This window comes from Bradyrhizobium betae (assembly GCF_004123905.1).
Lineage (GTDB): Bacteria > Pseudomonadota > Alphaproteobacteria > Rhizobiales > Xanthobacteraceae > Bradyrhizobium > Bradyrhizobium betae_A.
Genome location: NZ_MZXW01000026.1, coordinates 1 through 99,126 on the forward strand (window position 1 = coordinate 1; position 99,126 = coordinate 99,126).

Below are 99,126 nucleotides of genomic sequence, written 5' to 3' on the forward strand. Positions count from 1 at the left end.
CGTCGCTGATCCATTACCGACACCTCGTTCCAGGGCATGGACGGCCTCCCGAATCGACCAATCCAGCCCAGTTTGATGTGTCAGCTATGTCTCCGAACACCTGTCAGTGATCTGTCCGGTCTAAACATTTCGCGGGCGATGACAGCGGAGAATGAGGCGGCAGCAGCGCCTACCCAAAATACCTTGCCAAAATTCCGCGATACACCTGAGTCAGCTTCTCCAGATCCCCAACCGGCACGCGCTCGTTGACCTGGTGCATGGTCTGGCCGACCAGGCCGAACTCGATCACCGGGCAATAGCTCGAAATGAACCGCGCATCCGACGTGCCGCCTGACGTCGACAGCTCCGGCTTGCGGCCCGTCACCTCTTCGATCGCCGACACCGCAAGATCGGTGAACGGCCCCGGCTTGGTGACGAACACGTTGGAGTTCGACGGTTCCCAGACGATGCGGGCCTTGATGCGATTGCCGCAGGCTTTGGTCAGCCGCGTCTCGACCAGCTCGCGCAGGCTCGCTTGCGTATGGTTGTCGTTGTAGCGGATGTTGAACTTTGCGCGGGCCTCGCCGGGGATGACGTTGTTGGCTTTGTTGCCGACGTCCACTGAGGTGAATTCGAGATTTGAGGCCTGGAACTGCGCGCTGCCATGGTCGAGCGGCTCGTCGGAGATCGCCACGATCAACCGGGAAATATCAGGCACCGGATTGGCCGCGCGGTGCGGATAGGCGACATGGCCCTGCACGCCGTCGACATAGAGCGTGCCGGATTGCGAACCGCGGCGGCCGACCTTGATGGTGTCGCCGAGCGTCTCGACATTGGAGGGCTCGCCCAGCACGCAATGATCGAATTTTTCGCCGCGCTCGGCCGCCCACTTCAACAGCTTGATGGTGCCGTTGATCGAGACGTCTTCCTCGTCGCCGGTGATCAGGAACGAGATCGAGCCTTTTCCGTCGGCGCGCGGCTTGCCGTCATTGGCTGCGAGATGCTCCAGCACAGCTGCGACCGAGCAGGCGATGCCGCCCTTCATGTCGACCGCGCCGCGGCCGTGCAGAAAGCCGTCCTTCACCTCGCCGGAAAACGCGCCGACGCTCCAGGCGCTCTCGTCGCCGGGCGGCACCACATCGGTGTGGCCGGCGAAGGTGATGTGCGGGCCATCGGTGCCGATCCGTGCATAGAGATTGTCGACGTCGGCGGTGCCTTCCTCGGAGAAGGTCACGCGGTGGCAGGTGAAGCCCGCGGCGGCGAGGGCTTTTTCAAGCACGCCGAGCGCGCCGGCATCGACCGGGGTTACCGAGGGGCAGCGGATGAGATCGCGGGCAATCGAGAGAGCATCGGTCATGTGCCCCGCTTAACATGCATGCCGCCGGGTGGGCTAGCACTGGGCGGGACAATTTCGAGCTCGCTCTGCTGGTCCCAGCTTTTTGCAGGGGATGAGGCGGTGCTGTCTTCGACGTCGGCGAGCGGATCAGGACCGAACCGGTTGTGGCCCGAGGTGCCGGGCACGATGAATAGCTCGACGATGCCCCACAGCCACAGGGTCGAGGCGGTGAGGTTGAACGGAAGCATCCAGTTGGAGTGGGGCAGCAGATCCGAGAACTGGCTGAACAGGCCGGGCGCGAAGAAGAACGGAACGATCCACCAGCCGGGCCTGCCGCGATCGTGCAGCCGCTTGATGCCGGTCGCCAGGAAGATCCATGAGAACAGCGCGAGGCCGGACGCCTTCAGGAACATATCCGCGCGATCGAATGAAACCGGCGAGCGATAGGTCCGGGGATCGACCAGCTTGAAAAGGTCGTCGAGCGCGAAGTCGAAATCGAGCTTGATGGAGAGCTTCAAAAGTCCTTCGGCGTTGAGGAGATGGATCACCTGACTGATCACCCCCAGCAGGGCCGCCAGCACCGCGACGATCAGCAGCGCCTGCCACAGCAAAGCACGGTTGATGCGGCCGTCGAAGCGGAAGAGGTACCAGGTCCAGTCCATGCGAAAGGGCTCCGGGCGGGAGGAGCCGCCCGGAAATTGGTCGCGATGGAGGGAGAGGGGGTTCGATAAGGCTACCAGACCCCGTCATCCTGAGGTGCGAGGCATGGGACGCAGCGCGTCCCATGGGGAGCCTCGAAGGATGCACGGCCACGATGTCGCCGCAGCCGGGCCGTCGCCCTTCGAGGGCCGAAGGAGCGGCCACCTCAGGGTGACGGTTAGGGAATAGTGCTCGTGGCGTCCATCAGTCCCGCAGCAGCTCGTTGATGCTGGTCTTGGACCGCGTGCGCTCGTCGACGCGCTTGACGATCACGGCGCAGGCGGTGCTCGGGCCGATCTGGCCGTTCTTCATGGGCTTGCCGGGCAGGGCGCCGGGCACCACGACGGAATACTCCGGCACTTCGCCGATGAAGATTTCGCCGGTCTCGCGGTCGACGATCTTGGTCGAGGCGCCCAGGAATACGCCCATCGCCAGCACCGCGCCCTTGCGCACGATCACGCCTTCGGCGACTTCGCTGCGCGCGCCGATGAAGCAATCGTCCTCGATGATCACGGGCTCAGCCTGGAGCGGCTCGAGCACGCCGCCGATGCCGGCGCCGCCGGAGATGTGCACGCGCTTGCCGATCTGCGCGCAGGAGCCGACGGTGGCCCAGGTGTCGACCATGGTGCTCTCATCGACATAGGCGCCGAGATTGACGAAGGACGGCATCAGCACGACGTTCTTGGCGATGAAGGCCGAGCGGCGGACGACTGCGCCCGGCACCGCGCGAAAACCGGCATCGCGAAAGCGGTTCGGGCCCCAGCCTTCGAACTTCGAGGGCACCTTGTCCCACCAGCTCGCCTTGCCGGGACCGCCGCCAATGACGTCCATGTCGTTGAGGCGGAAGGACAGCAGCACGGCCTTCTTCAGCCATTGATTGACCTTCCACTTGCCGTCGGCCCCGCGCTCGGCGACGCGGGCCTCGCCCTTGTCCAGGGTCTCCAGCGCCTGTTCCACCGCCTCGCGCACCTCGCCCTTGGTCGAGGTCGAGATGCCGTCACGCGCGTCGAACGCGCTGTTGATGGTGGATTCGAGGGCGGACAGGGACATCGGGATTTCCTCTTCGGGACGGGAATTTTGATGGATTGGGGCGCTTTTTCGGGATTTGGGCCGGGAGAGTCAAGGCATACTCCACCGTCGTCCCGGACAAGCGCAGCAAAGCGGAGCGCCGATCCGGGACCCATAGCCACAGGGAGGAGTTTGACGAAGACTCGGAGTTACCACCTCGCGCCACAACAGCGTCCTGTGGCTATGGGTCCCGGGTCTGCGCTGACGCTTGCCCGGGACGACAGCGGTTATTTGGGCGACAGCCCCGCCAAAAACCCCGCCAGATCATCCGTGACGTGGTCGACATAGGCCGCGTCCCGGCCTTCCAGCTCCCAGTCTTCGCGCACCACCTCTTTCGTCCCGTCCGGCACCACCAGCACGGTGGTCATACCGAGCTGGTGCGGGACGGTCAGGTTGCGGGAGAGGTCCTCGAACATTGCAGCCCGGGTCGGGTCGACCGCATGATCGCTGAGGAATTTCCGGTAGGTCTGCTCCGCCGGCTTCGGCTCAAATCCGGCCGCGATGATGTCGAACACGCCGTCGAAATGCGTGGCGAGACCCAGCCGCGCCAGCACGGCATCGACATGATCGACCGAGCCGTTGGTCAGGATCAGCTTTCGTCCCGGCAGTTTTGTGATGGCTGCGCCGAGCGCCGGGTTCGGCTCCAGCGGCGAATGGTCGATCTTGTGGACGTAGGCGAGGTAGTCGTCGGCGCGCACGCCGTGCAGGGTCATCATGCCGCGCATCGTGGTGCCGAAGCGCCGGTAATAGTCCTTCTGGATATTGCGCGCCTCCGCGGGCTTAACGTTCAGCCAGTTGCACACGAACTCCCCGATCCGCGCATCGACCTGCTGCCACAGATTGACGTGGTGCGGGTAGAGCGTGTTGTCGAGGTCGAACACCCAGGTGTCGACGTGGGTGAAGGTGCGGGGTGAGCTCATCAAAGATCTTTCAATCAGGGCATCGCAAAGCGCAGCGTCTTGCCGCCACTCGACATGTCCACCGTACCAAAACCCATCGCGGCAAATCCGCGCGCGCCGCAATCGGTCTGCTCAACGGTCTCGAACTTGGTCTCGCGCGTGCAGAGCTGCTTCTCGCCGCCCCAGTTCAGCGGCTTGTCCTTCACCTTGATGGCGCGGTTGTCGGCATCGATGGCCTCGGCGAAGCTGAAGATCTGCTTCGGCTGGCCGGTCACGTCAGGGTGCAGGCACTTGCCGGGATCGATGCGGTACCAGCCGCGGCTGGTCACCGACTTGCCGTCGTCGGTGGCGATCGCCGCCATCACCTTGTGCGGCGTGTCGTTGCACCAGGTCAGGCCGCTTGCGGACGGCGTCTGCGTCGCATCGACCATGGTCTTGAAGACATTCGGCGACGATGCGGCGTCGGACGACAGCCCGCGGCTCTTCAGGAACGCGGCAAGGGCTGCCTGCGTCTTCGGCCCGTCGACGCCGTCGATCGCCCCGACGTCGTAGCCGATGATCACCAGCAGCCGCTGGATGCCGGCGAGCCGCGCCTGCTCGTCGTCATATTCGGCATCCTCGGCGAGATAGGCCGTGAGGTTGCCGTCGTCGCCCTGCGTCGGCGTCACTTGCGTGAAGGCAGCCTGGGTCTGCCCGCTGCGGCACTGCCGCGCGGCCGCAATGACGAAATTGTCTTGCGCCACGCACAGCATGTCGCGGCCGTTCTGCGGGATCGGGGAGGCGCCATAGACGCCGAGCGCGCGGGCATTGAGCAGGATGCGATCCGCGGAGAGCGTGCCCTGCACCACCACGCGGCAGGTGGCGGGATCGATCCTGAACCAGCCCCGCGTCGCGGTCGCCGCCTTGTCGTCGATGCCGATCGCGGCCTCGACGACATAGGACATGCGGTTGCAGATCTTCAGGTCGGCGAAGGCAGGCGCCGAGGAGAAAAGGAACGAGACGGCTGCGGCCGGCAGCGTCATCAGGAAGCGCGCGAGGGGAGAACGGCGAGGCCGCCGCTCTCCCAGCTCTGTTCCTGTCCGTGCGCTCATCACTTGTGGATCAGCGTTCCCGTGCCGGTGTTGGTGAACAGCTCGAGCAGCACCGCGTGCTGCATCTTGCCGTCGATGATCACGACGCCTTCGACGCCCTGCTCGAGCGCGTAGATGCAGGTCTCGACCTTCGGGATCATGCCGCCGGAAATGGTGCCGTCGGCGATCAGCTTTCGCGCGTCCTTGACCGAGAGCTGCGGGATCAGCTTCTTCGACTTGTCGAGCACACCCGGCACGTCGGTGAGCAGCAGCAGGCGTTTTGCCTTGAGCGCGCCCGCGACCGCACCTGCAAAGGTGTCGGCATTGACGTTCAGCGTCTGGCCCTCTTTCGAGGTTGCGAGCGGCGCCAGCACCGGGATCAGCTCGTAGCCGATCAGCTGGTTGAGCAGCGTGAGGTCGACCTTCTCGGGATCGCCGACGAAGCCGAGATCGACCGCCTTCTCGATATGCGAGTCCGGGTCGATGATGGTGCGCGTCGTCTTCGACGCCTTCACCATGTTGGCGTCCTTGCCGGACAGCCCCACGGCCTTGCCGCCGGCCTCGTTGATGTAGCCGACGATCTGCTTGTTGACGGAGCCGGCGAGCACCATCTCGACGATCTCGATGGTCGCGGCATCGGTGATGCGCAGGCCTGCTGCGAACTCCGAGACGATGCCGAGGCGCTTGAGCATGGTCGCGATCTGCGGCCCGCCGCCATGCACCACCACCGGGTTGATCGCGGTCTGCTCCAGCAGCACGATGTCGCGGGCAAAGTTCTTCGCGGTCTCCTCGTCGCCCATGGCATGGCCGCCATATTTGATGACGATGGTTTCTTCGTCATACTGCTGCATGTGCGGCAGCGCTTCGGACAGGATGCGGGCCTGGTCGAGCGGAGAGATGTCGGTCATGAGGCGGATCTCGCTGGCGGGACTAACGCGGCCTGCGTTCTATCTGATTGGCAGGCGCGGCGCAAAGTGGTCTTCGTGCCCCGGACGCAGCGCAGCGCTTCTTCAGCGGTGCGCTGCAGAGCCGGGGCCCATGTGGCGGCTGGGTCCCGGCTCTGCGGAGCGTCACTGCGTGCCGCACCGCGTCCGGGACACGAGCGTCACTTCCGCGCCACCACTGCCGCGAGCGTCACCGCCAGCCAGCTCGCAATCATCACCGTTCCACCCGTTGGCGCTGCATACGGAAACAGCGCATGTCCCGCATATTGCCGCAATGTCAGGTCACCCGCGAACAGCGCGGCGCCGATCACGAAGCCGAACGCGGCAATAAGCCCAATTCCGCCGTGCAGAAGGCCGCGCGCGAGCAGGGCGATCACGGCAAGTATGGCAGTTGCATGAAACAGCAGCATGGCGCTCGCGGAGGCAAGCCGGCTCGCGTCGGCGCCATGGGCGGAGGCAGCGGCCAGGACGACGCCGGCGGCGCCCATCAAACCGGCAAGCCCAATCAGGAGGCGAGCCATCACTTGCTCCGCTCCTCCAGCAGCTTCGCCATCGCGGCGCGCAAGCTCTCCATGCCGGTCGAGCTGCGTGACGAGGTCGCCAGCACGTTCGGGAACGCAGCCGGATGTTTGGCGAGCGCAGCCTCGGTCTCGGCGATGCGCGTCTCGAGTTCGGGGGCCTTCACCTGATCGGTCTTGGTGAGCACGATCTGGTAGCTCACGGCGGAGCGGTCGAGCGTTCCGAGAATTTCGAGATCTACGTCCTTCAGCCCATGCCGCGCGTCGATCAGCACGTAGACCCGCGCGAGGCTGGCGCGTCCCAGCAGGAATTTGTGGATCAGCTCGGTCCAGGACGCGACCTGCGACTTCGGCGCCTTGGCATAGCCATAGCCGGGCATGTCGACGAGGCGCAGGTCATTCTTCCCAGGGACCTCGAAGAAGATCAGCTCCTGGGTGCGTCCCGGCGTATGCGAGGTGCGCGCCAGCGCGTTGCGCCCCGTAAGTGCGTTGATCAGGCTGGACTTGCCGACGTTGGAGCGGCCGGCAAAGGCGACCTCGAGCCCGTCCATCGGCGGCAGCGTGGCAATCGAGGGCGAAGCCCAGATGAACTGCCAGTCGCGCGTGAACAGCTTTCGCCCGGCCTCGATCAGCTTCGCATCTTTGTCGTCGGTCATGCGAAGGTCTCACCTTTCGTCATGGCCGGGCTTGTCCCGGCCATCCACGTCTTAGCTACCAAACAAGCCTCCAAAACGTGGATGCCCGGGACCAAGCCCGGGCATGACGATGTGGAGGCATTTGCGCCCGGCAAGGGCGGCTACGTCGCCTTCCTCGCGAACGTCGCCTTGAGATTGTCGAATAACTCCACCTTCACGCCGTTGCGGCGCATGATGAAGCTCTGCTGGAGCACCGAGAGCGTGTTGTTCCAGGCCCAGTAGATCACGAGGCCCGCCGGGAAGCCGGCCAGCATGAAGGTGAAGATCAGCGGCATCCAGTTGAAGATCATCTGCTGGGTCGGATCCGGCGGCGTCGGGTTCAGCTTCATCTGGAACCACATCGTGATGCCCATGATGATCGGCCAGATGCCGAGCGCGAGGTAGTGCCCGAACAGCGGCAGCGTGGTCGGATCGAACGGGATCAGGCCGAACAAAGTGAAGAGGTTGGTCGGATCCGGCGCCGAGAGGTCCTTGATCCAGCCGAAGAACGGCGCGTGCCGCATCTCGATGGTGACGAACAGCACCTTGTAGAGCGAGAAGAACACCGGGATCTGGATCACCACGGGAAGACAACCGGCGACCGGATTGATCTTCTCCTTGCGGTAGATCTCCATCATCTCCTGCTGCTGCTTCACCTTGTCATCAGGGTAGCGCTCTTTCAGCGCCTGAAGCTGCGGCTGGACCGACTTCATCTTCGCCATCGAGGCGTAGGACTTGTTCGCCAGCGGGAAGAACAGCAGCTTCACGATCACGGTCACGAGCAGGATCGAGATGCCGAAATTGCCGAAGAAGCGGTAGAAGAAGTCGAGGCCGAGGAACATCGGCTTGGTGATGAAGTAGAACCAGCCCCAGTCGATCAAGAGATCGAAATGGTTCAGCCCCAGCTCTTTGTTGTAGCCGCCGAGGCCGGCGAACGGGAACACGCCGACGACGCCGGCTTCCTTGGCGCCGGCAAACAGCCGCGCATTCGCGGTCGCGGTGCCGCCGATCGCGACGGTGACGGGATCGAGCAGATAGTCGGTCTGGTAGGTGTGGACGTTGCCGACCGGGTTCGACGAGAACCGCGCCTGAAGTGGCGCACTGGTGTCGGGCAGCAGCGCCGAGGCCCAGTACTTGTCGGTGATGCCGAGCCAGCCATTGGTGGCCTTGAAGTTCACCGTCTTGGCTTCGTCGATCTTCTTGTAGGCGTATTCCTGCAAGCCATCGAGATAGCCGATCAGGCCTTCATGCAGGATGTAATAGCCGGAGACCTGCGGCGCGCCGTGGCGCGAGATCAGAGCGAACGGATAGAGCGTAACCGGCGCGTTGCCGACATTGCTCACCTCATCCTTGAGCGTGAAGAGATAATGGTCGTCGACCGAGATGGTGCGACGGAAGGTCAGGCCCTCGCCATTATCCCATTTCAGCACCGCAGGCGTCGTCGGCGTCAGGCTGCCGCTGCCGTCCTGCTGCCAGACGGTCTGGGCATCCGGCATCTTCGACGTCACGCCGGTTGCCGCCACCCAGCCGAATTCGGCGTAATAGGGTTCTGCCGTGCCCGAGGGCGAATAGAGGATGATCGCCGGCGATTTCGGGTCGACCGTTTCGCGGTACTGCACCAGTGCGAGGTCGTCGATGCGGCCGCCCTTCAGCGACACGCTGCCGGTCAGCCGCGGCGTGTCGATCTTCACGCGCGGGCTGGCTGCAATGGCGGTGTCGCGGGCAACGACCGGCTGCGCCTGCTGGTTCGCACCCGGTGTCGACGGCTGTGCCGCGCCGCCGGCCTGCGGGGTCGTGCCCGGCGTCGCCGAGGCCGCCGGCTGCGGCGTGGTCTTCTGGAGTTCGGCCTGCGCCTGTTGTTGGGCGCGCTGCTTCTCCATCGCCGGCACATTGTAGAAATATTGCCAGGCGATCAGGACGAGGCCCGACAGAATGACGGCGAGGATGGTATTGCGATTGTCGGTCATCATTCTCTCGTCATCAATCCGGTTTGCGGCTGGTCGCAGGAGCGGGGCCGGGCCTTGAGCCGTCGATTTTTGGGCCGCGTCCCTTGTGCGTATGCCGCACCGGCTTCGTGAACGCCATGCGCAGATCGTCGAGCATGGTCGTGAAGTCGCGCGAGAGCGCGTCCCTGCGTCCGACCAGCACATAATCATGATGGGGCTGCATCGACACCGGATCGAGCCGCTTCACCAATTCGCGAAGCCGGCGCCGGATGCGATTGCGCTCGGGGGCGTTGCCGTTCTTTTTGGTAACGGTGAAGCCGATCCGGATCGGGCCGCTGTCGTCGCGGCCAAGGCTTCGACGGTCAAGGCTTTGCAGGACGAACGCGGGACTATTCGCCCGCGCGCCATTGGCAACGGCGAGGAAATCCGCCCGCTGCCTCAGCCGATCCATGATGAAATCCCAAAAATGGGGGTCCGGCTCAGGCGCTCAGACGCTTGCGGCCGCGGGCGCGACGTGCGGCGAGAACCTTGCGGCCGCCGGCAGTCGCGAGACGGGCACGGAAACCGTGACGGCGCTTGCGCACCAGTTTGCTGGGTTGATAAGTCCGCTTCACGGGTTTTTCTCCGCTGACCGGGCAATTTGCCTGTAGAATTAAGGGTAAAGTCCGGAAGATGCGGCCCCAAACGGGCCTTTTTCGGCCCCAAGAGAGCCGCTCCCGGCGTCAAACCGGGTCATCGCGGACAATTTGGCCGGCTTATAAGGGAGCGTCTTGTTTTCGTCAACGCCGCAAGAGCGCGCGATTTCGGTGAATATCGCTGTTTGTGCGGGGTTTTTAACCCTTGAGGTAGCGCATAGCCCTATCAGCGCTTACATCCCACCTTGGGAGATTAGCGATCCGTAATTTGACCGGGCCGGGGGCGGGCCGCATCCTTCCTCCGCCAGATCGTTCACCGGCAAGATCTTTCAGCGGAAAGTCAGTGAGGACGAATTTCGTGGCAGCGACAGACCTCCAGCCGATCCAGGATGCGGATCAGCGGGACCCACCGGCGGCGTGGCCGCGTGGGCCTGCCGGGCTTGGGCTGTCCGGCAAGCTGCTGCTGCTGACCGTCCCCCTGGTGATGATCGCGGCCATCCTGCTCTACGTCCCCGCCATCGCCAACTTCTGGGTCAACCGGCTGAACGACCGCGTGGCGGCCGCGAACACGGCGGCGCTGGTGCTCGATGCCGCGCCGCTCGGCATGGTCCCCGATTCGCTGTCGCGCGAGATCCTGAAAAGCATCAATGCCCGCGCCGTCGCCATCAAGATGGGCCAGCAGCGCCGGCTGCTCGCCAGCGACAATCTGCCGACTGCGATCGAACATGATGTCGACCTGCGCGACATGACGGTGTGGGAGGCGATCACCGGTTCGTTCCAGATGATGCTGGAGACCGGCAACCAGCCGATCCGCATCGTCGGCCCCGGCGTCGGCAACGCCCAGTTCGTCGAGATCGTGACTGACGAGCAGCCGTTGCGACTGCAGATGTACCGTTTTTCCCGCAACGTCGTGGTGGTCGCGCTGATCATCGGGGTGCTGACCGCGAGCCTGGTCTATTTCGCGCTCCATTATCTGTTCGTGCGGCCGATGCGGCGGCTCACCGCCAGCCTGGTCGGCTTCCACGAAAACCCCGAAAGCTCGGCGCGGATCATCGTGCCGAGCCAGCGCAGCGACGAGATCGGGGTTGCCGAGCGCGAATTGTCGGACATGCAGCGCGATCTGATGTCGATGCTGCACCAGAAGAGCCGGCTCGCCGCGCTCGGCCTCGCGGTGTCCAAGATCAACCACGATCTGCGCAATCTGCTCGCCTCCGCGCAGCTGTTGTCGGACCAGCTCGCCAGCGTGCCGGATCCGCGGGTGCAGCGCTTTGCGCCAAAGCTGGTGCGCTCGCTCGAGCGCGCCATCGCCTTCTGCCAGTCGACGCTGTCCTATGGCCGCGCCCAGGAGGCCGCGCCCGACCGCCGCCTGATCCTGATCGAGCCTGTCGTGCTGGAGGTGCGTGAGACCGCGGGCCTTGCCAGCGATGCCTCGATCGCCTGGGTCGCCGCGATCGAGCGCGGGCTCGCGATCGATGCCGATCCCGATCAGCTGTTCCGCGTGCTGCTCAACCTCGTCCGCAACGCCGCCCAGGCGCTGGAAAGCCATGCGTCGGCCGAGGGCGGCGGCGCGCAGCAGATCCGGATCACGGGCAAGCGCGAGGGCGCCGTCGCGATCCTGGAGGTCTCCGACACCGGCCCCGGCGTGCCCCAGAAGACGCGGGACCATCTGTTCGAGGCATTCCAGACCTCCGGCCGCCCCGGCGGCAGCGGGCTTGGCCTTGCGATTGCCGCCGAACTCGTCCGCGCCCATGGCGGCGACATCCATCTGGTCGAAGGCACCATCGGCGCCACCTTCCGGATCGTCATCCCCGACCGCCCCGTGGAGCTCCTCTCCATCCGCAACGAGCGGCAGAGGGCGTAAGGCTCGGCCAGTGGCCGATTCCCGGAAAACCATCATTCCGGTGTAAAATCTCCCCAATCCGGACCTTGCCAACCGGGGCAAGAGCGGTTAGTCAGAGCGCTCTTTCGCACCCCTTCGGCGCTGTCCGGAGGCTGCGTGTGGGCTAAATCCCGCACTGTTCGCGAAAAACGCGCCCGTAGCTCAGCTGGATAGAGCATCAGACTACGAATCTGAGGGTCGGACGTTCGAATCGTTCCGGGCGCGCCATTTCGGTAGTATGTGATCCCATGCGTACTATCGATCGCCTGTTCTCCTGCCTCGTTCTGTTCCTTGCATTCACAACCGTCCCGGTGCTTCCCGCACGCGCGGCTGAAACCTGCCCGTTTATCAGCGCCCAGGAGCTGGCCCGCGCGATGCCGGCGCTCAAATGGTCGTTGATTTCAAATCAGGACGGCCGCGGCTGCATCTACCAGGGCGGGCGCGGCGACACCATGATGCTGACCGTGTTCCGCAATCCCGACAAGGACCGCGCCAGGGAATTGTACGCGACCTTCGTCAAGACGCTTGGCGAGCGCATGCCGCTCAACGCAGTCGCGGGGATCGGCGACGAAGGCCAGGGCGGAACGAGCGCCGCCGGCGCAGAGCGCCAGGAGGCCTCGGTCGTCGCTTTGTCCGGCGACTACATTCTGCAGATCAGCGTCTATCCGACCGGCCGGCGTGCCGACGACGCGCTGCTCGGGCCGCTCAGCGAAGTCGCGCGAATTGCCGTCGCCAACGTGAGCAAAAGCAGCGAGCGCTTCGGCACTTGCGAGTGGCTCACCGCCACGGATGCCGACGGCTTTCTCGACAAGAGCACGCTCGAGGTCCAGCGCACCGGCGCGGGCAGCTGCATGATGTTCGATCGCGAGGCCAACACCATGACCGTCGCGGTGATCGCGACCTCGCGCGGCACCGCCACCGGCATGATGAAACGCACAGGCCCGTGCAAGCATGTCGCGATCCCCGAGCTCGGCAGCGAAGCGTTCGGCGAGCATTCCTGCACCAAGGGCAACGGCACCGCCGTCACCGTCTATGTCTGGAAGAACGGCCGGCAGGCTTCGATCCTGTTCGCGCCTGTCAAGCCGCATCCCGAGTCCGGCTCGGTCGAGCGCCTGAAGGCGGTCGCGGGGCGCGTCTATGGGAAATTGTAACGGCGCCACGCATGCCCCGTCACGGAGCGCGGGTCAGCTCCACGCCATCGACCACCATCTTCCATGTCCCCGCTTCCTGGTGAGGTGGCGTCGACACCTTGAATGTCGTCGACAGCAGTGGAATTCCGACGACGAAATTATCGCCCGCGAACCTGCGCAGCGGCGCGTTGATCGTTGTCGTGACCTCGCCGATCGTGGTGCCCTCCGTGACGCGCTTGTAGTGGACGGTCCCGTCTTTGGTCAGCTCGACCTCCATCGCAGGCGCGTGCCATTCGCCGACATAGGCGGCCTTGTCCTCCGGCACCGGCTGTCCGCAGGCCGCCAGCAGCGGCAGGGCCGCAACGAGAACCACTAGAGGCGTTCGCTTTCTCATATTTTCGCTCGACAGCGGGAGGCGCCAGGGAGATGCGGTAGCGCCCCTCTTCGTCGGCCATCGTGTCATTCGGGTTCACGGCCCGCCAGCACCTCCTTGCACTTGACCGCAAAGGCGTTGAGATACGCGCCGATCTCGTTCGCCAGCGCGGCGGACCGATCGACATTTTGCAGGCTCATGTTGAGTGCGTAGACCGGAAGCCCCTCGAGCACGATGGGCGTTGCGACGGCGAGAACGGCAGGTTGCCACGACACGGCGCAATAGCCGTTGTGTTCGACGGCGCTGATCGAGGTCCTGACCTCTGCAAGCAGCATCCTCGTGGCAGCAGCGCTGCGCCGTTTGAACAGTTTTAGCAATCGCTCGCGCTCGACTGCGGCAATGCCGGCGAGATAGGCACGACCGAGCGAGGTCAGCTCCATCGGCACCTGCTGCCCGGCGACCACGTTGCGCAGTGCCGCGCGGGGGCTGTAACGGATTGATTCGAGATACACCATCATGGTGCGATCCGCGGTCGCGAGCCCGACGTTGAGCCGGCGCTTCGCCGACTCGGCCCGCATCATCGCCCCGATCGCGTTGAGCACGGGCGATCCCGTCCGCATCGCGTGGCCGATGCTGATGACGGACGCGGCAAGGCGGTAGCTCCGCTCAGCGCGGACTTCGTCGAGCATCCCGGAATTGACCAGCGTTCGTGTCAGCCGGCTGACGGTCGATCGCGGCAATCCGGTTCGCTCCGCAATCTCGCCGTTGCCCAGCGTGTCGACGCCGGGACGGAAAGCCCTGAGGATTTCGACGCCCCTTTCGAGCGACCGGTTGCCGTCGATCCCGCCCGCATATCTGCGCGCCTGCGCCACATCCAGCCTCCCAGATCATTTCCGTAAAGCCATTTCCACTAAGTGGAATTAAGGGGATGTTCCGGAGGATTCAAGCCGCTATAGCGTCAGGGAAGAAAATGCCCTGCCGCGCACGGCTCAACGACGCCAGCCACGGAGCTTGCCATGTCCTATCAGCTCATCGAATTTTCCGTCGAAGCCGGTGTCGCGACGATTGCCTTCAACCGGCCGGAACGGCGCAACGCCATGAGCGACGACATGCGCGTCGAGTTCGTCGGGGCGCTCGAAACCGTCGCCCGCGACAAGGCGATCAAGGCCTTGGTCCTGACCGGGCGCGGCAATGCCTTCTGTGCCGGCGGCGACATCAGTGGCATGAAACGCCGGCTCGAGTCGCCGCAGGGCGAGGTCGCATTCAACGGATGGAGCCGTCAGCAGGGCGTGCACCACGTGCAGTCGTTCCTGCTCGGCCTGCCGAAGCCGACGATCGCCGCTGTCAACGGCGCGGCGGCGGGCCTCGGCGCGGATACCGCGCTGGCCTGCGACTTCGTGATGGGAACGGAACGATCGAAATTCACCTGGTCCTACATCAAGCGCGGCCTGATCCCCGATGGCGGCGGCCTGTATTTCCTGCCGCGCCGAGTCGGGCTTCCGAAGGCCAAGGAGTTGATCTTCACCGGGCGCATGGTCGAAGCCGACGAAGCGTTGTCGCTCGGCATCGTCGATCGCAAGGTGGCTGCGGCGGAGTTGCTGCCGGCCGCGCAGGCCTGGGCGGCCGAACTGGCTCAGGGCTCTCCCACCGCGCTGGCGCTGGGCAAGAAGATCCTGAACGAGACCTTTGAGCATTCCGCGCACGACATCTTCAGTCTCGGCAGCCAGGCGCAGGCCATCTGCTACACCAGCGCGGAGCATCGGGACGCCGTGACGGCGTTCCTCGCGCAATCCGCGTCGAAGGATTGAGCGATGGATGCGATCGAACGCCTGATCCGGCCGCGCAGCGTCGCTGTCATCGGTGCCTCGGCGGACCCGAGCAAGACGTCAGGGCGGCCGGTCTCTTATCTGCTGAAGCACGGCTTTGCGGGCGAGATCTATCCGGTCAATCCGAAAGTCAGGGAGATCGGCGGCCGGGCCTGCTATCCCGACGTTGCGTCGCTGCCTGATGTGCCCGATGTCGGCATTGTCCTGCTCGGCGCGGAGCGCGCGCACATCGCGGTGCGCGAATTGTCCGAGCGGGGCGCTGCCGCGGCGATCGTTCTTGCCAGCGGCTTCACCGAAACCGGGGCGGAAGGCGCCGAGCGCCAGCAGCGGCTGATGGAAGCCGCCGGATCCATGCGGCTGCTCGGGCCGAACACGATCGGCCTCGTCAATCTCACGGACAATATCGTGCTGTCGGCATCCGGCGCGCTGGCGATGGATCACTTCCCGACCGGCGCGATCGGGCTGGTCTCGCAAAGCGGCGGCATTCTCGGCGCCTTGCTGTCGCGTGCCGCGGCGCGCGGGGTGGGGCTGTCCAAGCTGGTGTCGACCAGCAACGAGGCCGATCTCGAGCTTGCTGACTTCATCGACTTTCTCGCCGACGACAGTGCGACCAAGGTCATTGCGCTCTATATCGAGGCGATCCGCAATCCGGCTCGCTTTCGGGAAGCGGTCCTTAAGGCGCGCCGCGCCGGCAAACCCGTCGTCGCCTTCAAGATCGGGCGATCGGAAGCGGGTGCAAAGGCGGCCGTCTCGCACACGGGGGCGCTCGCGGGCTCCGATCGCATGTACGATGCTCTGTTTGGGCAACTCGGCGTGATCCGCGCGAAAACGTTCGAAGATCTGCTCGACATTCCCGCAGCCCTGGCAGTGGGACGGAAGCTGTCCGGCCGGCGTGTGGCGATCCTCACCTCGACCGGCGGCGCCGGCACGATCGTCTCCGACAGTCTCGGCGTCGCTGGCTTTACGACACCCGCGCCCGACGCTGAGACGGCCGCGCAATTGCGCGCCTTGCAGTCGGGATCGCACGCCACGCTCGATCGCAATCCGATCGACGTGACCCTGGCTGGTCTGCAACCCGATCTGCTTCGCGCCGCCATCCGCATCCTGCTCGCAAGTCCCTCCTACGATGCGCTGACCATTATTGTCGGCTCATCGGCCGTGGGTTCGCCGACCCTGATGGCCGATGCCATCCACGACTGCCTGCCGATGAGCGACAAGCCCGTCATTGCCTATGTCAGTCCCCACGCGCCCGAGGTGGGCTCCGTCCTCACCCGGCGAGGCGTCCCGGCCTATACGTCCGCCGAGAGCTGCGCTGCCGCGCTCGACGGGCTTTTGCAGGCGGGAATGCCGAAGCAAATCCAGACATCCGACTCGATCGCGCCGGCGGTCGCTATCAGCGACTTCCCAGTGGGATCGCTGGATGAGGCTGAGGCCAAGGCCCTGTTCGCCCGCTTTGGCGTTCCGGTCGTCGCGGAGAAGGTGGTCGCAACGCCAGGTGAAGCGGAACAGGCGGCGCGGGACTTCGGTGGCCGGGTCGTGCTCAAGATTCTCTCGCACGAGATCGCGCACAAGAGCGACGTCGGCGGTGTCGCGGTCAACCTGACCGCTGATGCGATTGGCGACCGCCTGACCGTGATGGCGGCGGAGGTCGGGGCCAAGGCCGGAAAACGAGCCGAACGGTTCCTGGTTCAGGAGATGATCTCCGGTGGCGTCGAAATCATTCTCGGGATGCATCGCGATCCCCTGGGAACCGCGATCCTTCTCGGCATGGGCGGCGTCACCGCCGAACTGTTCAAGGACACGACGATGCGCCTGCTCCCACCGGAGGGCGGCCTCGGTCTGGCCGAGGCTCAAGCGATGGCGCGTGATCTCGTGACGTGGCCCTTGCTGGACGGTTTTCGGGGCCGGCCGAAATGCGATGTCGAAGCCCTCGCGAAAGCGATCGTCGCTTTCTCGCGCATGGTTGCGCAACTCGGCGACCGCTTGGCCGAGGCCGAAATCAATCCGGTGTTCGTGCTGCCGGAGGGCCAGGGCGTGAAGGCAGCAGACGGATTGGTGGTTCTCAATGTCTGAACAAAATCGGGTGGAGCTCCAGATGGCCATTGGCGAAATCATCAATCACGACGGCGCTCGCAAGAAGGGCTTTGCCATGTGGCGCGGGTTCAATCGTGTCATGCTCGCCTGCGCAATCGCCGCGGGCATGGGAGTGGCACCGGCGCGCGCCGAATATCCCGAAAAGATCGTCAAGATCGTGGTGCCCTTCGCGGCCGGTGGCGGGACCGACATCATCGCGCGAACGACAGCGCAGGACATCCAGACGGAGCTCGGCAAATCCGTCATCATCGAGAACAAGCCGGGCGCCGGGACCATCATCGGAACCCAGACGGTGGCCACCAGCGATCCCGACGGCTATTCGCTGCTGATGGCGACCTTCGCGCACGCGGTCAACCCGAGCCTGTACAACAAGCTGCCGTTCGATCCGCACAAGGACTTTGCAGCCGTCTCGCTGATCGCGCGGTCCTTCAATATCGTCGTCGTCAACCCGACATCAAAGATCAACTCGATCGCTGATCTGATCGCGGAGGCCAAGGCCAATCCGGGCAAGCTCAATTTCGGGACGTTCGGCACCGGCACCTCGGCTCATCTCGCGGGCGAGCTGTTCAATGCGATGGCGAAGGTCAAGATGACGGCGGTGCCCTACAAGGGCGCCGCGCCTGCGATCAGCGATCTCCTGGGCGGACAGATCGACGTGATGTTCACCACCGTGGCGAGCGCCGCCTCGCTGGTGGCCGCGGGCCAGCTCCGGGCGCTGGCCGTCACGTCCGCGGAGCGTTCGACCGCGTTCCCGCAATTGCCGACCGTCGCCGAGGCGGGAGTGCCAGGTTATGCCGCGGAGTCGTGGTACGGATTGTACGCTCCGGCCAAGACGCCTGCTCCCGTGATTGCACGCCTGAATCAGGCGGTCGCAAAGGCCGTTCGGTCCGGTGGTTTCAAGCAACTGGAGGCTAACGAAGGCCTCATCATGGTGGGGGGCGCTCCGGAACAGCTCGATCGCTATGTCGGGCAGGAAGAGGAACGCTGGCGCAAGCTGGTCAAGGACGCGAACATCGAGGTGCAGTAATCTTCCGTTCCGCGATATCTTTGCTCATCAGCCGCTCACACAGGAGTGCATGACGACCTCAGAGCGAGCCTGATCCAAACGCCGCGGCCCGTGCCCGCAATTCGTCCCGCACCCGATCGAGCACACTCTCGTATTCGCGCGTTTCACTCTGCCGGAACAGCCGCACGCTTGGATACCAGGGGCTGTCGTCGCGGCCGAGCAGCCAGCGGTAGTCGGGCGTCCATGGCAGCAGGATCCAGGTTGGGCAGCCAAGCGCGCCGGCGAGATGGGCGACGCTGGTGTCGACGGTGATCACGAGATCGAGACAGGCGATCAGGGCGGCGGTCTCGGTGAAGTCGGTGAGATCGGCGGTGAGGTCGACAATGTCGTGTCTCTCCCGCAGCACCGCCGCATCGCTCGGGCGCGGGGCCTTCTGCAGGCTGACAAAGGTGGCATCGACGTCGAGGATACGCGACAGCGTTCGCAGCGGAATCGAGCGCGTGAGGTCGTTGACGTGGCCGGGATCGCCGGACCAGACCAGGCCGACCCGGAGCCTGGTTCGCGGACCGAGACGATTGTCCCAGGCCTGAACAAGCCTGTCGGGAGGGGAGGGCAGATACGGGTTGTCCGCCGGGATCGTATCGAGCCGGGTTCCGAACGCGAGCGGAAGGCTGGAGATCGGGCAGTGCATATCGAAATCCGGCAGCGTGCTGAGGTTCGACGTCGGAGCGCACAGAGATACACCGCTCAGATCTGACATCAGGCGATGCAGCGGGTCCTGAACGACGAGAAGAACGCGTGCGCCGCGCTTCGCCAGCAGAGGCACGTAGCGGACGAAATGAATGGTGTCTCCCAATCCCTCGTCGGCAGCGACAAGGATCGTCTTGCCTTCAACGCTGTCTTCGCCGAGCCACATCGGTCGCGGAAACCTTGGGTATTTGGCCGACGGCAGTTTCAATCGGGTCTGGTGTCCGCGCCAGCCGGATTCGAAGTCGCCGGTCAGGAGCTGCGCCAGAGTCACATTCCACTCGGTCACGATGTTGCTCAGCCCGAGCGACTTCATCTGATCGGACAGCGCGAAAACCTCGTCGAAGCGATGCAGGTGGAATAGCGCGACCAGTCTGTTGTCGAAGGCGTCCACAAACTCCGGCCGAAGCTCGATGGCTTTTTCGAACCATGCCAGCGCCTCGTCATTCCTGCCAAGCCGCCGCAACGAAAGACCCAGATTGTTGCAGATGTCGGCATTATCAGGGGCGAGCTGGTGCGCCCGCCTGGCCTCAGCCTCGGACTCCGCGAACCGTTTCAAATTGTAGAGAGTCCATGCGCGCGCCTCCAGCGTCGGGGCATGGTCTGGGAACAGCGTGTCGCTGAGGTCGAGATAGGCGATGGCCTCCTCGTTCCGCCCAAGCTTGTGGAGGACAGCGCCGGTTTTATACAAGGCGTCTTGATGATTTGGACCGAGCTGGAGCGCATGTTGCAAGCTCAGGACAGCTTGATCAAGGCGCCCAAGCTGAATGCGAATGTCGCCCTGTTGCCGCCACAACGCGGCATCATCAGGTCGAAGCTGGATCGCCTTGTCGAGAACGTTGAGTGCCTCTTCAAAGCGCCCGTAGCGCTGAAGCGCCGTTGCGAAGCTCGCGAGATATTCGGGCTTCGGGGCTCGCTGGATTGCGCGGACGATCCACGCCATGGCATCGTTGTATTGTTCGGCGTGGAGAAACAGCAGCCCCATGAGATGCTGAGTGTCCGCGTGCTCCGCATCGATCGCGAGGGCCTGCTCGCAGCAGGCACGCGCGTCGGGATGCCGTCCGTCCCGGAAATGCTGAAGGCCCGCTTCACAAAGAGCAGCCGGTGTCTCCACCGTTGGCAGGCTCCGGGCCGTCATTGAGTTCTGGCTGGCGGCTCGGTGCTCGCGATGTCCGGTCAATCTCGATCAGCTTTCGATGTCTGGATCGGCGGAAAATGCACGATTCTGGTCATGGTCGAAAGCTGGACAGCCGGACGTCCTTGCGCGGCGCAAGCCTCGCGCAAGCATGTGCGCCGCGTTCACGCGCGAATTCTCGACGTCATGCGCAGCCGTGTCGGCAAAGCCGTGGTGAAATACCAGCGGTGATGCGCGCTCACCTGCCGACGGCGACCCAGGCCATCCGCGCTAGACGGCGCATCGCTTCAGGCGTCGAGGTCATCGCCGAAGCATCGCCGATCATCGAACTGTCATCGCTCCGTCATTCGCGCTCTATTGATCGCTGCTCCCTTTCCCGCGCATCGTGGAGGCTGAAATGCATCTGACTGAGACAACATCGTCCGACCGCCGGTCGATCCTGAAGGGTTTTGCGGCCGCAGCCGTCGCGTCGCTGGCGGCGCCGGCTTTTGCCGCCGAGGGCCTGCCGCCGCAACCGACCGGACCTGTGGCCGCAATCGCCACCGACACGGCCTATTGGACGGCCGTGAAGGGGCTCTATGCGGTGACGCCTGACATCGTCAATCTCGAGAACGGCTTTTGGGGCATCATGGCCGAACCGGTCAGGCGCGAGTTCATCCGCCAGTCCGACATGATCAACTTCCAGAACACCTACTACGCGCGGCAGCGCGCGGGCGCGGATTTCGATGCCGTGCGCACCAGGGTGGCGCAGGCGCTTGGCGCTGCGCCCGAGGAGATTGCACTCACCCGCGGTGCGACCGAAGCGCTGCAGTTGCTCATCAGCGGCTACAACAGGCTGAAGCCCGGCGACAGCGTGCTCTACGCCGACCTCGATTACGATTCGATGCAGTATGCGATGAACGCGCTGAAGGGCCGCCGCGGCGTCGATGTCGTCAAGTTCGATATTCCGGAGCCGGCCACCCGTCAGGGCGTGCTCGACGCCTATGCCCGCGCGCTGGAGGCTAACCCGAAGACCAGGCTGCTGCTCCTCACCCATGTCAGCCATCGCACCGGCCTCGTCATGCCGGTTGCTGAGATCGCCCGCATGGCCAGGGCCAAGGGCATCGACACCATCCTCGATGCCGCCCATTCCTGGGGGCAGATGGAGTTCAGCGTGGGTGAGCTCGAGGTCGATTTCGTTGGCTTCAACCTGCACAAATGGATCGGTGCGCCGGTCGGCGTGGGCTTCCTCTACATCAAAAAGAACCGTCTCGCCGACATCGACCGCGACATGGGCGACGAGGATTTTCCGGAAACCGACATCCGCTCGCGGGTGCACACCGGCACGGTGAATTTTGCGACGGTGCTGACGGTGCCTGCGGCCGTGGCGCTGCATCAGCAGATCGGCGCGGCGGCGAAGCAGGCCCGCCTGCGCTACTTGCGCGACTATTGGGTCAGCCGCGTGCGTGGCTTCAAGGATATCGAGATCCTGACGCCGGATGAAGCCGGCTCATATGGTGCGATCACCTCGTTCCGCCTTGCCGGCAAAATCAGCAAGCCCGACAATGACGCCATCGTGGCGAAGCTCCGGGACAGCCACAAGGTCATGACGGTGCGCCGTGCCGGCGTCGCCAGAGGCCAGTGCATCCGTGTGACGCCGGCGCTCTACACCGATGAGGCCGATCTCGACCGCTTCGTCGAGGCGCTCGCCGTCGTCACCGGCACGAAGACGGGGTGAGTCCGGGCGACGCCGCGTCGGGCGCGTCTCCACCGGCGGCATCGTGCGCCATTGCCGTCACGGCGGGCGTTGCCTCGCCGCCGCGGGGCGGACCGATCAGGCAGGCGAGCCGGTCATCCCAGGAGCGCGATCGCCACAGATCGCGCGCCAGGGCCGCCCATTCATGAAACGCGATGACGATCGGATTGTTGGAGCGCAGCGGCGTGACGAGGCCGTAGCGGCACGGCAAATCGTCGCGCTCTGCGACGAAGGTGCCGAACATCCGGTCGAACACGATGAAGACGCCGCCGTAATTGCGGTCGAGATATTCCGTATTGCAGGCGTGGTGCACGCGATGATGCGAGGGTGTGTTGAGCACATATTCCAGCCAGCCGAGCTTCGGAATCCACTCCGCGTGCAGCCAGAACTGGTAGAGCAGGTTGACGGCGGCGGCGGTGAACACCGGGCCCGGCGCGAAGCCGAGCCAGATCATCGGCACGTAGAAGATTGCGGCGCCGGTCAGCCGCCCGGTCCAGCCGAAGCGATAGGACGCCGCGAGGTTGAACTCGTTCGAGGAATGGTGGATCGCATGCGTCGCCCAGAACCAGCGCACGCGATGGCTACACCGATGGAACCAGTAATAGCTGAAGTCCTGGGCAATCACGAGCACGGCCACGGCCAGCGCACCGTTCAGCGGCACGGTGAACAGCCGGTGCTTCCAGGCGAGATCGACCAGGGGCTGCGCCAGGCTGAGTGGCAGGATCGTGTAGACGAAATATTGCCGGCCGAGCGCGTCGGCGAGTGAGGCCAGATAGGCCCGCCAGTCGTAGTCGCGCCGCATCACCAGGGCCAGGACGAGGCCTTCCAGCGTCGCGATCACGATCAGGGCGGGAAGGGCAAATTGCAGCACCTGGAGCAGCAGCGTCATGGCAACCTCCGCATCGCAGGCTCGCGGCCTGCCCGGCGGAAGGCTTGCACGGTGAAGATGCGGCGGCGCGCCGATTCCCGAAGGCGATTGGCCGATTCTCACAAACGGCCGGCCCCGATCGGAAATCGGTCAGGTCTCGGCCGAGCTCGGTCCGACGGCCTCTCTCGCCCCGGCAAGACGCGCCCGCCGGTACTCGGACGGCGTCAGCCCGGTCTGTGCCTTGAAGGCGCGATTGAAGGGGCCGATCGAGCCGAAGCCCGCATCGAGCGCGATCGTCAGGATCGGGACGCCGGCCTGCGCGGGATCGGTCAGCGCGGCTTCGGCATCCGCCAGCCGGTAACCGTTGACGAAGGCGTTGAAATTGCGATGGCCGAGCTGGCGGTTGATCAGATGGCGCAGCCTGTACTCGGGAATGTCGAGCTCTCGCGACAAGGACGCGATGCTCAGGTCGGGCTCGCGAAAGACCTTGTCATGGTTGAGCAGATGCTGAAGCGCGGCGAGCTGCGCCGCATCGGGTTCGACCGCCGGTGCTGCGGGCCGCGGATCGGATGGCGGCGCCGACGGCGTTGCCCGGACCGGCGCTGGCGCCAGCTGTGTCTCCGCCGTAGTGATCGAGCCCAGCACGGCGAACAGGAAGATCAGCGCCGTCAAGGTGGCGGCACTGGCGAGGCTGACCGAACTCGCCGAAAGGCCGCCGGGCCAGAGCCAGTCCGCCGCGATCGCGACCAGCGCATAGAGCACGATGACGGAGGCGTACCAGACGCGGAGCCTCCGCCGCCCTTCCACCAGGTCGATCCCGCGCCCCGACCAGGCATGCCAGGCGCCGAGCAGCAGGAAGGCCACCGACAGGCCGGTGCGGGCCACGTCGACGGACATTGGGTGCTTGAACTGGTCCATCAGGGCGAGGACCACCAGCGCCAGCCAGCCGAGCGCATGGGACCAGCGCGGCCGAAACTCGTCAGTGAACATCGCGCCCATGGTGATCCAGAACGCGGCCGGCACGCCGGCGCTGACGATTGCAACCGGAATGCGCAGGCGCAGATCCAGCGCGCCGAAGCCCGGAGCGGATTCGACGATAGAGCCCGCGATAGCCGCCGCCAGCAGCGCAGCATAGCGGCTCACGGGGGCGCGCCGCGCGTTGCGAGCGGCGACCGCCGCGCGGAGAAGAAGGATGACGACCGCTCCTCCACGCAGTGCAGCTTCCAGGGTCGACATGCAATTCAAGGGTCCGGCTGGGATCTTCAGCGGAGAATCGCATCAGAGGCGGTCGTGTCAACGGGGTGCAAGGCCCGGCGGCAGGTCGATGACGTCGATTTTCGCCGTTTCGCCACCGCGCGAGCAGCGCTCCGGTCTGGCCGGGTGCACCAGATCACGCCGTGGCGAGCGCCGGCTGCACCGGCCGCCGGCCGATCATCAGCGACAGCAGGGCTGCGACGAGGCCCGTGGCGCCGGCGATCATGAAGGCTTGCAGATAATCACCTTGCGACGAGCGCATGAAGCCGGCGAAGAAGGCGGCGCAGGCGGCCCCTAGCTGATGGCCGGCGACGACCCAGCCGAAGATCAGCGGTGCGTTCTTGTCGCCGAACGTCTCGTTGGCGATACGCACGGTGGGCGGCACGGTGGCGATCCAGTCGAGCCCGTAGAACGCTGCGAACACCGTCAGGCTGACCAGCGAGAAATCCGAGTAGGGCAGGTAGATCAGCGACAGCCCGCGCAGGCCGTAATAGAAGAACAAGAGCTTGCGCGGATCGAAACGGTCGGTGAGCCAGCCCGACAGCGTCGTGCCGAACAGGTCGAAGAACCCCATCAATGCGAGCAGGCTCGCGGCCTGCACTTCGAAAATGCCATGGTCGCCGCAGAACGCGATCAGATGGGTACCGACGAGACCGTTGGTGGTGAAGCCGCAGATGAAGAAGGTCGCGAACAGGAACCAGAAGGCCGGCGTCTTCGACGCGCGCACCAAATTGCTGAGCGCGGCGACGAACGGATTGCCCTGCGCCGGCGGTGCGGGCTGATCCTCATGCGTGCCGCCATAGGAGCGCTGGCCGATCGACGCGGGCCGCTCGGGCACCAGAATGTACACCAGCGGAATCAGCGCCGCGCAGCACGCCGCCACCGTCAGCACCACCGGCTTCCAGCCGCCCCATTCGACCAGCGACGCAAGGCCCGGCATGAAGATCAGCGTGCCGGTCGCAGTGCTCGCCGTCAAAAGTCCCATGACGAGGCCGCGATTGGTGGTGAACCAGCGGTTGACGATGGTGGCGCCGAGCACGTTGGCAACCGCGCCCGAGCCGATGCCGGAGAGCAGCCCCCAGGTCAGGAACAATTGCCACGGCGCGGTCATGAAATAGCTCGCAGCCGTCGACGCCGACATCAGCGCAAGCGCGCCCAGCACGGTGCGGCGGATGCCGAAGCGCTGCATCACGGCGGCTGCGAACGGACCTGCGAGGCCATAGAGGAAGATGCCGATCGCAGCCGACGACGAGACCAGGCTGACGTCCCAGCCGAAGGATTTTTGCAGCGGCAGCATCAGCACGCCCGGCGTCGCGCGCAGGCCCGCGGACGCCAGCAGCGCCAGGAAGATCACGGCGACGACCACGAAGGCGTAGCTTTGGCCGAATGGCCGCCGGGAGACGGGGGTCGATTGAAAGGAGGCGGATTGAATAGAGGGTTCGGGCATGTTACTTACCGGTACGTATTACGATGCGCCATTAGTACGTACCGGTCAGTAACATTGTCAAGCCCATCTGGGAGGCATCGGAGCCGATGAAGAAAAAAGTCCAAACCCCCGCGCAGGCGCCGCTCCGGGCCGCCGACCGCATCCGCGCCTCCGCAAGCGAGCTGTTCTACCGCGAAGGCATCCGCGCCGTCGGCGTCGACGAGGTGGTGGACCGGGCCGGCGTGACCAAACCCAGCCTCTATCGCAGCTTCGCTTCCAAGGACGATCTCGCTGCCGCCTATTTGCGCGACTACGATGTGAGCTTCTGGGAGAGTTTCGAGCGCCCCGGCGGCACGAGCTACAGCAACGCGCGCGACCACGTGCTCGCCTATATCGGCCAGCTCGCGCCGCGCGCCGTCGCCAAGGGCTATCGCGGCTGCGGCCTCAGCAACGCCGCGGTGGAATATCCGTCACGCGACAATCCGGCCCGCCAGGTCGCCGAAGCCCACAAGAAGGTGTTCCGCAAGCGCCTGCGCGAGCTCGCGGCCGCCATGGGCGCGCGCCAGCCCAACGTGCTCGGCGATGCGCTGCTGCTGCTGATCGAAGGCATCTACGTCACCGGGCAGCAGTCCGAAGACGGGCCAGCGCAGTCGGCGCTCGCGGCGGCGAAGCTCTTGATTGAGGCGAGCGTTAAGGCGGGGTGAAGGGGTCAGGCCGCCGACAGGCGTACGCGAAACTTGCTGCCGGTCGCCTCTGCATAGCGCAACAATGTCTTCGTGCTCGGCAGCGTTTGTCCGCTCTCAAGCCGGGCGATTGTGGACTGGCTGGTGCCCATTCGGAGAGCCAGTTCGGACTGCGAGAGGCCAGCCCGCAAGCGTGCTCTAAGCAGCTCAGCGGCGATCTCGAATTCCGGAGCGAGCGCGTCATACTCGGCCTTGACCTTTGGGTTGGCCAGAAGGGGAGCCTTGAGCTTCTCGAACGGGATTGTCATGTGACTTCCTCAGGATGTCGACCTGCCATGGCACGATCCTGACTATATCTCAATTTAGAGATATGAGCGAGAGATGACACATCGGAAGGGGAGGCCGCGCGAAGTCTCGGTCGCCCTTTCTAACGGCTCGTGGTGTCGCTTACACCTTCGGCTGCGCTGCCTCGCGCAAGGAGACGGACCCGTGCTCGAACACATTCTCAGATTCATGACGCTCGGGACGGTCATCGTCAGCAGCATTGCGATCTACATGGCTCTTCGCACCAACAATCGGCGCCTGGGCGCGGACATCTTCCTGCGATATTCCGATCGGGTCTCCGACCTGCGACGCCGCCTCCCGGTCGCGGCATTCCAAGGGGCTGCCGGCGACATCGAGATCACGGCGGAAGAGCGGCGGGCCGTGCATGAGATCATCCATTCGATCTTCGAGCTCTATGAACTCAAAGTGCATGGCTTCTTTCCGTCGGCGATCTGGAAGATCAGGGAGCCCGATATCGAACGGCTGCTTTCGCTGCCTGTTTTCCAGCAGGAACTGGTAAGCTTGGAGGGGCGATATACGAGACATCCGCGTTTAGCGACCTGGCTCGCGAAAATCAGAGCTCAGCAAGAGCTGGCCTGACTTGCGCAGAGCGGGGCAGACGATTGTGTCACCGCCACCCCAGCCCCGGTGCCACGTGCTTCAAGATCGACTCGATCGCATGCGCGCAGTAGTCGACACCGAGCTGGTTAGGGATCGTCAGCAGCAACGTATCGGCCTCCGCAATCGCCTCGTCCTGCCGCAACTGCTCGATCAGCGCATCTGGCTCCGCGGCATAACTCCGCCCGAAGATCGCGCGTGTGCGCGGGTCGATGAAGCCGATCTGGTCTTCGCCGCCGCGCTCGCCACCGAAATAGGCGCGATCGCGATCGTCGATCAGCGCAAAGATGCTGCGGCTGACGGACACGCGGGGCTCGCGGCTGTGGCCGGCGTCTTTCCAGGCGGCGCGATAGGCGCGAATTTGGGCGGCCTGCTGCACGTGAAAAGCTTCGCCGGTCTCGTCGTTCTTCAGCGTCGAGCTCTGCAAATTCATGCCGTGCATCGCCGCCCACACTGCGGTCGCGTTCGAGCCGGCGCCCCACCAGATCCGTTCGCGCAGGCCCGGGGCATGCGGCTCGAGCCGCAGCAGTCCCGGTGGGTTCGGAAACATCGGCTGCGGATTGGGCTCGGCAAAGCCTTCGCCGCGCAAGAGGTCGAGGAAGACTTCGGCGTGACGACGGCCCATGTCGGCATCGCTCTGGCTCTCGGCCGGGCGATAACCAAAATAGCGCCAGCCGTCGATCACCTGCTCGGGCGAGCCGCGGCTGATGCCGAGCTGGAGCCGTCCGCCAGCGATGAGATCGGCGGAGCTTGCGTCCTCCACCATGTAGAGCGGGTTCTCGTAGCGCATGTCGATCACGGCCGTGCCGATCTCGATTTTGCTTGTCCTGGCGCCGACGGCGGCGAGCAGCGGAAAGGGCGAGGCCAGCTGGCGCGCGAAATGATGCACGCGAAAATAGGCGCCGTCCGCGCCCAACTGCTCGGCCGCGACGGCAAGCTCAATGGATTGCAGCAGCGTATCCGCGGCCGAGCGGGTCTGCGATTGCGGCGAGGGTGTCCAGTGCCCGAAGGACAGAAATCCGATTTTCTTCATGGGCGACATTTAATGATCGCCGGGACGGCGTCAACCGCCCGCGGCTGTACGGTACCGGGCAGGTCGGCGACCCGTGCGCCTGCGCCGAAATTTCCAGGTCCCGGCGTTGGATTGTTCTCTCTCCCCGATGCGCGCGATGCTCGGCTGCGGAAGCCCGAGGTGAAATCCCTGGCCCGCTGACAGTCGAGAGAGAGATTGATTGCGTCAGTTGCGCCTGACGCAAGGCAGCACAGGACGTCTGACCTTGCGCCATCGGTTGAGCGGATAGAGCAACAGCTTGCGCACGAGCGGAAGACGCTGTTCAAGCAGGAATTCCACTTTCGGGAGGAATGTGATTACCTCGATTGGCGCGGTTGCCACATCCAGCCCTGGTCAGGTATCGTAATCATCGATGCTTGTGATCGGAAGGTGCGGCGGATGCACCCGTGCCTGATGATCTTGAAGGGCCCCGACGTGCAACATCGTCGGGGCCTTTGATTTGGGCCGCATCGGCGGCGAAAAGTCAGACGATTGCGCTGTCATCGCGCCCCGTCAAACACCGGGCTATCGCTTGTTGTTGCAATCTGCGAGGCTTCAGCTGCGACTTGCCACAAGCAATTCGACTTGTGAAAAACAAGACCGAGGGAGGTTCGCGTTGGAGAAGGTGCGACGCCTGCGTGCGATGGGTTCGCTGTGCCGTCAACAGGCCGCGTACAACAACATGAACAAATGGAAGCTCCTCGCGGAAGCAGAATACTGGGAGCATCTGGCTCAGCTTGAGTTGTCGTCTTACTTCCAGGAATGCAGCGGCATTAACTCAAACGAGATGGCACTGCCTCGAGTGGTCACAGATGCTGCTCTCAAATTCTGTTCGTAGTCGGACGGCGTCAGTGGATGCCACGCCGTTATTCGTCAAGGATCACAGCACGCACCCGCAGCGGGCTGATTGAGCATAGGCCAAAAGCCGGGGGTCAGCTCTGGAATGCGCCTCGCAAAAGCGATCAACAATTTGGGGCACCTTTTCATCGTAGTGTCGTTGCCAGTGTCCCAGCCCGTGTAGAGCGCTCTCCTGGCAAGCAATCGAGTTGAGGTAAAGGATGCGCTCCATGGTCCGCAGCGCGCAATCGTGGAGGATCGGCAGGTTCGGGTCGCCGGCAATAGCCAAACTCGGAAACGCATCCCACCACATATAGCAAACACAGTTGAGTGTTCCGACATCGGCTTCACTCAGGTGAGACAAAGCGGGCGTGCATCGCGGCTCGAACAATTTCGCAAATAGTGCTGCGACGGATTTCACGCAGCGGACCCGGTCTTTGACCGGCACATCTGTCGAGCAAAGCCATCTGCTATCGCCGCTTGCGCTCGTATTTACGAGGTAGGTCAACCCTTGGGCAATCTGGCCGTCGGCAAATCCCCGCAATGCCGGCTCGGGGTCTTCAAACAGTCGGGTGAGATGGGATACGGCCTCGATTGGTGGCGGGTCCCACCAATCATGTTCGGGATCGAAATACCACGGTGCTTGTTGAAAGCGAACCTCGCGTCCAAATGAGTGCTCCAGCCAATCATCAAAGGTTAGGTTTTGCACGCGCATCACAATGGCCGCGTTAACGCAAAGTCCGCAACGGTTCTCTCTCGCGCGACAAACGCGGAGCCCGCTTGCGCGGAGGCCATGCTCAAACAATAACCTAAAGCGCGATGACGCTTCATCCCAATCTCATCGCGCATTTAGTAAATGCACTGCCGGACCCAGTAGCCACCGCTGACCCGTATCCACTGACATGGGCTTGGAGGCGGCTCTTTGATGATTGGCCATCCGTGAATGTCAATATTGGTAGGCGCTGTGATGCCGCGCCAGTAGACCGCATTCGCTTCAGAGGAACGGATAACAAGGGCCGCCGCAAAGCACGTGATGGCAACGCAGACCAGCAGTAAGCGGTGCATTGTTTCATCCTCCGATGAGCGAACCTCAATGCTACGCCGGGTTCGCGGTCAAGCCAAGAGGCACCGCGCGTGCTTCGGCGGCGCTCGTTCTTCTGCGTAAGAGCGGGAAGAACCTGGCTTGGCCGCTGCGGCTCGTGCTTCTCCGGTATTTCTCGGGCGCCCAGCTCTCGATTTTGGTCAAAACAGTCCGCTCTTGGCCCAACGCGTCATTTCGCTGCGATGCCCAAGCCAAACGGAGGCTCGATTTCATGGCAACCACCGTGCTCAGTCGTAGATAACCGCCATTGCTTCGATCTCGACCGGAAGCTGGCGTGAGGGGCTGACCTGAACGAGCGTGCTTGCGGGACGGATTTGATCAAAGACCTCGGAATGAGCGCGAGCAACATGTTGAGACGCCTCAGGCGTAGGCCACCCAGCCACGGAAAGTGAAGCCGGTGTAGAACAGGGTCGTGTCCGAGAAACCGGCTTGACGCAAAATCACTTCATCTTGCTCAGGCGCAAGAATTTCCAAATGGTTGGTGACGGCGTTCCGCGCGGCCGCCGCCTGGTCCGGCTCGACGCCGGACGCGGCGAGGTACGCGGAGTACCGCGAGAGCCACAGCGGGCGTTCCTCTTCGCCAGTGGGAGCGCTCAAATGCGCGACGACGAAAGGCGCTCGCGGCTTGAGCCGGCGACGGACCTCGGACGCGATGCGACGTCGCTCCTCGGCATCGACGAAGTGCAGGGTCAACAGGCAGGTGGCGCCGTCGAAGGGGCCTTCCGGGGCATCGTCGATGTAGCCTTGATGAAGACGCGTGCGTGGCGCGAACGAGCCGAGGGCTTGCCTCGCAAGCCCCAGCATGGCCGCAGATGGGTCTACGGCGTCGAAGCTCCATGCCGGATGCGCTTGCGCAAACGCCTTCAACTCCAGGCCTCCGCCTCCTCCGAGGACGAGTATCCGTCCATTTTCAGGAACACGCTCGGCCAGAAGGATCGCCGCCATGGACAGCATGGCATTGTAGCCGGGGACGAAGCGCGGCGGTCCTTCTGTGTATCTCGCCACCGCTTGCGGATCGGAGAACATGGCTTGAATGTCGGTCATGATGTCGTTCCTTGCTGAATCGCCCAATCAAGCGCCATGCGCGCTCATGCCCTGAAGCTTTCGGGACCCGAGGCGCTTGCGCAGATCGTCGCCCAGCATCGCCAGCGTCACTTCGCCGAGGCGCGCCAGCAGCAACGCCTCTGCATCGTGAAATGCTCGATCGAGGGCGGCATTGACGGCCTGCTCGACCAGGCAACCCGGCGCCTCCGTCCGGTTGCCCATGGCCAGAAGTGAGGGACTTCCAAGTGCGGTGTAGACGTCGCGCAGCGTCACCTTCGAAAGGTCGCAAGCCAGCGTCCAGCCGCCGCCGTGCCCCTTTTCGGACCGGACGTAACCGAGATCCCGCAGGCCGGCCATGATGCGGCGGATCACCACCGGATTGGTGTCCATGGCCTTCGCCAGCGTCTCCGACGTGAAGGGGCCCGGCTGCTGCGCCATGTGCAGGAGGACGTGGAGCACGCCGGACAATCGGCTATCTCGTTTCATGTAACTATTTATGTTACATGATGGCGCCGGAGTCAATCAGCCGAGACACAGGAGATCGTCATCACGCGCCACGGCAAGCCGGCCGGCGTGCTGATCGGATTCGAATCGGAGGATGACTGGTTCGAGTTTCGAGTACCGGTTGGAGCATGATCCCCGTTTCCTGCAGCGCGTCGAACAGGCGCGAAATAGCTTGCGCGCGGGACGCGGCGTCAAGCTCGAGGATATCGATAGGGACCAGGGATCGGGCTCGCTCTACCCAAACGCCCGATCATGCCATCATGCCCCTGTTTTGCCCGACGGGTCAACAATTTCGTTAAATCCGTAGGGCCTCCCGAGAGTGCTTGACGGCTACTTGCTGCCGGGTGCCGGGCGGCTGATGCACCGTTTCCCCGCAGCGCCTAAGCCGTTGATCCCGCTCATGCCGTCTACTGTGCATGGGGTTGTTTTCGACTTTTTTGTTTTGAAGGGCGCGAAAGCGTCCGCTCTCGCCCGCTACTTCATCACCCGCAAGCCCTTGGTCGTAAACCGCTGCGTCTTGCCGCCCGGGCGAACTGGGCGCTTCGTGCCGGCGGCTTTGCCGGTGCCGGGCGGCTGGTGCGCCGGCACGAGCTGGTCGGGACGCGAGCCGATCAGGTCGCGGCGGCCCATCTCGATCAAGGCTTCGCGCAGCACCGGCCAATTGTCGGGGTCGTGATAACGCAAAAACGCCTTGTGCAGCCGTCGTTGACGAAGCCCCTTGATGGCCTCGACCTTGTCGCTGCCGCCGCGGCGCACGCCGCGCAGCGGGTTGACGCCGGTGTGGTACATCGCGGTCGCGGTCGCCATCGGCGAGGGCAGGAAGGTCTGCACTTGGTCGGCGCGATAGCGGTTCTTCTTGAGCCAGAGCGCGAGGTTCATCATGTCCTCGTCGGTCGTGCCCGGATGCGCCGCGATGAAATAGGGGATCAGGTAATATTTCTTGCCGGCCTGTTCGGCCGCGGCGTCGAACATCCTCTTGAACTTGTTGTAGGCGCCGATGCCCGGCTTCATCATCTTGTCGAGGGGCCCGCGCTCGGTGTGTTCGGGCGCGATCTTCAGATAACCGCCGACGTGATGGGTGACGAGCTCCTTGATGTATTCGGGGCTTTCGACCGCGAGGTCGTAGCGCACACCCGAGGCAACCATCACCTTCTTGATGCCCTTGGTCTCGCGCACCTTGCGATAGAGCCGGATCAGATCGTCATGCGAGGTGTTGAGGTTTGGACAGATCTCCGGGAAGACGCAGGACGGCCGGCGGCATGCGGCCTCGACCTTCGGGTCCTTGCACGCCATCCGGTACATGTTGGCGGTGGGGCCGCCGATGTCGGAGATGACGCCGGTGAAGCCCGGCGTCTTGTCGCGGATCTTTTCGATCTCGCGCAGAATAGAACCCTCGGAGCGGTTCTGGATGATGCGGCCCTCGTGCTCGGTGATCGAGCAGAAGGTGCAGCCGCCAAAGCAGCCGCGCATGATCGTCACCGAGAATTTGATCATGTCCCAGGCGGGGATTTTGGCTTCGCCGTAGGACGGATGCGGAGCGCGCGCATAGGGGAGGTCGTAGACCGCGTCCATCTCGTCGCTGGTCAGCGGGATCGGCGGCGGGTTGAGCCAGAGATCGCGGTCGCCGTGACGCTGCACCAGCGGCCGCGCATTGCCGGGATTGCTCTCACGGTGCAGCACGCGTGACGCGCGGGCATAGGCTTCCTTGTCCTGCTCGACCTGCTCCAGCGCCGGCAGCCGGATCACGGTCGCGCCCTTCTGGCGCGTTGCGCCCTCGTCAGCGGAATCGAGATCGTCGGCGTGCAGCTCGGCATAGTCCTCGGGCACGCGGCGAAACAGCGCGACGCCCCTGATGTCGTCGAGCGAGCGCGGCGCTTCGCCGGCGGCGAGCCGCTGCGCCACCTCGACCACGGCGCGCTCGGCATTGCCGTAGAGCAGCAGGTCGGCCTTGGCGTCGGCCAGCACCGAGCGGCGCACCTTGTCGGACCAATAGTCGTAATGGGCGATCCGGCGCAGCGACGCCTCGATGCCGCCAAGCACGATCGGCACATCCTTGAACGCCTCGCGGCAGCGCTGGGCATAGACGACGGTGCAGCGGTCGGGCCGCTTGCCGCCTTCGCCGCCGGCCGTATAGGCATCGTCGCTGCGGATGCGGCGGTCCGCGGTGTAGCGGTTCACCATGGAATCCATGTTGCCGCCGGTGACGCCGAAGAACACTTTTGGCTTGCCCAGCACCTTGAACGGATTGGCCGAATGCCAGTCGGGCTGGGAGATGATGCCGACCCGAAAGCCTTGCGCCTCCAGCAGCCGGCCGATGATCGCCATGCCGAAACTCGGATGGTCGACATAGGCATCGCCCGTCACCAGCACGATGTCGCAGGCATCCCACCCGAGCGCGTCCATCTCGGCGCGGCTCATCGGCAGGAACGGCGCCGGCTTGCGCGGCCGGGCCTGGGCCATCAGGGGCTTTTCGGCAGTGATGATCTGGGTGTCCATGGGGCATACGCATAGGACTCCGCGCCCCCGAATACAACCGACGGGTACGTGAAGAATCGCGGTTCCGCGGCCGGCAATCGGGCGCGCGCGGGCTCGTTAACCGTTCGCGAGCGCCCGCGCGGGCGATCAGCGGCGTGACGTCGACGCCGAGGCCGGAGACCATCCAAGGCGCGGTAGCCGCTTCCTCCTCGGCCAGCGTGACCAGCGCCGCAAGGCCAGCGGCATCGGTGTGTGAGGCCGTCCACATACCGGCGGGCTGAGCCGCGTCATCCTCCCGACAGTATCAAGGGAGAGATCCATGTTTTTTCTGATCGATGCGCTGCTGATCCTGGCGATGTTGTTTTTCCTGTTCCTGCCGATCTCCGATCGCAGGACGGTGCAGATGCGGCTCTGCATGGTCTGCGCGCTGTTGGCGGTGTTCTCGGTTTCCGTCACTCGCACGCATGTCGTGCCGGTGTTGCTCGCGAGCATCGCCTCGCCCCCCGGAGCAGTGCGGGTACCGCATATGCATTTCAGCGATCCGTCTTCCGGATTCTCACCGCGGGCCGCTTCGGATATCCGATTGCTCCACGGGCAGGGAAATTTCTGATGGCGGTCCTGACGCGCAACGTTCTCGCTGCAACCAGTTCCATCAGCTCAGGTTCATTTGCAGGAACCATCCGCGCCCGCGAACATTCTGACTTGAGGCAGCGGCGCGAGCTCGCTCGCGCGCGCCTCGGCAATCCCGGCGTCAGTGCCCGCAGCCGGATTTTTGCCTCGATGCGCGCTTCGGGGCGATGGGGGACTTGTGAGTACAGTCATAGAGAACTTGTTGGCTCGAAAGCAGAAGCTCGTCGAGCAACTCGAGAAGGCGCAGGCCGTGGAAGATCGCGACAGGATCGAGCACCAGCTCGAGCAGATCAACACCGCGCTGGATTTTCTGGACCGACCGGAATCGAGGGACGCGCGGTAGACGCGCTCAAGCCAGCTTCAGCGCCTCGATGTTCAAGGCTTTGGCATAGGCCACGCCCGAATTGGTGATGTGCGTGGTCATCAGCGCCTCGTAGGCCGCAAGCTCGCCACGCGCGAACAGATCGAGCAGCTTGCGATGCTCGTCGAAGGACGTGCGGGTCCGCACGTCGATCGGCGAGGTCAGATTGGTGCGAAGCGCACCGACGCGGCCCGAGACGAGCTGGTAGGATTCGATGAGATAATTGTTGCCGCAATGAGCGAAAAGTCCTTCGTGGAACGCGGCATCGGCCCGGCCATAGGCGATGTTGTCCTTTGCTGCGACCGCCGGCTCCATCGCGGAGATCGCCTCGCTCATCGTCACGAGCGCGCCATCACGATCGTGGCGGAAGGCAAGCTCGGCAGCCTTGGGTTCGAGCGCGATGCGGAACGTGCAGAGTGCGTTGATGTCTTCCGCACTCGGCGTAAAGACAAAGCTGCCGACCTGCGGGCGGATCACCACGAGGCCTTGCGCCTGCAACTGGCCCATCGCCTCGCGCACCGGCGTGCGGCTGACGCCGAAGGAGTTCGCCACCATCTCCTCGGAGATCGCAGCGCCCAGCGCGAACTCGCCGTCGATGATAGCCTGGCGCAGCCGCAGCATCACCCGCTGCGACAGCGATTTCGGCGTATCGAGCTTCAGCGAGCGCATCTGCTCTCTCAGATCACCTTGCCGGGATTGAGCAGATGGTCGGGATCGAGTGCGGCCTTCAGCGTCCGCATCAGCGCGATTTCGGATTCGCTCCTGGCATGGCCCAGCCACTTCTTCTTCAAGGTGCCGATGCCGTGCTCGGCGGAAACGCTGCCGCCCATCTCGCGCACGAGACCATAGATGATCGCGTCCATCTCTTCCTTCGGTTGCTGCTCGACCGAAAGACCGGTGACCCAGGAGACGAGATGCAGATTACCGTCACCGATATGGCCGTAATAGACGCTCTCGCAGCCCTTGATGCCGGAGGCCAAGGCGGCCTTGCAGCGCGTGGCGAACTCGTCCATGCGCGCCACTGCGAGGCCGATGTCGTAGGAGATGTGCGGGCCCAGCACCTGGCCGAACTCGGCGCAGATGTCACGCACGCGCCAGAACGCCTGTGTCTGCGCCAGCGATTGCGCCACGGCGGCGTCTACGAGTAGTCCGCGCTCCATCAGCTCTTCGAGCCAGGTCTGGAAGCGCGGCGCGTCCACGCTCTCGTCGGTGCCTTGCGCTTCCACCAGCACGTAGAGACCGTGGCCTGCGGTGACCGGCGGCTTCACGCCGGCGCGATTCGTGATCACGTCCCAATAATCCGGCCACATCACCTCGAAGGCCGACAGCAACGGTCCGAGCCCGCTGCGCGCGGCCCCGAGCAAGTCGATCACCGCGGCATAATCCTTCAGCGCGCAGAGCGCCGCCATGGTCGAGCGTGGCTTCGGAAACAGCTTCAGCACGATTCGGGTGATGATGCCGAGCGTGCCTTCCGAGCCGATGAAGAGATGCTTCAGGTCGTAGCCGGCATTGTTCTTCATCAGCTTGTTGAGGCTGGTGATGATGGTGCCGTCGGGCAGCACCACCTCCAGGCCAAGCACCAATTCGCGCGTCATGCCGTAGCGGATCACGCGGTTGCCGCCGGCATTGGTGGAGAGATTGCCGCCGATCGCACACGAGCCGCGCGAGCCGAGGTCGAGCGGAAAGAAGAAGCCGGCCTCGTCCGCGGCCTTCTGGATCGTCTCCAGCGGCGTGCCAGATTTGACCGTCATCGTCATCGACGCGCGATCGATCTCCTCGATGCCGGTCATGCGCTCCAGCGAGATCGCGACCCAGCCGGCTTCAGGCGATGCGCCGCGGCACAGCCCGGTCAATCCGCCCTGCGGCACGAAAGGCAGACGCGCCTGCCGACATGTCAAAATCGCATCGGCAACGCCTTGCGCATCGAGCGGACGGATCACCGCCCGCGGCGTCTGCGGCAGGCTCGCGCTCCAGTCGTTGCAATTGCGCGCCGGCACCTCGCTGCCAACAAGCACGGCGGCAGCTCCAAGCTTGTCGCGCAACGCGCCGAGCAATTGGTCGGGACGCTCAATGGCGGTCACCATGTTCATGCGAGACCTCCTGCTGGATTCGGCTGCGCCTCATCCGTGCCGTGACGGTGGAAAGGATTTGCGTCCCTCTTGTATGTAAGGTACAAGATGAAAAGTAAAGCAAAAACAACGACTCGGGCGGCCCTCAAGATCGTTGAGGATCAGAGGCTTAGTCCGAGGTCGCAGCAGAGGGCGGTATGATGACGGAGGCAATTCGCGGGTTCTGGGTGGCGTCGGCAACGCCGCTGGCGACGGACGGCAGCGTGGACTCCGCAAAGCTCGCCGCTCACGCCAGGCAGCTCTTCAGCAAAGGCGTCGGTGGCGTCGTGCTGTTCGGCACCACCGGCGAGGGCACCTCGTTCAACGTCGCCGAGCGTATCGCGACCATCGAGGCCGTGCTCAAGGCCGGTGTTGCGCCGGAGCGGATCGGCATCGGCGGCGGCTTCCCCGCCATCAGCGACAGCATCGCGCTGACGCGCGCCGTGCTCGACCTCGGGCTGCGTCACCTGCTGTATCTGCCGCCTTACTTCGATCGCAGTGTCACGCCCGAAGGGATTGAAGACGCCTTTGCTGCCATCATCGACGGCGTCGCCGACGATCGCCTGCGTGCCTATCTCTATCATATCCCGCAGGTCTCGGGCGTTGCGATCCCGACCAGTGTCGCCGCGAATCTGCGCAAGCGTTACGGCAAGGTGGTTGCGGGCCTGAAGGACTCCAGCGGCGACTTCAAGCAGTTCCAGGCGTTCCGTGCAGCTAGCCCCGAGCTCGCCATCACCGTCGGCAACGAAACCGACATCGCCCGCGCGATTGCCGGCGGCGGCGCCGGCACGATCTGCGGCATGGCCAATATCGCGCCGGAGCTGGTCAAGGCCATGATCGACGGCAAGGACGTCGAAGCGCGAATGCAGGCTGCGGTCGATATTGTCGTGAAATCGCCTTCCTTCCTCGTGACGCTGAAGGCCATTTTGGCGGCGCAGACCGGCGATGCTGCGTGGCTGCGCGTGCGTCCGCCGCTGCGGGCATTGTCTGACGGCGCTGCATTCAAGGCCAAGCTGGACGAGCTGACCACTCCCGCCATCGCGTGAGATCGTGAAGTTCCGCGACACGTTGCCGCAAATTCGCGTGCAGCGTGTCGTGATCGGCCACGCCCGCAATTCGTAATTGCTGCCTAGCTCCGGTCTGACTTTAGAACGATTCAACACTAGAGCGATTCAACGTCTCCCACGGTTCTCTTCGCGCACAGCGGCTGTTACAGGCCCACGCTTCAACGTTCTTGACTTGAAGTGGAATGAAAGTGCGTGCCCATCTGGATGGCCAGCGTGTCCGCGGCCGTCGTCATCGTGCCGGCAGGAGCCGCGCAGGTCTTCTTATTGGCGCAGCGGTGCTGCTCGCCGATTACCCCTCCAACACGACGAGCGCACTGGCGCAATCGGCGCTGCCGCCGGTAGCGGTCGAAGCACCCGCGCAACGGCCCAAGCCGGCACGCGCGTCGGAACAGGCTCCGCGGCGCGCGCAGGCCGCAGTGCGCCGACAGCCCAATCGCAATCCGGCAGCTGTCGTGCCGACGCTCTCGGAGCGCGCAGCCGCTGCGGCCGCCGCACAGCAAGCCGCCAAGCTCGGCTACCGTGCGATGCCGAGCTCGACCACGCTGCGCAGTGGCGCCTCGCCGCTCGACACGTCTCAGTCCGTCAACGTCGTGCCCGAGCAGGTGCTGAAGGACCAGCTTCCGCGCAACATCGACGACGCGCTGGTCAACATCAGCGGCATCACCCAGACCAATACGCTCGCCGGCACCCAGGACGCGGTGATCCGCCGCGGCTTTGGCGATAACCGCGATGGCTCGATCATGCGCAACGGCATGCCGCTGGTGCAGGGCCGCAGCCTGAATGCCGCGGTCGAGAGCGTCGAGGTGCTGAAAGGCCCGGCCTCGCTGCTCTATGGCATCATGGATCCCGGCGGCATCGTCAACACCATCAGCAAGCGCCCGGAGCTCTACCAGCACGGCTCGGTGACGCTGCTCGGCTCGACCTTCGCCAACAATCGCAGTGGCGCCGACGGCACGCTCGACATCACCGGTCCGATCGGCGACGGTGGCCTTGCCTATCGTTTCGTCAGCTATGGCGTCAGCGAGGACTATTGGCGCAATTTCGGCCGGCACCGGGAAATGCTGGTGAATCCGTCACTGGCCTGGTACGGCGACACCACGACGGTCCAGCTCACCTATGAGCACCGCGAATTCATCTATCCGTTTGACCGCGGCACGGCTTTCGTCGACGGCGCGCCGCTGGCGATCCCGAAGACGCGCCGGCTCGACGAGCCCTTCAACAACATGTGGGGCACCTCGGACCTGGTGCAGGCCTCGGTCGAGCAGAAGCTCGACGACAATTGGAAGGTCACGGCGGCCTACAGCTACAACACCGAGACCTACAGCGCCAACCAGCTGCGCATCACCAGCGTCGACGCCAAGACCGGCGTCGAGAAACGCAGCAACGACGGCACCCAGAACTCGCTGAGCAACGCCAGCTACGGCACTTCCTATCTGCAAGGTGACGTCTGGGTGGGCGGCTTCCGCAACGAGATCCTGTTCGGCGGCGAGGCGCTGTACCGCACCATCGATCGCCGCGACCTGATCCGCCAGGCGACCGCGAACTTCAATTTCTACAACCCGGTCTACGGGCTGGTCACACCGGGCACGACCGTTTCTGCCGTCGACAGCGAGCAGACTGATTTGCTCGGCACCCGTGGCTTCTTCGCCCAGGACACGTTCCACCTGACCAACTGGCTCTCCGTGGTCGGCGGCGTGCGCTGGATGGAATATGAGCAATTGGCCGGAAAAGGCCGGCCCAAATTCATCACCAACACCGATCTGGCGGGCGACAAGGTGCTGCCGCTCGGCGGCGTCATCGTCAAGCTGAACGATCAGCTCTCTTATTACGTGAGCTATACGCAGTCGCTGAAACCGACGTCGACCATCGCGCCTTTCTCCGGTGCTCCCACCGGCTTCGTCGTCGACTCCACCATTGCGCCCGAAGAGGGAACTCAGTGGGAGACCGGCCTGAAGTTCGATGTCAACAAGCGGTTGTCGGGTACTTTGGCGATCTACGATATCGAGAAGAAGAACGTGCTGGTCCGCGACGACCTTGGCAACAATAACATCGTGGTACGGACGTCCGCGAAGGCGCGGTCGCGCGGCGTCGAATTGGATGTGACGGGCAAGCTGACCGACGATTGGAGCATGATCGGGAGCTATGGCTATACCGACGCGCGCCTGGAGGGCGATCCCATCAACGGCGACGCAAAACTGCTGAACGCCGCGATGAACACGGGCTCGCTTTATCTCGTCTACGATTTCGGTGACCGGCTGCCTGGACGTCTGCGGCTCGGCGGCGGCGCGCATTACGTCGGCGACCGGCCGGGCGATTCAGCCAACACGTTCTTTCTGCCAGCTTATACCGTCGCGGACGTCTTTGCGACCTACGACACCAAGATCGACAAGCTGCCGGTGACCTATCAGTTCAACGTCAAGAACCTGTTCGACAAAGTCTACTATACGTCGACCACTGGAAGCGCCTTGGCCGTCGCCATCGGTGATGCGCGACGCTTCTCGCTGTCGGCAACGGTGAAGTTCTAGCGATGGCAGCGCGGCACAGAGCCATCGCGGTGCTGTTCGCGCTGGCGTCTGCCTGCACGGCGGCTGCGGGCCGCGCCGAGGAGATTACGCTCTATTCGACCCGGGAGGCGGCTCTGGTCGCGCCTGCCGTTGCGGCTTTCACGGCAGCCAGCGGCATCAAGGTGAAGATCGTCTTCATCGAGGACAGCCTGGTCAAGCGGCTCGTATCGGAAGGCGCGGCGTCGCCGGCCGACGTGCTTGTGACGATCGGCCTCGACAAGACCACGCAGCTTGCCGGCCGCGGCCTGACCCAGGCCTTCTCCTCGTCGCGTATCGAACAGGCCGTGCCGGAAAACCTGCGCGGCAATGGCGGGCAATGGATCGCGCTCGCCGCCCGCCCGCGCGTCGCATTTGCGCGCAAGGACAGCGCACTTGCCGCGATCGATTACAAAGATCTGGCCGATCCGCAATGGCGCGGCAAATTGTGCATGCGCTCGCCGCTGCACCAGAACAATGTCGCCTTGGTCGCGGCCTATCTCGCCCATCACGGCGAAGCGGCGACGGAAGCCTGGCTTTCCGGCCTGAAGGCCAATCTCGCCCATAAGCCCGACGGCAAGGACAACGACGTGATCCGCGAGATCGCGCAAGGGGCTTGCGAGATCGGCATCGGCAACACCGTGGCGCTGGCGCAATTGCGCGACGGACGGGAGGGCGCCGACTGGCGCGCTTGGGCGATGGAGGTCCGGGCTGTTCCGGCCGCATTCAAGGGTGGCGGCGCGCATGTGAACCTCACCGGTGCGGCGATCGCGAAGCACGCGCCACATCCGGAGGCCGCGCGAAAACTGATCGAGTTCCTGGTCACGCCCACCGGGCAACGGCTCTTTGCCACAGCCGAGATGGAATATCCCGTGGTCGCGTTGGCGGAACGAGCGCCCATCGTTGTCGAGATTGGATCATTCAATGCCGATGCGCTGCCGATCGATCAGATCGCCGCGCATCAGCAAGCCGCGATCGCCCTCATCAAGAAGGTTGGTTTCGATGAGTAGGCTCGGTCACGACATCAAGGCCGCCCTGCACCAGATCCATTCCATTGCAGGCCTTGTGCTGGCGTTGCTGCTGTCTCTGATCGCGCTGACCGGCGCGATCATGAGTTTCGAGGACGAGATCGTCGACCATCTCAACGCGGACATTATGCACGTCGCGCCGCGTACCGTGCCGGCGTTGATGCCGGACGAGCTGGTGGCCCGGCTGAAGGCCGCGCAGGACCTCGGCAAAGTCTCGGCCGTCACGCTATCGAGCGATCCGTCCGCGGCGGTGCGTGTCCGCTTCGCCCGCGACGAGCAGGGCGCGCGGCCGGCGTCGCTCTATGTCGACCCCTATGATGCGCACGTGCTGGGCGCGCCGCGTGGCGAAGAATTTTTCGCGACCGTTCGCAGGCTGCATCGCTGGTTGCTGATCCCCGGAGATGCCAAGGGCTGGGGCCGCCAGATCACCGGCGTCGCCGCGCTCGGCCTGATCGTGATGCTGATCTCAGGCCTCGTGCTGCGCTGGCCACGCCGCGCCGGCAGCGTGAAGATGTGGTTGAAGCCGAATTTCGGGCTCGGTGGCCGTGCGCTGCATCGCTCTCTGCACGCCGTCATCGGCACCTGGGTGCTCCCGGTCTATCTGGTGATGACGCTGACCGGGCTGTGGTACTCGTTCGACTGGTACAAGGATGGCGTCGTCTGGCTGCTGTCGCGTCCGGAAGTCGCCGAAGCAAAAATGCAGCCCAAGATGTCTGCAAAGGCGGCGCGCGCGGCCGGCCGTGCCGAGCCGGCCCCGGCGATCGGATTCGATCAGGCATGGACGACGTTCCGGCGGGACGAGGGAGACCACTTCTCCAGGGCCTTGTTTACGCTACCGGCCGGCCCGGGCACATTGATACGGATCCGGTCGTGGGGGAAGGACTCCACACTCGACACCACGCGCGACGAATTCCGAATCGATGCCGTCACAGGTCAGGTGATCTCGGCAGAGCGCTACGCCGACAAGACGCTCGGCGAGAAGATCATCGCAAACGTGCTCGACATCCATCGCGGTGCGTTCCTGGGCTGGCCCGGAAAGCTCGCGTTCATGATCGCCGCAGCGCTGATGCCGCTGTTCGCGGTAACAGGCATTTTGCTTTATCTCTCGCGCCGCAGAGTGCGACGTCCGGCGCAGCCATCGTTGGGGCGCCTCGTTCCGGGCGAGTGAGCGGACGCTAAGGCTAGCCAAGGCCGCCGCAATCGTTCAAAAGCCCATGGCTGTCATTACCAGGGTTCACGCCATGAAGCTTCGGTCCGTCACCCCCGCCGATATCCGCCGCGCGCTGCTACTGGGCGAGGAGATCGCGCTGCTCGATCTCCGATACGAGGCCGCCTTCGCCACCGGCCATCCCCTGTTCGCCGCCAATATGGCCGCGGACCGGATTGCTGTTGAGGCCGAGGTGAGGCTGCCGCGCAAGGACGTGGCGATCGTGCTCTATGATGACGGGGAAGGTCTCGTCGCCGCGGGTGCGGAGCGGCTCGCGGCGCTCGGCTATACCAATGTGAGCGCACTCGACGGCGGGCTGAAAACCTGGCGCGATGCCGGCTATCAGATGTTCGAGGACGTCAATTCCTACTCCAAGGCCTTTGGCGAGCTGGTCGAGTCGCGCCGCCACACACCCTCGTTCAGCGCCGATGAGGTGGCAAAACTGATCGCGGACAAGGCCAACATCGCCATTCTCGATGCCCGCCGCTTCGACGAATACGCCACCATGAACATTCCGGGCTCGGTCAGCGTGCCCGGCGCGGAGCTGGTGCTGCGGGCGGGGCAGGCCGCGCCAGATCCTGAGACCACCATCATCGTCAATTGCGCCGGTCGCACGCGCTCGATCATCGGCACGCAGTCGCTGATCAATGCCGGCGTGCCCAACAAGGTGCGGGCGCTGCGCAACGGCACCATTGGCTGGACGCTGGCGCGGCACACGCTCAACCACGGTGCTGACCGGCGTGGCGCGATCGGGCCGTTCGACGGCGGCCCGGCCAATGCCCGCGACGTCGCCTATCGCGCCGGCGTCCGCCATATCGGCGCAAGCGAGACGGCTGCGCTTGTCGCGCGGACCGATCGCACGCTCTACCGTTTCGACGTGCGCGATGCGGAAGAATATGCGGCCGGCCATCTCCCGGGCTTCCGCCACTATCCTGGCGGCCAGCTCGTGCAGGAGACCGACATGGCCGCTCCGGTGCGCGGCGCGCGCATCCTGCTGACCGACGACAAGGGCGTTCGGGCGGATATGACGGCATCATGGCTGGCGCAGATGGGCTGGGAGGTCTATGTGCGCGAGGGCGGCTATGACGGCGCGCTCGAGATCGGTCCGCCACGCGTGTTGCCCAAGCCCGACCCGGCCCACCGCTACCGCCGGCCCTATGAGGGCACTGATGTCGCCGAACGCGCGATGCAGGCCTATCTCGATTGGGAGTATGGCCTCGTCGAGCAGCTTCGGCTTGACGGCACGCACGGGTTTTACGTGATTTGATCCCGTCACCCTGAGGTGGCCGCTTCTTCAGCGGCCCTCGAAGGGCGACGGCCCGGCTGGGGCCCTGCATCCTTCGAGGCTCCCCCTGCGGTGCTCTGCACCGCATGGCTCGCACCTCAGGATGACGGAACGGCTGCTGCGAGCGTGGATGAGAGGTCTGGGATACCAGGCAGGTCTAATCCGTCCGCCATCTTCTCCCCGTATCCAAGCCCTATTGTGCTGCGCACCGTCCGCGGTTTATGAGCTGCGGCAAAGCCGTCACCGCAGGAGATTCTATGCCAGCCCCAGGCCAAAGCCCTGAGCGGAGCGCGAAGGCGCTGCTGCTGGAAGGCGTCAATGACAGCGCCGTGGACCTGTTCCGGAGCGCAGGCTTCACCAATGTCGAGCGGCTGACCAAGGCGCTCGACGGCGAGGATCTGCGCCGGGCGCTCAAGGGGGTGTCGCTGCTCGGCATCCGCTCGCGCACCCAGATTACCGACGAGGTGCTCGAAGCCGCCGATGGGCTGCTCGCGGTCGGCTGCTTCAGCGTGGGCACCAATCAGGTCGATCTCATGGCCGCGCGCAAGCGCGGCATTCCCGTGTTCAACGCGCCGTTCTCCAACACGCGCAGCGTCGCCGAGCTCGTGATCGGCGAGATCGTCATGTTGCTGCGGCAGATCTTTCCGCGCTCGGTGTCCGCCCATGACGGCGGTTGGGACAAGTCCGCGGCCGGCAGCCGCGAGGTGCGCGGCCGCACCCTCGGCATCGTCGGCTACGGCAATATCGGCTCGCAGCTCTCGACGCTCGCCGAAGCCATGGGCATGCGCGTGATCTATTACGACCGCACCGACAAGCTCCGCCACGGCAATACCGAACCGGTCGAGAAGCTCGACGAACTGCTGGCGCAGAGCGACGTCGTCAGCCTGCACGTGCCGGAGACGCCGGAGACCGCAGGCATGATCGGCGAGAAGGAGCTGCGGACGATGAAGCCGGGCTCGTTCTTCATCAACAACAGCCGCGGAACCGTGGTCGATCTCGATGCGCTCGCGAGCGCTTTGCGCGACGGCCACATCGCCGGTGCGGCGATCGACGTCTTCCCGGTCGAGCCGTCCTCGAATGCGGAGCGCTTCAAGAGCCCGGTGCAGGGCCTCAACAACGTCATCCTCACGCCGCATGTCGGCGGCTCGACCGAGGAGGCGCAAGAGCGCATCGGCGGGGAAGTCGCGCGAAAACTGGTCGACTATTTCATCACGGGATCGACCATGGGCGCGGTGAATTTCCCGGAGGTGCAGCTGCATCTGCGGCCCGCCGGCGCGCGCTTCAGCCATGTCCATCGCAATGTGCCGGGCATGCTGCGGCGGCTGAACGAAGTGTTCCTCCAGCGCGACATCAACATCGTCGCGCAATATCTGGAGACCGCGGGCGATCTCGGCTACGTCGTGCTCGACGCTGATCTCGCGGGCCAGGATTCGGCGACGCTGCTCGCGCAGATCCGCGCCCTCGACGGCACGGTCGGCGCACGGCTGGTATTCGAGCACTAAACGGGCCCACGTCCCGGTTGCATTCTGCGACCAATGCTCCCACACTGCGGTCGAATTCGACATGTTCCACATCATGTCGGATTTGAGCTTCAGTTGCGTGAGTGCCGCCCATGGAACGGGACGCCGTACTGATCGATCTCGCGCTTCAAGGCGGCGGTTCGCACGGCGCCTTCACCTGGGGCGTGCTTGATCGCCTGCTGGAGGAGAAGTGGCTCACCATCGCCGCGATCTCCGGAACGTCCGCAGGTGCAATGAATGCGGCGGTGCTCGCAGATGGATGGATCGCCGGCGGCGCCGAGGGCGCGCGCGACGCACTTGAAAAATACTGGCGGCGCGTCTCGAAGGCCGCGGCCTTCAGCCCACTCCAGCGCTCGCCGCTCGACCGGCTGATGGGGCGCTGGACGCTCGATACGTCGCCCTTCTACATCCTCACCGACCTGATGTCGCGGGTGCTGTCGCCCTACGATCTCAATCCCACCGGCTACAATCCGTTGCGCGCGGTGCTGGCCGAGAGCATCAATTTCGAACGGCTGGCGGGCTCGCCCATCAAGCTGTTCATCACCGCGACGCGGGTGCGCACGGGGCGCGGACGGATCTTCCGCAACGCCGAGATCACCGCCGATGTGCTGCTGGCATCGGCCTGCCTGCCGACCATGTTCCGCGCGGTCGAGATCGAGGGCGAACCCTATTGGGACGGCGGCTTCGCCGGTAACCCGACGATCACACCGCTGGTGCGCGAGAGCGACGCACACGACACCATCCTGGTGCAGATCAATCCGACTGAAACGTTCGAACCGCCGAGGACGGCTGCGGAGATCCTCAATCGGTTGAACGAGATTTCCTTCAATTCGCCGCTGATGAAGGAGCTGCGCATGATCGCGCTGCTGCGCCAGGCCGCGGATCCCGGCAGCGGCGAGGGTGCGCGCTGGGCCAAGATGCGGACTCATCGCGTCAAGAGCGACATGCTGGCGAAGTTCGGCGCATCATCGAAGCTCAACGCCGAATGGGAATTTGTTTCGATGCTGCGCGCCGAAGGGCGTCAGGCGGCGCAGGCGTTTCTCGACGCGCATGGCAACGACGTCGGCCAGCGCTCGACCGCCGATCTCGACGTGCTCCTGGCGGAGTGCTGAGGCGTGGGGCTCCTCGGCATTCTCGTCGGCCTTGGCCTGCTCGTGCTGTTCGCCTTCCGCGGCTGGAGCGTGCTGCTGCTTGCGCCGTTCGCCGCACTTGTTGCCGCGCTGTTCGGCGGCGAGCCATTGCTGGCCAATCTGACGCAAATCTTCATGGCCAATGCGGCCGGTTTCCTGGCGCAGTTCTTCCCGATCTTCCTGCTCGGCGCCGTCTTCGGCAAGCTGATGGACGACAGCGGCGCGGTGACTTCGGTAGCGGGCTTCATGGCGCAACGCCTCGGCGAGCGCCGCGTGATCCTCGCGGTCGTGCTGGCCGGCGCGATGGTCACCTATGGTGGCGTCAGCCTGTTCGTCGCGTTCTTCGTCATCGTGCCGATGGCGCGCTCGCTGTTTCGTGCGGCATCAATTCCGCGCCGTCTGATCCCCGCCGCGATCGTGCTGGGAACATCCACTTTCACCATGTCCGCTCTGCCGGGCACGCCGTCGATCCAGAACGCGATCCCGATGCCGTTCTTCGGCACGACGGCGTTTGCCGCGCCGGGGCTGGGCATCATCGCCTCCCTGATCATGCTCGTGACAGGGTTGTGGTGGCTGCACCGGGCTGAAGCCAAAGCCCGCCGCGCCGGGGAAGGCTATGGTCACGGTGGCGCGGAGGATGCGACGGAGCGCGCCGCCGCCGACGAGCTGGTGCGCGAGCGCGCGACGACGGCGCGGGAGTTCGACCCGGCGGAGCTGCCGCACGGACAGCGCAGTCATGCCCCGTCGCCGATCGTGAGCGCACTCGTGCCGCTGATCGTCGTCGTTGCCGTCAATCTTGCGATGTCGCTCGTGGTTCTGCCGCGGCTCGACGTCGACTATCTCGCTGAGCCGCGCTTCGGCGGCACGTCGCTGGCAGCGGTCGCTGGGGTCTGGTCGGTCGTGGTCGCGTTGGCTGCCGCGATCCTCACGACCATCGTGCTGAACTGGCCCCGGCTGCCGGCGCTGCGGCAGACCATGGATGCCGGCGCCAATGCCTCGGTGCTGCCGGCGTTGAGTGTCGCCAGTCTCGTGGGCTTCGGTGCGGTCGTGGCCGCGCTGCCGGCATTCGCGGTGGTGCGCGACTGGGTGCTCGCGATCGAGGGCGGCCCGCTGGTGTCGCTCGCGGTCGCAACCAACATCCTGGCGGCGCTGACCGGCTCCGCGTCCGGCGGCCTGACCATCGCGCTCGACGCACTCGGGCCGACCTATGTCGAGCTTGCCTCGCGCACAGGCGTCGATCTTGGGCTGATGCACCGCGTGGCGGTGATCGGCTCCGGCACGCTGGATATCCTGCCGCACAACGGCGCCGTGGTCAGCCTGCTCGCGATCTGCGGCCTGACCCATCGCGACAGCTATTTCGACATCGTGATGGTCGGCATCGTGTCGTCGCTGCTGGCGCTGGTGGCCGTGATCGCATTGGGTGGCGCGCTGGGATCGTTTTGATCGAACGCGCGCAGCCGTCACCTATGCGGCCAGCCGGTCCAGCAGCGCCAACATCACAGGAGCATCCGGCATCGGCAGCACGGCGTCGATCCGTTCGAGCAGGCGCGATTGCAACAATGCGTTGCGTGCCTTGCCGATGGTGCCGAGCGGCCCGCGAAAGCCGTGGTCCTCCCAGGCCATTTCGAGCAGGCTCTCGCTCGTCAGGGCCTCGATGAGTTCGTCGGCCTGGCGTTCGACGCTGATGAGCGGATGGGCCGAGAACACGGTGGGCTGCGGATAGAGGATGACAGGCTTCGCCGGGGCATTCGCCTCGAGCCGTTTCCAGCGCTCGGCATCTTGCAGTACCCATTCGACGAGCTGGTTCTCGTAGCCGACGATCAGCGGCTGCGCGCCCGGGCCGCCGGCGACATAGTCGTCGAACAATTTGCCCGAGGACGGCGGCTTGAAGCCCATGCGGCGAAACACCGTGGCGACATCGCCATCGATCTTGCTCAGCGTCTCCGGCATCACCACGTCGCCCGACAACAGGCTCGCCGCAAGGCCTGCGAACATGAAGCCCGAATTGGACTTGTTCGGATCGGTCGAGACCACGCGCGCGCGGCCGAATAGGTCGGCGACGCCGATCGAAGACCAGTTCTCGCCAGTGATGATGGCTTTGAGCAGCTTTGACAGGTCCACCGTGTAGCGCGGCCCGCCGGCAGGCTGGGCGATGCCGCCCTTCACGAGGCCCTCGGCAATGCGATCCCAGGAATAGAGCACGATTGGCGAGTTGAAGATCACCTGGTCGCGCGAGATCTTGACGCCCGACGACCGCGCCACTTCGACCAGCACGGAGGACGACGGCCACAGGAATTGCGGCTTCTGGTCGAGCAGCGCGTGCTCGCGGACCATTTCGACCGAGCCGGCGCGGCGGCCGTCGAGGATCAGCCCGAAGCGGCGCTCCAGCACGCTCTTCACGCGGGCGTTGGCGAGAAAACCTTCCTTCTCGCCGCCGGCGAAGCCGAACAGGCGCTTGGCTTCGCCGAAGCGGCCCGCGATCTCGGGATGCTCGCGCAGATAAACGTAGCCGCCGGTTGCTGCCGCGCTCGCGGCGACAAGACCGATGCCGAAGGCGCGGCGCGAGATAGCCATCAGGACATTCCTCTCTTGGTCTCGACCGGGGCAGCCGGTTGCACCGGCCCGAGATCCTCATCGAGCGAGCTTTTCAACAGCTTCAGCTCGATGTCCAGCTTGTCGAGGTCGGCGTCCTGGAGATTGGCCGCATAGCGGGTGAAGGCAGCGTCCAGCCGGTCGATCATGTCGCCGGTGGCGGCAAGCCGCGCGGTGTCGGGCACAGTGCTCTTCTCCAGCGCGCGATAGGCTTCAGCGATCTCGGCCGCACGCGGCAGGTAATAGGTCAGGAACCGTCGCACCCGGTCGAGCCGCAGCGGATCGCGCTCGATGGCGGCGAAGATATCACGAGCGATCGTCACCAGATGACGGATGCGGTCGGCGGCCACGCGGGTGCGGATTGCGGACGCGGTGTACTCCATTTGCTCGGCCAGCGGCTCGGCTTCAGCCAGCAGCTCGTTTGCGAACTCGATCTTGCCGCGCGCGACGCCGCTGGCTTCCAGCGCGGCGAACCGGTTCCTCGGCGCCAGGGCCACGACGATGCCGCCACCGGCAGCCGCGCTGATCGCAAGGGCGATCCAGAACGGCATGGCGAGACCGATCACCAGCGACGGCAGCAGCACTGCTGCCGCCACTCCACCGGCGATCCAGCCGAGCCCGGATGGCATTGCGGCCATTCAGTTGTACCCTCGTACGGCGCGGAACGCGTCGGTGAGACTCTTGCTGCCGTCGAACACGCGGCCTCCGGTGAGTTTCGCCAGATTGTCGAGCTGGGCGCGATCGACCTCGGAACCGAAGGTCACGCCGAACACCGGCACACGGTGTCCGTCCGCACGCCAGGCGCTTTCGAAGGTCGACATCGCTCCCTGGCTCTTGCCATCGGTCATGATGACGATGGCCGGCAGATGCTGGCCGTCCTGGAGCATCGGCTTCATCAAGGCGAGCGCCTGCGCGCCGCAGCTGTAGAAGTCGGTGCCGCCGTTGGCACGCAATTCGAGCGCACGCGCGAGCAGGTCGGTCTGCTCGTTGTCGTCGCCGCTGGCGCGCGCCGTCCACAGAACATGATCGCTGAACGGCAGGATCAAAATCTGATCCGATTTCGTCCATTGCACCAGCACCTCGCGCGTGCGCGCCGGCGTGAGTAGAAAGCGCATGGCGTCGAGCAGCTGGGTCTCGCCCGGGCCCTGCATGCTGCCGGAGACATCGAGGCAGAGCGCGGTCAGCGACGGCCGCCGCAGCGCCTCCTGATAGATCAGCAGCGCCTTCTGGATCACCGCGGGCTCCGGCGGACGGATCACGGTCACCGGCCGCGACGGATCGAGATTGGTTTTTGGATCGGCCGCAAGCGGTGTCGCGCGGCCGATCTCGACCCGCCGGCCGGTCTTGGCGATCTTGCCTTGCGCCTCGCCGCTCAGCAGGAAGGCCTGCAAATCGGTGAAGAAGCCTTCGAGCTCCTTGCCGCGGCCGCGATCGACGAAGCCGAGCGGCGAATCGGCGACCGCCACGCCGTCGGCGGGATAGATCGCATAGAGCGGCTCGTGGTTCTCCGCGATCAGCTTGTCGTTGGTTTCCTTGATGACGGCTTCGTAATTCCAGATCGCCTGGTAATGCGCGCCGCTGCGCTCACCGTCGCGGTAGAGGTCGGCGAGCCAGCCGCTCGAGCCTGCACTGCGCTCGACGCCTTTCAGCAGGCCGCGCGCCGTTGCCAGCACCTCGGGCTTGTCGAGATCGCCGGCCTCGATCAGGTCGGGCTTGCCGATGCCGGCCGCCAGCATTGCGAGATAGGCCGCAGCGCCTGAATTCGACTGGGTCGCCGAGGTCATCAGGAATTTCAGTTTGCCGCCCTGCACGGCCGCGAGGATGTCCTTCACCGTCACCTTGGCGCCGATCCAGCCCAGTGCCTCGGCCTTGGAGCGGCGGACGCCGAGGATAACGGGCATCTGTACGATCGACTTCACCATCTTCACGCGCCTGGTGGTGTCGAACATGTCGATCCAGATCGAGGCGGCCGGCCACACCGCGTCGGCGCCGGGATCGCCGGCCTTCAGCGCAAGCGCGATATCGAGCGAACCCTGATAGCGCATGGTGCAGGTCGCGTTGCGCGACTTGCAGAACTCCTGCACCAGCGGCTCTAGGATGTCGTTCTCCGAACCCGAGAGAATGGTGAATTGCGGTCCGGGCCCGCCGCAGCCCGACAGCAGCGCGGCCATCAGCGGCAGGGCTGCGAGCAGCGCCCACGGGTGCCGCAGGAAACGGAAAGTTCTCATGCGCGAGCCTTCATGCCGCAGTTCTTATGCAGACACTTCATCGAGAAACCGTTGCGTGAGATGCATCAAGGCGCGGCCTTGGAGATTGCGGTCTTCAATTCGTCCGTCAGTTCCGCCATCCGCTGCTCGATCTCGGCGCGCTTGGTGCGGCCCTGCTCCTGCACATTGAGCACGCCGGCGATGGTGTCGATCAGGTCCCGGTTGGTCTTCTCCAGTGTCTGGATGTCGACGATGCCGCGCTGCGACTGTTTTTCGATCTCGATCGCCTGGGTCTTCATCATCTCGGACGCCTGGCGCATCATCTCGTTGGTCGCGTCGGTCACCGTCTTCTGAAGCTCCAGCGCCGACCTCTGCCGGTTCAGGCCGAGCAGCAGGATCATCTTCTGCTTCCAGACCGGAATCGTCAGCTCGGTCGTGGCCTGCAAATTCTCGATCAGCGTCTCGTCCCCGGACTGGACGATGCGGATCTGCGGCAGCTGCTGGATGCCGATCTGGCGTGCCTGCTGGAGGTAGAACACGCGCTTCTCCAGCCGATCGAGCGCCTGGACTGCGTCCTGATAGGTCTGCGCGGCGAGCATTGCGTCGCTGCCGGCGGCTTGCGCCTTGGCGTTCCGCTCCATCTCGACGAGCTTGCCGCCGCGGAACTCCTCGGTGAAGGCCTTGCCGGCTGCGATGTGCATATCGAGCTGGCCGAGCGCGCCGCGGGTCTGTTCGTAGAGATCGTCGAGCAGGGCGATGTCGCGGCGCAGCACCTCCTTGTTGCGGTCGAGCTCGACGCAGACGCGGTCGACCTGCGAGGCGACGTCGCTGAATTGCTCGGTGAAGCGGCGCAGCCGCGCTTCCGCAGACGAGAACAGGCGGGTCAGAAAACCCTTGTCCTTGAGATCGGCCGGATCGAGCCCCCGCGCCTTGCCGAGGATGTCCGTCAGCAGCTTGCCGGTGGCGCCGAGCTCACGGTTCTGGGTCTGGGCGAGAATGCGGTCGGCGAACTCGACCACGGAGCGCTGTGCGCGCTCGCCGAACGTCACGAGGCGCGAGCGATCCGAAATGTCGATCTCGGACTTGATACGCGCGACGGCAGAGGCATCCGTCGGCAGGGCCGGGACATTGATCGTTTCGCTCACCACTTGCTCCTGGTTCTTGTCTCGGTCATGATAGCATGCCGACCGGACGGGCAGATAACCCCAGCTCGCATGACAAATTGATGACAACCTGTGGATTTGACCGGTCGTGAGGCCATCCGAGTTCGGGGGGTGGGGCAAGATTTCATATGAAATTCAGATATCTAGAGGGATGCATGGGGTGACCGGGCCGGTGGGACCCGGGCGATGTTTCCGTTGATGGCGATGGCGACGCGTGTCGCGGCGATTGACGACCGGCAATCCGATGCATTGAATCGACCGCCTGAACGACAACAAGGCTGCAGGGATGGAAACGGTGGCGCGCAGGATTGCGAAGCTGAGTGTGTGGCTTGCCGGTGCCGTGGCCGCAATGGGGGCGAGCAGCGCGGTCGCCGCGACGCTGGCGGAGGATGCGGATACGGTCTGCAGGGGTCTGCTCGGTGGCGCGGATGCCGTGAAGATCGACGCTGCGACGTTGCTGGCGCCTTCACCTCTCGCCGTCGCCGAGCGCGGGCCGACGCCATCGGGCCGCGTCACGCCGGCCAATCCCGGCTTCTGCAAGGTGCTCGGTCATATCGACCCGGTCGACCCCAAGGCGCCGCCGGTCAAATTCCAGGTCAACCTGCCCGTCGAATGGAACGGGCGCTCGGTGCAATACGGCGGCGGCGGTTTTAACGGCGTGCTGATCACCGGCCTTGCGTTGCCGCCGGCCTATCCCTTGGACAAGCCATCGCCGCTCGCGCGCGGCTTCGTCACCTATGGCACCGATTCCGGCCACGAGACCAAGCCGGGCGAGCTACCGCAACTGTTCGCGCTGAACGACGAAGCGTTCGAGAATTTTGCTCACCGTGCCTACAAGAAGGTGCGCGATGCCGCGGTTACGCTGATGGAGCGCGCCTACGGCAAGAAGCCCGAAAAAATGTACTTCATGGGCTCGTCCGAGGGCGGCCGCGAGGGCCTGACCATGGCCCAGCGCTACCCCGACGATTTCGACGGCATCTTCGCCCGCGTGCCCGTCATCAACTGGGTCGGCCTGCAGCATGCCGGCACGCGTGCAGGCCTTGCGACGATGGGCGAGGGCTGGATCAATCCGGCGCAGGTCAAGCTCTTTGCCGATGCGGTGCGCACCGCCTGCGACAAGGCCGACGGCTCCGATAGGACGCTGGTGCACGATCCCGGGGCCTGCAAGGCGGCGTTCAATGTCGAAACGCTGCGCTGCGCGGCAGGCCAGAGCGGCGATCAATGCCTCACCGAGCCGCAGATCACGGCCGTGAAAACCCTGCATGGGACCTACAAATTCCCGTTCGTGCTCGCCAATGAACTCGACGATTATCCGGGCTGGGGCATCTCGGGTGAGGACACGCCGGCGATCGGGCCGACCGGCGGCTGGACCGCCTGGTGGCTCGGCACTGCGCCACCTGCGCAGCCGCCTGCGCCCAACAACGGCATCGCCTGGATCTACGGCGCCGGCGGCATCCAATATGTGTTCGCGCGCGACCCGAAGCTCGACGTCACCACCTACAAGGTGGAGGATCACAAGGCGCGGCTGCTCGAGGTCTCGGGCCTGATGGATTCGACCGATCCCGATCTCAGCCGCTTTCGCGGACGCGGCGGCCGGCTGATCATGCTGGAGCACATGGCCGATTACGCGCAAAGCCCCTATGCCGGCATCCGCTATTTCGAGAGCGTCGAGCGCAAGCTCGGCAAGGCCGAGACGGCGGAATTCGCGCGGCTCTACACCGCACCCGGCGTCGACCATGTCGGCTCCGGCGCGCCGGCCAATGTCGACATGCTGAGCGCGCTGGTCGATTGGGTCGAAAAGGGCAAGGCGCCCGGCGATCTCGAAGTCATCGAGCAGAAGGTCGAGGCGCCGTCATTTGCAGTGCTGCGCGCGCTTCCGCTGTGCCGCTGGCCGGCCTGGCCGCACTATAAGGCGGGTCCGGTGACGGAGGCGTCGAGCTTTACTTGCGCGCCGTAAGGCACTGACCTTGCCACACCGTCATGGCCGGGCTTTGTCCCGGCCATCCACGTTCTTTGCGACGATACCAAGAAAGTGCGTGGATGCCCGGGACAAGCCCGGGCATGACGACCTCAGCTAATGCGCCGGCCCGCCTGCCGCCTTCACCCGCCGCGTCAGCAGCACCGCAATCGCAGCGAGCACCAGCACCGCGCCGATCACCGCAAACGCGTCGGAATAGCCCATCACCAGCGCCTGGCGTTTCACGGTCTTGCCGAGCGCGATGATGGCCTGCTCGCGCGCGGCGTTGGGGTCTGGCACGCCATGGGCGATGAAGTAGTTGGTCATCTGCGCGATGCGGGCGCGGACTTCCTCGCGGCCGAGCGTGACCGACTGGCCGATGATGTTGGAGTGGAATTGCTCGCGCTTGGTGATAATGGTGGCGAGCGTCGCGGTGCCGATGGCGCCGCCGAGATTGCGGAACATGTTGCTGATGCCGGAGGCCGCAGCCGCGTCCTGCGGCGCGATGCCGCCCGTCAGCACCGAAGTCAGCGGCGTCAGCACCATGGCCTGGCCCACGGCGCGCACGATGTTCGGGATCCAGAGCTGGTCGCCGGCATAGTCCGGTGACATCGCCGTGTTCATGAAGCAGCTATAGGCGAAGATCAAAAGGCCGGTGATCGCGATATAGCGCGTGTCGAAGCGCTTCATCAGGATCGGGATCAGCGGGATCAGCACGAGCTGCGGCAGGCCGGTCCAGGCCAGCACGTTGCCGATCTGCTCGGCATTGTAGCCCTGCGCCTGGCCGAGATAGGCCGGCAGGATGTAGACCGAGCCGAACAGTGCGAAGCCGACCATCGTCATCGCGATGGTGCCGAAGCCGAAATTGCGCTGCGTCAGCAGGCGCAGCCGGATCAGCGGCTTCTCGATCGAGAGCTCGATCGTGACGAACAGCGTCAGGCTGACGGCCGCGATCACGGCCAGCTTGACGATGAAGGGCGAGGAGAACCAGTCGTCCTTGTTGCCTTCCTCGAGCACCGCCTGCAACGCCGACAGTCCGATCGCCATGGTGAAAATGCCGGCCCAATCGCCCTCCTTCAGGAGGCCGAGCTGCATCTTCTGCTTCTCCAGCGTCAGATAGAGCGCGGCCACCATCACGGCGGTCGGAATCACGTTGACGAAGAAGATGGTGCGCCAGCCGTAGTTTTCGGTGAGATAGCCGCCGATGGTCGGGCCGATCGCGGGCGCGAAGGTGACGGACAGCGCGAAGATCGCGAGGCCCACCGGCTGCTGCGGCTTCGGCAGTTTGGTCAGCACCAGCGTGAACGCCATCGGAATCAGCACGCCGCCGGCAAAACCTTGCAGGCCGCGCATCGCGATCATCGACGGCAAATCATGGGTGAAGGCACAGGCGACCGAGAACGCCGCGAACAGCGTCGCGCTCGCCAGCATGTAGCGGCGGAACGAGAACACGCGGCTCAGAAAGTCGGTCAGCGGGATCACGATGATCTCGCCGATCAGATACGACGTCGAGATCCAGGAACCGTTGTCGGCGCCGGTGCCGATGCCCCCCTCGATGTTGGCCAGCGAGGCGTTGGTGATCTGGATGTTCAGGATCGCCATGAACGAGCCGATCATGGCGGCGAGCACGGCGACCCAGACCGCGGCGCTCGCGCGGTTGGGATCGGCGAGCGGCCGATCAGATGTCGCGGCCGGTGTTGCCGGCGTCGAAAGTGAGATGCTGTTTGACATGGCACGACCCTCCGGAGACGAGCTTCGCTTTGGACGCGGCGGCGGCATTCGCGGCCGGCGCGGTCGAACGTGTTGCAATGGTCGGGATCACCGACATGCCGGGCCGGAGCGCAATCGTGGGTCCATGCTTGTCATCGAGCGCGATCCTGACCGGAATGCGCTGCACCACCTTGGTGAAATTGCCGGTGGCGTTGTCAGGCGGCAGCAGCGCGAATTCCTGGCCACTCGCGGGCGCGATGGAATCGACGTGGCCGTGCACCACCTGGCCGGGGAACATGTCGACCTCGATGTCGACGGCCTGTCCCGCCTGCACATGGGTCAGCTGCGTCTCCTTGAAATTGGCGACGACATAGGCGCCATCAGTCGGCACGATCGCCATCAGCTGCGTGCCCGCCTGCACGAACTGGCCGAGGCGCAAGGAACGGTTGCCGACGACGCCGTCGATCGGGGAGATGATCGTGGTGTAGCCGAGATTGAGCTCCGCCTGCTGCTGGATCGCGGCAGCGCGCGCGGCGTTGGCCTTGGCTTGCACGATTTCGGCCTTGAGCAGATCGACCTGCTTCTGAGCGGAGATCAGGTTGGCGTTGTCGCGCGCGATCGTCGCGTCCGCGCCGGCGTCGCGGGCTTGCGCCTGCTGCGCGTTCTGCACACTGCCAAAGCCGGTTGCGGCAAGGTCGGTGTAGCGCTTGTTCTCCTGCCTGGCGAAAACCTTTGCAGCATTGTCGACGTCGATGGTCGCGCGCGCTGCCGCGATGACAGCTTCCTGAACGTCGAGCTGCGCTTCCTTGCTCGTCACCGTCGCATTCGCGGCGGCGACATCGGCGCGCGCTTGGTCGAGCGCCACCTTGAAGTCGCGGTCGTCGATCCGGGCCAGCACCTGGCCGGCCTTCACATGCTCGTTATCGGCGACCAGGACCCGGTTGAGATAGCCGCTGACCTTCGGCGCGATGGTGGTGTTGTCGGCCTTCACATAGGCGTCATCGGTGGAGACGAGGTACTGCCCGACGGTCCAATAGTCGTAGCCGTACCAGCTGGCGCCGGCCAGCGCGATGGCCGCGGCTCCCATCAGCAACAGCTTGCGAAGATTGAGTTTTTGTCGAGCGACGAGGACCGGCGCGGTGGGCAGAACGCCCTCCAGCGCGGTGGCGGGAAGGGCGGTTTGGGCGGCAGCAGCTGGGGTGGTGTGGACGGTCATGGCCGGCTCCCCTGAATTAGGAAACTTGATAATTTCCAAAATGAGACTAGCTTGGGAATTGTCAATGGAATGACAGGCGTCATTTAAAAGCATGGCTCAGGCAAAATCGGAAAGTGCAAAGCCGGAAACTGAATGCCGTCCGCGCGGACGGCCGCCGGTGCGCAGCGACGAGGAGACGACGCGGATCGTCCTCGAAGCCGCGCGGCATACGTTCGCCGTCGAAGGCTATGCGGCGACCAGCACCGAAGAGCTGGCGCGCCGCGCCGGCATCTCGACCAAGACGCTTTATCGTCTGTTCCCCGGCAAGGCCGCCCTGTTCGAAGCGATGTGCGCGGACAGGCTCGAGCGATTGCTGTCTGCCGTCGATCTGCAAGGAAGCGACGAGGTCGATATCGAAACCGGCCTCCGCGCTGCGCTGCTGGCCTGCGCGGATCTCGCGCTCGATCCGGAAGTCGTGGCGTTGCAGCGCATGGTGCTGCAGCAATCCGCCACATTTCCCGAGCTCGCTGCAAACTTCTACATGAACGGCATTTCCCGCACCGCCAAGGCACTTGCCGGCTGGCTCCGCCTTCAGGTCAAGCGCAAGCGGATCGTCATCGACGATGTCGAGGACGTCGCCGGCATGCTGATCGGCATGGTCGCGTCCGCACCACAACGTGCCGCGATCTATGGCGGCATGCCGCTGCCGTCACGCAAGCAAATCGAGCGTCGCGTGCAGACCTGCGCGGCCCTGTTTCTGGACGGCTGCCGCGCCAGATCGGCCTAGCGGCTCCCTTTTGACAATCCAGTTCGTCTCGATTATATATTTCGCATGCGAAATAAAGAGATCGCGGCGAGGCCTCACCGCCTGATCTATCTGCTGAGCGTCGCGCAGCGGCGTTTGCAGCGCTGGATGGCGTCGCAGCCCGGGAGCGAGGTGACGCCGGCGCAGGCGGGGCTGCTGTTCATCCTCGGCAGGCAGGACGGCGTCCTGATGGGCGAGGCGGGCGCGGCGCTCGACATGGGGCCGGCCGGCATTTCCGGCCTCGTCGATCGTACGGCAGCGGCCAGGCTGATCGAGCGGCGCGCCGATCGCGAGGACGGGCGCGCCTGGCGGGTGTGGCTGACGCCGAAGGGGCGCAGCGCGCTGGCGCAGGCCAAGACTTCGGCCGCGGCGATCAATGCGGCGCTGACGGACGGATTTACAGCTGCGGAGATCGACATCGTCGCGCGCTGGCTGACGAGCATTCAGGACAAGTTTCCAAGACCTTCAGATCAAAAGCCTTCAGACGAGCACCAAGGAGCAGAGTAATGACCGAGCATGTCCGGATCGAGAACAACGGCGGAATTCTCACCCTCACGCTGGCGCGCCCCGACAAGAAGAACGCGCTGACCGATGCGATGTACGGCAAGCTCGCCGATACCATCGAATCCGCCGAGTCCGATCCGTCCACCCGCGTGATCCTGATCCGCGGCGAGGGCGACATGTTCACCGCCGGCAATGATGTCGGCGAGTTCGCGGCCGTCGCAGCGGGCAAGTCGGAAGGAAGCCGCAACGTCGTGCGCTTCATCCAGTCGTTGGCGCGCTGCACCCGGCCGCTGGTGGCCGCGGTGCAGGGCCGCGCCGTCGGCGTCGGCACCACGATGCTGCTGCATTGCGACCTCGTCGTGCTCGCCGACAATGCGCAATTGTCCACGCCCTTCGTCAGCCTCGCGCTGGTGCCGGAAGCCGCCTCAAGTCTCTTGATGCCGGCCCGCATCGGCTATGCCCGTGCCTACGAGATGTTCGCGCTCGGCGAGACCGTGCCGGCGAAGTCCGCGCTGGAATGGGGCCTCGCCAACCGCGTGGTGTCGCTCGACAAGCTCGACGCCGAGGCGCTCGCGTTGGCGCAGCGGCTCGCCCGCCAGCCGGCCGGCGCGCTCACGGCGACCAAGAAGCTGATGCGCAACGGCGAAGCGCTGGTCGCGCAGATGCAGGCGGAAGGCGAGCAATTTGCACAGCGCCTGCGGACCGCCGAGGCGCGCGAGGCATTTACGGCTTTTGCGGAGCGTCGCCCCCCGGATTTCACCAAGGTTGCGTAAGAAGGTCGCGGGCCGCCGGAATGCACGCAGGCGGAACCGCTGCCATTCAATTAAAACCTTAACGAAACATTGGCATGTCGCGATGCAAGGTGGCCACTCCCCGAGAGTGGCCCCTTGTGACCCCATGGCAATGTTTAAGAAATCGGTAAGCTCGCTTCTCCTGACCCTGATGGCCCTGCTGGCGGCCGGCGCGTTGGCCTCCACGGCGATCCAGATGGTCGGAGCCTTTGGCCGCTACAGCGACAGTCTCGAAACCGCGCGGCTTGCCGCCGCCGACAAGGCGATCTTCCACGGCGTGCTGTCGCTCCGCAACAATCGCGGCGATGCCCAGAGCGCGATCCTCGGCGAAGACGATCCGCGCGCCAAGCTCGGTGCCGCCGAGAAGGCCGAGCAGGCCGGCTATGAAGCCATCCTCGGCGCGCTCTCCACCATCGAATTCGCCCGGCGCGATGAGCTCGCGAGCACGCTGAAGCAGCGCTGGAACGAAGCCGCACCGCAGTTCCAGTTGTTCCATGATGAGGCCAAGCTTCCGCGCGCCGATCGCAAGATGGAACGGACCAATCCCTGGTACGACGCCGTCACCAAGGTGATCGACACCGCCAATCTGGCGTCTACCGCGGTATCGAACCGCGCCTGGCTGGACGATCCCTTCATCGCCCGCATGATCCAGGTCCGCCGCTTCGCCTGGCAGGTGCGCGACCGTTATGGAGTCCATTGCTCGTCGCTTCGCGCGAACGTCAACAGTAGCAAGCCACTCGACGACGCTCAGAAGCGGTCGGTGGCGCAATGGGACGGCACCATTGCCTCCGGTTGGGCCGGCATGGCCGAGTTGCTGGGTGCGCCGGACGTGGCGGCGGAGCTGGTTACGGCAGCGACGGAGGCGAAGGCCAAGACCGATGGCGTCCTGAAGCAGATCGGCGAGCTCACGAAGAATTTCGACGGCAGTGGCAAGCCCGCGCTTCCCGCCTCGGAGTGGAACGTGCTGTGCCAGTCGCCGTTCCCGCTCATTGCCGGGGTCGCAAACAAAGCGCTGGACCAGTCGATCGCGCGCGCGGAGGCGGTTCAGGCCAAGGCGCTGACCAATCTCGTGGTGCAGTCGCTCGCCTTCCTGCTCGCGCTCGCCGTGACCATGGCCGGCGTCTACGTCGTGCGCAATCGCCTGATGCGCCCGGTTCGCGCCATTCTCGATGCCATCGCGCGCATCGGCGCACGCGATTATGCGACGCCGGTTCCGCAGTCCCGCTATCCCGACGAGTTCGGCACCATGGCCGCCGCGCTCGAAAGCCTGCGTGAGAGCGCTGCGACCGCCGAACGTCTCGGCCAGGAGCGCGAATCGCAGCAGGCGCTGCAGCTCGCCCGCTCCGGCACCGTGGACGAGGCCTGCCGCAGCTTCGACGACACCGTGCAGGCCGTCATTCACAGCGTCGCTGCGTCGGCCCGGGAGCTCGACGCCACCGCGACCGACGTGCGCACGCTGGTCTCGGAGTCGAGCAGCCAGACCGCTGCGGTCGCCTCCTCTGCCGAGCAGGCCACCAACAATCTCGAGACCATCGCGGCCGCGACAGAGGAGCTCTCTGCCTCCGTCGGCGAGATTTCCGCGCAGGTGCAGTCGAGCGCGCGCGAGGCCCGCGAAGCCGTGTCGCAGGCCGAGCGGACCAACGCGACGGTCGAGATCCTCGACCAGACCGCAAGCCGCATCGGCGAGGTCGTGAAGATGATCAACGCCATTGCCGGCCAGACCAACCTTCTGGCGCTGAACGCCACCATCGAAGCGGCCCGTGCCGGTGAGGCCGGCCGCGGCTTTGCCGTGGTCGCCGGCGAGGTCAAGAGCCTCGCCGCTCAGACCGCGACGGCGACGGAAGAAATCTCGCGCCAGGTCGCGGAGATCCAGGGCGCGACAGGCCAGGCGGTGACCGCGATCCGCTCCATCGGCGGCGCCATCAGCGGCATCGACGAGAAGATGACGGCGATTGCCGCCGCCGTGGAACAGCAGCGCGCGGCCACCACCGAGATCTCGCGCAACTTCCAGCAGGCCGCCCAAGGCACCCGCGAGGTCACCGACACCATCGGCAGCGTCGCCAAGCTCAACGAGGAGACCGGCAACGCCGGCACGGTGCTGTCCGACTCCGTGAAGAAAATGTCGGCCGATGCCGATCGTCTCCGCGTCGCGGTCGAGGGTTTCCTCGGCGCAGTGAAGACGGCTTAACTTCTTAGTTCTTCCATCCAACGTCGTGCGATCGGCATTGCCGCCGGTCCGCGCGGCGGCTACATCTGTGCCGCCGCGTGGACGCGGCAACAGACGTAAGACACATCAGGGATGGAGAGTTCGATGCCGGTCACCCCACACAAGGCCCAGCGCCCCTATCGCGGCGTGTTCCCGGTCGCGCCCACCATCTTCGACGAGCGCGGCGAGCTCGACCTCGAGGGCCAGCGCCGCTGCATCGATTTCATGATCGACGCCGGCTCGCACGGAATCTGCATCCTCGCCAATTTCTCCGAGCAGTTCGTGCTCACCGATGCCGAGCGCGAAACCGTGATGCGTGCGGTGATGGAGCATGTCGCGGGTCGGGTTCCCGTGATTGTCACCACCACGCATTTCAGCTCCGCCGTTTGCGCCGCGCGCAGCCAGCAGGCTGAAGCGGCAGGTGCCGCCATGGTGATGGTGATGCCGCCCTATCACGGCGCGACCTTTCGCGTGCCCGAGAAAGGCGTGGTCGAGTTCTTCAAGGTGCTTTCCGGCGCGATCAACATCCCCATCATGATCCAGGACGCGCCGGTCGCCGGCACGCCGCTGTCGGTCGAGCTGCTGGCGCGGCTGGCGCGCGAACTCGCCAATATCCGCTATTTCAAGATCGAGGTAGCAGGCGCGGCTTCAAAGCTCCGCAGCCTGATCGAGGCAGGCGGCAAGGATATCGAGGGCCCCTGGGATGGCGAGGAAGCGATCACGCTGCTCGCCGATCTCGATGCCGGCGCCACCGGTGCCATGACCGGCGGCGGATATCCCGACGGCATCCGCCAGATCATCGATCCCTATTTCGCCGGCGATCGGGAGAAGGCGAAGGCCGCCTATGAGCGCTGGCTGCCGCTGATCAATTACGAGAACCGCCAATGCGGCCTGATCGCGTGCAAGGCGATGATGCAGGCCGGTGGCGTGATCAAGTCGGACGCGGTGCGACATCCGTTGCAGCCGCTGCATCCGGCGACAAGAGCGGGATTGCTGGAATTGGCCAAGGAGCGCGACGCGCTGGCATTGCGGTGGGGGAAGTAAGTCCCTCCGCCGTCACTCAGTCTCTCCGCCGTCATTGCGAGGAGCTCTTGCGACGAAGCAATCCAGACCGCTTCCGCGGAAGATACTGGATTGCTTCGCTTCGCTCGCAATGACGGTGTTGGGGCAGACGTGCCCACCTTACGGCACTGATGTCCGCCGCCTCACTCCACTCCGATCGTCGTCAGATCCTGGAACCAGTGCTGCGCCTGCACGAACTGCTTCACCTTCGGCGACAGCGCGTGCGGGTTGGTGTCGTGGACGACCCAGACCAGCACGGCATCATCGACGATCAGCGCATGCGCCTGGGCGATCAAATCGTCCTGCTTGGCCGTGTCAAACGTCTGCTTGGCCTCGTTGATCAGCGCGTCGACCTTCGGGTTCTTGTAGCCGCCCCAGTTGACGCCGACCGGCGCGATCTGGTCGGAGGCGAAGAAGCGGACGATGGCGTAGAGCGGATCTGACGTGACATAGGCGATGTTGTTGGCGGTGATGCCGGCGTTCATCTCGTCGGCTGCGCCCTTGCGCCAATGCGTGTAGAGCGTTTCGAGCTCGACCACCTTGAAGTCGATCTCGATGCCGATCTCTTTAAAGCTCTGCTGCAAAAATTCGTTCATCGGCAGCGACAGCATCTGGCCGGTCCCGCCCTGTGCGATGATGAAGGTGGCTTTCAGCGGTTTTGCCTTGGAGTAGCCGGCCTCCTCGACCAGCTTCTTGGCGGCAGCAAGATCATATTTCAGCTCGAAGGTCGGCTTGCCGAACCACGGGCTCGATGGGTCGACCTGGCCCTTGGCCGGCTTCGCCAACCCGTTCATCAGGCCGACGACTTCGTCGCGGTTGATCGCGAGATTCAGTGCCTTGCGCAGGCGGATGTCGGTCCAGGGCGAGCCCGGCAGCACGCTGAGATGATAATTCCAGACATGCGGCGTGACGTTGTCGACGATCTTCATGCCAGCCGCCTTCAGCTGCGGCACGGCATCCGGCGCCGGCGTCTCGATCAGGTCCACTTGCCCCGCGAGCAGCGCATTGGTGCGCGTCAGCGCTTCCGGCATCGGCACCAGCACGATCTTGTCGACCTTGGGAATGCGCTTCTTGTTCCAGTAGTCCGGATTCTTGCTGAGCTCCGCAAGCTCGCGCGGCACCAGTTTTGTCAGCTTGAACGGACCGGTGCCGGAAGGCTGGCTGGCGAACTTGTCCCAATCCTTGCCGAGCTTTTCATATTGCGCCGGGCTCGACACCAGGAACCACAGCATTTGGTAGGGAAAGAAGGAATCGACCGTCTTGGTGGTGATCTCCACCGTGGAATCGTCGATCTTGGCGTAGCTGGCGACCGAAGGCAGACGCGTCTTCACCTGCGCGCTCTGCCGCTTGTCGAATTGCGGCGCCTTGTCGTTGAGCACCTTGTCCAGATTCCAGATCACCGCGTCGGCGTCGAACGCGCTGCCGTCGTGAAACTTCACGTCCTTGCGGAGCGTGAAGCGCCACTTCTTCTTGTCGGTGTCGTCCACCTTCCATTCAGTGGCGAGGCCCGGCACCAGCTTGCCGGGACGGTCGGCGACGTCCATCTCCCATGCGACCAAAGGATCGTAGATCGTGTAGGCCGTGAACTGATAGGCGCCGGCGCCGCGGTCGGGCTGGCCCGTCGTCAGCGGAATGTCCGCCATCGAGATGCCGTAGCGCACCACCGTTTCGGCGCGTGCCGAGATTGCGGATAACGCCAGCGCAAGCACGGCGAGACAGGTCGTCAAACGAATACGCATGGCCCAAAGCTCCCAGGAGATTCCGGGCCAAACGTGCAAGCTTGATGCCAGAATAGGCAGAACAGGGCGCTCGCCTCCGCATCATCACAAGGACTTGTCGTCGCAGGGGCAATTGGCAGAATAAGTTTCCCCCTTGGCATGGCCATTGCATACGATTGCATCAAAATTAGTCATCGATATTGGGAAAAGGACTGAAGTAATGCTTATCAAGACAACGACCCGCGCGGCGCTGATCGCGGCGCTGGCCCTGACAACTGCGGCCGCATGGCCGCGCGTGGCCAGCGCCGAAACCGTGCTGCGCATCGGCATGACCGCTGCCGATATTCCGCGCACGCTCGGCCAGCCCGATCAGGGCTTCGAAGGCAACCGCTTCACCGGCCTCACCATGTATGACGCGCTCACCGGCTGGGACCTGTCCTCCGCCGACAAGCCGAGCGTGGTGATCCCCGGCCTTGCCACCGAGTGGAAGGTCGACGATGCCGACAAGACAAAGTGGACCTTCAAGCTGCGCCCCGGCGTCACCTTCCATGACGGCTCGCCGTTCAATGCCGATGCGGTGGTGTGGAACGTCGAGAAGGTGTTGAAGCAGGACGCGCCGCAATTCGATCCCAGCCAGGTCGGTGCGACCGCCACGCGCATGCCGACGCTCGTATCTGCCAAGAAGATCGACGACATGACGGTGGAGCTGACGACCTCCGAGCCGGACAGCTTTCTGCCAATCAACCTCACCAATCTGTTCATGGCGAGCCCGGCGAAGTGGCAGGCTTTCTATGAGAAGGCGGAAGGCGCCGACGCCAAGGCGAAAACGCAGGCCGCCTGGACCGCGTTTGCCAAGAATGCATCGGGCACCGGCCCGTGGAAGATGTCGGGCTTCACCCCGCGTGAGCGGCTCGAACTGGTGAAGAACGCGAATTATTGGGACAAGGCGCGCGTGCCGAAGACCGACAAGATGGTGCTCTTGCCGATGCCGGAAGCCAATGCGCGCACCGCGGCGCTGCTCTCTGGCCAGGTCGATTGGGTCGAGGCGCCGGCACCGGACGCTTTGCCCGAGATCAAGCAGCGCGGCTTCAAGCTCTACACCAATGAGCAGCCGCATGTCTGGCCCTGGCAGTTCTCGCGCATCGAGGGCTCGCCCTGGAACGACATCCGCGTCCGCAAGGCCGCAAACCTCTGCGTCGATCGCGAAGGCCTCAGGGACGGCCTGCTCGGCGGCCTGATGGTGCCGGCGACCGGCACGTTCGAACCCGGCCATCCCTGGCGGGGAAAACCGACCTTCGAGATCAAGTACGACAAGCCGGCTGCGCAGAAGCTGATGCAGGAGGCGGGCTTTGGTCCGAATAAGAAGCTCGCGGTGAAGATCCAGACCTCGACCTCCGGCTCGGGCCAGATGCAGCCGCTGCCGATGAACGAATATCTCCAGCAAGCACTCGCCGAATGCTATTTCGACGTGCAGCTCGATGTCATCGAGTGGAACACGCTGTTCTCCAATTGGCGCCGCGGCGTCAAGGATCCCAGCGCGAACGGCTCGAACGCGACCAACGTCACCTATGCGGCGATGGATCCGTATTTCGCGCTGGTGCGCTTCCTGCAATCGAGCATGGCCCCGCCGGTCTCGAACAATTGGGGTTTTATCAACAATCCCAAGTTCGACGAGATGGTAAAAAGGGCGCGGCAGACCTTCGATCCGGCCGCGCGTGACGCCGCGCTCGCCGAGCTGCACGCGGCCTCCGTCGACGACGCAGCCTTCCTCTACGTCGCGCACGACGTCGGCCCCCGTGCCATGAGCCCGAAGGTGACGGGCGTGGTGCAGCCGAAGAGCTGGTTCATCGACTTCTCGCTGGTGTCGATGCAGTAGCTCGCGCCACACAAATAGTGCACCCTCTCCCCTTGTGGGAGAGGGTGGCTTCGCGGATAGCGAAGCCGGGTGAGGGGTCTCTCTCCGCGAGTGACCCTCTTCTCATTTGATCATGCTGTATCCGCGGATAGATACCCCTCATCCGGCGCTTCGCGCCACCTTCTCCCACAAGGGGAGAAGGGAAGAAAAAGAAACAACGTGCTCGCCTATATCGCCAGACGCATCGTCTATGTCATTCCGATCGTCATCAGCGTGGCGCTGGTGTGCTTTCTGCTCGTGCACATCACGCCGGGCGATCCGCTCGTCGCGGTGCTCCCCGCAGATGCCTCGCAGGAGCTCGCCGCGCAGCTCCGTGCCGCCTATGGTTTTGATCGCCCGCTGCCGGTGCAGTTCGGGCTTTGGCTGCTGCGCGCACTGCATGGCGATCTCGGCAATTCCATCGCGACGGGGCGTCCCGTGCTTGCCGAGGTCATGCGCGCGGTCGGTAACACCGTCACGCTGGCGATTGCCGCGGCGATCATCGGCTTCACCATGGGCATTTTGCTCGGCCTGATCGCCGGCTACTTTCGCGAAACCTGGATCGACAAGGTCGCGACGTCCTTTGCGATCGCGGGCGTGTCCGTGCCGCATTACTGGCTCGGCATGGTGCTCGTCATCATCTTCTCGGTGCAGCTGAACTGGCTGCCGGCGGTCGGCGCCGGGCCCGGCGGATCCGCAGCCTGGGCATGGGACTGGGCGCATCTGCAATATCTCGTGCTGCCGGCGATCACGACGTCGGTGATCCCGATGGGCATCGTCACCCGCACCGTGCGCGCACTCACCGGCGATATTCTCTCGCAGGATTTCGTCGAGGCATTGCGCGCCAAAGGCCTGCACGAAACCGGCGTGTTCCGCCACGTCATCAAGAATGCCGCGCCCACCGCGCTTGCGGTGATGGGGCTTCAGCTCGGCTACATGCTCGGCGGCTCGATCCTGATCGAGACCGTGTTCTCCTGGCCCGGCTCGGGCTTCCTGCTCAACTCCGCAATCTTCCAGCGCGACCTGCCGCTATTGCAGGGCACGATCCTGATTCTGGCGCTGTTCTTCGTCTTCCTCAATCTGCTGGTCGACATCGCGCAAGCCGCGATCGACCCGCGCATCAAGCGGGGCTAGCGATGAGCGAGCTTCCGTTGTCTGTCACCGCCGACGCCGCGCTCCAGGCCGCGCCCGCCACCAAGGCGCGCGGCTATTGGGCGACCGTCGGCCGCCGCATCACGCGCGACAAGGTCAGCATGGCCTGCGCGCTGGTGCTGCTGTTGATCTTCCTGTCCGCGATCCTTGCACCCTGGCTCGGACTTGAGGATCCCTACAAGGGCTCGATGATCCGCCGCCTGCGCCACATCGGCACAGTCGGCTACCCGCTCGGCACCGACGAGCTCGGCCGCGACATGCTGGCGCGGCTGATCTATGGCGGCCGGCTGTCGCTGGTGATCGGCATTTTGCCTGTGATCCTCGCCTTCTGCATCGGCACCTCCCTCGGCCTCGTCGCCGGCTATGTCGGCGGCAAGCTGAACACCGCGATCATGCGTACGATCGACGTGTTCTACGCTTTCCCCTCCGTGCTGCTGGCGATCGCGATCTCCGGCGCACTCGGCGCCGGCATTCTCAACTCCATCGTCTCGTTGACAGTCGTGTTCGTCCCGCAAATCACCCGCGTCGCCGAAAGCGTCACCACCGGCGTGCGCAACATGGATTTCGTCGACGCCGCGCGCGCCTCGGGCGCGGGGCCGTTCACCATCATGCGCGTGCACATCCTCGGCAACGTGCTGGGCTCGATCTTCGTCTACGCCACCAGCCTGATCTCGGTCTCGATGATTTTGGCGGCCGGTCTCTCCTTCCTCGGCCTCGGCACCAAACCGCCGGAGCCGGAATGGGGCCTGATGTTGAACACGCTGCGCACCGCGATCTACGTCAACCCCTGGGTCGCAGCATTGCCGGGCGCGATGATCTTCGCGGTCTCGATCTGCTTCAATCTGCTCTCGGACGGCCTGCGTAGCGCTATGGACATCAGGAACTAGCCATGAGCGAGAGCAGCACATCCGTTGAAATGCTGGAGCCGATCGAGGACATCGGCGGCGTCGCGCAGCCGCTGCTCCAGGTCAATGGCCTGACAAAGCACTTCCCGGTTCGTGGCGGATTGTTCGCCGCAAAGCGCACCGTACGCGCCGTCGACAACGTCTCCTTTTCCATAGCCAAGGGCGAGACCGTCGGCATCGTCGGCGAATCCGGCTGCGGCAAGTCGACCACCGCGCGCTTGCTGATGCATCTGATGCCGCGCGACACCGGCGACATCATCTATGACGGCATGACCGTCGGGCAGTCCTTGTCGCTGCGTGAGCTGCGACGTGGCATGCAGATGGTGTTCCAGGATTCCTACGCCTCACTCAATCCGCGCCTCACCATCGAGGAATCGATCGCCTTCGGCCCGAAGGTGCACGGCATGGCCGATGGCACGGCGCGAGCGCTGGCGCGCGAGCTGCTCGGCAAGGTCGGCCTGGTCCCAGCAAATTTCGCCAACCGCTATCCGCACGAGATCTCCGGCGGCCAGCGCCAGCGCGTCAACATCGCGCGTGCGCTGGCGCTGTCGCCGCGGCTGGTGATCCTCGATGAAGCCGTCTCCGCACTCGACAAATCCGTCGAAGCGCAGGTGCTGAATCTCTTGGCCGACCTCAAGCGCGAGTTCGGCCTGACCTACCTCTTCATCAGCCACGACCTCAACGTCGTCCGCTACATCAGTGATCGCGTGCTGGTGATGTATCTCGGCGAGGTCGTCGAGCTCGGCCCGGTCGACCAGGTCTGGGACAGTCCCGCGCACCCCTACACGCGCGCGCTTCTGGCTGCGATGCCGTCCTCGGATCCTGATCGCCGCACCGAGAAGCCGCCGATCACGGGCGATCCGCCCAATCCGATCGACCCGCCGTCGGGCTGCCGCTTCCACACCCGTTGCGCGTTTGCGGAGCCGCTCTGCGCAAATGCAGCACCAAAGCTCACGGCCGTCGATAAGATAGGCCACGAGGCGGCGTGCTACATGGCTATACCGGGTTCAGGCCATAGCCGCGCGCCCACAGGGGAAACCGCATGACGAGACCGACACCGAAAGAGATCAAGCCGATGGCGCAAGTCGCCGGCGTTCCCGTGGATGACGAGATCGCCACGCGTATCTCCAACTCCATCGGACCTGCCTTCGAAGGCTTTTCAGCCATCGCCGGCACGCTCCCGTTCGACCTCGAGCCCGCGCTCTATCCGATCGCGCAGACGCTGAAGGTGTCGAAATGAGCACCGAGCCTGCATTGATGACGCTCACCGAGGTCGCACGTGCGATCGCGATGAAGCAGATGTCCTCGCATGAGGTGACGCGCGCGCTGCTGCATCGCATCGCGCAGTGGCAGCCGCATCTCAACGCCTTCATGTCGATTGAAGCGGAAGCCGCGCTGAACGCGGCCGATGCCGCCGACGCCGAGCTCGCCAAGGGCAATCTCCGCGGTCCCTTGCATGGCGTGCCGCTGGCGCACAAGGACATGTATTACGACGCCGGCCACGTCGCGACCTGCGGCTCGCTGATCCGCCGCGACTTCGTGCCGACCGTCACCTCCACCGCCTTGCAGCGCTTGAAGGACGCGGGCCAGGTCCGGCTCGGCACCCTGCATCTCGCCGAATTCGCCTACGGCCCGACCGGCCACAACGCCCATTACGGCCCGGTGCGCAATCCCTGGAACGTCGCGCATATCACCGGCGGTTCCTCGTCCGGCTCCGGCTCGTCGGTCGCCGCGCGACTTACCTTTGCCGCGCTCGGCTCGGACACCGGCGGCTCGATCCGCATGCCCGCACATTTCTGCGGCGTCACGGGACTGAAGACCACGGTCGGCCGCGTCAGCCGTGCCGGCGCGATGCCGCTGTCGCAATCGCTCGACACCGTCGGCCCGCTCGCGCGGACTGCGGAAGATTGTGCGCTGCTGCTGGCGCTGATGGCCGGTCTCGATCCCGCGGATTCGACCACCAGCCACGAGCCGCTCTCGGACTATGTCGGCGCGACCAAGGGCTCGCTGAAGGGCCTCAAGATCGGCGTGCCCGCATCCTTCTATGTCGACGACCTCGACGCCGAAGTCGCACGCGTGCTTGACGAGACCATCGCGGTGCTCAAGCGTGAGGGCGCCGACATCGTCACAGTCGAGCTGCCGGATCAGCGGCAATTGCAGGCGGCGAGCCAACTCGTGCTCGCGGCGGAAGCCGCCGCCTTTCACAAGCGCTGGATGATCGAGCGCCCGCAGGATTATGGTGCGCAGACGCTGATGAGGCTTCAAAACGGCCTCGCGGTTCCCGCCATCACCTATCTCGAGGCGATGCGCTGGCGCGGTCCGGCACTCGCCGCGCACAATGCGGCGGCCGCTGGCGTCGATGCGATCATCGCACCGGCTTCACCCGTGCCGGCGCCGACGATCGAGGAGAGCGACGTTGGCGGCGGACCGAACGCGCCGGCGATGGTGCAGCGGCTGACGCTGTTCACGCGTCCGGTGAATTTCCTCGGCCTGCCGTCGCTCACCATTCCCTCCGGCTTCACCAAGAGTGGCCTGCCGGTCGGGATGCAGCTGATCGGCCGCTCCTTCGATGAAGCGACCTTGCTCACCATCGGCGCCGCCTTCCAGCGCGTCACCGACTACCACGACCGGGTACCCAAACTTCCGTCATGACAAAGCTCGTCGACATCTCAGGCCTCAACATCCGCTTCACCGGCGAGCGCACGGTTTTTGCCGTGAACGATCTCAGTCTCTCTCTCGGTGACGGCGAGGTGCTGGGCCTGCTCGGCGAATCCGGTTCAGGCAAGAGCGTGACCCTGCGTGCGTTGATGCGGCTGCTGCCGAAGAAGCGCACGCAGATCTCGGGCAAGGTCAACGTGATGGGCCGCGACGTGCTCGCCATGAACGACGAGCAGCTGTCGTCGTTCCGCGGCCAGACCGTCTCGATGATCTTCCAGGAGCCCGCGCTCGCGCTCGATCCGGTCTACACCATCGGCGCGCAGATCGCCGAGAGCGTGGTGCGTCACGAAGGCAAGAGTTTTGCGGAGGGCAGGGCGAGGGCCCTCGAAATGCTCGAGGTCGTGCGCATTCCCTCGGCCAAGCGAAGGCTGGACGCCTATCCGCACGAGATGTCCGGCGGCATGCGCCAGCGCGCGATGATCGCGTTGGCGCTCGCCTGCCGGCCAAAGATACTGCTGGCGGACGAGCCGACCACCGCGCTCGATGCCACCGTGCAGATTCAGATATTGTTGCTGCTACGCGAGCTTCAGCGCGAGTTCGGCATGTCCGTCATCTTCGTTACCCACGATATCGGCGTTGCCATCGAGATCTGCGACCGCGTCGCGGTGATGTATGCCGGCCAGATCGTGGAGCAGGGCACCCTTCGCGACATCGTGCGTAGCCCGGTGCACCCCTACGCCAAGGGCCTGCTCGCCTCGACCATCCATGGCGCCAAGCGCGGGCAGCGCCTCGAAACCATCCCCGGCACGCCGCCGTCGCTCGCTGAGAAGCCGCACAACTGCTCCTTCGCCCCCCGCTGCGCCGTGGCCCAGTCGCGCTGCGTCGAGCAACTGCCAGCGAACGTGGAGGTCGGCCCGGGCCGGGCGGCGCGGTGCGTGCTGGCGGAGCCGGTCACCGCGCTGTCATAAATTCAAACCGCAACCGTGGACGGGAACAGCATTCAGACCCCATTCATCCCGGTTCCCGTTCCATGGCCCCCGTTCATGGAGAGGGACTTCAACTTATGTACATTTCTGGCCAAAGCCTCATCGTTATCCTGTTCGTCGGCCTGGTTGCCGGCTGGCTCGCCGGCAAGGTGGTGCGCGGCAGCGGGTTCGGCATCATCGGCGACATCGTGATCGGCATTGCCGGTGCGTTCGTCGCCAGCTTCCTGTTCCCGAAGCTCGGCATTCACATCGGCGCCGGGCTGGTCCCGGAGATCATCTTTTCCGCGATCGGCGCCATCATCCTGCTTCTGGTGGTCCGCCTGGTGCGTGGTGGAGGCCGGCTCTAGCAGCCGCCCGGTTCGTCGATCGGAACCTTTCGCCTCTCCCCAAGGCTGGCCAAGGCTGGACCAAGGCTGGGGAGAGGCCGCGATGTCTGCTATAAAAAGCCGCAAAGACTGTGAAATACCGGACTTGCGTGCGGGGCCGTCAGGGGGTGATGTGGCCCATCGGGACCTGGATGAATTCGGCTGCGCTGGTCGCAGAGGGAATACGGTGTTAATCCGGGTCGAGTACCCCTGAGCGGCCTATGAAATCAGGGGCTTTGCCCCTTACCCGAAAGAGATCAGACTGATGGCAGCCGTACCTGGCGTCCGCCGTTCAGAGCTCGGTGACGCCTTGCGCGCTTGTCGCACGGGGTTCGTCGGCGTCGGCTTGATGAGCTGCATGATCAACCTGCTCTATCTGACCGGGTCGATCTTCATGCTGGAGGTCTACGACCGGGTGCTGCCGAGCCGCAGCGTTCCGACCCTGGTCGGCCTGATCGTCCTCGCCAGCTTCCTGTATGCGGCGCAGGGCGTGCTCGACATGATCCGCAACCGGATCCTGGGGCGGATCGGCACGGCGCTCGATGAATCCCTCAACAAGCGCGTGTTCGACACCATCGTGCGCCTGCCGCTGCTGGTCGGCAGCCGCAACGAGGGCCTGCAGCCGCTGCGCGATCTCGACAATGTCCGCTCCTTCCTTGGCGGCATGGGCCCGAGCGCGTTCTTCGACCTGCCCTGGCTGCCGCTTTACCTGGCCATCTGCTTCGCCTTCCACGTCATGATCGGCGTCACCGCACTGGTCGGCGCCATCATTCTGGTCGGGTTGACGCTGGTCACCGAATTCATGTCCCGCCAGCCGGCGAAGGAGGCGATGGGCCTTGCCGCCCAGCGCAACGACATCGCCCAGTCCAGCCGTCGCAACGCCGAAGTCATGGTGTCGATGGGCATGACCGGCCGGATGAACGGGCGCTGGAGCGAGGCCAACGAAAAATATCTCGACGGCAACCAGCGTGCGAGCGACGTCGCGGGCGGTCTCGGCGCGGTGGCAAAAGTGCTGCGCATGATGCTGCAATCGGCCGTGCTCGCGGTCGGCGCCTATCTCGTCATCCACCAGGAGGCGACCGCCGGCATCATCATCGCCGGCTCGATCCTCTCCGCGCGTGCGCTGGCGCCGGTCGATCTCGCCATCGCGCACTGGAAGTCCTTCGTCGCGGCCCGCCAGAGCTGGCAGCGCCTCACCCGCCTTTTGGAGCAGATGCCGGCGCAGACGATGCCGACCCAGTTGCAGGCGCCCACCAGCCGCCTCTCGGTCGAAGGCGTTGCCATGGTGCCGCCGGGCGACCAGCGCCTGATCGTCCAGGACGTCACCTTCGCGCTCGAAGCCGGCAACGCCCTCGGCGTGATCGGGCCGAGCGGCTCCGGCAAATCCTCGCTGATCCGTGCGCTGGTCGGCGTCTGGCATCCGGTGCGCGGCAAGGTGCGGCTCGACGGCGCGGCGCTCGACCAATGGGCCTCCGACATGCTCGGCCGCCACATCGGCTATCTGCCGCAGGACGTCGAGCTGTTCGGGGGCACCATCGCGCAGAACATCGGCCGTTTTGACCCCGAGGCGACGTCTGACGGCATCATCTCTGCGGCCAAGGAAGCCGGCGTGCACGAGATGATCATCAAGATGCGTGAGGGCTACAACACGCAAGTCGGTGAGCAGGGCACCTCGCTCTCGGCAGGCCAGGCCCAGCGCGTGGCGCTGGCGCGGGCGCTCTACGGCAATCCGTTCCTGATCGTGCTCGACGAGCCCAATTCCAATCTCGACACCGAAGGCGACGAGGCGCTGACCCGCGCCATCCGCGCCGCCCGCGACCGTGGTGCCATCGTCATCGTGGTGGCGCACCGGCCCATCGGCGTCGAGGCGGTCGATCAGATCCTGGTGCTGCGCGATGGTCGCATGCAGGCCTTCGGCCCGAAGGAGCAGGTGCTCGCCCAGGTGCTCCAGCCGCGCGCGACCCCGCCGGCGCCGATCAAGATCGTCAGCGAAGGCGGAAAGTCATGAGCACGATGGCGATCGGCGGCGGGAAGCCTGCCGCAAAGAAGACCGTGCGGGACTCGATCCGTTTTCACCTGATGCTCGGGCTCGGTATTACCCTGGTCCTGGTCGTCGGTCTCGGCGGCTGGGCATCGACCGTGCAGATCTCGGGCGCGCTGATCGCGCCGGGCCAGATCGTGGTCGAATCCAACGTCAAGAAGGTGCAGCATCCGACCGGCGGCGTGGTCGGCGAGCTGCGTGCCCACGACGGCGACGTGGTCAAGGCCGGCGACATCGTGGTGCGGCTCGATGACACCGTCACCAAGGCGAACCTCGCCATCGTCACCAAGAATCTCGATGCGGCTCAGGCGCGCACGGCGCGGCTTCAGGCCGAGCAGCGGGGTGTCGACAAGGTCGAGTTCCCGCAATCGCTGCTGGATCGCGGCAACGATCCCGATGTCAAGAACCTGCTCTCCGCCGAAACCAAGCTGTTCGACGTCCGTGTCAACGGCCGCGCCGGCCAGAAGGCGCAGCTTCGCGAGCGCGTCCAGCAGCTCAACGAGGAGATCGAGGGTCTGTCCGCGCAGGAGAGAGCCAAGGACAAGGAAATCGCGCTGGTGCAGCAGGAGCTCGTCGGTGTCCGCGATCTCTACGACAAGCACTTGGTGCAGCTCTCGCGTCTGACCACGCTCGAGCGCGACAATGCCCGCCTCAACGGTGAACGCGCGCAATACATCGCCTCGCGGGCGCAGGCCAAGGGCAAGATCACCGAGACCGAGCTTCAGATCATCCAGGTCGACAAGGACATGGTCAGCGAGGTCTCCAAGGATCTGCGTGAGACCAACGACAAGATCGGCGAGATGATCGAGCGCAAGGTCGCCGCCGAGGATCAGCTCCGCCGCGTCGACATCCGCGCGCCGCAGGACGGCATGGTGCTGCAATCGACCGTGCATACGGTCGGCGGCGTCGTCACCGCAGGCGATGCGCTGATGCTGATCGTGCCGCAGGCCGACGACCTCCAGGTCGAGGCCAAGGTCAATCCGGTCGATATCGACAAGCTCCAGATCGGCCAGAAGACGCTGCTGCGTCTCTCCGCCTTCAACCAGCGGACCACGCCCGAGCTCAACGGCCTCGTCACCCGCGTCTCGCCCGACGTCACCACCGACCAGCGCACCGGCCAGAGCTATTACACCATCCGCGTCTCGATGCCGGCGGAGGAGGTCGCCCGCCTCGGCGATTCCAAGCTGATCCCCGGCATGCCGGCGGAAGCCTTCGTCCAGACCGGCGACCGCACCATGCTGTCCTACCTGATGAAGCCGCTGCACGACCAGCTGATGCGGGCGTTCCGGGAGAAGTGACGCGCGCCTCAGCTTCGGTCTCGTAGGGCGGGCAAAGGCGCGAAGCGCCGTGCCCGCCATTCTTCGGGTGCAATCACGATGGTGGGCACGCTTTCGCTTTGCCGACTCTACGACTTCTCCTTCTTTGCTATAGTTCGACTCGAAGCCTCAGCAACCCGGCGGTCGAACCATGCAATCCCCACCCTCCATCGCCACCAAATCCTTCGCCGACGCGTCCCTCGCCGTCGCCCGCCTCGAAGAGATCTACGAGCGCAACACAAAGTTCCTGCGCGACCGGTTCGAGGCTTACGTTAACGGCGAGGCGATCACGACGCGGGTGCGGGCCTACTACCCCTTCGTCCGCCTCACCACAGCGACGCACGCACGGCTGGATTCGCGTCTCGCGTACGGCTTCGTCGCCGGCCCCGGCGTGCACGAGACCAGCGTGACGCGGCCGGATCTGTTTCGCGCGTACCTGACCGAGCAGATCGGGTTGTTGATCCAGAACCACGGCGTGCCCGTGGAGATCGGTGAATCCGCCGAGCCGATCCCGATCCACTTCGCCTATCGCCGCGACATCAACATCGAGGCCGCCATCACCACCAGCGAGAACTCGTCCATCACGCGATCGCTGCGCGATGCATTCGACGTGCCTGATCTCGCCACGATGGACGATTCGATTGCTGACGGCACATTCGAGCTTCAGCCCGGCGCGCCAGAGCCGTTGTCGCTGTTTCGGGCCGCCCGTGTCGATTACTCGCTGCGCCGGCTCTACCACTACACCGGCACCGACCCCGAGCATTTCCAGAATTTCGTGATCTTCACCAACTACCAGTTCTATGTTGATGCATTCGCGCAAGCCTGCCAGCAACGTCTCCAGTCCGGCGAGGCCGGCCTCGACGCCTTTGTCGCGCCCGGAAACGTCATCATGCGGACCGGCGGCGCCGCGACCGGAGACGCACCCCCGCGCATGCCGCAGATGCCGGCCTTCCACCTGGTCGCATCAGGCTATCGCGGCATCACCCTGATCAACATCGGCACTGGCCCGTCGAACGCGCGCAACGTCACCGACCACGTCGCCGTGCTGCGCCCGCATGCCTGGCTGATGCTCGGCCATTGCGCGGGCTTGCGCAACACGCAGCGGCTCGGCGACTACGTGTTGGCGCATGGCTATGTGCGCGAGGACCACGTGCTCGACCGCGAGCTGCCGCTCTGGGTGCCGATCCCGGCGCTGGCGGAGATGCAGGTCGCGCTCGAACAGGCGGTCGAGGACGTCACCGGCCTCGAAGGTTTCGAGCTCAAGCGCCTGATGCGCACCGGCACCGTCGCCAGCGTCGACAATCGCAACTGGGAGATCTCCGGGCCCGAGGTGATTCGCCGGATGTCGCAATCGCGCGCGGTCGCGCTCGACATGGAATCGGCAGCGATCGCCGCCAACGGCTATCGCTTCCGCGTCCCCTACGGCACGCTGCTCTGCGTCTCCGACAAGCCGCTGCATGGCGAGATCAAGCTCGCCGGCATGGCCAGCGAATTCTACCGCCGCCGCGTCGGCCAGCATCTCGAGATCGGGTTGAAGGCGCTGGAGCGGCTGAAGCAGCAGGAATCCGAGCGGCTGCATTCGCGAAAGCTGCGCAGCTTTGCCGAGGTCGCGTTTCAATAAGGACAACAGACCTGTCGCACGAACGCTGACGTCTCCGCACGGCGTCCTGGAATATCGCTGCCGAGGCAGGGTTATCAAATCGTCCGGGGCCGCTTGAAACAGGACAGGAGACAGACATGATCACAGCGATGATCAGGCTCGTCATGCTCGGTACATTTGCGGCAGCTTTGTTGAGCTCGCCGGCATTTGCCGCGGGGGGAGGCGGGGGTGGCGGAGGAGGCGGTGGCGGCATCAGCTCCACCGATCCCTATGCCGGGGCCTATGCGGATCAGAAGCCGCAGCCAACCTATCCGAAGCGCCCGGGCACGCGGGCAACCCATAAGGGCAAGAAGCCGAACAACCAGTCCAGCATCGATGATCCCGCTTTCGCGGCCGGCTACCGCGTTGCCTATGACACCATCTACGAGCGCAACGACTATACGGCCGCGATCGCGCAATTGAAGTCGCTCGGCCATGACGACCATCCGAACGTCGCCAACCTCATCGGCTACTCCTATCGCAAGCTCGGCGACTACGAGCAGTCGCAGGTCTGGTACGAACGCGCATTGCGGGCTGATCCGAACCACGTGCTGACGTGGCAATATTATGGACTGTGGCAGCTCGAGCGAGGCAATCGCGAGCAAGCGCTCTATCACCTCGGTCGAATTGCCTCCATCTGCGGGACGGATTGCGAGGAATATCGATCCCTGGCCGCGGCACTGGATAGGCCCACCGGCACGGCGCTCGCCTACTGAAGCTGGACGCGGGCCGGCTGACGGTTGTGCGTTGACGATGAGCATCGTATGAGGCGTGATGTTCGCTGGCGCGGATGGTGACAAGGCGCCAGATTTTCAGCATTGTCCCGTTCGGGGGCGCGAACGGGACAATTTGATGCCGCTGACGCGCGACAAGATCATTGGCCATGACCTCGAACGTCTGGCCTTTCGCTTCACCATGCTGAACGATGGTGACGTCGTGGACTGTCAGATCAGCGACGCCGCGATGGACGAGCTCGCGGGCATGCAAGGCACGGAGAGCAGCGCGCGCCAGGCGCAGTTTCTGTCCCTGCGCGAAACCATCGAGCGGATTGCGTCGGATATTTATGATGAGGCGCCGCGGTTCAGGGGATATGTGGTGCGGATTTTCATGCGGCATTTGGAGCGGTGATGTTGATCGTTGCCGCGAGCACAAATCTCTCACCGTCAACCCCGCACAACGGCGACGGATCGGATAGCGTGGCGGCTACGCTTGAGAAAATCACCCCTCGAGCTTCCTCAACAACAACTTCAGCGCCGTCGCCGCGAACACCTGCATATTGCCAAACCGGTCGCCGCTTGCCGTCTCCAGCGTCATCACGTCGGCCACGGGCCCCGCGACCGCCATGCAGCTATGGCCGGCGGCGTCGCCGTAGCGGTTGCCGGTCGGGCCGGCGGCGCCGGTCTCGGACAGGCCCCAGTCGGAGTTGAAGCGGCTGCGCATCTGCTCGGCGAGCAGTTTTGCGTAAGGCTCCGAGGAGGAACGAAAGCCCTTCATTCCTTCGTCCGAAATATCCATCAGGACGCGCCGGGCATCGCGGGTGTAGACCACCGCGCTACCGAGGAAATAGGCGGAGGCGCCGGGCACCGCGAGCAGGCTGGCCGCGATCAGGCCGCCGGTGGAGGATTCCGCCACAGCAATGGTCTGTTTGCGCGCGATCAGTTGCGCCGCGACCTGTTCCGCAATGCCGACGAGCTCTTTCATCCCAAAACCCCTTATTCCTTCGCAACTGAGCTCAGCCTTTCTAGCATATGACAGAAGCCTTGGCCGAGTTGCGGGCGACGGGCAGGCCTGCTTGAATGGCGGAAAGACAAGACAAAACGAGGAAACGTGAAGGAGACGTGATGGCGTCCCTGATCGCCGGTGGGGTCGATTGCGACGTGCATCCGGCCGTGCCGCATCTGACCAGCCTGCTGCCGTACCTGAGCGACTATTGGCGCGATCAGGTGACGACGCGCGGTATGGTCGATCTCGTCTCGCAATCCTATCCGCGGAACTCGCCGATCGTGGCGCGGCCCGACTGGCGGCCTGAGACAGGCAAACCAGGCGAAAGCCTCGAGGACATGCAGCGCCATGTGCTCGATCCCTTCCAGCTCTCATACGCCATCTGCAATCCGCTTTACGGCGTGCAGATGGTGTTTTCGGAAGATTTGCAGGCCGCCTTCTGCCGTGCGCTGAATGACTGGCTCGTGAAGGAATGGCTCGATCGGGATCCGCGCTTGCGCGGCTCGATCGTGATCCCGACGCAAAGCATCGACAAAGCCGTCGCCGAGATCGAGCGCTGTGCGCAGGACAGGCGCTTCGTCCAGGTGCTGATGCTGGTCATGGGCGATACGCCGCTCGGCAAGCGCGCGCTGTGGCCGATCTATGAAGCGGCGGAACGGCTGAACCTTCCGATCGGTATCCACGCCGGTTCCGCCTATCACAATCCGCCGACCGCGGTGGGCTGGGGTTCCTATCACATCGAGGATTATGTCGGTCAGGCCCAGGCGTTCCAGACCCAGCTCACCAGCCTGATCGTCGAGGGCGTTTTCGTAAAATATCCGCGGCTGAAAATGGTGATGCTGGAATCCGGCGTCTCCTGGATCTCGCCTTTTCTCTGGCGGCTTCACAAGTTCTGGCGCGGGGTGCGGATGGAGACGCCCTGGGTCGATCGCGCATCTCTCGAAATTGTGCGCAGCAACATCCGCTTCTCATTACAGCCATTTGATGCACCGCCGGAGCCTGAGACATTAATTCGCCTGTTTGATCATATGCAGTCCGACGAATTGGTCCTATTCTCCACGGACTATCCGCACTGGCAGTTCGATGGCCAGGACGCGCTGCCCGAGGGTCTGTCCCCCGATCTCGTGCGCAAGATCATGATCGACAATCCGCATGCAACCTACCCCCGCCTGATGTGAGCCCGCTGCCAAAGGAGGCAAGGCGATGAATATTCAGTTCCGCGAAGGCCTAGAGGCCGCTTCCCCCCCGACGACGAAAACCGCGATCGCGGACTGTGACATCCATCCGGCGCGCGCCACGCGCACCGAGCTTTATCCGTATCTCGCCAAACGCTGGCAGCATCATCTCGAGATCTACGGCGTCCATGCCTATCAGGGCATGATGGAAGGCCCGCCCTATCCAAAAGCCCAGCCCAACGCCTCGCGCCGCGACGCCTATCCGCCGGAAGGCGGCCCGCAGGGCTCCTCACTCTCCTTCATGCAGAAGCAGTTGCTCGATCCCAACAATGTGCAGCTGGGCGTGCTCAATCCGCTCAACACCGGGCAGGGCATCCGCAATCACGAACTCTCGGCTGCGCTGTGTTCCGCAATCAACGACTGGCAGATCGACAAATGGACCAGCAAGGATAAGCGGCTGAAGGCGTCGATCGTCGTCGGCAACGAGGACGGCCTGTCGGCCGCTGCCGAAATCCGTGAGCGTGCCGGCGACAAGAACTTTGTGCAGGTGCTGCTGCTCAGCCGCAATGTCGAACCGCTCGGCCAGCGCCGCTACTGGCCGATCTATCAGGCCGCGGAAGAGGCCGGCCTTCCCGTTGGCGTCCACGCCTTCGGCTTCGGCGGCAATCCGATCACGCCGTCGGGCTGGCCGTCCTATTACATCGAGGAGATGGTGGGACATTCGCAGTGCCAGCAATCGGCACTGGCAAGCCTCGTGCTCGAAGGCGTGTTCGAGCGCTTCCCGAAGCTGAAGATGGTGATGATCGAGGCCGGTTTTGGTTGGGCGCCGTCGCTGGCATGGCGGCTCGACAAGGTGTGGCAGCGGCTCCGCAGCGAGGTGCCGCATGTGAAACGGCCGCCTTCTGAATATATCCGCGAGCAGGTGTGGTGGACGACGCAGCCGATGGAGGATCCGGAGCGGCGCGAGGATCTGTTCGACGTCATCAAATGGATCGGCTGGGACCGCCTGCTGTTCGCGACCGACTATCCGCATTGGGACTATGACGAGCCGTCGCGCGTGCTGCCGGCGGGCGTCAGCGAGGACAATCGCGAGGCGTTCTATCTCGGCAATGCGCGCGCGCTCTATGGAATAGCTTGATGGCGCGTCATGTGATCGCGCCGGTCGATGAGCTTCCGCCCGGTACCAGAAAATTTCTGGAGATCGACGGACGGCCGATCGCGGTCTTCAACATCAAGGGCGAATATTTTGGTTTGATGAACCGCTGCCCGCATCAGGGCGCAGCACTGTGCGAGGGCCCGCTGATCGGGCTGGCGCAATCGAGCGACCCCGGCGAGATCGAATACACCAAACTCGGCGAGATCATCCGCTGCCCCTGGCACGGCTGGGAATTCGACATCCGCACCGGCCAGTCCTATTGCGACCCCCGCCGCTTCCGCGTGAAGGCGTATGCCGCTCACGTCGAGCCGGGCGCGAGCGTGGTGAAGGGGCCGTATGTTGCCGAGACTGTTACGGTGAAGGTCGAGAGCGATTACGTGGTGGTGGAGTTGTAGGTCTCGCCACGGGGCAGGTGCGCTCCCTCGCCCCGTTCTTACGGGGAGAGGGTTGGGGTGAGGGGCCTCTATCCACACGTGAGATCGTCGTGGACCTGTACCCCCTCAGCCGGAATTCAAGCTGCGCTCGAATTCCGACCTCTCCCCGCAGGCGGGGAGAGGTTAAGGAAGAGCGCGCCCCGAGATAACCCTCAGTGCCCCGCCACCGGCTCGGCCGCCGCATCATACGTCGCCACCGCTTGGCGTCCCCCGCGATACACCACCGAGGCCGCGATGATACCGAGGACGGCCGCGAGCATCAGCCAATAGCCGGGCGAGGCCTTGTCGCCGGTGTGTTCGATCAGCAGGGTCGAAGCAAACGGCGTGAAGGTGCCGAACAGGGCAGCGGCGAGCGCGAAGGCGAGCGAGAAGCAGGTGGTGCGGACATGCGCCGGCACGATCTCGACGAGAGCACCGAGCATGGTGCCGCTGTACATGCCGAAATAGAACGAGAACATCATCTCGACCGCGAGCAGCTTGCCGAAGGTCGGTGCCGCCACCAGCCAGTGCAGCGCCGGATAGGCCGTGACGAGCGCGAGGCAGGCGATGGTGAGCAGCACCGGCTTGCGGCCGATGCGGTCGGACAGCGCGCCGCCGACCGGGTTCCAGAAGAAGTTGGTCACGGCGACGAGCAGGGTCACGAGCAACGCATCCTGCGTCGACAGTTTCAGCACGGTCTTGCCGAAGGTCGGGGTGTAGACGGTGACGAAGTAGAACGTCGTCGTGGTCAGGACCGCGATCATCATGCCGAGGATGACGATGCGCCAGTTGGCGAGCGCGGAGGCGAACACTTCGTTCGCGGTCGGATGCTTCTTCATGGCGAGAAAGGCCGGCGTCTCCTCGAGCGTCCGTCGCAGCATGAAGATCAGCGGGATGATTAGGCAGCCGACAAAGAAGGGAATGCGCCAGCCCCAGGCGGCCACCGTGTCGGCCGGCATCACCTCGGACAGGATGTAGCCGAGGATAGAGGCCACGAAGATCGCGACCTGCTGGCTCGACGACTGGAACGAGGTGTAGAAGCCGCGATTGCCGGGCGTCGAGATCTCGGCGAGATACACCGACACGCCGCCGAGTTCGACTCCGGCGGAGAAGCCCTGCAGCAGCCGGCCGATTAGTACGATGATCGGCGCTGCGATGCCGATGCTCGCGTAGGTCGGACAGAACGCGATCACCACGGTGCCGGCGGCCATGATGGCCAGCGTAACGATCAGGCCCTGGCGGCGGCCGATGCGGTCGATATACGCGCCGAGCACGATGGCGCCGACGGGGCGCATTAATGCGCCGAGCCAGAACACGCCAAAGGTGTTGAGCAGCGACGCCGTTTCGTTGGTGGAGGGGAAGAACGCCTTGCCGATGGCGGCGGCGTAGAATCCAAACAGGAAGAAGTCGAACTGCTCGAGGAAATTGCCTGATGTGGCGCGCAGGATCGCGCCGATGCGCGACTTGATCTCGGGCGGATTGGTTGAAGCTGCAGGTCCAGCCATGACGTTTCTCCCCTAAAGACACGGCCGGACCGGAACTCACTTCACGGCAAGGCGACAGATTGATGCTGCGACAATCTGTCTACCCCTTCCCGCGCGAGGCGCTGCGAGTCAATCGAATTTGCCGGGGAAGTTGATGATTTTTCAGGCCTTATTTTGCGTTGCAGCGATCATCCATTCGCGGAACGCGGCCAGCTTGGGCGCCTCGCGGCGGCCCTGCGGCGAGACCAGGTAGAAGCCGGCATCGGCCGGCAGCGCGATCTTGAAGGGAACCACGAGCCGGCCCTTGGCGATGTCGTCCTGCACGTAGGAGGTCCGGCCCATCGCCACGCCGATGCCGTCGATCGCGGCCTGGATGGTCATGAAGATCATGTCGAAGGTGATGCCGGGTTGTCGCGCGATGTCGGCCGGCAGGCCCGCCGCCGTCAGCCACAGCCGCCAGTCGTCACTGTTGGCGTTGGAGGTGTGCAGCAGCGGGTAGCCCTTGAGATCCTCCGGCTGGCGCAGCGGCTTGTCGCCGCGCAGCAGGGATGGGCTGCACACCGGAAACAGCTCGTCCGCCATCAGCCAGTCGGCGCGCAGGCCCGGCCACTGACCGCGGCCGTAGCGGATGGCGGCATCGACATCGTCGCGCTGGAAGTCGACGAGGCTGGTCGAGGTGGTGATGCGGACGTCGATGCCGGGATGCTGTTCCTGGAAATCGGTCAGCCGCGGCAGCAGCCATTTTGCCGCGAGCGAGGCCAGCGTCGACACCGTCAGCACCTTATCGTCGTCCTTGCGCAGCAGGCGATCGGTGGCCAGCCGCAGATCGTTGAAGGCGGCCCGGATGCCCGGGAGGTAGTCGCGCGCCTCTGCCGTCAGCGCCAGTGCGCGGTTCTGCCGGATGAACAGGCGAATGCCGAGCTCCTCCTCGAGCCGGCGGATCTGATGGCTGATCGCGGTCTGGGTCACGTTCAGCTCGGCGGCCGCCAGCGTGAAGCTGAGATGGCGCGCGGCGGCCTCAAAGGCCCGCAAACCGTTCAGGGAGGGCAATCTGGCAGTCATTTGGCAGCATGATGCATGAGTTTATATCATGCGAATTGGTACAAATTGTCGTTTGTCGCAGCGCACCCGGAAGCAGATATTAGCAGTGAACTTAGCTCCAGGAGCTGAAAATGTCTAGTTTGACCCACAATTCGATGACAAATCATCATGCACCCGGCCTGATCCAGCAGATCGGCGAGACCCTTCACGTCTGGCACGAGCGCTATCGGACCCGCCGTGAACTGACCAACTGGACGGCCCGCGATCTTCATGACGTCGGCCTGTCCTGGACCGACATCGCCTACGAGGCCGACAAACCCTTCTGGCGGGCCTGATTGGCCGCCAGGCCGGCGCCGCCTGACTGTTGGGGGCGCCGGCGGTCCCTTTTTATATAGGGTTATATAGGGCTCGTGTCATGAGCACTCTCCGACTGGAAGATTTGAAGCAATATTCCGATGAGCTGCGCACCCGGCAGGGCGAGCCGCTCAACGTGCGCTTCATCGAGCCGCGCGACACCGAGGAGCTTCAGCACTACTTCCGCTCGCTCACGACCCGCTCCCGCTACAACCGCTTCTTCGGCGCGATCAGCGAATTGCCAAAAGGCCTGCTCAGCGAATTCCTCGATGTCGGCGCGCGCGAGCGTTTCACCGTGGTTGCGACCAAGATGGTCGATGGTTTTGAGACGATCGTCGCCGAGGCGCGCTACGCCTTCCATGCCGAGACGTCGACGCTCGAGTTTGGCTTGTCGGTCGACGACCGTTGGCAGGGCCACGGCATCGCCACCGCGCTGATGAAGAATCTCGAATGCCGTGCGGCCGCGCTGGGCGCCGAGCACATATTCGGCGATACGCTGCGCTCCAACGAAGCCATGATCTCGCTTGCGCGCAAATCCGGCTTCGCCTTCGTCAATCATCCCGACGACTGGAAGCTGGTGCGCTTCGACAAGGAGATCAACGTCGCGCCAAAGGACATTCCCTGCGCGAGCTGGCGTCTCGCAGCCCTTTCCCGTCAGGCCGAAAGCCCCTCAGCCTCGGTCTGACACCACTGCAAGCCCGGCCTGGCGTAGCCAGAGCCGGGCATTTTTTTGCCCATGCAAAACCCGTCATCCTGAGGTGCTCCGCATGGGACGCAGCGCGTCCCATGGGGAGCCTCGAAGGATGAACGGCCCCGCCGTTCCCTCGCATTCGGTTCGCAGCCACAGCCGGGCCGTCGCCCTTCGAGGGCCGCTGAAGAAGCGGCCACCTCAGGGTGACGGGTCAAGGATTTTCGAGTGCCGTTTATTTCCCCGTGAATACTGCCTTGCGCTTCTCGATGAACGCCTGCACCGCTTCCTTGTGGTCGGCGGTCGTGGTGAGGCGGATCAGGCGCTCGGCCTCGTGGTCCCGGGCGGTTTCGAAGTCGAACAGCAGGGCCTCGTCGAGATTGTCCTTCATGTAGCGTAGCGCGAGCCGCGGGCCTTCGGCGAGCGACTTTGCCAAAGCGAAGGCCTCGGCCTGCAATTTGTCATCGGGCACGACGCGGTTGACGAGGCCGATCGCCTCGGCACGTGCGGCATCGACGCGATCGCCGGTGAACAGCAGCTCGCGCGCCCGCGCGGTGCCGACCAAACGGGTGAGCAGCCAGGCGATGCCGTAATCGCCGCTGAGCGCGATGCGGGCATAGCCGGTGGCGACGAAGGCCGATTGTGCGGCAATGCGGATATCGCAGGCCATGGCGATGGCGAGCCCGGCGCCGGCCGCGGGGCCGGGCAGGGCGGCGATGGTCGGCTTGCGCACCGACACCAAGGCTCCCGTGAGCAGCCGCTGCCGCTCCTGGAGATCGGCGACCCTGTCATCAAAGGACATTTCGAGCTTCTTCGGGTCGCGATGCGCGCCCATGCCCTTGACGTTGCCGCCGGCGCAGAACGCTTCGCCCGCGCCGGTGAGCAGCAGCGCGCCGACGTCGGGGTTCTCGCCGCAACTGCGGATCATCGTGCGCAGCGCCGGCGTCAGCGTATCCGACAGCGAATTGCGTGCCTCCGGCCGGTTCAGCGTGATGACAGCGACGCGGTCGCGGATGACGCAGAGCAGTTCATTGGTGCCGGTGTCGATGGTGGCTTCCGTGGTCATATCGCCTCTCCTTCGTCATTGCGAGGAGCGAAGCGACGAAGCAATCCAGTCTGCTTCCGCGGAGACATCTCTGGATTGCTTCGCTTCGCTCGCAATGACGGTTGTTGTGAATTTATTGCCTCAAAACTTCTCCACCCAGGGCCGCAGCTCCAGCTCCCAGCTCCAGGCGCTGCGCGGCTGCTGCAACACGTTCCAATAGCTCTCGGCGATCGCATCGGGATCGAGCATCGATTCCGGCTTGTCGGTGGCTTCCGTCCGCGCCGCGCTCTTGATGCCGCCGTCGATGACGAAATGCGCGATGTGGATCCCCTGCGGTGACAGCTCACGCGCCAGGCTCTGGGCGAGGCCGCGCAGCGCGAACTTGCCCATCGCGAACGAGGCCGACTGCGCATAGCCCTTGACGCTCGCGGAGGCGCCGGTGAACAGGATCGCGCCGTGCTTGTTCGGCAGCATGCGCCTGGTCGCCTGCTGCGCCACCAGGAAGCCGCCATAAGCGCTGACCGCAATGGCATTCGCGACGTCGGCCGGGACCAGATCCACGAACGGCCCGCGCGTGCGGCCGCTGGCGTTGTAGACGACGAGATCAGGCGTGCCGATCTCGCGCTCGACCAGGCCAAACAGCCGCTCGACCTCCTCAGGCTCGGTGGCATTGCAAGCATAGGCCTTCGCGCTGGTCTCGCCACAGAGCGCGCCCAGCTTCTCGATTTTTCGCGCGGCCAGTGCGACGCGGATGCCCTGCGCGGACAGCAGCCGTGCCAGCGAGGCGCTCAGGCCTTCGCCGGCGCCGACGATGAGGGCGATCTTGTACTTTGGATGTTCCATGACGTGATCTCTCGGAGACGGGGAGCCGTTGATCTATGCATGGTTCGCGCTGACGGCCAGCCGTGCCAATCACAATTCCGCAGAGCGAATTGCTCCTTCACGGCGATCATGCCTCCCTGACTATTTGCGGCTTTATCCGTAGTCTCCACTGGAGCATGATCGACATCATCCAAAGCGGCAAGCGCAAAAGAATTGCCGTCGGGCGGAAACGAAGAGGACGATCATGCACAAGCCGGTCACAGCGCAGCCCAAAAATACCGCGGCGGCACCATCCGGCCTGCTGGCGCCAGATACCACTGGCATGAATTTCTACCGCGCCGATCAGGCGCTGACGGATCTGTTGCGCATTCATCTGCCGGAGAATTTGTTCCGTCACATCGAGCCGCACCTCGATCGCCTCGGCGAACTCGCCGGCGGCAGGCTCGACGAGTGCGCGCGGCTTGCCGACCGTCACACGCCGGTGCTGCACCAGCGCGACAAGTTCGGCCGCGACGTACAGTGGGTCGAATATCACCCGGCCTATCGCGAGCTGGAGAACGCCGCTTTCGGCGAGTTCGGCATCCACGCGCTGTCGATCCGCAAGGGCATCATGGGCTGGCCGGACAAATATCCTGTTGTCGCCAAGCACGCCTTCACCTTCCTGTTCAACCAGACCGAATTCGGCATGGGCTGCCCGATCAATGTCACCGATGGCTGCGCAAAGCTCTTGGCGAATTTCGGCAGCGAGGCGCTGAAGGCGAAATATCTTGACGGCCTGACCCAGACCGACATGAGCAAGCTGACGCAGGGCGGCCAGTTCATGACCGAGAAGGAGGGCGGCTCCGACGTCGGCACGCTGACGACGACGGCGGTGCAGGAGGGCGACCATTGGCGCCTCCATGGCGAAAAATGGTTCTGCTCGAATGCCGATGCGAAAGTGGTGATGCTGCTGGCGCGGCCTGAAGGCGCCGGCCCCGGCACGCGCGGCGTCGGCCTGTTTCTGATGCCACGTTTCCTCGACGACGGCTCGCAGAACCACTACCGGATCGTGCGTCTGAAGGACAAGCTCGGCACCCGCTCGATGGCCTCGGGCGAGATCAAGCTCGAAGGCGCGATCGCCTATGCGGTCGGCAAGCTCGACCGCGGTTTTGTGCAGATGGCCGAGATGGTGAATTCGTCGCGGCTCTCCAACGGCGTCAAATCCACTGCGCTGATGCGACGCGCCTATCATGATGCAATGACGGTTGCGACCAATCGCGTCGTGTTCGGTCAGCGCATCATCGACCTGCCCCTTGGCCGGCGGCAGATGCTGAAAATCATGCTGCCGGTCGAGCAGGCGCTGTCGATGAGTTTTCTCACCGCCGACGCACTCGACCGTGCCGAGGCCGGCAGCCAGGATGCCGCGGCATTGCTGCGCATCCTGACGCCGACGCTGAAATTCCGTGCCACGCGCGACGCGCGAAAGGTCTGCGGCGATGCGCTCGAGATGCGCGGCGGCATCGGCTATATCGAGGAGTTCGCCACGCCGCGCCTGCTGCGCGATGCGCATCTCGGCTCGGTCTGGGAAGGCACCGGCAACATTGTCGCCATTGATGCACTGAGGCGCGCGGTTGGGCGCCACGGCGCCGAATCCGCACTCGCCGCCGATCTGCATGCGCGGCTCGACGATAGTGCGTCGGTGCCGCAGGCCTGGCGGGACAATCTGCGCAGCCTCGTCGATCGCGCCGTCGGCTTCGCGCGCGAAGTCGCAGGCAAGGCCGAGAATGAGGCCGATGCGCGGCGCGCGACGAGCCTGCTCTATCATGTCGCAAGCGCGGTCGCGCTCGCCTGGGAGGCGCACCGCATCCACGACATGCGCGGCGATGCGCGACGGCTGCTGCTGTCGCGCCTCGTCATCGACCATCGCGTGGCGCCAAGCGATCCGTTCCGGCTGACGGAAAATGCCGTGCAGCAAAAGATCGCAGCACTGCTGCTCGGCGATCGCGTGGCGTCCATGAGCGAGGTTGGCGAACTGGTTCTGGCAGCGTAGGCTGTGCGCCACGATCAAACAAAAAACGCGATAGGGAGCACTCGATGAAGGCCGCCGTCCTCCATGAAGTCAACAAGCCGCTGGTCATCGAGGATGTCAGCCTGCCGAAGCCCGGCCCGCGCGAGGTGCTGATCCGCACCTCGGTCGCCGGCCTCTGCCACTCCGACCTCCACTTCATGGAAGGTCTTTATCCGCATCCGCTGCCGGCGGTGCTAGGGCACGAGTCCGCCGGCGTGGTCGAGCAGGTCGGCTCCGACGTCACCTATGTGAAGCCGGGCGATCACGTCGTCACGTGTCTCTCCGTGTTCTGCGGCACCTGCGACAATTGCACCACGGGCCGCACCGTGCTCTGCACCGATACGACCGTAAAACTGCTGCCGGGCGCCTCCAACCGGATGCAATGGTCGCGCTCCGAGAAGCTGCACCAGTTCCTCAATCTCTCGTCCTTCGCCGAGCAGATGCTGGTGCACGAGAATGCGATCGTCAAAATCCGCAAGGAGATGCCGCTCGATCTCGCCGCGCTGATCGGCTGCGGCGTCATCACCGGTTATGGCGCGGTCGTGAACACGGCGAAGGTGACGGCGGGGGAGACCGTGGCGGTGATCGGCTGCGGCGGTGTCGGCATGGCCGCGATCAACGGCGCGCAGATTGCGGGTGCCGGCCGCATCATCGCCATCGACACCAACCCGGCAAAGCTCCAGCTCGCGACCAAGCTGGGCGCCACGGACATCATCAATCCCGCCGACGGCGACGTGGTGAAGCAGGTCCGCGACCTCACCAATGGCGGCGTCCATCATTCCTTCGAGGTGCTCGGCCGCAAGGAAACCGCCGAGCAGGCCTTTGGTATGCTGGCGTCGGGCGGCACGGCCACCATCGTCGGCATGATTCCGTTCGGCCAGAAGATCGAGCTACACGGTTTTGACTTTTTGCGCGAGCGACGGATACAGGGTTCGTCGATGGGCTCGAACCATTTTCGTGTCGACATGCCGCGGCTGGTCGATTTCTATCTGCGCGGCCGATTGCACCTGGAAGACTGGATCTCGGCCAAGCTGAAACTGTCGGAGATCAACGAGGGCTTTGCCAACATGAAAGCCGGCAAGACGCTGCGCAGCGTGATCATGTTTGATAGCTGACACAACACAGGTGTCAGCTCGGCCTTGACCGGGCGATCCAGGACTCCGCGGCGGGAGTGTGTGCACCACCTACGGCCGCGGAGTACTGGATGCCCCGCCCCCCGTGCGCAATTGCGCACTAGGCGGGGCATGACAGCGGAGAGGATGCGATCAGTGTGCCTACCTCACCGCGACACGTGCGCCGACACTGCCAGCCACTTCCCGTTCTTCTTCTCCCAACAATCGGTGTATCGCCCCGACGTCTGCTGGCCATCGGCCGTCGTGTAGCTGGTCGCGGCGTGGATGATGGCGAAGTCGCCCATGATGCGGATGATGACGTCGCGCTCGATCAAGTTCCGGATCGTGATCGGCTGCGCCGTTTGTTTCAGGAAGCCGGCGCGGTCGACCAGCGTCTTGTCGGGATTGGAGCAGTAGAACTCGGGCGCCAGGATTTCGTCGAAGCGCTCGACGTCGCAGTTCTGCACGGAGGCGACATAGTCGCGGTTGAGCGTGGTCAGCTCTTCCATGTCTTTGCTCATGACATTCCTCTCCCTTTTGGCATTTGGTGGCCATTTTGCTCCGTCGCATCAGCGCAAAATTGCTGCGCAATTTTGTCGCGGGCTCCTCGCAATGACGGGGGGACTAATCATCAAACATTGGCGGCGGTATGAACCCGCCGAACTCGCGCTCGATCAATTCGGCAAACCTGAGCGGCGTGCGGTCCTCCAGATACGGGCCGATGATCTGCACGCCGACCGGCAAGCCGCCCTTCGAAAGCCCGAGCGGAACGGCCGTCGCGGGCAGGCCAGGCAGCGTGGCGATGCCCGGCCAAGCGAGCTGGTCGGAATAGGGATAGTCCTTGCCGTCGATACTGATGCGCCGCTGGTCTTGTTCCGGCGAATGATCGTGCGGATAGGCCGGTGTCGGCATGATCGGGCAGATCACCGCGTCGAAACTCCTGAACAGGGCGCGCCACTGCGCACGCAAGGTGGCGCGAGCGCCGGCGTCAAGGACCCAGGCGCGATGGCGCGCCGTGATGCCGCGCAGCCGCTCGGCGCCGAAGCTCAGATCGTCCGGTGAGAGCTCAATCCCTCTGGCTTGCGCGTCTGCGTACTCCTCGGGCGGGAAGAACGCGCCAAGGAATCCCAGGAGCATGCGCATATAGAGCCGGGATGTTACCGCCAAGTCCGGCAGCAGCGCGCTCTCTCGCGTGATCGTCACGCCAGCCTTGGACAGATCGGTTGCAAGCTTTTCGATCGCACCGCGGACGTCCCGGTCCGTCGGCATCAGCGGATGGCTGTCGATCACCAGGACGCGAAAATCCCGCAGCGACTGATGGCGCGCTGCCGGCAGCTCGAGCTTGTAGGCGACGCCGGCTTCCAGCGGATCAGGCCCGGCCATCACGTCGAGCAACAGCGAGAGATCGGCAGCCGTGCGCGCCATCGGGCCGATCACCGCGAGGTCGCCCTCGCGCGGAATGGCAGGAAACGGTGGAGGTGTCTCGCCGCGCGCCGCGCAGAGATTGATGGTCGGCTTGTGGGCATAAAGGCCGCAATGAAACGCCGGCACGCGCAGGGAGCCCCCGATGTCGGAGCCGGTGGCGAGCGCACAATAGCCCGCGGCAAGGGCAGCGGACGAGCCGCCGGATGAGCCGCCCGGCGTGCGGCCGAGATCGTAGGGGTTGTTGGTCGTGCCGTAGATGTCGTTGTAGCTCTGCCAGTCGCCGAGCCCCAGCGGGACGTTGGTCTTGCCGAGGATCACGCCGCCGGCCTGCTTGATGCGGCTCACCGCCAGCGCATCTTCCGCCGGCTTGAAATCCTTCTGCGGCACGAATCCCCAGGTCGTGGGCAGGCCGGCGATGTTGAAGGATTCCTTGATCGTCACGGGAATTCCGAGCAGTGGCTGGGTCTCGCCGCGCGCGATCGCGGCGTCCGCTTCGTGGGCGGTGGCGAGCGCGCGGTCGAAATCGCGCACGCAGATCGCGTTGATCTTGCCGTCGTGACGTTCGATGCGGTCGATGGCGTCCCGGGTCAGTTCGACCGCGGAGACCTTTTTCGCAATCAGCGCGGCCGACAGTTCGGCCGCGCTCTTGAAGCTCCATTCCGATTTGGCCACGGCGCATCTCCTGGTTGTTTTGTAAGGATGATGCGCAGTTTGGCCCGATGGCGCAACCGTCGTTTGACAGCCATTGCGGTGCGAGCCCAACAACAGATCGTGGTTATCGGTCGGCTCGGGGCTCAATCATCAAACATCTTCGGCGGCACGAACCCGCCGAACTCGCGCTCGATCAGCTCGGCGAGCTTGAGCGGCGTGCGGTCTTCCAGCCACGGGCCGACGATCTGGACGCCGATCGGCAGTCCGTCCGGCGCAAAGCCCGTGGGGATCGCGGTCGAGGGCAGGCCGGGGAGCGTGGCGATGCCGGGCCAGGCGAGCTGGTCGGGATAGACGTGCTCCTTGCCGTCGATCGTGATGCGGCGCTTTTCCTGCTCCGGCGAATGGTCGTGCGGATAGGCCGCCGTCGGCATCACCGGGCAGATCACCGCGTCAAACGTCCTGAACAGCTCGCGCCATTGCGCCCGCAGCCGCGTGCGTCCGCCATTCGCCATCTGCCAATCGCGATGGCTGAGCGCGATGCCGCGCAGCCGCTCGGCGGCAAGGCTGTTGTCGCTCTCGGGCAGCACGGCCGCAGCAGCCTTCGCGCCGGCATAAATGTCGGGCGCGAAGCTTGCGGCGAGGAACGACATCAGCATCCGCATATAGAGCCGCGAGGACGTCGCGAAATCCGGCAGCAGCGGAGAGCTGCGCTCGATCTTGACGCCTGATTTGGCGAGATTGTCGGCCAGCCGGTTGATGGTGCCGCGCACGGCGGTGTCGGTCGGCAGCACCGGGTCGGTGTCGATCACCAGCACGCGGAAATCCCTGAACGCAGTGTGCCGCGCCGCCGGCAATTCGAGCCGGTAGGCCAGGCCCGCATCGATCGGATCGGGCCCGGCCATCACGTCGAGCACAAGCGAGAGGTCGGCGGCGCTGCGTGCCATCGGGCCGATCACCGAGAGGTCGCGCTCGAACGGCAGAGGCGGCAACGGCGGTGGCGTGTGACCGCGCATCGCCACGAGATTGAAGGTCGGCTTGTGCGCATAGATGCCGCAATGGAACGCCGGCACGCGCAGCGAGCCGCCGATGTCCGAGCCGATCGACAGCGGGCCATAGCCCGCGGCGAGCGCGGCCGAGGAGCCGCCGGATGAACCGCCGGGCGTGCGGCCGAGATCGTAAGGATTATTCGTGGTGCCGTAGATGTCGTTGTAGCTCTGCCAGTCGCCGAGCCCGAGAGGGACATTGGTCTTGCCGACGATGATGGTGCCGGCGTCCTTCACGCGCGTGACCGGCAGCGCGTCTTCTTTGGCGATGAAATCTTTCTGGGCGGGGATGCCCCAGGTCGTCGGCAGGCCGGCGATGTTGTAGGATTCCTTCACCGTCATGGGGAGGCCGAGCAGCGGTCTTCTTTCGCCGCGGGCCAGCGCCGCATCGGCGTCGCGCGCGGCGCTCAGTGCACGGTCAAAGTCCCGCACGCAGATCGCGTTGACCTTGCCGTCATGCCGTTCGATGCGGTTGATCGCATCCTGCGTGAGCTCGACCGCGGAGACCTTCTTCGCCGTCAACGCGGCCGACAGCTCGACCGCACTCTTGTAGCTCCATTCCGATTTGGCCACGACATGCTCCTGCGCTTCACTGGACGGATGATGCGCAGTTTGCCCGAGGGCTGCAACGGCTGTTTGATGGCGATTGAAATGCTGATGAGGCTCGTCGGGCGGAGGCCAAAAACGACGGTGTCGTCGCCCGGCTTGACCGGTTGAACCGATAGGCCGCGGCGTACTGGATTCCCCGCTTTCGCGGGGAATGACAGCGAGGGTGAGGCTGCTACGCCGCCCCGATCAAGATCCCTACCGCGAGCACAATCGCGCCGCCGAGCACGATCTGGAACACGGCCTGGAGGAACGGCGTGTCCATGTAGCGCGCGCGGATGAAGGCGATCGCCCATAATTCGAAGAACACGACCACGCCGGCTATTCCCGTCGCGATCCAGAACGCGTTGGCCCAGCTGTCGGGCACGAGATAAGGCAGCGTATGGCCAAGCCCGCCGAGCGTCGTCATCGCCCCGCAGGTGATGCCGCGCAGCCAGGGCGAGCCGCGTCCCGTCAGCGAGCCGTCGTCTGACAGCGCCTCCGCAAAACCCATGCTGATGCCGGCGCCAATCGAGGCGGCAAGGCCGACCAGAAAGGTCTGCCAGTTCTGGTGGGTGGCGAAGGCAGCTGCGAACAGCGGCGCCAGTGTCGAGACCGATCCGTCCATCAGGCCGGCGAGGCCGGGCTGCACATATTGCAGCACGAACATCCTCCGCCGCGTGCGGTCTTCCTCGGCGCGGACGTCGGGCTTCAAAATCTCGTCGGTCAGCGCGACGGCGCGATTCTCGTGATGCTTCTCTTCCTCGGCGAGATCGCCGAGCAGGCGGCGCACGCCGACATCCTCGGCCTGCTCGGCGGCGCGCGCGTAAAAGCGCTCGGCCTCGAGCTCCATGGTCTCGACTTCTTTGCGGATGGTGTCGAGCGGCAGGTTTTTCGTCAGCCAGATCGGGCGCCGGCGCAGAAAGCCTTTGACGTCCTCGCGGCGGATCGGCGGCAGGTGCTGGCCGAACCGCTCCTCGTAGAGCTTGAGCAGCCGATGCCGGTGGCCGCGTTCCTCCTCGGCCATCTCCTCGAAAATCTTGGCCGTGTCGGGGTAACGCTCCCGCAGATCCTCGGCGAAGCTCATGTAGATGCGGCTGTCCTCCTCCTCGGAGGCAATCGCGACCGCAAGCACCTCGCGCTCGGTCAGATCGGCAAATTTCTTCACGGCCCGGCCCTGTTTCGATAGTTTAGAATAGTTCTAAATCATATAGAGCGCCGCGGTTCCCCGGTCAAATCTGGCCATGTCAAATCAGGCCTTGCCGGCTTTCGCCAGGAAGTCGAGCAGCAGCCGGCTGACCTCGGCGGGCTGCTCCTGCTGCACCCAATGGCCGGCGCCATCGACCAAGTGGCAGCCAAGCATCTTCGTGCAACCGCGCCCCTGCATCGCCTCGAACACGCCGGGGCGCTGATAGGTGCCCCAATCCTGCTTGCCCGAGATGAAGCAGGAGGCCACGTCGATGCTGCGTCCCGCAAACAGCTGCATCTCGCTGTTGAGCATGCCCGACGTGCCGTAGCGATACCATTGCAGCCCGCCCTGGAAGCCGGTGCGGCCATACTCGGCGCCGTAAAAAGCGAGGTCGCTGTCTGGCAGCCATTGATTGGCGGCGATCGCGGCGGGTGAGGGCATCTCCTTCGCCACCGTCTCCGCCATGGTCTCGCCGGCGTCCATCACATAATAGGTCGGCAGTTTCGCCAGCTCATTCGCCGACCACGACTTCAGCGGGGTGGGCTTGTTGTCGGTCCAGTCCGCGCTCTTGTGATGATAATAGGCGCGCAGGAAATCATGCACGCCTTGCGGCGCGTGCTGCATGTCGGAATTGGCCGGGCGAGTCGCATAGTACCATTGATAATGGATGCGCGGACGCGGCAGCGCGGCGAGCTCGCGATGCACGGGATCTTCGACCGCAGGCTTAGCCGGTGCATCGATCGTGTTGAATGGCAACGTTGGCGCACCACCGAACGGCGCGCTCATCAGCGTCACCGAACGGAACACGTCGGGCCGGATCAGCGCGCACCACGCCGCAACCGGGCTACCGAAATCATGGCCGGCGAGATCGACCTGCCTGTAGCCGAACGCCGACACCAGGGCCAGCGCGTCGCGCACCAGGTTGAGGAGAGAGAACGGCGTGAGATCGCCGTCGTAATCCGCCGTCCATCCCGTGGTGCGGCCATAGCCGCGCTGGTCCGGCGCGATCACGTGATAGCCCGCAGCGGCGAGCGTCGGCATCACCTTGCGCCAGGAGAAGGCAAGTTCGGGAAAGCCGTGCAGCAGCAGGATGCAGGGCCGGCCCTTGGTCTCGAAGCCGGCCTCCAGCACATGCATGCGCAAGCCATTGATGCCGTCGACAGTGCGCGAGCGGATGCCGGCGGGGAGGGGGACGTCGGGGAGTGTTGTCATCGATTCTCTCCACTCGGGTGGAATCGTAGGGTGGGCAAAGGCGCGTTCTTCGCGCCGTGCCCACCATCTTTCCGCAACGCGTTTGACGTGGGCACGCTTCGCTTTGCCAACCTACGGCATCTCGCTAAACCGACTCGCACACGAACGCGTTGCCCTTGCGCTTGATCTTTCCGACCGACGGCGAGGGGAAATGCGCTGTGCAGCACAGCGTGTCGGTGTCGCAATAGCGCTCCAGAAAACTGCGGCGTGTCGTTGCCGCCTTGGCCGGGTCGACGTCGAACTTGATCGACAGCTCCGGATAGAGCGTCTGCAGCGGCGAATGCATGAGATCGCCCGAGAATACGGCATCGTCCTTGCCGCGGCCCATCGTAACAGCGATATGGCCCGGCGTATGACCTGGTGTCGGCAGGATGCGGACGTGGTCGCCGATCTCATGGTCGTTGCCGACCAGCTCATGGCGCTTCGCCTCGACCACCGGCAGCACGCTGTCGGCGAAGGGCGGGATCTCCGCCTTCGCGTTCTGCTCGAACCAGTGATCGTATTCCTGCTTGGCGAAGACGTAGCGCGCCTTGGGGAAGGTCGGCACCCAGCTGCCATTCTCCAGCCGCGTGTTCCAGCCGACGTGGTCGACATGGAGATGCGTGCACATCACGAAGTCGATGTCGTCGACCGAAAATCCCGCGGCGCTGAGCCCGCGCAGATAGGTGTCGTCGGTCTTCATGTTCCATTTCGGCCGCTGCGGCCGCGGCTTGTCGTTGCCGATGCAGCTGTCGATCAAAATGGTGTGGTGCGGCGTCTTCACCACATAGGATTGGAAGCACAGGAGCAAGACGTCCTGCTCATCCAGTGCCTTCGCGTCGCGCATCCACGCCCGGTTCTCGGCCAGCACTTCGGGCGTCAGTCCCGGCAGCATCTCCAGCGCAGGGACGAACGAGGTCTCCTGCTCGATGATACGGTGGATGGTGAGATCGCCGACCGCGTATTTCAGGCTCATGCTCGCTTCCTTTGTGATCAGTGCGCGTCGCGCACGGATGGAATGACGATGTTGGAGAGGATGTCCATTGCGGCCAGGCCTTCCTTGGGCTGGCCGTATTGCGCGGTGGTCGTCATCATGACGAGATCAAGCTCGGGCACGACGAAAATGCGTTGCCCGCCCCATCCGAAGGCGGCGACCCATTTGATCTCCTTGCCGCCGGCAAGCGAGCGGCCCATCCACCATTGATAGCCGTAGAACAATGTGCCGCCGAAATAGCCAACCGCCTGGAAGCGCGGCGTGATCGATTGTGCGATCCAGTCGGCCGAGACGATTTGCCGGCCGTTCCACTGACCGCGATTGAGCACGAGCTGGCCGATTTTCGCCGCATCGCGCGGTCGCAAGCGCAGCCCCGCGGCCGCCGCGAGCTTGCCGTTCTTGTAGTTCTTCCATTCGACATCGGTAATGCCGAGCGGTTGGAACAGCACCTCGCGCGCGAACGCCTCCAGCGACGTCTTTGAGGTGCGCTCGATGATGTTGCCGAGCAGCTCTGTGTTGCCGCCACTATAGGTCCACAGTGTATCGGGTGGCGCTGCGACCGGTCGCGACAACACATAGCCAAGCGGATCCGGCTCGGTGACGAGATGCGGCTCGTCGTTTTTTGGATCGGTCCAGTCCCGCGCCTCGTCCCATTTGAAGCCGGAGGACATCGTCAGCAGATGGCGCAGCGTGATGGCGTCCCATCCCGCCTGCTTCACTGCTGCGTAGTCGGGGAAGAATTTCAGAACAGGCTCATCGATGCCTGCGATGAGCTTGCGGTCGATCGCGATTCCAACCAGCAGCGAGGTCACGCTCTTGCTTGCCGAGCGCATGTCGTGCTTGGTCGTTGCGGTGAATTCGTACTGGCCGTCGGGCTGTCCCCAGGGTTGGTCGTAGCCGGCAAAATATTGCTCGAAGACGAGCTTGCCATGCCTGATGACGACGACCGAATGGACCGTGGTTGCCCGCTGCGTGAGACGCGCGGCGATGGTGCACAGCTTCGCCTCGTCCATGCCGACACTGTCGGGCGATGCCGTCTCCCAGCCATCGTCGATCGATGACGGCGATCCGCAGGCCTGATTGGTCTGTCCAGGCGACATGCTCTCGGCCCGTAGATGGGTGGTTGAGACGAAGAGCGCGAGCACGAGGCTCGCACTGAGACTTGCGAGACGGGAGAAGCGATCGCGCATCGTCATTCTCCCCAAACCCGGCGAAACCGGATTCAAGATGGTGCCGGTGACCCGCAACGCTCCCCGGTCGTTCATCACCAACATTGGTAACGGCGACAGCGTGCCGGCGGCGACGCCAGCTTTGGCACGGGGCATCGCC

Annotated in this window: 91 protein-coding genes and 1 tRNA gene; 48 read left to right on the forward strand and 44 right to left on the reverse strand. The window is 64.6% G+C overall.

Annotation, left to right across the window (positions count from 1 at the left end):
* Window positions 1-169: 169 nt before the first annotated feature.
* The 11 genes from dapE to rpmH all read right to left on the reverse strand — a co-directional run bounded on the left by dapE (window position 170) and on the right by rpmH (window position 9,747).
* The gene (gene dapE / locus B5V03_RS22760) at window positions 170-1,336 is read right to left on the reverse strand and encodes a succinyl-diaminopimelate desuccinylase (RefSeq protein WP_129272632.1); all 1,167 of its coding nucleotides are present in this window, start codon (window positions 1,334-1,336) and stop codon (window positions 170-172) included.
* Window positions 1,333-1,977 (reverse strand): DUF805 domain-containing protein, encoded by a 645-nt coding sequence (locus B5V03_RS22765; protein WP_129272633.1) that lies wholly within the window; start codon window positions 1,975-1,977, stop codon window positions 1,333-1,335. Before B5V03_RS22765 ends, dapE begins: the two co-directional genes overlap by 4 nt.
* Window positions 1,978-2,218: 241 nt before the next feature.
* Window positions 2,219-3,064, reverse strand: coding sequence for a 2,3,4,5-tetrahydropyridine-2,6-dicarboxylate N-succinyltransferase (dapD, locus tag B5V03_RS22770; protein WP_129272634.1), 846 nt, complete (start codon window positions 3,062-3,064; stop codon window positions 2,219-2,221).
* Window positions 3,065-3,309: 245 nt separating this feature from the next.
* Window positions 3,310-4,002 (reverse strand): pyrimidine 5'-nucleotidase, encoded by a 693-nt coding sequence (locus B5V03_RS22775; RefSeq protein WP_129272635.1) that lies wholly within the window; start codon window positions 4,000-4,002, stop codon window positions 3,310-3,312.
* A 14-nt stretch (window positions 4,003-4,016) separates the two neighbouring features.
* The gene (locus B5V03_RS22780) at window positions 4,017-5,003 is read right to left on the reverse strand and encodes a DUF1036 domain-containing protein (protein ID WP_129272636.1); all 987 of its coding nucleotides are present in this window, start codon (window positions 5,001-5,003) and stop codon (window positions 4,017-4,019) included.
* A gap of 68 nt (window positions 5,004-5,071) precedes the next feature.
* Complete coding sequence (argB, locus tag B5V03_RS22785) at window positions 5,072-5,959, reverse strand: acetylglutamate kinase (RefSeq protein ID WP_015689065.1); 888 nt, start codon at window positions 5,957-5,959, stop codon at window positions 5,072-5,074.
* 197 nt (window positions 5,960-6,156) lie between these two features.
* Window positions 6,157-6,516, reverse strand: a complete 360-nt coding sequence (locus B5V03_RS22790) for a DUF423 domain-containing protein (RefSeq protein WP_164988213.1) — start codon at window positions 6,514-6,516, stop codon at window positions 6,157-6,159.
* Window positions 6,516-7,169 (reverse strand): ribosome biogenesis GTP-binding protein YihA/YsxC, encoded by a 654-nt coding sequence (gene yihA / locus B5V03_RS22795; protein WP_129272638.1) that lies wholly within the window; start codon window positions 7,167-7,169, stop codon window positions 6,516-6,518. Before yihA ends, B5V03_RS22790 begins: the two co-directional genes overlap by 1 nt.
* Before the next feature lie 140 nt (window positions 7,170-7,309).
* Window positions 7,310-9,154, reverse strand: coding sequence for a membrane protein insertase YidC (yidC, locus tag B5V03_RS22800; protein WP_164988214.1), 1,845 nt, complete (start codon window positions 9,152-9,154; stop codon window positions 7,310-7,312).
* A gap of 13 nt (window positions 9,155-9,167) precedes the next feature.
* Entirely contained in the window at window positions 9,168-9,584 is a 417-nt protein-coding gene (gene rnpA / locus B5V03_RS22805; protein WP_129272640.1) for a ribonuclease P protein component, read from the reverse strand.
* A gap of 28 nt (window positions 9,585-9,612) precedes the next feature.
* Window positions 9,613-9,747 carry a 50S ribosomal protein L34 gene (gene rpmH / locus B5V03_RS22810; RefSeq protein WP_008542748.1) on the reverse strand — a complete coding sequence of 45 codons (135 nt, stop codon included), beginning with the start codon at window positions 9,745-9,747 and terminating at the stop codon, window positions 9,613-9,615.
* 379 nt (window positions 9,748-10,126) lie between these two features.
* Here rpmH and B5V03_RS22815 point away from each other — a divergent pair, with 379 nt between their 5' ends.
* The 3 genes from B5V03_RS22815 (at window position 10,127) to B5V03_RS22825 (ending at window position 12,798) form a co-directional block, all read left to right on the forward strand.
* Window positions 10,127-11,629 carry a sensor histidine kinase gene (locus tag B5V03_RS22815; RefSeq protein WP_206736176.1) on the forward strand — a complete coding sequence of 501 codons (1,503 nt, stop codon included), beginning with the start codon at window positions 10,127-10,129 and terminating at the stop codon, window positions 11,627-11,629.
* A gap of 169 nt (window positions 11,630-11,798) precedes the next feature.
* Window positions 11,799-11,875: transfer RNA gene (locus B5V03_RS22820), tRNA-Arg, on the forward strand.
* Between the two features lie 20 nt (window positions 11,876-11,895).
* On the forward strand, window positions 11,896-12,798 hold the full coding sequence (locus B5V03_RS22825) for a hypothetical protein (RefSeq protein WP_129272642.1): 903 nt from the start codon (window positions 11,896-11,898) through the stop codon (window positions 12,796-12,798).
* A gap of 19 nt (window positions 12,799-12,817) precedes the next feature.
* Here the strand turns inward: B5V03_RS22825 and B5V03_RS22830 are convergent, their stop codons facing one another.
* Window positions 12,818-13,171: a hypothetical protein gene (locus B5V03_RS22830; protein ID WP_129272643.1), complete on the reverse strand. Its 354-nt coding sequence runs from the start codon at window positions 13,169-13,171 to the stop codon at window positions 12,818-12,820.
* A 65-nt stretch (window positions 13,172-13,236) separates the two neighbouring features.
* Window positions 13,237-14,022 (reverse strand): IclR family transcriptional regulator, encoded by a 786-nt coding sequence (locus B5V03_RS22835; RefSeq protein ID WP_129272644.1) that lies wholly within the window; start codon window positions 14,020-14,022, stop codon window positions 13,237-13,239.
* Between the two features lie 144 nt (window positions 14,023-14,166).
* Here B5V03_RS22835 and B5V03_RS22840 point away from each other — a divergent pair, with 144 nt between their 5' ends.
* From B5V03_RS22840 to B5V03_RS22850, 3 genes are read left to right on the forward strand one after another with little or no spacing between them, the layout of a single operon-like run.
* Complete coding sequence (locus B5V03_RS22840; RefSeq protein ID WP_129272645.1) at window positions 14,167-14,958, forward strand: enoyl-CoA hydratase/isomerase family protein; 792 nt, start codon at window positions 14,167-14,169, stop codon at window positions 14,956-14,958.
* Window positions 14,959-14,961: 3 nt separating this feature from the next.
* Window positions 14,962-17,049 (forward strand): acetate--CoA ligase family protein, encoded by a 2,088-nt coding sequence (locus B5V03_RS22845; protein WP_129272646.1) that lies wholly within the window; start codon window positions 14,962-14,964, stop codon window positions 17,047-17,049.
* 22 nt (window positions 17,050-17,071) lie between these two features.
* On the forward strand, window positions 17,072-18,097 hold the full coding sequence (locus B5V03_RS22850) for a tripartite tricarboxylate transporter substrate binding protein (RefSeq protein WP_129272647.1): 1,026 nt from the start codon (window positions 17,072-17,074) through the stop codon (window positions 18,095-18,097).
* Between the two features lie 58 nt (window positions 18,098-18,155).
* Here B5V03_RS22850 and B5V03_RS22855 read toward each other — a convergent pair whose 3' ends face one another.
* On the reverse strand, window positions 18,156-20,003 hold the full coding sequence (locus B5V03_RS22855) for a tetratricopeptide repeat protein (protein ID WP_245502305.1): 1,848 nt from the start codon (window positions 20,001-20,003) through the stop codon (window positions 18,156-18,158).
* On the opposite strand from B5V03_RS22855, the gene B5V03_RS22860 reads away from it, so the two are divergent.
* Window positions 19,983-20,189: a hypothetical protein gene (locus tag B5V03_RS22860; RefSeq protein ID WP_129272649.1), complete on the forward strand. Its 207-nt coding sequence runs from the start codon at window positions 19,983-19,985 to the stop codon at window positions 20,187-20,189. The genes B5V03_RS22855 and B5V03_RS22860 overlap by 21 nt on opposite strands.
* 166 nt (window positions 20,190-20,355) lie before the next feature.
* Window positions 20,356-21,675, forward strand: coding sequence for an aminotransferase class V-fold PLP-dependent enzyme (locus B5V03_RS22865; RefSeq protein ID WP_129272650.1), 1,320 nt, complete (start codon window positions 20,356-20,358; stop codon window positions 21,673-21,675).
* On the opposite strand, the gene B5V03_RS22870 is transcribed toward B5V03_RS22865, so the two are convergent.
* From B5V03_RS22870 to B5V03_RS22880, 3 genes are all read right to left on the reverse strand, one after another.
* Complete coding sequence (locus B5V03_RS22870) at window positions 21,653-22,582, reverse strand: sterol desaturase family protein (RefSeq protein WP_129272651.1); 930 nt, start codon at window positions 22,580-22,582, stop codon at window positions 21,653-21,655. The genes B5V03_RS22865 and B5V03_RS22870 overlap by 23 nt on opposite strands.
* Window positions 22,583-22,711: 129 nt before the next feature.
* The gene (locus B5V03_RS22875) at window positions 22,712-23,704 is read right to left on the reverse strand and encodes an AraC family transcriptional regulator (RefSeq protein ID WP_164988215.1); all 993 of its coding nucleotides are present in this window, start codon (window positions 23,702-23,704) and stop codon (window positions 22,712-22,714) included.
* Between the two features lie 247 nt (window positions 23,705-23,951).
* Window positions 23,952-25,262: an MFS transporter gene (locus B5V03_RS22880; protein WP_129272653.1), complete on the reverse strand. Its 1,311-nt coding sequence runs from the start codon at window positions 25,260-25,262 to the stop codon at window positions 23,952-23,954.
* An 86-nt stretch (window positions 25,263-25,348) separates the two neighbouring features.
* On the opposite strand from B5V03_RS22880, the gene B5V03_RS22885 reads away from it, so the two are divergent.
* Window positions 25,349-25,945, forward strand: a complete 597-nt coding sequence (locus B5V03_RS22885; RefSeq protein ID WP_129272654.1) for a TetR/AcrR family transcriptional regulator — start codon at window positions 25,349-25,351, stop codon at window positions 25,943-25,945.
* A 5-nt stretch (window positions 25,946-25,950) separates the two neighbouring features.
* Here the strand turns inward: B5V03_RS22885 and B5V03_RS22890 are convergent, their stop codons facing one another.
* Window positions 25,951-26,232 carry a helix-turn-helix domain-containing protein gene (locus tag B5V03_RS22890; protein WP_129272655.1) on the reverse strand — a complete coding sequence of 94 codons (282 nt, stop codon included), beginning with the start codon at window positions 26,230-26,232 and terminating at the stop codon, window positions 25,951-25,953.
* 181 nt (window positions 26,233-26,413) lie between these two features.
* Here B5V03_RS22890 and B5V03_RS22895 point away from each other — a divergent pair, with 181 nt between their 5' ends.
* Window positions 26,414-26,848: a hypothetical protein gene (locus tag B5V03_RS22895; RefSeq protein ID WP_129272656.1), complete on the forward strand. Its 435-nt coding sequence runs from the start codon at window positions 26,414-26,416 to the stop codon at window positions 26,846-26,848.
* Window positions 26,849-26,876: 28 nt separating this feature from the next.
* On the opposite strand, the gene B5V03_RS22900 is transcribed toward B5V03_RS22895, so the two are convergent.
* Window positions 26,877-27,899 (reverse strand): LLM class flavin-dependent oxidoreductase, encoded by a 1,023-nt coding sequence (locus tag B5V03_RS22900; RefSeq protein WP_129272657.1) that lies wholly within the window; start codon window positions 27,897-27,899, stop codon window positions 26,877-26,879.
* A 643-nt stretch (window positions 27,900-28,542) separates the two neighbouring features.
* On the opposite strand from B5V03_RS22900, the gene B5V03_RS22905 reads away from it, so the two are divergent.
* The gene (locus B5V03_RS22905) at window positions 28,543-28,755 is read left to right on the forward strand and encodes a hypothetical protein (protein WP_433995344.1); all 213 of its coding nucleotides are present in this window, start codon (window positions 28,543-28,545) and stop codon (window positions 28,753-28,755) included.
* Window positions 28,756-28,797: 42 nt separating this feature from the next.
* Here B5V03_RS22905 and B5V03_RS22910 read toward each other — a convergent pair whose 3' ends face one another.
* The 3 genes from B5V03_RS22910 to B5V03_RS22925 form a co-directional block, all read right to left on the reverse strand.
* Complete coding sequence (locus B5V03_RS22910) at window positions 28,798-29,469, reverse strand: hypothetical protein (RefSeq protein ID WP_245502307.1); 672 nt, start codon at window positions 29,467-29,469, stop codon at window positions 28,798-28,800.
* Between the two features lie 747 nt (window positions 29,470-30,216).
* The gene (locus tag B5V03_RS22920; RefSeq protein ID WP_129272660.1) at window positions 30,217-30,900 is read right to left on the reverse strand and encodes a class I SAM-dependent methyltransferase; all 684 of its coding nucleotides are present in this window, start codon (window positions 30,898-30,900) and stop codon (window positions 30,217-30,219) included.
* Between the two features lie 27 nt (window positions 30,901-30,927).
* The gene (locus tag B5V03_RS22925) at window positions 30,928-31,386 is read right to left on the reverse strand and encodes an Rrf2 family transcriptional regulator (RefSeq protein ID WP_129272661.1); all 459 of its coding nucleotides are present in this window, start codon (window positions 31,384-31,386) and stop codon (window positions 30,928-30,930) included.
* 60 nt (window positions 31,387-31,446) lie between these two features.
* Here B5V03_RS22925 and B5V03_RS43045 point away from each other — a divergent pair, with 60 nt between their 5' ends.
* Entirely contained in the window at window positions 31,447-31,536 is a 90-nt protein-coding gene (locus B5V03_RS43045; RefSeq protein ID WP_433995345.1) for a hypothetical protein, read from the forward strand.
* Window positions 31,537-31,878: 342 nt separating this feature from the next.
* Here the strand turns inward: B5V03_RS43045 and B5V03_RS22935 are convergent, their stop codons facing one another.
* On the reverse strand, window positions 31,879-33,900 hold the full coding sequence (locus B5V03_RS22935; RefSeq protein WP_129272662.1) for a YgiQ family radical SAM protein: 2,022 nt from the start codon (window positions 33,898-33,900) through the stop codon (window positions 31,879-31,881).
* 298 nt (window positions 33,901-34,198) lie between these two features.
* Between B5V03_RS22935 and B5V03_RS22940 the strand changes: the two genes are divergently transcribed.
* Both B5V03_RS22940 and B5V03_RS41590 read left to right on the forward strand, forming a co-directional pair.
* Window positions 34,199-34,489 carry a hypothetical protein gene (locus tag B5V03_RS22940; protein ID WP_129272663.1) on the forward strand — a complete coding sequence of 97 codons (291 nt, stop codon included), beginning with the start codon at window positions 34,199-34,201 and terminating at the stop codon, window positions 34,487-34,489.
* Between the two features lie 222 nt (window positions 34,490-34,711).
* Complete coding sequence (locus B5V03_RS41590; RefSeq protein ID WP_164988212.1) at window positions 34,712-34,852, forward strand: hypothetical protein; 141 nt, start codon at window positions 34,712-34,714, stop codon at window positions 34,850-34,852.
* Window positions 34,853-34,858: 6 nt separating this feature from the next.
* Here B5V03_RS41590 and B5V03_RS22945 read toward each other — a convergent pair whose 3' ends face one another.
* Both B5V03_RS22945 and B5V03_RS22950 read right to left on the reverse strand, forming a co-directional pair.
* A complete protein-coding gene (locus B5V03_RS22945; protein ID WP_129272664.1) occupies window positions 34,859-35,539 on the reverse strand; it encodes a GntR family transcriptional regulator in 681 nt (226 codons plus the stop codon).
* Between the two features lie 8 nt (window positions 35,540-35,547).
* A complete protein-coding gene (locus B5V03_RS22950; RefSeq protein ID WP_129272665.1) occupies window positions 35,548-36,960 on the reverse strand; it encodes an FAD-binding oxidoreductase in 1,413 nt (470 codons plus the stop codon).
* A 179-nt stretch (window positions 36,961-37,139) separates the two neighbouring features.
* Here B5V03_RS22950 and B5V03_RS22955 point away from each other — a divergent pair, with 179 nt between their 5' ends.
* The 8 genes from B5V03_RS22955 to B5V03_RS22990 all read left to right on the forward strand — a co-directional run bounded on the left by B5V03_RS22955 (window position 37,140) and on the right by B5V03_RS22990 (window position 48,198).
* On the forward strand, window positions 37,140-38,024 hold the full coding sequence (locus tag B5V03_RS22955) for a dihydrodipicolinate synthase family protein (RefSeq protein WP_164988222.1): 885 nt from the start codon (window positions 37,140-37,142) through the stop codon (window positions 38,022-38,024).
* 203 nt (window positions 38,025-38,227) lie between these two features.
* Entirely contained in the window at window positions 38,228-40,570 is a 2,343-nt protein-coding gene (locus B5V03_RS22960; RefSeq protein WP_129272667.1) for a TonB-dependent siderophore receptor, read from the forward strand.
* 2 nt (window positions 40,571-40,572) lie between these two features.
* Window positions 40,573-41,595: an extracellular solute-binding protein gene (locus tag B5V03_RS22965; RefSeq protein ID WP_129272668.1), complete on the forward strand. Its 1,023-nt coding sequence runs from the start codon at window positions 40,573-40,575 to the stop codon at window positions 41,593-41,595.
* Window positions 41,588-42,781 carry a PepSY-associated TM helix domain-containing protein gene (locus B5V03_RS22970; RefSeq protein ID WP_129272669.1) on the forward strand — a complete coding sequence of 398 codons (1,194 nt, stop codon included), beginning with the start codon at window positions 41,588-41,590 and terminating at the stop codon, window positions 42,779-42,781. Before B5V03_RS22965 ends, B5V03_RS22970 begins: the two co-directional genes overlap by 8 nt.
* 73 nt (window positions 42,782-42,854) lie before the next feature.
* Window positions 42,855-44,087 carry a rhodanese-like domain-containing protein gene (locus B5V03_RS22975; RefSeq protein WP_164988216.1) on the forward strand — a complete coding sequence of 411 codons (1,233 nt, stop codon included), beginning with the start codon at window positions 42,855-42,857 and terminating at the stop codon, window positions 44,085-44,087.
* A gap of 275 nt (window positions 44,088-44,362) precedes the next feature.
* Window positions 44,363-45,607, forward strand: coding sequence for a phosphoglycerate dehydrogenase (gene serA / locus B5V03_RS22980; protein WP_129272671.1), 1,245 nt, complete (start codon window positions 44,363-44,365; stop codon window positions 45,605-45,607).
* 110 nt (window positions 45,608-45,717) lie between these two features.
* Entirely contained in the window at window positions 45,718-46,737 is a 1,020-nt protein-coding gene (locus B5V03_RS22985) for a patatin-like phospholipase family protein (protein ID WP_164988217.1), read from the forward strand.
* Window positions 46,738-46,740: 3 nt separating this feature from the next.
* Window positions 46,741-48,198 carry a GntP family permease gene (locus B5V03_RS22990; protein ID WP_129272673.1) on the forward strand — a complete coding sequence of 486 codons (1,458 nt, stop codon included), beginning with the start codon at window positions 46,741-46,743 and terminating at the stop codon, window positions 48,196-48,198.
* A 21-nt stretch (window positions 48,199-48,219) separates the two neighbouring features.
* On the opposite strand, the gene B5V03_RS22995 is transcribed toward B5V03_RS22990, so the two are convergent.
* From B5V03_RS22995 to B5V03_RS23010, 4 genes are all read right to left on the reverse strand, one after another.
* On the reverse strand, window positions 48,220-49,329 hold the full coding sequence (locus B5V03_RS22995; protein ID WP_129272674.1) for a hypothetical protein: 1,110 nt from the start codon (window positions 49,327-49,329) through the stop codon (window positions 48,220-48,222).
* Window positions 49,329-49,985 carry a 5-bromo-4-chloroindolyl phosphate hydrolysis family protein gene (locus B5V03_RS23000; RefSeq protein WP_129272675.1) on the reverse strand — a complete coding sequence of 219 codons (657 nt, stop codon included), beginning with the start codon at window positions 49,983-49,985 and terminating at the stop codon, window positions 49,329-49,331. Before B5V03_RS23000 ends, B5V03_RS22995 begins: the two co-directional genes overlap by 1 nt.
* On the reverse strand, window positions 49,986-51,575 hold the full coding sequence (locus tag B5V03_RS23005; protein ID WP_129272676.1) for a substrate-binding domain-containing protein: 1,590 nt from the start codon (window positions 51,573-51,575) through the stop codon (window positions 49,986-49,988).
* A gap of 65 nt (window positions 51,576-51,640) precedes the next feature.
* Window positions 51,641-52,699, reverse strand: coding sequence for a toxic anion resistance protein (locus B5V03_RS23010; RefSeq protein ID WP_129272677.1), 1,059 nt, complete (start codon window positions 52,697-52,699; stop codon window positions 51,641-51,643).
* 304 nt (window positions 52,700-53,003) lie between these two features.
* Here B5V03_RS23010 and B5V03_RS23015 point away from each other — a divergent pair, with 304 nt between their 5' ends.
* Window positions 53,004-54,674, forward strand: a complete 1,671-nt coding sequence (locus B5V03_RS23015) for a tannase/feruloyl esterase family alpha/beta hydrolase (protein WP_129272678.1) — start codon at window positions 53,004-53,006, stop codon at window positions 54,672-54,674.
* A 117-nt stretch (window positions 54,675-54,791) separates the two neighbouring features.
* On the opposite strand, the gene B5V03_RS23020 is transcribed toward B5V03_RS23015, so the two are convergent.
* Together B5V03_RS23020 and B5V03_RS23025 are read right to left on the reverse strand one after the other, a co-directional pair.
* Window positions 54,792-56,405 (reverse strand): MDR family MFS transporter, encoded by a 1,614-nt coding sequence (locus tag B5V03_RS23020; protein ID WP_206736177.1) that lies wholly within the window; start codon window positions 56,403-56,405, stop codon window positions 54,792-54,794.
* The gene (locus B5V03_RS23025) at window positions 56,353-57,600 is read right to left on the reverse strand and encodes an HlyD family secretion protein (protein WP_164988218.1); all 1,248 of its coding nucleotides are present in this window, start codon (window positions 57,598-57,600) and stop codon (window positions 56,353-56,355) included. Before B5V03_RS23025 ends, B5V03_RS23020 begins: the two co-directional genes overlap by 53 nt.
* Before the next feature lie 91 nt (window positions 57,601-57,691).
* Between B5V03_RS23025 and B5V03_RS23030 the strand changes: the two genes are divergently transcribed.
* The 5 genes from B5V03_RS23030 (at window position 57,692) to B5V03_RS23050 (ending at window position 62,929) form a co-directional block, all read left to right on the forward strand.
* Complete coding sequence (locus B5V03_RS23030; protein WP_129272680.1) at window positions 57,692-58,366, forward strand: TetR/AcrR family transcriptional regulator; 675 nt, start codon at window positions 57,692-57,694, stop codon at window positions 58,364-58,366.
* Between the two features lie 45 nt (window positions 58,367-58,411).
* The gene (locus tag B5V03_RS23035; protein ID WP_129272681.1) at window positions 58,412-58,891 is read left to right on the forward strand and encodes a MarR family winged helix-turn-helix transcriptional regulator; all 480 of its coding nucleotides are present in this window, start codon (window positions 58,412-58,414) and stop codon (window positions 58,889-58,891) included.
* On the forward strand, window positions 58,891-59,661 hold the full coding sequence (locus tag B5V03_RS23040; protein WP_129272682.1) for an enoyl-CoA hydratase: 771 nt from the start codon (window positions 58,891-58,893) through the stop codon (window positions 59,659-59,661). Before B5V03_RS23035 ends, B5V03_RS23040 begins: the two co-directional genes overlap by 1 nt.
* A 124-nt stretch (window positions 59,662-59,785) precedes the next feature.
* On the forward strand, window positions 59,786-61,867 hold the full coding sequence (locus tag B5V03_RS23045) for a methyl-accepting chemotaxis protein (protein WP_164988219.1): 2,082 nt from the start codon (window positions 59,786-59,788) through the stop codon (window positions 61,865-61,867).
* Between the two features lie 123 nt (window positions 61,868-61,990).
* A complete protein-coding gene (locus B5V03_RS23050) occupies window positions 61,991-62,929 on the forward strand; it encodes a dihydrodipicolinate synthase family protein (RefSeq protein ID WP_129272684.1) in 939 nt (312 codons plus the stop codon).
* A gap of 161 nt (window positions 62,930-63,090) precedes the next feature.
* On the opposite strand, the gene B5V03_RS23060 is transcribed toward B5V03_RS23050, so the two are convergent.
* On the reverse strand, window positions 63,091-64,686 hold the full coding sequence (locus tag B5V03_RS23060; protein ID WP_129272685.1) for an ABC transporter substrate-binding protein: 1,596 nt from the start codon (window positions 64,684-64,686) through the stop codon (window positions 63,091-63,093).
* Between the two features lie 199 nt (window positions 64,687-64,885).
* Here B5V03_RS23060 and B5V03_RS23065 point away from each other — a divergent pair, with 199 nt between their 5' ends.
* From B5V03_RS23065 to B5V03_RS23125, 13 genes are all read left to right on the forward strand, one after another.
* The gene (locus tag B5V03_RS23065) at window positions 64,886-66,541 is read left to right on the forward strand and encodes an ABC transporter substrate-binding protein (protein ID WP_129272686.1); all 1,656 of its coding nucleotides are present in this window, start codon (window positions 64,886-64,888) and stop codon (window positions 66,539-66,541) included.
* A gap of 198 nt (window positions 66,542-66,739) precedes the next feature.
* Entirely contained in the window at window positions 66,740-67,693 is a 954-nt protein-coding gene (locus tag B5V03_RS23070; protein WP_129272687.1) for an ABC transporter permease, read from the forward strand.
* 2 nt (window positions 67,694-67,695) lie between these two features.
* Window positions 67,696-68,598 (forward strand): ABC transporter permease, encoded by a 903-nt coding sequence (locus tag B5V03_RS23075; protein ID WP_129272688.1) that lies wholly within the window; start codon window positions 67,696-67,698, stop codon window positions 68,596-68,598.
* A 2-nt stretch (window positions 68,599-68,600) separates the two neighbouring features.
* On the forward strand, window positions 68,601-69,662 hold the full coding sequence (locus B5V03_RS23080; RefSeq protein WP_164988220.1) for an ABC transporter ATP-binding protein: 1,062 nt from the start codon (window positions 68,601-68,603) through the stop codon (window positions 69,660-69,662).
* Complete coding sequence (locus B5V03_RS23085) at window positions 69,659-69,856, forward strand: hypothetical protein (protein ID WP_129272689.1); 198 nt, start codon at window positions 69,659-69,661, stop codon at window positions 69,854-69,856. Before B5V03_RS23080 ends, B5V03_RS23085 begins: the two co-directional genes overlap by 4 nt.
* A complete protein-coding gene (locus B5V03_RS23090; RefSeq protein WP_129272690.1) occupies window positions 69,853-71,268 on the forward strand; it encodes an amidase in 1,416 nt (471 codons plus the stop codon). Before B5V03_RS23085 ends, B5V03_RS23090 begins: the two co-directional genes overlap by 4 nt.
* Window positions 71,265-72,242 carry an ABC transporter ATP-binding protein gene (locus B5V03_RS23095; protein ID WP_129272691.1) on the forward strand — a complete coding sequence of 326 codons (978 nt, stop codon included), beginning with the start codon at window positions 71,265-71,267 and terminating at the stop codon, window positions 72,240-72,242. Before B5V03_RS23090 ends, B5V03_RS23095 begins: the two co-directional genes overlap by 4 nt.
* A gap of 95 nt (window positions 72,243-72,337) precedes the next feature.
* Window positions 72,338-72,607 (forward strand): GlsB/YeaQ/YmgE family stress response membrane protein, encoded by a 270-nt coding sequence (locus B5V03_RS23100; RefSeq protein WP_129272692.1) that lies wholly within the window; start codon window positions 72,338-72,340, stop codon window positions 72,605-72,607.
* 283 nt (window positions 72,608-72,890) lie between these two features.
* The gene (locus B5V03_RS23105; protein WP_129272693.1) at window positions 72,891-74,633 is read left to right on the forward strand and encodes a type I secretion system permease/ATPase; all 1,743 of its coding nucleotides are present in this window, start codon (window positions 72,891-72,893) and stop codon (window positions 74,631-74,633) included.
* On the forward strand, window positions 74,630-75,964 hold the full coding sequence (locus tag B5V03_RS23110; RefSeq protein ID WP_129272694.1) for an HlyD family type I secretion periplasmic adaptor subunit: 1,335 nt from the start codon (window positions 74,630-74,632) through the stop codon (window positions 75,962-75,964). Before B5V03_RS23105 ends, B5V03_RS23110 begins: the two co-directional genes overlap by 4 nt.
* A 169-nt stretch (window positions 75,965-76,133) precedes the next feature.
* On the forward strand, window positions 76,134-77,603 hold the full coding sequence (locus B5V03_RS23115) for an AMP nucleosidase (protein WP_129272695.1): 1,470 nt from the start codon (window positions 76,134-76,136) through the stop codon (window positions 77,601-77,603).
* Window positions 77,604-77,719: 116 nt separating this feature from the next.
* Window positions 77,720-78,337 carry a tetratricopeptide repeat protein gene (locus B5V03_RS23120; protein ID WP_129272696.1) on the forward strand — a complete coding sequence of 206 codons (618 nt, stop codon included), beginning with the start codon at window positions 77,720-77,722 and terminating at the stop codon, window positions 78,335-78,337.
* 136 nt (window positions 78,338-78,473) lie between these two features.
* Window positions 78,474-78,749 (forward strand): DUF1488 family protein, encoded by a 276-nt coding sequence (locus B5V03_RS23125; protein WP_164988223.1) that lies wholly within the window; start codon window positions 78,474-78,476, stop codon window positions 78,747-78,749.
* 90 nt (window positions 78,750-78,839) lie between these two features.
* On the opposite strand, the gene B5V03_RS23130 is transcribed toward B5V03_RS23125, so the two are convergent.
* On the reverse strand, window positions 78,840-79,322 hold the full coding sequence (locus tag B5V03_RS23130) for a CinA family protein (RefSeq protein WP_129272698.1): 483 nt from the start codon (window positions 79,320-79,322) through the stop codon (window positions 78,840-78,842).
* Window positions 79,323-79,462: 140 nt separating this feature from the next.
* On the opposite strand from B5V03_RS23130, the gene B5V03_RS23135 reads away from it, so the two are divergent.
* The 3 genes from B5V03_RS23135 to B5V03_RS23145 are packed head-to-tail and all read left to right on the forward strand — an operon-like array spanning window position 79,463 to window position 82,069.
* The gene (locus B5V03_RS23135; RefSeq protein WP_129272699.1) at window positions 79,463-80,521 is read left to right on the forward strand and encodes an amidohydrolase family protein; all 1,059 of its coding nucleotides are present in this window, start codon (window positions 79,463-79,465) and stop codon (window positions 80,519-80,521) included.
* A 25-nt stretch (window positions 80,522-80,546) separates the two neighbouring features.
* The gene (locus B5V03_RS23140; protein WP_129272700.1) at window positions 80,547-81,656 is read left to right on the forward strand and encodes an amidohydrolase family protein; all 1,110 of its coding nucleotides are present in this window, start codon (window positions 80,547-80,549) and stop codon (window positions 81,654-81,656) included.
* Window positions 81,656-82,069, forward strand: coding sequence for a Rieske (2Fe-2S) protein (locus B5V03_RS23145; RefSeq protein WP_129272701.1), 414 nt, complete (start codon window positions 81,656-81,658; stop codon window positions 82,067-82,069). The genes B5V03_RS23140 and B5V03_RS23145 overlap by 1 nt, the downstream gene beginning before the upstream one ends.
* A gap of 191 nt (window positions 82,070-82,260) precedes the next feature.
* Here the strand turns inward: B5V03_RS23145 and B5V03_RS23150 are convergent, their stop codons facing one another.
* Window positions 82,261-83,592, reverse strand: a complete 1,332-nt coding sequence (locus B5V03_RS23150) for an MFS transporter (protein ID WP_129272702.1) — start codon at window positions 83,590-83,592, stop codon at window positions 82,261-82,263.
* Window positions 83,593-83,733: 141 nt separating this feature from the next.
* Entirely contained in the window at window positions 83,734-84,633 is a 900-nt protein-coding gene (locus tag B5V03_RS23155; RefSeq protein WP_129272703.1) for a transcriptional regulator GcvA, read from the reverse strand.
* Window positions 84,634-84,743: 110 nt separating this feature from the next.
* Here B5V03_RS23155 and B5V03_RS23160 point away from each other — a divergent pair, with 110 nt between their 5' ends.
* Window positions 84,744-84,947 (forward strand): DUF1127 domain-containing protein, encoded by a 204-nt coding sequence (locus tag B5V03_RS23160; protein WP_129272704.1) that lies wholly within the window; start codon window positions 84,744-84,746, stop codon window positions 84,945-84,947.
* Window positions 84,948-85,027: 80 nt separating this feature from the next.
* Window positions 85,028-85,651: a GNAT family N-acetyltransferase gene (locus B5V03_RS23165; protein ID WP_129272705.1), complete on the forward strand. Its 624-nt coding sequence runs from the start codon at window positions 85,028-85,030 to the stop codon at window positions 85,649-85,651.
* 238 nt (window positions 85,652-85,889) lie between these two features.
* Here the strand turns inward: B5V03_RS23165 and B5V03_RS23170 are convergent, their stop codons facing one another.
* Both B5V03_RS23170 and B5V03_RS23175 read right to left on the reverse strand, forming a co-directional pair.
* The gene (locus B5V03_RS23170; protein WP_129272706.1) at window positions 85,890-86,720 is read right to left on the reverse strand and encodes an enoyl-CoA hydratase; all 831 of its coding nucleotides are present in this window, start codon (window positions 86,718-86,720) and stop codon (window positions 85,890-85,892) included.
* A 120-nt stretch (window positions 86,721-86,840) separates the two neighbouring features.
* Window positions 86,841-87,542, reverse strand: a complete 702-nt coding sequence (locus B5V03_RS23175) for an SDR family NAD(P)-dependent oxidoreductase (RefSeq protein ID WP_129272707.1) — start codon at window positions 87,540-87,542, stop codon at window positions 86,841-86,843.
* Window positions 87,543-87,765: 223 nt separating this feature from the next.
* On the opposite strand from B5V03_RS23175, the gene B5V03_RS23180 reads away from it, so the two are divergent.
* Together B5V03_RS23180 and B5V03_RS23185 are read left to right on the forward strand one after the other, a co-directional pair.
* A complete protein-coding gene (locus tag B5V03_RS23180; protein WP_129272708.1) occupies window positions 87,766-89,550 on the forward strand; it encodes an acyl-CoA dehydrogenase family protein in 1,785 nt (594 codons plus the stop codon).
* A gap of 44 nt (window positions 89,551-89,594) precedes the next feature.
* Window positions 89,595-90,683 (forward strand): Zn-dependent alcohol dehydrogenase, encoded by a 1,089-nt coding sequence (locus B5V03_RS23185; RefSeq protein ID WP_092035151.1) that lies wholly within the window; start codon window positions 89,595-89,597, stop codon window positions 90,681-90,683.
* A gap of 164 nt (window positions 90,684-90,847) precedes the next feature.
* On the opposite strand, the gene B5V03_RS23190 is transcribed toward B5V03_RS23185, so the two are convergent.
* From B5V03_RS23190 to B5V03_RS23220, 7 genes are all read right to left on the reverse strand, one after another.
* Entirely contained in the window at window positions 90,848-91,201 is a 354-nt protein-coding gene (locus B5V03_RS23190; protein ID WP_129272709.1) for a nuclear transport factor 2 family protein, read from the reverse strand.
* A 103-nt stretch (window positions 91,202-91,304) separates the two neighbouring features.
* Window positions 91,305-92,777, reverse strand: a complete 1,473-nt coding sequence (locus B5V03_RS23195; RefSeq protein WP_129272710.1) for an amidase — start codon at window positions 92,775-92,777, stop codon at window positions 91,305-91,307.
* Window positions 92,778-92,899: 122 nt separating this feature from the next.
* Window positions 92,900-94,372: an amidase gene (locus B5V03_RS23200; protein ID WP_129272711.1), complete on the reverse strand. Its 1,473-nt coding sequence runs from the start codon at window positions 94,370-94,372 to the stop codon at window positions 92,900-92,902.
* 208 nt (window positions 94,373-94,580) lie between these two features.
* Complete coding sequence (gene mbfA / locus B5V03_RS23205) at window positions 94,581-95,552, reverse strand: iron exporter MbfA (RefSeq protein WP_129272712.1); 972 nt, start codon at window positions 95,550-95,552, stop codon at window positions 94,581-94,583.
* A gap of 84 nt (window positions 95,553-95,636) precedes the next feature.
* The gene (locus B5V03_RS23210; protein ID WP_129272713.1) at window positions 95,637-96,785 is read right to left on the reverse strand and encodes an alpha/beta fold hydrolase; all 1,149 of its coding nucleotides are present in this window, start codon (window positions 96,783-96,785) and stop codon (window positions 95,637-95,639) included.
* Between the two features lie 124 nt (window positions 96,786-96,909).
* Entirely contained in the window at window positions 96,910-97,779 is an 870-nt protein-coding gene (locus tag B5V03_RS23215; protein ID WP_129272714.1) for an MBL fold metallo-hydrolase, read from the reverse strand.
* 17 nt (window positions 97,780-97,796) lie between these two features.
* Window positions 97,797-98,987, reverse strand: a complete 1,191-nt coding sequence (locus B5V03_RS23220; protein WP_129272715.1) for a serine hydrolase domain-containing protein — start codon at window positions 98,985-98,987, stop codon at window positions 97,797-97,799.
* Window positions 98,988-99,126 lie beyond the last annotated feature (139 nt).

Bases quoted from the DNA above. Each gene is read 5' to 3' on its own strand.
- B5V03_RS22965 (WP_129272668.1), top strand. From the start codon at position 40,573: ATGGCAGCGCGGCACAGAGCCATCGCGGTGCTGTTCGCGCTGGCGTCT.
- B5V03_RS22995 (WP_129272674.1), bottom strand. From the start codon at position 49,329: ATGGCTATCTCGCGCCGCGCCTTCGGCATCGGTCTTGTCGCCGCGAGC.
- dapE (WP_129272632.1), bottom strand. From the start codon at position 1,336: ATGACCGATGCTCTCTCGATTGCCCGCGATCTCATCCGCTGCCCCTCG.
- B5V03_RS23125 (WP_164988223.1), top strand. From the start codon at position 78,474: ATGCCGCTGACGCGCGACAAGATCATTGGCCATGACCTCGAACGTCTG.
- dapD (WP_129272634.1), bottom strand. From the start codon at position 3,064: ATGTCCCTGTCCGCCCTCGAATCCACCATCAACAGCGCGTTCGACGCG.
- yihA (WP_129272638.1), bottom strand. From the start codon at position 7,169: ATGACCGACGACAAAGATGCGAAGCTGATCGAGGCCGGGCGAAAGCTG.
- B5V03_RS22920 (WP_129272660.1), bottom strand. From the start codon at position 30,900: ATGACCGACATTCAAGCCATGTTCTCCGATCCGCAAGCGGTGGCGAGA.
- rnpA (WP_129272640.1), bottom strand. From the start codon at position 9,584: ATGGATCGGCTGAGGCAGCGGGCGGATTTCCTCGCCGTTGCCAATGGC.
- B5V03_RS23165 (WP_129272705.1), top strand. From the start codon at position 85,028: ATGAGCACTCTCCGACTGGAAGATTTGAAGCAATATTCCGATGAGCTG.
- B5V03_RS23060 (WP_129272685.1), bottom strand. From the start codon at position 64,686: ATGCGTATTCGTTTGACGACCTGTCTCGCCGTGCTTGCGCTGGCGTTA.
- B5V03_RS23045 (WP_164988219.1), top strand. From the start codon at position 59,786: ATGGCAATGTTTAAGAAATCGGTAAGCTCGCTTCTCCTGACCCTGATG.
- B5V03_RS22765 (WP_129272633.1), bottom strand. From the start codon at position 1,977: ATGGACTGGACCTGGTACCTCTTCCGCTTCGACGGCCGCATCAACCGT.
- B5V03_RS23050 (WP_129272684.1), top strand. From the start codon at position 61,991: ATGCCGGTCACCCCACACAAGGCCCAGCGCCCCTATCGCGGCGTGTTC.
- B5V03_RS22850 (WP_129272647.1), top strand. From the start codon at position 17,072: ATGGCCATTGGCGAAATCATCAATCACGACGGCGCTCGCAAGAAGGGC.
- B5V03_RS22950 (WP_129272665.1), bottom strand. From the start codon at position 36,960: ATGAACATGGTGACCGCCATTGAGCGTCCCGACCAATTGCTCGGCGCG.
- B5V03_RS22775 (WP_129272635.1), bottom strand. From the start codon at position 4,002: ATGAGCTCACCCCGCACCTTCACCCACGTCGACACCTGGGTGTTCGAC.
- B5V03_RS23015 (WP_129272678.1), top strand. From the start codon at position 53,004: ATGGAAACGGTGGCGCGCAGGATTGCGAAGCTGAGTGTGTGGCTTGCC.
- B5V03_RS23005 (WP_129272676.1), bottom strand. From the start codon at position 51,575: ATGAGAACTTTCCGTTTCCTGCGGCACCCGTGGGCGCTGCTCGCAGCC.
- B5V03_RS22925 (WP_129272661.1), bottom strand. From the start codon at position 31,386: ATGAAACGAGATAGCCGATTGTCCGGCGTGCTCCACGTCCTCCTGCAC.
- B5V03_RS23175 (WP_129272707.1), bottom strand. From the start codon at position 87,542: ATGGAACATCCAAAGTACAAGATCGCCCTCATCGTCGGCGCCGGCGAA.
- B5V03_RS23180 (WP_129272708.1), top strand. From the start codon at position 87,766: ATGCACAAGCCGGTCACAGCGCAGCCCAAAAATACCGCGGCGGCACCA.
- B5V03_RS22885 (WP_129272654.1), top strand. From the start codon at position 25,349: ATGAAGAAAAAAGTCCAAACCCCCGCGCAGGCGCCGCTCCGGGCCGCC.
- B5V03_RS23040 (WP_129272682.1), top strand. From the start codon at position 58,891: ATGACCGAGCATGTCCGGATCGAGAACAACGGCGGAATTCTCACCCTC.
- B5V03_RS22940 (WP_129272663.1), top strand. From the start codon at position 34,199: ATGTTTTTTCTGATCGATGCGCTGCTGATCCTGGCGATGTTGTTTTTC.
- B5V03_RS22790 (WP_164988213.1), bottom strand. From the start codon at position 6,516: ATGGCTCGCCTCCTGATTGGGCTTGCCGGTTTGATGGGCGCCGCCGGC.
- B5V03_RS23215 (WP_129272714.1), bottom strand. From the start codon at position 97,779: ATGAGCCTGAAATACGCGGTCGGCGATCTCACCATCCACCGTATCATC.
- B5V03_RS23030 (WP_129272680.1), top strand. From the start codon at position 57,692: ATGGCTCAGGCAAAATCGGAAAGTGCAAAGCCGGAAACTGAATGCCGT.
- B5V03_RS23155 (WP_129272703.1), bottom strand. From the start codon at position 84,633: ATGACTGCCAGATTGCCCTCCCTGAACGGTTTGCGGGCCTTTGAGGCC.
- B5V03_RS23085 (WP_129272689.1), top strand. From the start codon at position 69,659: ATGACGAGACCGACACCGAAAGAGATCAAGCCGATGGCGCAAGTCGCC.
- B5V03_RS22840 (WP_129272645.1), top strand. From the start codon at position 14,167: ATGTCCTATCAGCTCATCGAATTTTCCGTCGAAGCCGGTGTCGCGACG.
- B5V03_RS23020 (WP_206736177.1), bottom strand. From the start codon at position 56,405: ATGTCAAACAGCATCTCACTTTCGACGCCGGCAACACCGGCCGCGACA.
- B5V03_RS22780 (WP_129272636.1), bottom strand. From the start codon at position 5,003: ATGACGCTGCCGGCCGCAGCCGTCTCGTTCCTTTTCTCCTCGGCGCCT.
- B5V03_RS22945 (WP_129272664.1), bottom strand. From the start codon at position 35,539: ATGCGCTCGCTGAAGCTCGATACGCCGAAATCGCTGTCGCAGCGGGTG.
- B5V03_RS22825 (WP_129272642.1), top strand. From the start codon at position 11,896: ATGCGTACTATCGATCGCCTGTTCTCCTGCCTCGTTCTGTTCCTTGCA.
- B5V03_RS23190 (WP_129272709.1), bottom strand. From the start codon at position 91,201: ATGAGCAAAGACATGGAAGAGCTGACCACGCTCAACCGCGACTATGTC.
- B5V03_RS23000 (WP_129272675.1), bottom strand. From the start codon at position 49,985: ATGGCCGCAATGCCATCCGGGCTCGGCTGGATCGCCGGTGGAGTGGCG.
- B5V03_RS22970 (WP_129272669.1), top strand. From the start codon at position 41,588: ATGAGTAGGCTCGGTCACGACATCAAGGCCGCCCTGCACCAGATCCAT.
- B5V03_RS22955 (WP_164988222.1), top strand. From the start codon at position 37,140: ATGACGGAGGCAATTCGCGGGTTCTGGGTGGCGTCGGCAACGCCGCTG.
- B5V03_RS23090 (WP_129272690.1), top strand. From the start codon at position 69,853: ATGAGCACCGAGCCTGCATTGATGACGCTCACCGAGGTCGCACGTGCG.
- B5V03_RS23110 (WP_129272694.1), top strand. From the start codon at position 74,630: ATGAGCACGATGGCGATCGGCGGCGGGAAGCCTGCCGCAAAGAAGACC.
- B5V03_RS23130 (WP_129272698.1), bottom strand. From the start codon at position 79,322: ATGAAAGAGCTCGTCGGCATTGCGGAACAGGTCGCGGCGCAACTGATC.
- B5V03_RS23025 (WP_164988218.1), bottom strand. From the start codon at position 57,600: ATGACCGTCCACACCACCCCAGCTGCTGCCGCCCAAACCGCCCTTCCC.
- B5V03_RS23145 (WP_129272701.1), top strand. From the start codon at position 81,656: ATGGCGCGTCATGTGATCGCGCCGGTCGATGAGCTTCCGCCCGGTACC.
- B5V03_RS22865 (WP_129272650.1), top strand. From the start codon at position 20,356: ATGCATCTGACTGAGACAACATCGTCCGACCGCCGGTCGATCCTGAAG.
- B5V03_RS23035 (WP_129272681.1), top strand. From the start codon at position 58,412: ATGCGAAATAAAGAGATCGCGGCGAGGCCTCACCGCCTGATCTATCTG.
- B5V03_RS22900 (WP_129272657.1), bottom strand. From the start codon at position 27,899: ATGAAGAAAATCGGATTTCTGTCCTTCGGGCACTGGACACCCTCGCCG.
- B5V03_RS23100 (WP_129272692.1), top strand. From the start codon at position 72,338: ATGTACATTTCTGGCCAAAGCCTCATCGTTATCCTGTTCGTCGGCCTG.
- B5V03_RS22830 (WP_129272643.1), bottom strand. From the start codon at position 13,171: ATGAGAAAGCGAACGCCTCTAGTGGTTCTCGTTGCGGCCCTGCCGCTG.
- B5V03_RS23150 (WP_129272702.1), bottom strand. From the start codon at position 83,592: ATGGCTGGACCTGCAGCTTCAACCAATCCGCCCGAGATCAAGTCGCGC.
- B5V03_RS22910 (WP_245502307.1), bottom strand. From the start codon at position 29,469: ATGCGCGTGCAAAACCTAACCTTTGATGATTGGCTGGAGCACTCATTT.
- B5V03_RS22975 (WP_164988216.1), top strand. From the start codon at position 42,855: ATGAAGCTTCGGTCCGTCACCCCCGCCGATATCCGCCGCGCGCTGCTA.
- B5V03_RS22960 (WP_129272667.1), top strand. From the start codon at position 38,228: ATGAAAGTGCGTGCCCATCTGGATGGCCAGCGTGTCCGCGGCCGTCGT.
- B5V03_RS23075 (WP_129272688.1), top strand. From the start codon at position 67,696: ATGAGCGAGCTTCCGTTGTCTGTCACCGCCGACGCCGCGCTCCAGGCC.
- B5V03_RS23080 (WP_164988220.1), top strand. From the start codon at position 68,601: ATGAGCGAGAGCAGCACATCCGTTGAAATGCTGGAGCCGATCGAGGAC.
- B5V03_RS23065 (WP_129272686.1), top strand. From the start codon at position 64,886: ATGCTTATCAAGACAACGACCCGCGCGGCGCTGATCGCGGCGCTGGCC.
- B5V03_RS23140 (WP_129272700.1), top strand. From the start codon at position 80,547: ATGAATATTCAGTTCCGCGAAGGCCTAGAGGCCGCTTCCCCCCCGACG.
- B5V03_RS23135 (WP_129272699.1), top strand. From the start codon at position 79,463: ATGGCGTCCCTGATCGCCGGTGGGGTCGATTGCGACGTGCATCCGGCC.
- yidC (WP_164988214.1), bottom strand. From the start codon at position 9,154: ATGACCGACAATCGCAATACCATCCTCGCCGTCATTCTGTCGGGCCTC.
- B5V03_RS22890 (WP_129272655.1), bottom strand. From the start codon at position 26,232: ATGACAATCCCGTTCGAGAAGCTCAAGGCTCCCCTTCTGGCCAACCCA.
- B5V03_RS22935 (WP_129272662.1), bottom strand. From the start codon at position 33,900: ATGGACACCCAGATCATCACTGCCGAAAAGCCCCTGATGGCCCAGGCC.
- B5V03_RS23160 (WP_129272704.1), top strand. From the start codon at position 84,744: ATGTCTAGTTTGACCCACAATTCGATGACAAATCATCATGCACCCGGC.
- B5V03_RS23220 (WP_129272715.1), bottom strand. From the start codon at position 98,987: ATGCGCGATCGCTTCTCCCGTCTCGCAAGTCTCAGTGCGAGCCTCGTG.
- serA (WP_129272671.1), top strand. From the start codon at position 44,363: ATGCCAGCCCCAGGCCAAAGCCCTGAGCGGAGCGCGAAGGCGCTGCTG.
- B5V03_RS23185 (WP_092035151.1), top strand. From the start codon at position 89,595: ATGAAGGCCGCCGTCCTCCATGAAGTCAACAAGCCGCTGGTCATCGAG.
- B5V03_RS22985 (WP_164988217.1), top strand. From the start codon at position 45,718: ATGGAACGGGACGCCGTACTGATCGATCTCGCGCTTCAAGGCGGCGGT.
- B5V03_RS23095 (WP_129272691.1), top strand. From the start codon at position 71,265: ATGACAAAGCTCGTCGACATCTCAGGCCTCAACATCCGCTTCACCGGC.
- B5V03_RS22845 (WP_129272646.1), top strand. From the start codon at position 14,962: ATGGATGCGATCGAACGCCTGATCCGGCCGCGCAGCGTCGCTGTCATC.
- B5V03_RS22870 (WP_129272651.1), bottom strand. From the start codon at position 22,582: ATGACGCTGCTGCTCCAGGTGCTGCAATTTGCCCTTCCCGCCCTGATC.
- B5V03_RS22880 (WP_129272653.1), bottom strand. From the start codon at position 25,262: ATGCCCGAACCCTCTATTCAATCCGCCTCCTTTCAATCGACCCCCGTC.
- B5V03_RS23115 (WP_129272695.1), top strand. From the start codon at position 76,134: ATGCAATCCCCACCCTCCATCGCCACCAAATCCTTCGCCGACGCGTCC.
- B5V03_RS23105 (WP_129272693.1), top strand. From the start codon at position 72,891: ATGGCAGCCGTACCTGGCGTCCGCCGTTCAGAGCTCGGTGACGCCTTG.
- B5V03_RS23120 (WP_129272696.1), top strand. From the start codon at position 77,720: ATGATCACAGCGATGATCAGGCTCGTCATGCTCGGTACATTTGCGGCA.
- argB (WP_015689065.1), bottom strand. From the start codon at position 5,959: ATGACCGACATCTCTCCGCTCGACCAGGCCCGCATCCTGTCCGAAGCG.
- B5V03_RS23170 (WP_129272706.1), bottom strand. From the start codon at position 86,720: ATGACCACGGAAGCCACCATCGACACCGGCACCAATGAACTGCTCTGC.
- B5V03_RS23210 (WP_129272713.1), bottom strand. From the start codon at position 96,785: ATGACAACACTCCCCGACGTCCCCCTCCCCGCCGGCATCCGCTCGCGC.